Genomic DNA, 113,585 nt, shown 5'->3' with positions numbered 1-113,585 from the left:
ACTTTCTGAAAGCGTACCTGAAGGCTTACCCGTTTATTAAGTCGCTGGTACTGGGTATCAGCGGCGGTCAGGACTCCACGCTGGCCGGCAAGCTCAGTCAGCTCGCCATCAGCGAGCTGCGTGAAGAGACCGGCAATCAGGACTATCAGTTTATCGCCGTGCGTCTGCCCTATGGCAATCAGACAGACGAACAGGACTGCCAGGACGCGCTGCAGTTTATTCAGGCCGATCGCGTGTTGACGGTTAACATCAAAGAAGCGGTGCTGGCCAGCGAAAAAGCGCTGCGCGATACGGGTATCAACCTCTCTGATTTCGTGCGCGGCAATGAAAAAGCGCGTGAAAGGATGAAGGCGCAGTACAGCATCGCCGGTATGACCTCCGGCGTAGTGGTGGGAACGGATCACGCCGCGGAAGCGGTGACGGGCTTCTTTACCAAATACGGCGACGGCGGCACGGATATCAACCCGCTGTTCCGCCTGAACAAAGGCCAGGGCAAACAGCTGCTGAAAGCGCTGGGCTGCCCGGAGCACCTCTACCTTAAACAGCCGACCGCCGATCTGGAGGACGATCGTCCCGGTTTGCAGGATGAAGTGGCGCTGGGCGTGACCTATGAGATGATCGACCAGTATCTGGAAGGCAAGAAAATTGCCGACGACGCGGCGAAAATTATTGAGGGCTGGTATCTGAAAACCGAGCACAAACGCCGTCCGCCGATTACCATATTTGATGACTTCTGGAAAAAATAAACCCGCCGGGCGGCTTTCCGGTCGCCCGCTTTTTTACGTTATTTTCCCTCTTTTCGTCGCTTGCCGTCAGCGGCGTGTTGATTACCAGCGCGATCCGACTCTTTTTTATCCAGCAAACGCCTGATACACTGTATAAGCAAACAGTAAGCGGAGTGCAATGTGGTCAGACGTCAAGCCAGCCATCGCCTGTCTTTTGAACCGGCGGCAATTTATCAGTATCCCGAACACCTGCGGCCTTCGCTGGAAGGTCTGCCTTCCCTGCCCGGCGTGTATACCTTTCATGGCGACAGCGAATCCCTGCCGCTCTATATCGGTAAAAGCGTCAATTTGCGCAGCCGGGTAATGTCCCATTTTCGTACGCCGGACGAGGCGAAAATGCTGCGCCAGGCGCGTTACGTCAGCTATATCACCACGGCTGGCGAACTGGGCGCGCTGTTACTGGAAGCGCAGATGATCAAGGTGCAGCAGCCTTTGTTCAATAAGCGCCTGCGCAAAAACCGCCAGCTTTGCTCGCTGCTGATAAGCGATCTGAAGCCCAGCGTGGTTTACGCCAAAGAAGTCGATTTTTCCCATACTTCCGATCTGTTTGGCCTTTACTCCAGCCGCCGATCGGCGCTGGAAACGCTACAGAAAATCGCCGACGAACAGCGGCTTTGCCTGGGCCTGCTGGGGCTGGAGAACGTCAGCAAAGGCCGCGCCTGTTTTCGCGCCAGCCTGGGCCGCTGTGCGGGCGCCTGCTGCGGTAAAGAGACGCCGGAAGCCCATCACGAGAGGCTGCTGGCCGCGCTGGAACGCGTGCGCGTGCAGTGCTGGCCCTGGGAGGGCGCTGTCGGCGTGGTGGAGGAAGGCCCGCTGAAAACGCAGATCCACGTGATCAATAACTGGTTTTACCTTGGCTCGGTGGATGATATCAGCGAGGCGGGCAAGCTGACCTCCACGCCACAGGGTTTCGACAGCGACGGCTATAAAATCCTCTGCAAGCCCATCGTCAGCGGCAAGTTCCCGATCGTTCCGCTTGGCTGACGCCACGTCAGCGCCGACAGCCAGATAAACGAAACCGCCGACGCTGCTCCCTGGTTCAGGAAACAGCGTCGGCGGTCTCAGGCGTGGCCTGCCGGGCGATCGCACCCGGCGGCTAAGGCTTATTCAGCGGCCGGTGCGGCTGGCGCAGGCTCGCCGTGGTGCGGCTTCTCGGTCAGACGTTTTTCAAAGTTCGCATTGAACTGTTTTTTCTGCTCCGGCGTCAGCACGTTATACATTTTGTTCTGCGTTTCCAGCATGGAAAGCGCACGGGCTTTGCCGTTAGCCGACATTTTCTCCGCCTGCGCTTCCGCTTTGGCCTTGTCGAAGCTGTCAGCCGCGATGATGCTGTGCAGCGTGCGGCGCTCTTCCAGGGAAGGACGCGGCATCTCTTTATGCGCCTCTTTCATGATGCTGCGCATCTGCTCTTTCTGCGCGTCCGTCAGATTCAGGCCTTTGAACATCTCGTGCGGCCCACCGTGGCGAGGCGGCTTGTGCATCATTGGTTTATCTGCGCCAGCCGGTGCCGGCGTGATGTTATCTGCTGCGGCGTGAACAATATTCGCCGCGCCCATTGCCAGTGTCATAGCTACAACCAGAGAAGTTAATTTACGCATACGATTTTCCTTTTGCATTTCTGTGACGACAGCGTTGTCGTAATGTCGGGATTCAGTTTATTGCGCTGAACGTCAAGTAGTCAGAACGTGGGTAAAGCCTTGAAAGCATAAAAGATAAAAAAGCGGCAATCATGGAGAGAATGCGAAGATTATGGTGAGGAATTGCAAAAGGATATGTATTTAGCGCGTTTAATGCAGAAATTGTGGAGGAGTGTAATACAGCCGACAGGAACGAGAAAGGAAAAAGTAAGGCGGGACGACCACCGACGGGCTGGCATGAAGCGTCCCGGTCGGCGTCGTTGCGTTATCAGCTGCTGCCGCTGGTTTCATTATGGGCGTTATCTTCCACCAGCATCAATCCGGCGCGCTGCCCTTTCGCCACGTCGGGATTGGGAAAAAGAACATATTCCCGCGCCTGCTGCACGTAGCAGCGTTTGTCACCATCCTCCGCCAGCAGCGTGCCCTGCGGGAAAGCGGTAAAGTTCAGCGTTTCCGCGCCCATATGCAGCACGAAAGCCTCGGTAAAACGGGTGATCTGCTGCGAAACCCGATAGCGCTGCGGCGGCTCGCCCACGGGCGGTAAAGGTTCACCGGAGAGCAAAGCGGCCAGCGCGTCGCGCGCGGCGCTAAAAAGCGTTGAATCGTTGCGGCCAAAAGGCAGCGCTTTACCTAACTCCAGCGTGCAGCTGGCCGCGTTAAAGTGCTGCGAACTGTAGTGCGTAAAGGTGCCGCCCGGCGAGCGATGGAACACCAGCGCCTCAAGTCCGGCCGCGCTCAGCCAGTGCAGGAAGGCGTCCGGCCAGGGCGTTTCACGCAGCGGCATGACGCCGAAGCGGCTGTGCCAGGAGCCGCGAATGGCGGTATGCAAATCCAGATGCCAGCGGCTCTCTTCGGTGCAGCTCACCTGCCAGAACGTCTCCAGCGCCTGTTCCAGTCGCCAGGCGCGCCGCGCTTCGGGATGGTCATCGTACTGCTGCCAGCGGCCGCCGAACAGCCGGTTGAGATCGCAATGGCGATAGCGTTTGCCGCTGGCGATCGCTTCCGGGTTGCCCAGAATAACCAGCACGCGCGCCTTGAGCGGCCGCTTGCCCGCCAGCAGCTCGCCGACCAGCTGGTTCAGGATTTCAATGGGCGCGGTTTCGTTGCCGTGGATCCCGGCGGAGATCACCAGCGCCTGCGTACAGGGCTGATGCGGATTAAGTTCAAGAATGCCGTGGTCCAGCCACTGCCAGCTTAGCTGGTCGTTGCGGCCGGAAACTTGTGCAGGCGGCTCTGTGCTTAACGTCTGCTGAAGAAAGTCCTGCATAGGTTCTCCTTATTATAGTTCTCCCTGCGACTGCCAGCGCGCGCCCGGGGTCAGCCCGACGCGCCCTGTTCCTCCCTGATTAGCGTTGGAAAGAGTAGATACTTCCTAAGTCTAGCATCTTAGTCAGCTCATCCAGCGCTTCGCGGTTTTCCGTGAGCAGCTGCGGGTCAGCCAGATCCGCCTGGCAAAGCCTGTCGCGGTAGTGGCGATCCACCCACGCATTGAGCAAGGTAAACAGCGTATCGGTCAGCATCACCGCCGGATTGACCGCCGCCAGCTCCGCCTCGTTCATCACCACGCGCAGCCGCAGGCAGGCTGGCCCACCGCCGTTGCCCATGCTTTCCCGCAGGTCGAAGACGTGCAGCTCATCGATCGCGCCGCCTTCCGTGAGTTCGTTCAGCCAGCGCCAGACGCCGTCGTGCCGACGCGCCTCTTCCGGCAGCGCCAGCAGCATTTTGCCGTCCGGCTTGCTTAACAGCTGGCTGTTAAACAGATAGGTGGCGACGGCGTCGCTGACGCTGACCCGCGCATCCGGCACCACCACCGGCGTAAAGCCCGGCAGCCTTTCACGCAGCCGATCGAACAGCGCCTGCTGCTCCAGAAAAGCCAGCTCGTGACAGAACAGCACCTGCTGATTGCTGACGGCGATCACATCGTTGTGGAATACGCCCTGGTCAATCACCGCCGGATTCTGCTGCGCAAACAGCGTCCGGTTCGGATCAAGCTGATGCAGCCGCGCCACCGCCTGGCTTGCCTCCAGCGTTTGCCGCGCCGGATAGCGTGCCGGGATTAGGCCGCCGCCGCCCTCTTCGCGTCCATAAACGAACAGCTGTACGCCCGGCTCGCCGTAGCCCGCGCTGAAACGATTATGGTTGGCCGCGCCTTCATCGCCAAACATCGCAACCTGCGGCAAGGCGTCATGGACGCAGAAGTGGCGCACGTCGCGGAACATCGCGCGCAGTATCGCGCCCGTGGTGGGCGCTTCCAGCGAGCGGTGAAATTTGTTGTTCAGGTTCGCCACGGTCAAATGCACGCGGCTGTCGGCGCTGTCGGCGGAAGGCGAGACGGTAGCGGCGTTAGCGACCCACATTGCCGAAGCGGAACTGACCGCCGACAGCAGCATCGGGGCCTGCGCGGCCGCTTTCGCCAGCACCTGCGGCTCGGTGCCGCTGAAGCCCAGCTGGCGCAGTGCCGCCATGTTCGGCCTTTCGTGCGGTGGGATCACGCCCTGCGCAAAGCCCCTGTCGGCCAGCGCCTTCATTTTCAACAGGCCCTGCTTTGCCGCCAGTTTGGGGTCAGAGAGCTGATGCTGATGCCGGGAGGAGGCTTCGTTGCCAAACGACAGCCCGGCATAGTGATGGGTTAAACCGGGCAGGCCGTCAAAATTGACTTCGCGGGCGCTCATGATGCTTCTCCTGTGGGGCTGAAATCCAGGCCGGGCGACAGCGCGGCGGGCAGCGAAAGATCGGCCGAGGCCAGCGAAGCCAGCGGCCACGCACAGTAGTCCGCCGCGTAAAACGCACCGGGACGATGGTTGCCGGACGCGCCGATGCCGCCGAAAGGTGCGGTGCTGGCCGCGCCGGTCAGCGGTTTGTTCCAGTTGACGATCCCGGCTCGCGCCTCGATCAGCAGCCGATCAAACAGCTCGCGATGGGGCGAAATCAGCCCGCAGGAAAGACCGTAGCGGGTGGCGTTGGCAATGCGGATCGCCTGGCTGAAGTCGTCATAGCGGATCACCGCCAGCAGCGGCCCGAACACTTCTTCGTCCGGCAGCGTCAACGCCGTCACGTCGATGATGCCCGGCGTCAGGATAGCGCTCGTTTTCGACGGCCAGCGCATCGGCAGTAGCACTTCGCCGCCCGCCGCCACACGCGATTGCCATTCCCCGTATATGTGCTCTGCCGCCTGCGGCGAAATCACGCTGCCCATAAAAGGCTGCGGATCGGCGTCCCAGCGTCCCGGCTCGATTTTTGCCGCAACCGCCGCCAGGCGGGCAAGAAACGCATCGCCCTGCGCGCCACGCTTCACCAACAGCCGACGCGCGCAGGTGCAGCGCTGTCCCGCCGTGATAAAGGCCGACTGAATAGTAAGATGAACAGCGGCGTCGATCGACTGCGGATCCTCGACGATCAGCGCGTTGTTGCCGCCCATCTCCAGCGCCAGCATTTTTTCCGGCTGGCCGGCGAACTGCCTGTGCAGCTGATAGCCGGTCGCCGCGCTGCCGGTAAAAAGCACGCCGTCCAGCGAGGACTGCGTCAGCGTCCTGCCACAGTCGCCGCCGCCCTGCAGCAGATTCAGCACGCCGTCCGGCAGCCCCGCCTGCTGCCAAAGCCTGACCGTCTGCTCGGCGGTCATCGGCGTCAGCTCGCTGGGTTTAAACACCAGCGTATTTCCGGCCAGCAGCGCGGGCACGATATGCCCGTTCGGCAGATGGCCGGGGAAGTTATACGGGCCTAAAACCGCCAGCACGCCGTGCGGCCGGTGCCGCAGCTCGCTGTCGCCCTGCTGCGCTCCCCCGCTGCGGGCGTGATAAGCGCTGACGGAGATGGCGATTTTATTGATCATCGCCTGCACTTCTGTGGCGGCTTCCCAGCGCGGCTTGCCGGTTTCCCGGGCGATAGTGGCGGCCAGCTCTGCCTGATGTTGCAAAAGCAGCGTGGCAAAGCGTTCCGCCAGCGCGACGCGTTCCGCAAAGGGACGTTTCGCCCAGCCGGGAAAGGCGGCGCGGGCCGCCTCGACCGCCGTCGTTATTTGTGCCGGACTGGCGGCCCGGCCCTGCCACAGCGGCCGCGCGTCGATCGGATCCTGCTTGCTGAGCGCTTCGCCGTCGCCGGTCAACCACGCTCCGTTAATAAAATGGGTCATGCTTTTTTCTCCTCGCAGCCCAGAGTGACCACGCGCAGGCTGTCGCCCTGCCCGCAACGTAAAACAGCCGCCTGTTCCGGCGTCAGCGCCAGCGTGTCCGCATGCGGGTCGGCGTTGAGCAACACGACGCGAAAATCTTCGTAGCGCTCGTTGCCCACCAGGCAAAGCGGCAGCCTGTCGCTCCCTGCCGGCCCGATCGCCGCGCGCAGCTGCCGACTTTTGCGGATCGCCCGCACGCGATCGATATCGCATTCCAGCGTTGGGCCGCCGTCAAAAATATCCACATAGTTTTGATAGCGAAACCCTTCCGCCTCCAGCACCGCGCGAGCCGGTGCGGTTTGCGGATGGGTCTGCCCGATGGTGGCCTGCGCTTCGGCAGAGAGATAGTCGATATAAAGCGGATGCTTGGGCATCAGCTCGGCAATAAAGGTTTTTTTGCCGGTGCCGCTCAGGTAGTCGGCGGTGGTAAAAGAGATGGAAAAAAAGCGGCTGCCTACGCTCTCCCAGAAAGGCGAATGCCCGTTTTCATCGCTGACGCCGCGCATCTCCGCCACAACTTTTTGCATAAAGCGGTGGCGGAAGGCGGCCATAAACAGAAAGCGGGATTTCGAGAGCAGATAGCCGTTTTTACCGCTGCGGTAATCGGGATCGAGAAACAGCGTGCAGAGTTCGCTGCTGCCGGTGTGATCGTTACTGAGCGACAGCGTAGGCAGCACTTTGTAGACGTTCAGTTCGCGCGAGGCGTGCACCTGGGTGCCGACGCGAAAGTTATACCAGGGATCCTGCATACCAACCGCCACCTCGATGGCGCAAATCCCGATTACGCGGCGCGTCGCCAGCTCTTCCAGCACAAAGACATAGCCCTGATCGGCCTGCGGCAGCTGGCCGCGCCAGGTTTGTATTGAGCGCTCAATCCTTGCGCTCAGCGTGGCGCTGTCGGCAGGCAGCGACGTCAGCCCGCCGCCGGTTTTACCGGCCAGCGTCATTAACTGCGCCAGGTCGTCGTGCTCTACGGGACGGATGACCATCATAATAACGCTCCTCGCGCGCGGCAGGTAAATTAAAGGTTTCAATAATGTTAATTTGGTGTACCACACTGTATGTTGCAGACTTTATGCCAGCCAGTACAAAAATGAATAAAAAAAGTGATAAAAAGAAAAATCAAAGAGATAGGATATGCCGCTATTCACTTTAATTGCATATAAAGTGAATAATGCTCAGACGGTGCGGGCTGGCGAGACGGTAAAACAGCACGGTTATGCAACTGAACCAGTAAATAATGTTTTTGTGATCGCGAACGTCAATTATCAATCGCCCGGCACAAAGCGCGCACCTTGGGCGTGCAGTACGCACCAGAAAACAGCGCGGCTGAATGCCTGCGTCAGGTAACAGAAAATAGCGTGGGCCTGGTGCCTGTAGCAAACATGCAGCACGCATCAGAAAACAGCGTGGGTCAGGTGCCTATGTCAGGCGATAGTACCGATCGGGAACCGGCGCTTCGGGGAGTTCGCGCTGGTTGTTCATCTCCAGCAGATTGATTTCTATATTGGTGCACATCGCATCCATCGGCAGATGGTTGTTGGCGTAGCCGAAAGGCATTTCCAGCTCCTCCGCCAGCGTATCCAGCGAAAGAAAGCTATAGGCGATAAAAACCGACACCAGCGGCGTCATATAGTGCAGATCCGGCACCAGCGCGAAAGGCAGCAGCGTACAGAACAGGTAAACGGTGCGGTGCAGCAGCAGGCCATAGGCGAACGGCACCGGCACGCTGGCCAGCCGCTCGCAGCCGCCCAGCACCAGCGAAAGCTGATGAATGCTGTTATCCAGCTGCGCGTAAACGATATCCGAGATCGCTCCGCTGCGGCGCTGGTCGGCCAGCCACTGGGATATTTTCAGTTCAATCGCATTGGTACGCGCGCGTCGCCGCAGGATGTCTTCGGCTTCGTCGCCCAGAAAACGGTTGAGATCCTCCCGCGCATCGGTGCGCCTGAGCTGGTGCTTGAGGCTATAGCAAAAGGCCATCAGCAAAGCGGCGATACGCGGCGCATCGGCCGGCGAGATCGCCAGCACCTGGCGCTGAATATCGCGGCAGGTAATCAGCAGGCTGCCCCAGAGCTGCCGCGCCTCGGAAAAGCGCGCGTAGCAGACGCTGTTGCGAAAACCCAGGAAGATAGCGATGGAGACGCCGAGCAGGCTGAAAGGCGCCAGCGTCAGCTTTACGCCCAGGGTTTCGTACCAGTCCAGGCAGAAAATGGCGATAATCGACATCAGCAGGTTCAGGCCAAGCCGGAACAGGATGCCGGGCAGCACGGAGCCGTGCCAGGAAAAAAGGCGAACAAACCAGTGGCGATGAGGACGGACGATCATAATAAGCAGCCGTAATTTTTTTAGAAAGAGTGGCAAATTCCGGCCGCTCTGCCCAGCTATTTCTGTGATAACTGTCACATCAGGTGCTGGTCAGGGCGCCATCAAATTGAACGAGTCCGCGCCGGAAGACTGTAAGGTTACCGGCGGCGTCAGCTTCAGGGTGATCCAGTTCGAGGTCACCCGCTGCTGCCTGCTGTCCTCGACGGTCACCGACAGATGGTATTCGTTGGTCGCTTCCGGCGAGCTGTCCCAGGCCGGAACAATGATGCTCCAGCCGTCCGGGCTAACGTTATTGGCAGGCGGCGTCAGGCTCAGCGCCTGGGTGTCGCCCTGCCAGCTAATCGCCTTCAGCGGATTCGCCTGGCGAATCTGTAGCTTCAGGGGCAGCGTTTCGCCCGGCTGCACCTGCCACGGCGGCGTCGCCAGAAACACCGACAGCGTTTTCCGCTGGCGGAACTCCATCACCGGCAGATTACTGCGCGTTACCGCGTCGTAGCGGCTGCCGCTGAGCGAACGCGCGGCGGCCACGTTATCCGCCGACAGCTGCTTGCTCAGCGCCACACCGATCTGATAGTTCATTTTTAGCCCGAGCTGATCCTGCGTTTCGCCGCTGTCCGCCGTCTTATGCGATGCGGTCAGCGTAAACAGCGGCACCGGCGTATAGCTAACGCCCACTTTAATTGCGGCAGGGTTGCTGCTCTGCGTGCCGCTGTTGAACAGATCGACATTGTCGCCCAGATAGCGTTCGTAGCTGAGCGAGACGCCGAGCTGCTGATAGAAAGGCAAATAGCCCTGCGTGGTGATGTCGTAGCCGCGCGCCATCCGCATCTCCTGCGTTGTCGAACGCTGCCGCCAGCCGGAAAGCGGCTGATAGTAGTTGGCGGAAAAGCGCAGATAGTGGCTCCAGGCCTCTGCGCCCAGCGATCCGCGCCGCTGGTTTTCGGTAAACAGCTCGTCGACAAAGGCGTTATAGCCCAGTCGCCAGCTACCGGTCAGCCAGCGCTGGCCAAGCCCCGCGTTGCCGACCAGCCCGTCATCCGTCTGCTCAACGCCCAGCTGGCTGAACGTCAGATACTGATAGTTATCCTGCCACGGCGTAAGCAGCTGCGCGGACGAGCCGTCGAAATTGCCGTTGCTGTCCACCAGCAGCGATAAGTTGGCCTGACCGTAGGGAGAAAGAAGCTGTTGCCCTTCGTTTTCAACGCGCTTTGCCGCCTCGTCGCGGAAATGATTAAAGGCCCAGGCGCCCGCCTCGCTGCTCAGCGATTTATCTTCATCGCTGTTCATACTGGCTTCGCCGATGCTTTTCATCGCCTGCGCGATACGCTTTTCCAGCGCCTGATCCGAACCGCTGCTGCTGCTACCGAGATCGGGCAGCTCACGGGCGAAGCGGGCAGGATCGGCAAAAGGCGCGTCGGCGACGCGGGTCTCCGTCATCAGCGCCTGAGCAAGCGGCGACAGGGCCAGCAGCCCGGCTGAAACCAGCGCTCTGGCGGGAATGGGAAAGGCAGTTATTTTTTTCATCACGTTATCAGCGGTCGTTAAGCCTTTTTCTGAATAAGAAACCTGGATGTAGATCACAAAAAACTAGCTTAACACTTTTATTTTGTCAGCGGCACCCGCCGTGCCTGCTGGCAGAGCGGCGAATTATCAACCAGACTTTGCGCTAACCTCTTAACCCGGAAACCTCTGATGAAAAAAAGTCTGCTCGCAGCGCTGCTGCTGACGGCCGCGTCCGCGTCTGCCGCCCCGGTTTTTACGCTCAGCTCCCCCGACTTTAACGATAACGCGCTGATGGCGAAAAAATTCGCCGGCGCCGCCAAAGGCAACGCCAGCTGTACGGGAGAAAACATTTCGCCGGCGCTGAGCTGGAATAACCCGCCTGAAGGCACCAAAAGCTTTGCGCTGGTGGTGACCGATCCTGTAGGCGCTAAGGGGCTGGGCGTCGATCATCTGGTGGCCTACAACATTCCTTTTCAGCGCACCAGCTTTGCCCAGGGCGAGCTGACCAGCGGCAAAGGCTATACGGGCGGGAAAAATTCGCCGGGCAGTCTGCGCTATCACGGCCCGTGCCCGCCGGTCGGCAGCGGCGAGCATCATTATAACTTCACGCTGATCGCCACCGATTTACCGGCAAACGGACTGGAGCAGGGCTTAACGCGCGAGGCGCTGTTTAGCCGACTGAAGGGCCATACGCTGGGCGCCGCTGGCCTGATTGGACGTTTTGGCAACGGTTAACCGTGAGCGTTGAGCGCGTACGCTCCGGTATGCTTTATCCCGTAAGGATTGCCATTGCGAGCCAGGCACTCCGGCGCGGTTAGTATGATGCGCCAGGCGTGCCGGCACGGTCAGCCGCCGTTGTGCCATGGCGACCTAAAGTGACAGCGTCACTTATAGCCTGCGGATCGGCAGCCTTTAATGCAGTAACCAGGCAGGAAGGATTTAGCCCGATGAGAGAGGAATAAAGGCGCCGCTAACGCGCATTCGATTCACCTGTTTGAAAAAGAGGAACAGGCAATATTCGGGCACTTTATTCCGCTAAACGGGTCAATATCGCCGGGCGGCTGTCAATAACATGTTACGCCCCCGTTCGCAATTGTTCCCATTCTCAAAAGCGTCATGTAGACTAAATACAAATTTATCTTTCTGTAAAACAGAATGATTTTCACGTGGCGGCCCTGCCGTCCGTGAAGAGTGGATTGTAGCCGTAACCACTGACGATATTCACGAGGATCAATGTGAAAATAAGCATCGCGTTAACTCTGCTGGCAGCGCTCGCCCTGTCGGCCTGTAAGGCTCCTGCTCCTGCCGTCACGGACGATACGCTGGTCACTTCCAGCGTCGACGGCGTGACCCTGACGCATCGTCATGCGATCCAGGCTCCTCAATCCTTTACGCCAGTCAATGAAACCTATCGGGCGCTGTACAACGCTTCCGTTATGAACCGTCCTGATTTCGGCGGCAGTCTGGTTCGCTACCTGGAAAACGGCAAGCCTTTCACCGTGCTGGGCGAGGTGGAAAACCACTGGCTGGCTATCGCCGAACCGGACCAACAGGAGCTGATCGGCTACGTACCTTTCAAAGCCGGCGTGAAAAGCGAACTTTATGACGCCACGCTGCGTAGCGATCGGCCACGCCCGCGCAAAACCAAAAAAGTGTGCGTTGACGTCGGCGGACAAAGCAAAGCCTGTCGCAATAACGACACGGCCACCTGGATCCTGGAATAGGCGCGGTCCGCAGGGATCGCCCACTCAGAGAAAGCAAAAGGCGCCTTGCCCGCCACCTGGATGAGAAAGTAAAGCCTGATGACCCCGGAACACCATGCTGACGCGCCTGCCACCGTCAGCCAGGAAAACCCGCTACTCGCCGCCGCCGCGCCTTTGCTGAACGCAATTGTGCAGATCCGCCTGGCGGCAACCCATGACGATCCCGCTGGCCTGCGCCAACAGCTGGTGGATGAGATCCGCCAGTTTGAGACGCGCTGTAAACAGGCTGGCCTGCCGTTCGATATGATTATCGGCGCCCGTTACTGCCTGTGCAGCGCGCTGGACGAGGCCGCGGCCCAGACGCCCTGGGGCACGCGCGGCGTCTGGTCAGGCAATGGCCTGCTGGTGACGTTTCATAATGAAAGCTGGGGCGGCGAAAAAGTGTTTCAGCTGCTGTCCCGCATCTCGCAGACGCCAGCGCAGCACCTGTGGCTGCTTGAAACCATCCACTATTGCCTGCTGCTGGGCTATGAAGGCCGCTACCGCGCGGTAGAGCAAGGCCGGTTGCAGCGCGACGCTATCCGCACCCGTCTGGCCCAGCTGATTACCGACACGCGCGGCGCGCTGCCGCCGCCCATGCAGCCGCAGCCGCAGCAACCCGTCGGGCAAAATACGCTGTGGCGTCCGCCGGTTCCGCTTTGGGCCAGCGTGGCGCTGGCCGCTTTTCTCGCCGGTCTGATCTACTCGGGGCTTAACTGGCGGCTGGGCAATGCCGCTGAACCGCTGCTGCGTGCCATTTGGGAAACGCCGCTGCCCAGTAACGAAATTGCCCGTAGCAGTTCGGCTCAGGCGCTGCTGGATCTGCGGCAACGGCTGGACGACCTGATTGCGGCACGGCAGCTCGACGTGGCCGACGGCACTAACGGCAGCAAGGTCATTATCGCCTCTGATAAGCTTTTCCGCCCAGCGGGCAGCGATCTGCTGCCTGAAGGCCGCGCGCTGATCACTCGCGTTTCGGCCGCCATGGACAATATCAAAGGCACCGTGCTGGTCAGCGTTTATACCGATAATCAGCCCGTGCGCTCCGCCCATTTCGCCTCTAACTATGAATATTCGCTTGCGCAGGCCCACACCGTCAGCGCGCTGATGCGTCAGCAGATGCTGGAGCCGAATCATCTTATCCGCAGCGAAGGCCGTGGCGACAGCAATCCGCTGCTGCCCAACGACAGCAGCGAAAACCGGGCGCGCAATCGTCGGGTAGAAATCGTGCTGTTACCGGCACCTGAAGTCCAATCCAGTCAGGCGGAGAAATACTGATGCCTTCCCTTCTCTTTTCTCTTTTTTCCAGCCGCTTGCTGTGGGGCTTTTTCGGCATTACGGCGCTTTGCGCGCTGATCTGGATGACCGGGCCGCTGCTGTCGCTGAACGATATTCACTGGCTGGAAAGCAGCATTAACCGCCAGATAGCCATTGGCCTGTGCTATTTTTTGTGGATCCTTTTCCAGCTGATCCCCCAGCTTTATCGCGCCTGGTTTAACAGCAAGCTGCTGAACAATCTGCAAAAATATAACCTTGACCACGCCGAGCAGGCGGCGGCGGAAGAGCTGCTCAGCGCGCTGTTCAGCGAGGCGGCGACTCTGCTGAAGAAAAAGCATTTTCCCGGCCGCAATCGTCATCGCGGCTGGCTGCAACGGTTTAGCGCGCAGTATCTCTATCAGCTGCCCTGGTACATCATCGTCGGCGCGCCGGGCGCGGGTAAGACCACGGCGCTGCTGAATTCCGGACTGGAGTTCCCGCTGGGCGACACGCTGGGCAGAAGCGCGCTGCGCGGCGTAGGCGGCACCCGCCACTGCGACTGGTGGTTTACCGAAGAAGCCGTGCTGCTGGATACCGCCGGACGCTATACGCTACAGGAGAGTCAGCGCGCCAGAGACGCCAGCGAATGGCAAACCTTTATCTCGCTGCTGAAGCGCTACCGCGCCCGCCAGCCTATTAACGGCGTGATCATGACCATCAGCGTGGCCGATCTGCTTAGCGATTCGGCCGACGCGCGCTACGTGCAGGCAACCGCACTGCGCAGCCGCATGAAAGAGCTACACCAGCAGACCGGCATTCACTTTCCGGTGTATGTCATGGTGACCAAAACCGATCTGCTGAAAGGATTTATGAGCTACAACGGCTCTCTGGATAAAAGCCAGCGCGACGGGATCTGGGGCTTTACCTTCCCGTGGGAGCCCGATCGCCTCAGCGAACCGACCATTGGCGCGCAGTTTGACCGGCAGTTCCGCGAGCTGACGGCACGCCTTCAGGCCGATTTGGCCGGAAAAATGGCAAAAGAGAGCGATTTGACCCAGCGCGCGGACTGCTTTTTGTTTCCGCAGGAGTTTGCCTCGCTGCGGCCCCTGCTGGCGGAGTATCTGGAGATCGTCTTTGCGCCGGAAAAAGACGGCCTGCCCTGGGCGCCGCGCGGCCTGTTTTTCACCAGCGGCACGCAGGAGGGTCTGCCTTTCGACCGCATTATGGGCGAGCTGACGCGCAAGCTACAGCTACCGCAGGCCACCAGCCACTCTATCGCCAGCTGGGATACGGTGCACCGCAACGCGCCGATCCCGGCTAATAAAGGGCAAAGCTATTTTATCCATTCCCTGCTCAGGGATCTGATTTTCCAGGAGAGCGGCCTTGCCGGCAGCGATCGCACCTGGGAACACCGTAATCGGCTGCTGCACTGGGCCAGCTACGCCTCGCTGGCGCTGGCGCTGCTGATCGCTACGCTGTTCTGGACCACCAGTTATTATAAAAATCAGCGCTATCTGCAGCAGGTGGAGGCCCGCCTTGAGCCGGTTGATAAGCAGGCGCAGCGGCTGGTGAACAATAACACCGGCGATATCCTGGATCTGCTACCCTTCTTAAATAGCCTGGTTGCCCTGCCGCAAAGCGACAGCTTCTCGCTGGACGATCCGCCGTTGAGTATGCGGGCGGGGCTTTACCGTGGTGACCAGATCGGCACGGCCGCGCTGGGCTTTTATCAAAATGCGCTAAAGACGCTGTTGCTGCCGCGAGTGGCGCAGAATATTACCGAGGCGCTGCGTAATGATAAGGGCGACGACAGCGATTTCAGCCGCAACGCCCTGCGCGCTTACCAGATGCTTTATCAGCCGCGCAGCTACGATGGCGAGTTCTTACGCGGCTGGGTGATGCAGAATTTGCAGCGAACGCTACCCGCCAGCGTAACGACCCGGCAGCTTCAGCAGCTGGACTGGCATTTAAGCCAGCTGTTGGATCGCCAGATCCAGACCTCGCCGTTTGTCAGAGACAACGCGCTGATTATGCGCAAGCTGGCCGTGAGTATTGACAGCGCGGGCAAGCAGGACGCCGGCACCGCGGCAACCTCTGGTTCGTCGGTTCAGGCCACGAACCCTTAGCGGGAAAGGGGATAACCATGACGGAAAAAAGCGAGCTGGGTTGGTACGGCAAGCTGCCGGGCACCGGCGATTTTTTACAGCGTCGTCTGCCTGAACCCATCGTGGCCAGCTGGTCAAACTGGTTCCAGCTCGGCCTATCGCACTGGTATCAGCATGGCGAAGCCGTAGGCGAACTCTTTAGCCGCGCGCCCGTCTGGAATTTCGCCCTGCCCGCCACGCTTGGCGTACAGCGGGTACAGATTGGCTGCCTGTTACCTTCGCGCGATCGCGTTGGCCGCAGCTGGCCCCTGCTGGCGCTACAGAGCGTGCCGGTCAGCCACTGGCATCCGGCGCAGCTTGCCGTTTCCGGCGACTGGTTTCGGGCGCTGGGCGAAGCGCTTCATCACGCGGTTTCGCAAACCTGTACGCCGGCCCAGCTTGAGCAGGCGCTGTTGAGCCTGCCGCCGCTGTCGCTGCCCGATACCAGCCGCTCCGATATTATGGACGTGATCGGCTATCAGGATCTGCCCTGCACGCTGGCCTGGCATGAGGTAGCCAACCGTTTTGACCCTATGCGCTATACCAGTTACTGGTGGACTAACCAAAGCGACGGCTATCCGTTAGCCAGCCATAAACACAGCGGTAATCTTACCGCCCGGCTCTTTACACAACTTTTTGACCCGGCCGCCGTAGCGCAGCCGGGTCGTCATGGACTCTATCCACCGATGTTTGAATAGGGTGACCGAATGACCCAGGTTTCAGGAAAAGCGCATGCGATTTACCCTTGTTGAGAGCAAAACCGAGGCGCCCGTTAACGTCTGTGATTTTGCTCCGCCCGGCGGCACAATAGGCCGAAGCGTAGATAACGATTTGGTTTTGCCAGACAGCGAACGCGCGATTTCACGTCTTCAGGCCGTGGTGCACGTTGCCGGGAACGGCGAGTGCAGGCTGACCAATCATGGCAGCGTGATTGCGATTTTACATAACCATGTCCCGCTGGCGCGCGGTAAGCAGATCCTGCTGCAGCACGGCGATCTGCTGGGGATCGGTGACTATCAGATTGCGGTGAGCGATCCTACCCGCATTGAAGAAAAGCCCTTCAGCGACGTTGACCCGCTGACGCTGTTTACCGAGGATCGGGCGCTGCCGGAAGATCCCCTGGGGATCCTGAACGAACAGGTGCCGATTGTCGTCCCGGTGGAGCGCGAACCTTCGCCCGTGCGGCAGCAGCACCGTCCCGGCGATGCCCGCCTGGGTATCGATCCTGTCGCTCACGAGCCTGCCCAGGCCGAACGCGCCGCCGGCGCAAGCAACGAGCAGCGCCTGCTGGCCGCGCTGATGGAAGGGATGGGGCTGGAAAGCGGGCCGGGAAAACCGCCTTTTACCGAAGAACAGATGCGTACTACGGGCAGAATGCTGAGCCTGTTTTCGCAAGGCACCGTCGCCCTGCTCTCTTCCCGCTCGATCCTTAAGCGCGGCGTGAAGGCGGAAATGACCATGATCCTGAACGAGGCCAATAACCCGTTCAAGATCCTGCCGTCGGGCAAAACGGTGCTGATGCAGATCTATCAGAGCCAGATGCCGGGTTTTATGCCGCCTGAACAGGCGGTACGCGATGCGCTGGTCGATTTGCAGGCGCACCAGCTGGGCATGATTGCCGGGATCCGGGCGATTATCGCCGCCATGCTGCAATCGTTTAATCCGCAGCGGCTGGAGGATCATGCCCGCCGCGACGGCAATCTGCCGCGCATTGGCCTCAGCGCCATAAAAAAAGCCGCCCTGTGGGACTATTTTTTGCGTCACTATCAAAATACCTCTGGCGAAATTGAGGATGATTTTCATACCCTTTTTGGCGACGCTTTCCTACAGGCCTATGATATGGAAGTGAATCAGTACAAAGATTCGCAAATCAGACCGGAACAAGAATGAAAATAAATCATGCCTCCACGTCGCAAACGGGCGCGCGTGAGAGTAATCAGGATGAAACCGGCGCGCGCGTAGGTGAGCACTCAGCGTGTTTTCTGGTCTGCGACGGCGTTGCCGGCACGGCTGGCGGCGAACAGGCTGCCCGCATCGCCCGCGACGTATTGCTGACGCACGCTGACGATCGTCCTTTTACCGCCTGCGACAGCAAAGCATGGGTGGAGGATGCGGAAGAAGCGATCCGCCTGGCGCAAAGGAAAAATCTGAATTTTGAGCGGATGAGCACCACGCTGGCGGCCCTGTTTATCGACCGCGATCGGCAGCTGGCCTGGTGGGCGCACGCGGGCGACAGCCGGGTTTACCACTTCCGCCGCGGGTTTATCCATTCTGTGACGCGCGACCATAGCCTGGCCCAGCAGCTAAAGGATGCTGGTGTAGATAATACCGGCATTAACAGTAACTTACTTTATAATGCTCTTGGCGCAGAAGGGACACAGCCCGTCAGCTACAGTGAAGTGATGCCGCTGGAGGATGGCGACGTCTTTCTGGTCTGCACCGACGGCTTCTGGTGCAATTTGCAGCCCGGCGAGATGGAGCAGGCTTTGCGCATGGTCAGCTCGCCCCATGAATGGCTGGCGCTGATGCATAAAGCGATCAATCGCAGCGAGAAAAAAGATAATTTAAGCGCGGTAGCTGTCTGGGTTGGCTCGCCGCAGGATACCACCCTGTTACAATCGATGGCGGATTCCGCTCGCTTTCTTCCGTCGCGTGATTAACCAAGGAACGCTATGAAATTCTGGTTGCCGGCTGTCACACTGTTGTTTGCAACTACCGCTCAGGCGGAAGACTACCGCGTGGTCTATTCTCCCAGCCTGGCGCTGGAAGTCTTTATCGATAACGTGGAAAGTAATGCGCCGAAGGACTGGTGTCAGGAGAATATCCCTCTGCGCATCGTCTCGGGCAAAAGCAAAGAGTCGAACGTGCTCAACACTTTTTTGCCGCGCGTAGGCAAGCTGCTGAATAACCAATGCGGCAAGCTGAGCGAGCTGCCGTGGCAGATGACCAACGAGGCGGGCTCGGTGCTCGCTTCCGGCACCGCCGCAAAAGTGCAAAACTGGCGGCCGATCGTTATTGCCGACGGCACCGCTGCGGCCACCGCCAGCAACGCGGAACCGCTGGATTTGTCGCAGCCTGCCAACAGCGCGCCGCTGCAGCATTTCGATCTGCCGGGCGGCTGCCACTTCCGCACCTGGTGGGACGAACGAGGCCAGTCGCTGTTTATTCCGGATGCCCGCCATCTTAGCTGCTCCACGGAAGGCTGGCTGGAAGGCAAAAGCGAACTGACGCTGGCCAGCAACGGCAAGACCCAGGCGATCCCCGTACAGTTTTATCAGGGCTTCCCTTTACGTAACCTGCACCCGTCGCCGGGCGAGCTGACTATCGTCGCCGCGAATAACCAGCGCCTGGTCGTGGCCAAAAAGAGCGCGCCGGACAGCTGGCTGCTGCTGACGTTTAATCCGCAGCTGCACGTCTGGTCTTTTGAAGGCGCGCTGCTGGTGAAAATGAGCAAAAGCCAGGCGAACGATGCCGCGCTGCTGAAAAATCGCGTTGAGGCGCTGCGCAAAACGTGGGGCGCGTTGACCAATCCGCAAGTGAAAATAAATGTGCTGCTGGTGAACGACCTGCATGCAGATCTGGCCGATCCGGCTATTGGCGCCTGGCGCACCGTTAACTGACTGCATTTTCCCGCAGGGTGAAAAGTCGCTAACGCTTAGAGAGTGTTTACTATGTCGGCAAACGATAAGAAAAACGTGCCCAATGCCCTTCCGGCCGGGCACCGTTTTAACGAATTTGAAATCAAAGAGGTTATCGGCGGCGGCGGCTTCGGCATTGTCTATCGCGCCTGGGATCATCTGCTGGAACGCACCATCGCTATTAAAGAGTATCTGCCGGTATCGCTGGTTTCGCGCGATGAGAACCTGACTATCGCGCTGCGCGGCGAACGCTATCAGAAACTGTTTACCGCCGGGCTGAACAGCTTTATCCAGGAAGCCCGCCTGCTGGCCCGGTTTAACCATCCCGGCCTGCTGCACGTGCTGCGCTTCTGGGAAGAAAACGGCACCGCCTATATGGGCACGCTGTACTACAGCGGCATGACGCTAAAGGAGTGGCAGCTGGGCAGCCCTGAAACGCTGACCGATGCCTGGATCCGCCAGCTGCTGCCGCCGCTGTTCGGCGCTATCGACACCATCCATCAGGCGGGCTATCTGCATCGCGATATCTCGCTGGACAATATTCAGATCCAGGATAACCAGCTGCCTGTGCTGCTGGACTTCGGCTCCGCCCGCAAGACCATCGGCAACCTTTCCGACCAGACGGAAATCATGCTTAAGCCAGGCTATGCGCCTATCGAGCAGTACAGCGAAGAGAGCGACAGCGATCAGGGGCCGTGGACGGATATTTATGCGTTGGGCGCGGTGCTGCATACGCTGGTGACCGGCAGTCCGCCGCCGGTCAGCGTGGTTCGCTGTATCGAGGATCGCTACCAGCCGCTGACCCAGCTGCGCCCTGAAGGATTTTCGCTGCCTTTGCTGAATGCGATTGACCGCGCGCTGGCGATGAAACCGCAGGATCGTCCGCAGACTGTCGATGAGTTTGCCGCGCTGATTGCGCTGCCGGTGAGTACGGTAGAAGAGCTGGTGACCAGCGTGACCAGGGTGCCTGAAGAGATCGTGACGCCAATCGTGACGCCGGAAGTGCAGCCGGAACCGCCAGCTATTACCGTGGCGCCCGCCTCGGCCAGTGCGGAGTATGCCTCGCTACGCCACCACAAACTGGCGAAACCGCTGATGATTGCCGCTGGCGTCGCGCTACTGGCGCTGATCGGGCTGCTCGTCGCGCTTAACCATGGCGATGACGCTTCCGCGCCGGAACAGTCTGCTGCGGCCGATAATGCCGGAGGCGCGACGCCATCGACCGCCGTCACGCCTGCGGACAAGCCGACCATCGCCACGGTCTATCTCAAGCTGACCAGCGGCGAAACGGTAATGCTGAACGGCAAACCTGTCGAGGCGAAGCCGAATACCAGCGGTTACGCCGCGCTTAATCTGTCTGCGGGACATTATACTATTGAGGTCCACGCTGCCGATTCTGCCGTGCATACTCAGCAGCTGGATATTGATAAACCGGGCACCTGGCTGATCAATCCCGGCTCCTGAGGACGCGGCTCAGCCGGCCAGGTCGTTGTGGTAGACCTGAAGATCGCGGACGCGCTGAACCAGATCGGTCAGGCAGTCATCATAAAGCCCGCGCCTTTTCAGCTCCTGCTCCAGCGAAAAAAGATATTGCGCGTTGGTGCCCAGCGGCCCGCTGGCCTGAGCAATCAGCGGCGCGATAGTCTGCGGGCAGGAGTCGGCCTCATACAGCGCGTGACGCGGATCCATAACAAAGGCCAGTGCCGTCACGCTGCGACCGTCGGCCAGCTTCAGCTCGCACCAGGTCGGCAGGTAGCAGCCGGTAACCATCTCGCGTTTCCACAGCAGCTCCAGCTCCTCGGCCAGCTTCGCTTCCGGCAGGCGGAAGGCCAGCCCGGTGGTGCTGCCGCCCTCTTTCAACGCCAGCATCCGCCCCGGCTGCTGGGCGGTGCCGCGTCCGGCGGTAAGCCGCAGGCAAAACGCGCGATGCCAGCCGTTTAGCGTGCCTTCCGCTACCTCATCGGACTCGAATACCGGGTTCCACATCAGCGAACCGTAGCCAAAAATCCACACCGGACTGTGATCGGGACGGCAGGCCAGGGTAGCCGCCAGCGAGGCCGCTCGCTGCTCGCAGCTCCACAGCAGCGATTCCTCAATGGCGCCAAAGGCCGTTTTACAATCTGCTTTGGCCAGGAAGTCTCTTGTTAACATTCGCCCTCTCCGCTACTGCCCGTTCCCTGCTGCATTTGTTGTGACATAAATGTGTCGTTACGCTTACCTGACCTTAAGTCATTTCAGGCGTGCCGATCAAGTTTGAAGCGCGTCACAAAAGAATAAATTTACCTTAGGTTTATCATCGGCGGCATAACGGGGAACTTCAGGGTGACGGCGGAGAAAAATCAGGGGTGACGGCGAGCACAGACGAGGCTGCCCGCGACGAGCAGCCCCACGGCATTCAATGCTTCTTATGCCACTTATCATCGTCGCCCTTTTCATACTGGTTTTTAACGGCTGCCCACGCCACCTTGTGCGCCACTTCTTCGCGCGACTCATCGCCCCGACGATCTTTCTTCTCTTTGTATTCATCCCAGGCGCTGTTAAACGCCTCCTGATAAATGTCCTGCGCGTGAGCGGGCAGCACGTTTTTGACGCTGTCAGGCAGGGATTCTCTTGAACGGTATGGCATTATCGATCTCCTTGTTATCAGACGTTTTAAGCCTGGAACAAAATCGCCGCGGATGCCACTTACCTCTTTTCATTGAGGTCATATAATAACTATTACGTAACAGTCTTTTATCTCGGTAAAATTGATGAATATCCGCTTTAATCGTCATGATAAAAAGCAAAGAGTGATAAAAAAAACTTTGCGAATCAAGATAATTAAAGGGAGATGCAGAGTTAAGCCCAGCCCGGATAATTATCAGGTTATTCAGGTAAAATCATGTAAAGTTTACCATCAGTTAACCTTACTGCCGTTACACTGCGGGCGGTTGTTATATAATCAATGCACACAGCAATGGTTGCGTCTGTTTCGCAGTTGGACGGTCAGAAAAGGAAATATTGCCTATGAGCGCGCAAGAAAGCGTCAGAACACGTCATAAAGAATCATCCCTGGTCCTGCCGCTCGCGGCCCTGGTTATCCTGTGGTTTTGGGGCGCCTCAGAATCTTTACCGGCCATCATCGGCATTAATTTGCTGGCGCTGGTGGCTATCCTTAGCAGCGCGTTCAGCGTGGTGCGACACGCGGATGTGCTTGCGCACCGCCTCGGCGAGCCTTACGGTTCGCTGATCCTCAGCCTCTCCGTAGTGATCCTGGAAGTCAGTCTGATTTCCGCGCTGATGGCGACGGGCGATGCGGCGCCGATGCTGATGCGCGATACGCTTTACTCTATCGTGATGATCGTAACCGGCGGGCTGGTGGGCTTCGCGCTGCTGCTGGGCGGGCGCAAGTTTGCCACCCAGTACGTTAATCTGGCGGGCGTAAAGCAGTATCTGATCGCTATTTTCCCGCTGGCCGTGCTGGTGCTGGTTTTCCCCAACGCGCTGCCGGAAGGCAATTTCAGCGCTGGCCAGGCGCTGCTGATTTCCGCCATTTCTGCCGCGATGTACGGCGTGTTTCTGCTGATCCAGACCAAAACGCACCAAAACCTGTTCGTTTATGAGCATGAGGACGAGGGCGACGACCCGCATCACGGCAAGCCGTCCGCCCATTCCAGCGTCTGGCATACCTGCTGGCTGCTGGTGCACCTGGTAGCCGTGATTGCCGTCACCAAAATGGATTCCAATACGCTGGGCGCTCTGCTGACCGAACTGAACGCGCCTGAGCAGTTCACCGGTTTCCTGGTGGCGCTGCTGATCCTCTCGCCGGAAGGCCTGGGCGCTATTAAAGCCGTGCTGGCGAATCAGGTGCAGCGTGCGATGAACCTCTTTTTCGGCTCGGTGCTGGCCACCATCTCGCTGACCGTGCCTACGGTAACCATTATCGCCACGCTCACCGGCCAGGAACTGATTTTCGGCCTGGAGCCGCCGCACATGGTGATTATGCTGGCCTCGCTGCTGCTGTGTCAGATCTCTTTTTCGACCGGCAGAACCAACGTGCTGAACGGCGCGGCGCATCTGGCGCTGTTTATCGGCTATCTGATGACGGTGATGCTGTAGGCGTTACGGCGCAAGATATCGCGGCCTGAGGGAAAGGCGGATAACGACTCTGCGGTTAAGGTATGAGATACGGCGTGACTCGCAGATCTGCGGTGACAGGATGTGAGGCGAATTGATTAACAGGTTAGCTGTTCAGGCCGGCGCCCTCGGGGCAGCCGGCCTGATTTTTATCAGCTGCTGGTATCCAGCGCCGGGAAGTTTTTCACCAGATCGTCAATCGCTTTAATCTGCATCAGGAAAGGCTCCAGCTTGTCCAGCGGCAGCGCGGACGGGCCGTCGCATTTCGCATTGGCCGGATCCGGATGCGCTTCGATAAACAGCCCCGCCAGGCCGACCGCCATACCGGCACGCGCCAGCTCGGTAACCTGACCACGGCGACCGCTGGAAGCGGCACCAAACGGGTCGCGGCACTGCAGCGCGTGCGTCACGTCGAAAATGACCGGGCTACCGTTGGAAACCTGCTTCATGACGTTAAAGCCCAGCATGTCCACCACCAGGTTATCGTAGCCGAAGTTCGCGCCGCGATCGCACAGGATAACCTTCTCGTTGCCGCCTTCCGCGAACTTCTCAACGATGTTGCCCATCTGACCAGGGCTGACGAACTGCGGCTTCTTGACGTTGATGACCGCGCCGGTTTTCGCCATCGCTTCCACCAGATCGGTCTGACGCGCCAGGAAAGCAGGCAGCTGGATCACGTCAACCACGTCGGCCACCGGCTGCGCCTGGCTGGCTTCGTGCACGTCGGTGATAATTTTCACGCCGAAGGTCTGCTTCAGCTCCTGAAAAATCTTCATGCCCTCTTCCAGACCCGGCCCACGATAGGAGCGAATCGAAGAACGGTTAGCCTTGTCGAACGAGGCCTTAAACACGTAAGGGATGCCCAGCTTCTGGGTCACGGTGACGTAGTGCTCACAGATACGCATAGCGAGATCGCGCGATTCCAGTACGTTCATACCGCCAAACAGCACGAACGGCAGATCGTTTGCAACCTTAACATCACCAATGCTAACGACTTTTTGTTTCATCTCTTCGCCTTATTCTTTGTTTAACAGATTAGTGCAGCGTGATCTGTTTCTGTTCAATCGAATGGATCTGTAATTTAATCATTTCGCTGACCGGATCTTCCGGGCACTGTTCAACAAAATAGGTCAGATCGCTTACCGCCACGTGCTCGCAGTCCAGCTGCGCGAAAATCAGCCCGCGATCGCGGATTTCATAAGGATCGTCCGGGTCCATATTGACCAGCACCTGGCTGACCTGCAGCGCCAGCTCCATCTGCTTTTCTTCCATCAGCGCGGCTTTCAGGGTATCCAGCATCTTGTTCAGCACCAGCTGCGGCTCGGCCTCCTGTAGATCGTCGTCGTACAGTTCAGCAACCGGGCCGATATTGCCCTTCAGCCACACTTCCAGCGTATGCTCATCCAGCGTTTCGCCGTTAAAGGGATTGATCAGCCACATCTCTTCGTCAATCCAGTCGGCCCGTAGAATCAGCTGCGTGGGAAAAATCACCGGCATCAGCGGCAGCGAGAGTTCGTGAGCGATATGCAAAAAGATCACGCCCAGCGAGACGGCGGTGCCCTGGCGGGTTTTCAGCACGTTATCCAGCCACAGCGTGTCGGACAGGCGGTAAACGCCGCTCGCGCCGCCGAAGCCCCAACGCTGCCAGAACAGCTCAATCAGTTTCTCCAGCTGCAAATCCTGCTCCAGCTGTAATGGAATGGTGGCGCGCGCTTCTTTAACCAGCTCCGCCAGCTGCTTCTTCACGTCTTCAGCAGGAAACTCAGGACGGATGGCCAGCGTGGCCGCAATTACCGCCTCGCACAGCGGGGTCGCTGTGTCTTCTTCAGTTGCTATCGACGTCATACATTCCCCAACAATGGCATTTTTGTGGTGGCCAGATGGTAAATCATTACCAGCATCGCGGCCGCCACGATAAAAGCTATCCAGCGCGTTTTTTGCGCGCGTGGTTTGCGCCCAAGAGCAATAAAGCCAAGCGCGATATAGATAATAACGCCAAACAGCTTTTCAGTCAGCCATGCGCCCTGAGGCGTAAAGGGATAAAAGTGCGTTATCGCCACCAGCATCGCGCCCGAAAGCAGCAGCAGCGTGTCGTTAAGATGGGGCACGATGCGTACCCAGCGCTTTTGCAGCATCCCTGAGCCGGTCTGAAGCCAAAAGAAACGCAGCAGAAACAGCGTGGCGGTAAGGATTACCGTCAGCAGATGCAAATTTTTTACAGCACTGTACCAGTCAGCCATTTATTTTCCCTCGTTCAGGGTTTTTGCGCATAAGTCACGCGGTCATTGCCGCCATAATCCCGGGCGGTGGCGACGTTAACAAAACCGGCCGCCCGCAGGATCGCCTGCACGGCCTGCGCCTGTTGCCAGCCATGCTCTAACAGCAGCCAGCCGCCGGGCAGCAGCGCCTCTCCCGCCTGAGCGGCGATAATCCGGATATCAGCCAGGCCGCCATCCGCCGCCACCAGCGCGCTTTGCGGCTCAAAACGCACGTCGCCCTGCCGCAGATGTTCGTCGGCTTCATCAATATAGGGAGGATTGCTGACGATAACGGCAAAACGTTCGCCCGCCAGCGCGTTGAACCAGTTGCTGAGGCGAAAAGCGGCGTTATGGATGCCAAGACGTTGCGCGTTGCGCTGCGCCAGCTCAACGGCGCCCTGAATGCGATCGACGCCGGTGACGCGACAGTCGGGCCGTTCACTGGCGATAGCCAGCGCAACCGCGCCGGTGCCGGTGCCCAGATCCAGTACCGCCGCCGGTTCGGCAGGAAGATGTGCCAGCGCCTGCTCCACCAGCAGCTCGGTGTCCGGCCGGGGTATAAGCGTATCGGGGGAAACGCTGAGCGGCAGCGACCAGAATTCACGCTCGCCGATCAGGTAAGCAATTGGCTCGCCGTTAACGCGGCGAGCCAGCAGCGCAGCCAGACGATCCTGCTCGCTTTGGGTCAGCGCCGTCTCGTCAAAGGCGATTAGCCAGCTGCGGGAGCGGCCGGTAACAAAGCCCAGCAGGATCTCCGCATCTCTTTTCGGGCTTTCACTGCCCGCCAGTTCGGTAATGGCTCCTTTCAGCCACTGGCGAATCTCCATTACTCCTGCTCGGACAGGGCGGCCAGCTGGTCTGCCTGATACTCCTGCACCACAGGCTCAATCAGCATATCCAGCTTGCCCTGCATCGCTTCGTCCAGACGGTAGATGGTCAGGTTAATGCGGTGATCGGTAATACGACCCTGCGGATAGTTATAGGTGCGGTTGCGGTCGGAGCGATCGCCGCTGCCCAGCAGGTTGCGGCGCGTTGAGGCTTCTTCCTGCTGACGACGGGCGCTTTCGGCCGCGCGAATGCGGGAACCCAGCACCGCCAGCGCCTTGGCTTTGTTTTTGTGCTGCGAACGCTCGTCCTGACACTCCACCACGATGCCGGTCGGCAAGTGGGTAATACGGATAGCGGAGTCGGTGGTGTTAACGTGCTGGCCACCCGCGCCCGATGAGCGGAAGGTATCGATTTTCAGATCGCTCGGGTTGATATCCGGCAGCTCGGCTTCCGGCACTTCCGGCAGCACCGCAACGGTACAGGCGGAAGTGTGGATACGGCCCTGCGATTCCGTTTCCGGCACGCGCTGCACGCGATGGCCGCCGGACTCGAACTTCAGGCGGCCGTAGGCGCCTTCGCCGACGATTTTGGCGATCACTTCTTTATAACCGCCGTGCTCGCCCTCGTTGGCGCTCATCACTTCCACTTTCCAGCGGCGCGATTCCGCATAGCGGCTGTACATGCGGAAGAGATCGCCAGCGAAAATGGCCGCTTCGTCGCCGCCGGTGCCGGCACGCACTTCCAGATAGCAGTTGCGCTCGTCGTCCGGATCTTTCGGCAGCAGCAGCACCTGTAGCTCCTGCTCCAGCTGCTCGCTGGCCTCACGCGCCTCTTTCAGCTCTTCCTGCGCCATATCGCGCATTTCCGCATCGTTAAGCATCTCTTCGGCGGCGGCGATATCTTCCTGATTCTGCTGCCAACGACGGAAACACTGGCTGACATCGGTCAACTGCGCATACTCGCGCGACAGCGCGCGAAATCGCTCCTGATCGGCAATCACGCCAGCATCGCCCAGCATCGCCTCGACTTCCTCGTGGCGTTCCTGCAAGGCTTCCAGTTTGGCAACAATAGAAGGCTTCATGAATATTCCCTGTATATAAAGAGGTAAAAACGCTACAGCCCCAGGCCGTCGCGTAAAATCTGCAGGCGTTCGTCATCGCCGTCGCGGGCGGCCTGCTGAAGGGATTTGGTTGGGGCGTGGATCAATTTGTTGGTGAGCTTATGGGCCAGCTCACGCAGCACGGCCTGCGCATCCGCGCCCTGAGCCAGCGCCGCCAGGGCGCGCTCTTCCAGCTCGGCGCGCACCTGCTCGGCCTGCGAACGATACTCGCGGATGGTCTGGCTGGCGCTCTGCGCGCGCAGCCACGACATAAACTCGTCGCTTTCCTGCACGACGATAGTTTCCGCCTGCACGGCGGCCGCTTTACGCTGCGCCATGTTGCTTTCGATAATCGCCTGGAGATCGTCCACGCTGTAGAGATAGGCGTTAGGCAGCTTGCCCACTTCCGGCTCGACGTCGCGCGGCACGGCGATATCCACCAGCAGCATCGGCTGATTGCGGCGCTGTTTCAGCGCGCGCTCCACCATTCCTTTACCGATAATCGGCAGCGGGCTGGCGGTAGAACTGATGATAATGTCGGCTTCTGCCAGACGCGAGTCGATCTCCGCCAGGCTGATGACTTCGGCATCAACCTCGTCGGCCAGCTTCTGGGCGCGTTCGCGGGTGCGGTTAGCGATAATCAGCTTCTGCACTTTATGCTCGCGCAGATGGCGCGCGGCCAGCTCGATGGTTTCGCCCGCGCCGACCAGCAGCACGTTGACGGTGGACAGCGACTCAAAGATCTGCCGCGCCAGCGTACAGGCGGCAAAGGCCACGGAAACGGCGCTGGCGCCGATATCGGTTTCCGTGCGCACGCGCTTGGCGACAGAGAAGGATTTCTGGAACATTCTCTCCAGCTCGCTGGAGATAGTGTGGCCGCGATGCGAATCGGCGTAGGCTTTTTTCACCTGGCCCAGGATCTGCGGCTCGCCGAGCACCAGCGAATCCAGCCCGCTGGCGACGCGCATCAGGTGGCTGACGGCTTCGTTATCGTGGTGCCAGTACAGGCTTTTACGCACTTCATCGGCGCTGAGCTGATGATAGTCGCACAGCCATTTCACCAGCTGTTCCTGCAGGTTTTCCTGTTGTTCAACGCTAAGGTATAACTCGGTCCTGTTACAGGTAGACAGCACGACGCCGCCCTGTACCAGCGGCTGAGCAAGCAGGCTGTCGAGAGCCTGATCCAGCGTATCCGGCGAGAACGTCACGCGTTCGCGCAGAGCCACAGGAGCCGTTTTATGATTTATTCCGAGTGCCAGCAACGTCATGAGTCAGGTCTGGGAGATCCCACTGTTGATAGGGTTTTGTGAGGCGCATTCTACAAGATGCGCGAGATCAAGAAAAGCCACATTCGCCGTTCGCTGCGATTGATATAGCTATTCAGCACGAAACAGGACAAATTGAGTATTGACGCGGCCCCTGGCGGTCGATAGTTTGAACGGTTACTTTGCGCGTCAGCGCCTGAACGGAGTCTGAGGAGTCCCCATGTTTATGTCGAATCGCCGCCTGCTGCGGCTTCTTCCGCTTGCCAGCGTGCTGCTGGCTGCCTGTAGCGTTAATAAACCCCAGGGGCCAGGACAAAGCGTCACCTCGCCACAGTGGCAGCAGCATCAGCAGGCTGTCGAAAAAATCACCCAGTACCAGACGCGCGGCGCTTTTGCCTATCTGTCCGACAAGCAAAAGGTCTACGCCCGTTTCAACTGGCAGCAAACCGCGCCGGATCGCTATCGTCTGCTGCTGACCAACCCGCTGGGCAGCACCGAACTCCAGCTGGACGCACAGGGCAGCGTGGTACAGCTGGTCGACAATAAAGGCAAGCGCTATACCAGCAACGACGCCGAGAAGATGATTTCGCAGCTGACCGGTATGGATATTCCGCTCAACAGCCTGCGTCAGTGGATGATGGGCCTGCCGGGCGACTCAACCGACTATACGCTGGACGATAAATATCGCCTGCGTGAAGTCAACTACAGCCGTAACGGCCAGCAGTGGACGGTGACCTATCAGGCCTATGACAACAAGCAGCAGCCTGCCCTGCCGGCCAATATGGAGCTGCGCGAAGGCGATCAGCGCATCAAGCTGAAAATGGATGGCTGGACGGTAAAATGACGGCAGTCGCTAAGTCGGTGGTCGCTAAGTGGCCCGCGCCCGCTAAACTTAATTTATTCCTCTACATTACCGGCCGTCGTCCTGACGGCTATCATGAGCTGCAAACGCTGTTCCAGTTTCTGGATTATGGCGATACGTTAAGCATCCAGCCGGACAGCAGCGGCCAGATTACGCTGCTGACGCCGGTCGACGGCGTGCCGGACGAAGAGAACCTGATCGTTCGCGCGGCCAGGCTGTTGCAGACGCGCGCCAGGCAGCAGGGCGTCCTGCCGGAAAACGCAGGCGCATCGATCGCTATAGAAAAACGGCTGCCGATGGGCGGCGGACTGGGCGGCGGCTCTTCGGACGCCGCTACCGTGCTGGTGGCGCTGAATCATTACTGGCGAACCGGCTTCAGTTTTGCCGAGCTGGCGGCGCTGGGCCTGCGGCTGGGCGCGGACGTGCCGGTCTTTGTGCATGGCTTTGCCGCCTTTGCTGAAGGCGTTGGCGAAACGCTGACGCCGGTTAACCCGGCAGAAAAATGGTATCTGGTGATCCACCCTGGCGTTCACATCTCGACGCCGGTGGTGTTTAACGATCCTGAACTGATCCGCAACACGCCGGTAAGGGAAATCAGCCAGTTATTAGCGGATAATTACCGCAATGATTGTGAGCCAGTAGTAAGAAAACGTTTTCGCGAGGTTGAACAGCTTGTTTCCTGGCTGCTAGAATACGCGCCGTCGCGCCTGACCGGAACCGGCGCTTGCGTGTTCGCTGAATTTGACACCGAGCCCGCTGCCCGTCAGGTGGCTGAGCTTGCTTTGAAAAAGTGGCAGGGCTTTGTTGCGCGAGGCGTTAACGTCTCGCCGCTGCACCGCTACCTTTCCGAGCAATAAGAGCCGCGGCGACCGCTTCACCCTGTTCCTGAAGCGGCGCGGCGCTCGATTACACCCGTATGGACCCGTCAGCGGTATACCGCCCAGTGCCGCTGACGCAGATGTTCATTCTCTGGACGCAAAGCCTGAGGTTCTTCTCGTGCCTGATATGAAGCTTTTTGCTGGTAACGCCACCCCGGAACTAGCACAACGTATTGCCAACCGCCTTTACACTAGCCTGGGCGACGCCGCCGTCGGTCGTTTCAGTGATGGTGAAGTGAGCGTACAAATCAATGAAAATGTACGCGGTGGTGATATTTTCATCATCCAGTCCACCTGTGCACCTACCAACGATAACCTGATGGAACTGGTTGTTATGGTGGATGCCCTGCGCCGCGCTTCCGCTGGTCGTATTACCGCTGTTATCCCCTACTTTGGCTATGCCCGTCAGGACCGTCGCGTGCGTTCTGCTCGTGTGCCTATCACGGCTAAAGTAGTCGCGGATTTCCTTTCCAGCGTCGGCGTTGACCGCGTTCTGACTGTGGATCTGCATGCTGAACAGATTCAGGGCTTCTTTGACGTCCCGGTTGATAACGTTTTCGGCAGCCCAATCCTGCTGGAAGACATGCTGCAGATCGGTCTGGAAAACCCTATTGTGGTTTCGCCGGACATCGGCGGCGTGGTGCGCGCCCGCGCAATCGCCAAGCTGCTGAACGATACCGATATGGCTATCATCGATAAGCGTCGTCCGCGCGCCAACGTTTCGCAGGTGATGCACATCATCGGTGACGTGGCAGGCCGCGACTGCGTGCTGGTTGATGACATGATTGATACCGGCGGCACGCTGTGTAAAGCCGCCGAGGCGCTGAAGGAGCGTGGCGCGAAGCGTGTCTTCGCTTACGCCACTCACCCTATTTTCTCCGGCAATGCCGTTGAAAACCTGCGTCATTCCGTAATTGACGAAGTGGTGGTTTGCGACACCATTCCGCTGCCGGAAGAGATCAAAGCCCTGCCGAACGTGCGTACGCTAACGCTCTCCGGCATGCTGGCGGAGGCTATTCGCCGTATCAGCAACGAAGAGTCTATCTCTGCGATGTTTGAGCACTAATCGGATAGCTGCGGCTAAACGAAAAGCGGGACAGATTATCTGTCCCGCTTTTTTTATGGCGTAGCCGGCTATCAGTGATGGCCGTGTCCCGAAGCGCGACGGCAGCGCTTGTCGCCATAGTGGCGCACCCAGTAGTAATGATCGGTGATTTTTTCGCGGCCGCTAAGGCGGGCGCCGACCAACCACATCAGCGCGCCGATAAAGATGGCGAAAATAGAGCCGTTAACCAGCATTTGCGGCAGCTGTAGCTGCGGCAGTTGATTCAGTACGGCATAGCCTATGCCGGTTACCATGACGGCCAGGCCGATCACCATCAGGGCGTTGCCGGTTAAATTAGCGTGTCTGCGTTTCATTTGTCACCTCCAGATGCCAGTGCATTCCTGTGCGGTTAGTGCCATAAGTTTATGCAATGGCTGGCGGATGCGTTGCGGGCCAGATCACATTTGTTGCTAAAAGTTTGACAAAACTTTACGCGCACTTCGCTGATTTTTCTATAGAAAACGCATTATCACCCTGATCAACTATTGTGATATAGCGCGCACTTTTGAGTTCTGTCGCCGCTCTTAGTACACTAGCGCCCTTCCCTGATGCAGCCTTTTAGGAAAACAGACAAGTGAGCAGCATTAAACTGATTGTCGGCCTTGCCAATCCCGGTGCGGAATATGCCGCCACGCGCCATAACGCGGGCGCCTGGTATGTGGATTTACTGGCTCAACGACACAATCAGTCGTTAAAAGAAGAGAGTAAGTTTTACGGCTACACGGCCCGGCTCAATATCGGTGGCGAAGACGTCAGGCTGCTGGTGCCGACGACCTTTATGAACCTGAGCGGCAAGGCCGTTGCGGCAATGGCCACCTTCTACCGTATCGCGCCGGAAGAGATCCTGGTAGCGCATGACGAGCTGGATTTGCCGCCGGGCGTGGCAAAATTCAAACAGGGCGGCGGCCACGGCGGCCATAACGGCCTGAAAGATATTATCAGCAGGCTGGGCAATAACCTGAACTTCCACCGTCTGCGCATCGGTATCGGCCATCCGGGCGATCGCAACAAGGTCGTGGGTTTTGTCTTGGGCAAGCCGCAGGCGGCGGAACAGACGCTGATCGACAACGCCATTGACGAAGCGGCGCGCTGCACCGAGGTGTGGCTGAAGGAAGACAGGCTAAAGGCGATGAACCGGCTGCACAGTTTTAAAGGTTAAGCCAATTAAGGCTGGCTGATTGCTGATAAAAGCGCTCAACCAGCCGTCTGGATTAAGCAAAGAGCTTAAGCAGCTCTACACCAGTCAGAACAAATACGGCCAGGCAGAGTAGCGCCCAAATAACCGAAAACCATGAGAAATCCATCCATTCCATTAACTTCCATGGGCTGGCAAAGATTCGGCTCATTACTCTGCCGGGGCGGCGTATAAAAGGGATGCCTTGTGGCCATGCCGCCCAAAACACCATCGACAACACCAGTATCGCAAGCAGCATAACCAGCGCAACGCCGCCATGACCGGAAGGCGGCATAGTAACGATGGCGGCAAAAAACAGTCCGCCAAAAAATAGCTGGATCGCCATCAGCGAGAAAATAAATTCGGTAAAGAGAAACCACTTCACCCATTGCGGCCTGCTTTGAAGGCCCAGCATGACGGCGTCGTTGATATACAGGTAAAACATCACTGTCAGAACAGCGATAGCGCTAACGGTCGTATTGATGCCCGACAGAGGGATAACCGCATTAAAGACCAACGCCCAGAATACCAGCAAAAAAATCCCCTGCCAGCTGAGCGCCGCGCGAGGTTGACTCAGGAACCGCAGCACAGGCTGATTTAGCCGTGGAACAATTTCAGGAAAATAATACCCCAACCTGTTTGCCTGTTGTGCAAGGAGCGTGAGCAGACCCGGTATCAGGCGTATCCAGAAAGGCACCTTTTCGCTATCGCTCTTTAGCAGGCGAATCGCTGCCCTGTTGAGCATCGTGCCGTGCTTCTCTTCTGCCTCCATCTCTTTCCATGCCCGGTTCACTTCAGTTTCGCGTAGTTGTTCATGCAGCGCCTCCTGAATGTGATACGGAATAATATGGCTGTAGTCGTACTCGTCCATTCCCCATCCCAACAGGCCGCTGACGCGTTCAAGCAGGCCTTCGGTCAAACCGGGACTCTCTGCCAGCGCAGCCGCAAGCTGTCGATGGAAAAGCTGTTGCTGCTGCAGGCTCCCCGCTTTGAACACGCTCTCTGACAGGCGATTCATCATAATAATGCCTGTCATTTCTGTGTTTACCAGCTGATACGCCAGTTTATGCAGCTCCTTTTCGCTGTACAGCAAATCTGCTTCAGGAGGGACGGCTGTTTCTCCAACGGTAAAGCCGTTGGCGACTTCACCCTGTTGGATCAGAGGTTCAGGTTCGTGCTTCTCCTGTATCGGCGGTAAAATATCGGCAGTGCTGTCCTCGTGATCAACGATAATGTTAGCCTGCGCCCGTCGCTTTGCCTCATCGAATGCTTCACGCAGCTGCTGATAGCCTGCCGGATCGCTATCCGGTCGATGTTTTTTTAACTGGCGGGCATACGCACGGCGGATTTCCCCTTCATCACGCGTAGGTGACAGTTCCAGCGTCTGCCAGATGCTCATGGCAGGAGGCCCTCTTTGTACTGTTGTAAAAAGTGTTCGGCATCTTCTCTTGATGAGGCAATACGGCGAAGATCCTGACCCTCCAGCGCCTGTTCAAACGCGGTAGTCAGCCGATCCATCCATGCTCGCTCATCGCCAAGTAAGCGTTCATAAAGGCGCGAACAGCGAGCGAGCAGCTCACGATTTTCCGGTCGATCGCGAGGATGCTGTTTAATATCGGCCAGCTTTTGCAGGCTGGCGGCAATTTGCTCTTCGCTCATCTGCCCCGGCACCTTTTCTATCACCAGCCGTGCTATTACCGGACTGCCGTCATAGCGACACTCCACTTCCAGCAGGCCGTCCAGCGTGTAGGTGAACCGCACGTCAACGGTCATTTCACCTGCCGGTCGAGGAGGAATATCAATACTCATTTCGCCGAGAAAAACGTTATCCTGAACCCTGCGCCCTTCTCCCTGATATATTTTCAGCAGGACGCAGGTCTGATTGTCGCTAACTGTATTCAGCGTCTCGGTTTTGCTTACCGGCAAAAAGGTATTGCGCTCAATAAGCGGCAGGAAAAAGCCGGGTTCAATCTGATTACCATGGCGCTTAACCACCTCAATGCCGAGGGAAAACGGCATCACGTCGGTAAGAATAATGTCTTCGACCGCAGCATCGGCCATCACCATTCCGGCCTGTATGCCTGCGCCAAGCGCAACGGCTTCGTCTGGATTGAGATCGTGGCGAGGGAAACGCCCAAAAAGCCGCGCAACGGTTTGTCGAACCAGCGGCATACGGGTTGCGCCACCCACCAGCAATATGTGGTCGAGATCCTGAAGAGAAAAACGCGCATCGTGCAGCGCCTGCTGTACCGGACGCTGTAAACGCATCAGCAGCGGCTGGCTGCACTCGGCCAGCTGAGCCTCCGTAAAAGTCCAGCTCCACTGCCGACCGGCCCATTCCAGCGAAGCCTTAGCCTCGGTAGCGTGGCTCAGCATTTGCTTCATGCTTTCCGCTTTTGCCAGCAGCGCCGCTGCCAGCCCGGCCTGCGCAGATTTCAGCTCGGGATGCTGGCTCAGCATCCACTGTACAATCGCCTGTGAGAAATCATCGCCGCCAAGCCGGATATCGCCGCTGCTGGCACGAACTTCCACCACGCCCTCGAACATATCAATGACGGATACGTCAAATGTCCCGCCGCCAAGATCGAAAGTGAGGTATTTTTGCTCACGATTTTCCAGCAGGCCAAAAGCAAGTGACGCGGCGGTTGGCTCATTAAGCAAGCGTATTGCGTCCAGCCCAGCCAGCCGGGCAGCATTTTTCACCGCCCGACGCTGAACGTCATTAAAATAAGCGGGTACGGTAATAACGGCCTGTGTTAATTTTTGCCCAAGCCAGCTTTCCGCATCCTCTTTGAGCTGGCGCAGTAATAATGCCGACAACTCTTCGGCACGAAATTGCCTGGAACCAAGTGCCAGCGAAACCTCCGTGCCCATATAACGCTTAAAACTCGCCTGGGTCAGCGCATGATGGCTTTGCAACCGTTCGCGCGCCGGACGTCCAATAATCAGATTAGCTTGCTCATCAAGGCCTACAACCGAGGGCGTTAATACCTCGCCCCATTTATTCGGGACTAAAACGGCTTGACCCTTTTGCCAGACGCAAACCGCGCTATTAGTGGTTCCAAGGTCAATTCCTATAACCTGCTCAATTGCCATGAGTTGTCCTTACTTCCCTGTGGAAGCCATTTAATTTCAGATAAGGAAACGTTATTCGATGCTTATAAATAACTTTTTCTGTTCAGGTAAAGAGCTGCTATCCATTGTTTCAAACTCTCAGCCAGGCCTGAAGGGGATCGGAATATTCTTCCCCAAAATAGATTGAACCCTACGTCAGACAGCTATTGGCTTCCGGTTCTGGCTAACCGTTAACCCCCATCCGTGCCATCAAGCGCGTCCAGCGCCATCGTCTGCGCATAGTAGCCCTGCACGCCCCAGACTTTGTTGGCGGCCAGCTTCTCCAGCTGCCCTTCGTTCTCTACGCCCTCCACCAGCACGCGGTTGGTGTAGCGGCGAATATGGGCGATCAGCACGTTAAAGAACGGCTTGCTGATATTATCGAGGTAAAACTGCCGATCCAGCTTAACCACTTCAAACATCTTCGACTGTAACGCATTCAGATTGGCATCGCCTGCCCCTAAATCATCCAGCCATAAGATGTTCAGCCGATCGGTCAGCGCCCGCAGCAGAGGATTGTTTGGCCCGTCGTGCAGGTTGGGGAAATTTTCAGAAAGCTTCAGCCGCAAAAAAGGCAGCTGGCTGAGGATTTGCTGGATAAAAGGCGATTCGGTTACCGCGCAAGCCAGCGGAAAATCGATGGTCAGGCAGCACAGCAGCCCGTGCAGCTGAAAATAGTCCGCGTAGCGTTCTACCGTCAGCAGCTGATCCAACAATCGGCTCTCGGCGTCCCCGGTTTGCGGCGCGGTCTGGTGTGGTAAAACGGTGAGCTCAAGCGCAATCAGCTCGCCGCTAAGAGAGTGAATCGGAACGTAACAGTAATTATTAGTCATGCTTTATAGCCAGCTCAGGACGCCCTGCCAGTGATTATATTCGTCATATCGTCAAAAACCAGTGATTTAATCTAAACCACTGGGCAATATAACGATTTTTATATATATCGGCAGGGCCAGCCTTAGCTTTACGCTTTTAGTCGCTATCGGCCGCAACTTTATAATCAGGCGCATCCAGCTCGTGGCTACAGAAAGGCCCTGCCTGTTTTAACAGACTGATGCAATCTTCACTAAGATGCCGCAGCCTGACGCTTTTTCCTTCCGCTATATAGCGGGCGGTCAATTTATCGATGGCCTCGACGCCGCTGGAATCCATCACCCGCGTACGGGCGAAGTCGATCACCACTTCCTGTGGATCCCTGGCTGGCGTAAACAGTTCCTGGAAGCTGGCGGCAGAGGCAAAAAACAGCGGCCCTTCCAGCCGATAGGTCTTTTGCTCGTCGCGCTCTTCCTGTGCCACGATACTGATGCGGGCATGTTGCCAGGCAAAAACCAGCGCGGAGATGATCACGCCAAAAATCACCGCCATGGCCAGATCGGTATAGATGGTGACCACCGTGACCGCAATCATGATAACCGCATCGGGCTTTGGCATACGTTTCAGACGGCGCAGCGAGCTCCACTCAAAGGTATTAATACAGACCACAAACATAATACCGGCCAGCGCCGCCACCGGCAGCAGGGCAATATATTTAGACAGGCTGACCACAAACAGGATCAGCAATACTGCGCCGACCAGGTTAGAGATGCGTCCACGCCCGCCGGAGGTAAAGTTGATGATCGACTGTCCAATCATCGCGCAGCCCGCAAAGCTACCAAAGAACCCGCACAGCGTATTGCCGATGCCCTGCGCCACGCACTCTTTGTTGCCGTTGCCTTTTTTACTGCCCATTTCATCCAGTACTGCCAGCGTTAACAGCGATTCTATCAGCCCAACCAGCGCGATAATCACCGAATAAGGCAGCACAATTTTCATTGTGGCCCAGCTTAACGGCGCTTCCGGCAGATGGAAGAACGGCAGCGTGCCGGAGATATCGGCCAAATCCCCTACCCGTTTGGTATCCAGTCCAAAGCCGATGGCAATGGCGCTGATGGCGATTAGCGCCGCCAGCGAGCCGGGAATGACTTTGGTAAATTTAGGAAACAGCCAGACGATCAGCATCGCCAGCGCCACCAGGGCATACATGACCGGCCCCTGGTTTTTAATCATCGGGATCTGCGCCAGCGCGATAACGATAGCCAGTCCGTTTACAAAACCGTAGATAGCCGGCTGCGGCACAAGGCGGATAAATTTCCCCAGGCGGAACAGGCCAATAGCCAGCTGGATCAGCCCGGCGAAAATCGTCGCCAGCAGCACGTATTCATAGCCGTGAGTCTGAATAAGACTGACCAGCACCACCACAATCGAGCCGGCCGCGCCGGAGATCATCCCCGGTTTGCCGCCGAACAGCGCGGTGATCAGGCCCAGGATAAAGGCGGTGTGCAGACCGATAGTCGGCGACAGGCCGGCTAGCAGAGAAAAGGCCGTGGCTTCCGGAATAAGGGCCACAGAGACGACAGCGCCGGCCAGAACGTCATTTTTGACGTCGGCAGCCCTGAGGTTGCTCAGTTTGAACATGCTGATTTCCGTTTTTTATCAAATGCAGGTGATTACCGCGCCGCCAGTTTGGGACACAGTTTGAACTCGCCAGAAAGACGAGAAGCGCAACAGGCGTGGAAGGGAGATTTCAGGGTGGCGTAAGCAGGGAGCAGTGCATCCGCGGCGTTCTCCGTCTGTTGTCAAAGATTGTCAGTATGTGAAAACGTGAGCAAGATCTCAACCCCCTTCTCCCACGCGCGGGTAGAAATCCCCGCCATCCAGGCGATAATTACGTGTATAATGCGCAAAAACTTGTGCTAACCAGCTTACCGGGGAAGATTTCTTCTCCTGCAATTAATTAAGGTGATTCAAACATGGGATTCAAATGCGGTATTGTGGGCCTGCCTAACGTCGGGAAATCCACACTGTTCAATGCGTTAACCAAAGCGGGTATCGAAGCGGCAAACTTCCCGTTCTGTACCATTGAGCCGAATACCGGCGTGGTGCCAATGCCCGATTCCCGTCTCGACAAACTGGCGGAGATCGTCAAGCCACAGCGCATTTTGCCAACCACCATGGAATTTGTGGATATCGCGGGCCTGGTAAAAGGCGCGTCGAAAGGCGAAGGCCTGGGCAACCAGTTCCTGACCAACATTCGCGAAACCGAAGCTATCGGCCACGTTGTCCGCTGCTTTGAAAACGACAACATCATCCACGTTAACAATAAAGTTGACCCGGCTGACGATATTGAAGTGATCAACACCGAACTGGCGCTTTCTGACCTGGATACCTGCGAACGCGCGCTGCAACGCGTACAGAAGCGTGCGAAAGGCGGCGATAAAGACGCTAAAGCTGAACAGGCCGCGCTGGAGAAATGCCTGCCGCACCTGTCCAACGCCGGCATGCTGCGCTCGCTGGATCTGAGCGAAGAAGACAAAGCGGCCATCCGCTATCTGAGCTTCCTGACGCTGAAGCCAACGATGTATATCGCCAACGTTAACGAAGACGGTTTTGAAAACAACCCGTACCTGGATCAGGTGCGTGAAATCGCGGCTAAAGAAGGTTCCATCGTAGTGCCGGTTTGTGCTGCCGTTGAATCCGACATCGCCGAGCTGGAAGATGCCGATCGCGAAGAGTTTATGGCCGAGCTGGGTATCGAAGAGCCGGGCCTGAACCGCGTTATTCGCGCCGGGTATTCTCTGCTGAACCTGCAAACTTACTTCACCGCTGGCGTGAAAGAAGTGCGCGCCTGGACTATTCCGGTTGGCGCCACCGCTCCGCAGGCCGCCGGTAAAATTCATACCGACTTTGAGAAAGGCTTTATCCGTGCCCAGACCATCGCCTATGAAGATTTCATTACCTATAAAGGTGAACAGGGCGCGAAAGAAGCCGGTAAAATGCGTTCAGAAGGCAAAGAGTACATCGTGAAAGATGGCGATGTGATGAACTTCTTGTTCAACGTCTAATCTACCGCTAATACCTGTCAGCCGCAGAGAAAAGTAAATTTTATAAAAAAGCCATCTGTATAGCAGATGGCTTTTTATTTATGAAGCAGTGGTTTTCTCCCACAGGCCTCAACTGAGGATAACAGTGAGCTTTTCTTCATTGTTTTTATCGCTTCCTGACAGGTATTTGAACGTATATTGCAGATAGATGTTTCCCTTGTCCTCGCTCTTACAATCACTACCGATAAATTACGTCCGTTCAGGTTTAACAGCCGGTATAAGCTATAACTGCCTGCCAGGAGTAAAGAAGCCGCCGCCCGGCTGATTTTTTTCCAGCGCGGTTCGTCGGTCGAAGAGATATCGGGTGCAGTAGAGGCAGGGTGCAACCATAACGGGGAAAATAATATGTTGTGGCATTCCTTCGCCACCTGTTGTTAGCGATGGTGCGCCGTTTCTTTCGCTTTCCACACGGCAAACAGCGTTATCGCCAGCGCCAGACAAACATATAGCGACACCCACAGCGTGCTGCCCATCTCTTTATACAGCGTAGTGATAATTAAAGGTGCGAAACCGCCGCCAACAATTCCGGCAAGCGTATAGGCGAGCGAAGAGCCAGCGTAACGTACATGACCGGGAAACTGCTCGGTGACAAACGCCGCCTGCGGGCCGTACATCATGGCATGGATCAGCAAGCCGCCAATTACCGCCAGCACGATTAATACCGGCTGAGTACTGTCGAGCAGTACAAAAAACACGAACGACCAGACAACGGCCAGCAGCGCGCCGGTAATGTAAACCGGGCGCCTTCCCCACTTATCCGACAGCGCGCCAAACATCGGCACGGTAACGGCATTGCCAATGGCGCCCAGCATCGTCGCCAGCAGCGCCAGCGGGCGCGGCATATGCAGGACGGTAGTCACATAGGTCAGCGTGAACACCACCACCAGCGCGTACAGCACATCCGACCCGATACGTGCGCCACCGGCAATCAGCAGCTGTTTAGGGTAGTTAAGAAAAACCTCTTTTAGCGGCGTATGCGTGGTTTTCTCCGCCGCCTGCATCGCCACAAAGGTTGGCGTCTCCTCTACGCCACGGCGCAGCCACAGGCCAAACATCACCAGCAGCAGGCTCAGCAGGAAAGGAATGCGCCAGCCCCACGCCTGAAACTGTCCGGCGCTCATGGCTACCGTCACCAGAGTGATAAAGCCGGTGCCGATCAGCGTTCCGCAGGAAGGCCCCACCTGCGCGAAAGAAGCATTGCGGCCGCGCTTGTCGGCATCGCCATGTTCCATCGACAGCAGTACCGCGCCGGCCCATTCGCCGCCAAGTGCGATGCCCTGCACAAAGCGCAGCGCCACCAGCAGGATGGGGCTCCAGATCCCCCAAACGGCATAGCCCGGCAGCAGGCCCATCAGGGCGGTCGTGACGCCCATAATCACCAGCGTAATAATCAGCACCGCCTTACGACCGGCGACGTCGCCAAGGTGGCCGAAGACAAAGCCGCCCAGCGGCCGGGAAATATAGCCGACCGCATAGGTAGAGAACGCCAGGATCGTTCCGACCAGCGGATCGAAGCTGGGGAAGAACACGTGGTTAAACACCAGCGCGGCCATGATGTTGTAAACGGTAAAGTCATACCATTCCAGAGCCGTGCCAATCGAGCTGGCCGCCGCCAGGCGACCCGTTTTTGATTTGCTTCGCTTCGGGCGTACCGCCTGATGCAGCGTGGAGTGCGTATCAGCCATGAGTCATCTCCTGTCGGGTTAGTGTCCAGCTAAGGGCATAGCGCTGCACCTCGCCCGTCAGCAGTTCTGCCGCAACGGAAGCCAGCCGATCGCAGCATGGCGCATCGCTACAGCTGATAAGTAGCATCGGCAGCATCTGGCGGTTCTCTTTCCCTTCCATCGGCAGCGGCGTGCTCAGATCCGCATCGGGCGTCAGCAGGCTGGAAGAGATATAGCCCGGCGTCTGGCCGATTTGCTGCTGCCAGGCGCTCAGCGCCGCGCTGTCGACCGCTTGTGCAAGCGTGACCACCGCCAGCTGGCTGCCGGTGCCTTTACCGTGGGTATGGGTAACGGCGCTGACCCGGCGCATCGGGTTGACCATCTTTTGCAGATTTTTCACCGACCACTCGGTCTGGCGCGTGAACGCCGCGTGATAGTCCACGCTGGTAAAAGCCTCCAGCGATTCGGTTTCGTACAGGCCCAGATATTTACGTTCGGCGTTAATCGCCTGGTAGCGCGTGCCGCTTAAAAAGCCGCTGATGGCCACGCGCTCCTCAACGTGTTCATGGTCATACCACTGGTTAAAATCCGCTTCGTCATCCGCGCCAATATTGGTGGCGACAAACAGCATGCCGTGAGGTTGCTTCATCTTCAGGATCTCCGGGTAAGGGCAGTTTCCACGGCAACAGCCCAGCTGATTAAGCGGGCATCGTCGCCATGAACGGCAGCAAGACTGAGGCCAACCGGCGCATGACCGGCCGGGTGACAGGGTAAGGAAATGGCGCAGCCATCCAGCATGTTGATAACGCTGGTGTTACGCAGCATCAGGGCGTTGATCTCCATATAACGCTGCGGCTCGTCCAGCGAAGCGATAGTCGGCGCAATCTTCGGCACGGTGGGCATCAGCAGCGCGTCGAAGCCTTCCAGCGCCGTGTTGATACGCCGCTGCCAGGCTGCGCGCTGCTGATAAAGTTCAGCGGCATCCTGTTCAGTCAGCTGGCTGCCGCGCTGCAGGCGCATCAGCACCTGCGGATCGTAAGCTTCGGGCCGGGCCAAAGCCGTACGCTGATGCCACTGCCAGGCTTCATAAGCCGTAATACCGCCGCGCGCGTTCAGGGTATTCAGCTCATCCAGCTCGGTAAGTGGCAAGGCCACCAGCGTGGCCCCGGCTTCCCGGAGAAGATCAAGCGCGTACTGCCACGCCTGCGCTACATCCCGATCCAGATCGTCCAGGACGCGAGTTTGCGGTACGGCAAAGCGGGCGTGGCGCAGATCCGACTCCCGCATCTCAAGAGGCTTTTCGGCAATGATGCTGTCAAGCAGCCAGCAGCTGCGAACGTCATGCGCAATAACGCCAATGCTGTCCAGCGAAGGCGCAAGCGGCAACGTGCCCGCCTGATCGATTCGGCTGGCGCCAGGTTTAAAGCCGGTCAGGCCGCAGAGCGCGGCGGGAATACGTACGGAACCGCCGGTATCGGTACCGATAGCGCCCAGACACAGCCCATCCGCTACAGCCACCGCCGCGCCGGAAGAGGAGCCGCCGGGAATACGTTTCTCCTCGCGCCGCCACGGGTTGGCAGGCGTGCCGTAGTGCGGATTGATGCCCAGCCCGGAGAAGGCGAATTCGGTCATATTGGTCTTACCGACTATCGCGGCGCCAGCCCGATTGAGCTTCTCTACCACGCTCGCGTTCGCCGTGGCGACCGGCGCATCGCTTAACAGGCGTGAACCCGCCGTCGTCGCCTCGCCTTTTACATCGAACAGATCCTTAATGCTGATGGGAAGCCCATCGATCGGGCTACGTGATTGCCGGGCTTGCCAGCGTTCTCCCGCCTCAATAGCCTGCTGCTTGGCCTGCGCCTCATAACGAGTGATGAAAACGCGCGCGCCTTCTTTTTCAGGATCGCGTGCGGCAGCCAATGCCGCCTGCGTGAAGGTTTCAGGCTGAACGTTCCCCGCCTGTAGCTGCTGACTTGCCTGCCAGAGTGTCGTCATAGCCGCGCTCCTTATGCAACGACCGGCAGTGCGCCGGTGCGGTAAGTGTGCTCCAGCGTGCGGCCCAGCACCGGATCGTGCAGCGCCATCCGAAACTCGCTGGCCGGACGGATGCCGCCGATAGTGCTCAGCGTGCCGCAGGACATGGCCAGGCCGTCAGCGGCCGTTTCGCCCTCCAGATAGCGCGTAAGCAGCGCCTGTGGAGTCAGCAGCGACGACAGCGAACCTTGTTGATAAACCACCCATTCGCCCTGCTCTTTTATCCAGGAAGTCAGCTCCAGCGCATCCCAGTGCTCCGCCACTTCGCGCATGCGCCACGCGCCGCTTGCCACCGGTTTGATGCAGGCCTGCTTGGAAAGCGCCACGCTGAAGGTTTCCAGATAGCGATCGGTGTGATCGGAGGTAAGAGAAACCCAGCACTCTCCGCGATGAAAAAAGACGAAAGGTTCGGCTTCGCCGGATGTTTCGTTGCCCACGACTTCCAGCAAGGCGTTCTGGCTGAGCTGATTAGTGGCGACGCGGTAAAAAAGCGGCACTGCACCAGGAGCAGGCACGCCTAACGCTTCAAGCTCCCGAATATGGTGCAGGACGGCATCCCGATCGCGCCCTGCCCAGCCCGCAATAACAAAGCGGGTTACGTCGACATCGAGTCTGGCAGCGGCTTCGTCGCCGGTAATGAACTGTAGGTGCATGGCAAAACCCTCATTTGAAATTAGAGTGAAATTTCACTCGCATTTCAAACTAGCGATTTTCATGCCAGCTTTTTGTGTAATATGTCGCAAAGGCTTAAACAGGAACGGCATCATGAATGAGTCAGCTGGTGAAAATGTGAACCCGATCGAGCGGAAAAAATATCTGTCGCTGAACGAACAGGCCTACCTGGCGTTCAGGCACAGGCTGATCACGCTGCGTTACAAGCCCGGCGATTATCTTAATACCGCCCAGGTAATGGACGATCTGGAAATGGGGCGCACGCCGATCAATCAGGCGATCCACCGCCTGGCTACCGAAGGGCTGCTACAAATCATTCCCCGCAAGGGCGTTATGGTCGCCCCGTTGTCGATCGATGATGCGCTGGAATTGATTGAGGTGCGGCTGGTTAACGAAACGCTGTGCGCGCAGCTTGCCAGCCAGAAAGTAAATAAGGCGCACCTTAACCAGCTGCGCGAGCTGAATCAGCAGATCGGGCTTGCCGGCGGCTCGCGCAACAGAGAGAAAATGATGTTGCTGGATCGCGAGTTTCACCAGGTGCTGGCGGATATTGCGGGCAACCGACGGCTTGCGGATATCCTGAGCGTTATTCACGCGCAGGCGCAGCGCTTCTGGGCGACAACGCTGTCGAGCGTCAGCCATATGGATGAGGTTATCGCTGAGCATAATGAAATTATTGCGGCGCTGGCCTCCGGGGATATTCAGCGCGTGACGGCAGCAACCCGCGCGCATATTGACTCTTTTAGACGCGCGCTGCTCTCTACCTGAAAAGCTGACCGCAGCCTGCAACCGGGGCTGTCGGGCCTGGGTGGTTTAGCGCAGCGATCGGTTTGCGGGGCCGGGATTTATAATCAAAGGAAGATACGCTTCAGCGCCAGAAGACCACTCTGCACGGCGTAATTGATATATTGCTCTTAAAGAGCCGTAAGGCAAAATAAGGCAGCCTTGACGTTCTGCCTTATTGGCCTGATATCCGATCGATTAGATCAGGAAATCGTGCAGCGACTGACCGTTTGCAATGGCATTCTTAACAGGTGTCGGCGTGCGGCCCTGCCCGGTCCAGTATCTGACTTCATTATTGCCGTCGAGGTACTTATATTTTGCGGGACGAGGCGCGCGCTTCTTTTTTGCACGGGCGACGGGCGGCAAATTATTGACCAGTTCTGTCGGTAAAATGCCGTCTTCAAGCATCAGTTCACGGTACATTGCCAGCTTTTCCGCTTTTTCGCGGGCTTCGGCTGCCTGCGCGCTGGCGGCTTCACGACGTTCATTCACGATAATTTTCAGCTTTGATAGTATCTCTTCAAGATCCTCTGTAGCCATATTGCGCGCCTGTGCACGTAGCGAACGGATATTTTTCAGGCTGCTCAGGGTAAAACTCATACATCATTTCCTTAAATCTACTGATTAATAAAACGGCGATCGTTCGCCGTCAGCGGCAAGGGTACCATTTATTGCGTTGTGATTTAAGTTGATGGGCGATAATCAGACGAGTCTGCGGGAATTATATGCAATTAATGTCCTGAAAAAAGGATATAACTTATGGATCCTGCCGGAATCGACATTTATCCGAAAAATGTATTCACTTTCAAAACTACTTGCCTGATTTATACTGATTGTGGAAGTAATTTCCGGCGTCCCGAATATCGTTACCTTTTTAAAAAAACCAAAATCGGGTCTGGTAGTATAAAAATCCCTACCGGTAATATCAAAGACAGTTGATATGTTTTATGCTACCAGCAGCAAGGTGGTTATTAGCCACCTGTCTAAAAACAATATTGGAAATTTATAAAATAACTGTAAAAAGATAGCTGAATCGCCTGTACGACAGATTCTCCGCCAGACCATTATTTCACTGAGCAGTCCTGTCGCATAACCTCTGGTAACTATATTAACAATTTCAACCTTTAAAAGGAGGTTTCGGAAAATGCAGCCTCAGAACGTTTGCCGGGAAGACAAGCGGTATCAGCTAACTGCTACGCTGAAAGCGCAAATAGCGGAGCAGCGGCTACACAGCAGGCTGTGGCGGAGGTTACTTAACCTGTTTATCAGCACTGACGAGCAACAAGCATACTCACAGTTGATAAGCAGTCAGGCCGGAATGAATGAGGAAAATGTCGACCAGCTTAAGGAACCTGAGAACCAAAGGATGCTTTGCGACGTGCGCACTAAAGAATGGCTTCAGTTGCAAATTGTGCAGAACGCACGGCTGACGGAACTTAACGCGCGGGCAGATGGCGAGATTATCGGCACTGTCGTTTCCGATTTCACTCTGGACACCGTGCTCTACCCTTTTGAAGCGAATCGGCAACAGTTTGCGCCTTGCCTTCCCGCAGTCATCTGCGCCGGGATCATGCATCGACAAAGCTGGCTGGAGGTAAGCGCCAGGCAAATACTTAGTGCCCTAATAAAGATCATCCAATTAATTAATAACAACTTCCAGGTCAACTTACTGGCTAATAATTTATTTTTACCGACGCATAAAGCGCAGACACCCTCTTTGGGGAGATAAATTAACCTGCTGGATTATAACTACTTTTTTCCCGTTCCGATGATGTTTCCAGAATTTTCTAAAAAATCTTAAAAAAAGTATATTTTTTGACCCTTCCGTTATAATTAGACAAAAGAAAAACAAGAGGGGGGTATGCAAATGACCGGGGACTCAGTTTTTGAAAAAAGAAAAAATCGTGCCATGGCGATTATGGAAGGCAGGGGGATGTGGCCCAGCATCTACGCCCCTCCGTGCCATATATTTCTGTGGCGGTTGGGGATCCATGTGCCTCCACCGCCCTTCTCAACATTCTGGACGAACTTTTTCAGCTTTGCCGTCGTCTATACGCCGTTCTGGGGGATAGTAATGTGGTTTATTTTCTGGAAATCTCAGGGAGCCACGCTGCTTTATGCCGCTACCTCGACGCTGATAGCCGGTCTGGTTTTCGGGGTGATTATGGCGGCGTTCCAGGAATGGCGAAAACGAGCTAATCACCTGCCAGCGTGGGAAAAGCTATAAAAACGCGGCTGCCGGGCCTGAATCCGGCAGCCGATTTCTCGTGGCCTTTTATACTGCCGCATCATCAGGCTATTAACAGGCGGCCGTCTTTACGCATGCCGTTTCCGGCATGCGGACCTCTTCCGCTGAGGTTCACTATAGCTTTCTTACCCCCTGTTATGTTGTTCCATCATGCCGAACCGCAGCAGCAGCGCTTATCAAAGGCAAATGGCCAATGCGCCTGTGGAGCGCATCTTTCTTAACAGTGCTCAGTGAAGTCTGCATAGAAGCGCTGCGCCACGTCGGGATGCGAGCGCAGCCGCCCTTTTAAATAGTTCCAGCCGACCTCCCGCAGCAGCGGATTTTGCGGATCGCTGTCCGGCCCCTGCGCCATGTTCGCCAGCGCTTCCGGCAGCTGATATACCGGCACCACGGCGTCAAGCTGGGCGCCAAGAAAAAAGGCGACAGATAAACGCTCCTGTTCCGTCTGCGGCGATACTACTCGGTGCACGGTGGCACGCAGATAGCCGTTGGTCGCCAGCTCAAGCAGCTCCCCAATATTGACTACAAACGAACCGGGTAAAGGCGTCGCCGCTGTCCATTCGCCAGGACGAACCTCAACCTCCAGACCTGGCTTATCATCCTGCAGCAGCAGCGTCAAAAAACCGGAATCCTTATGCGCGCCCACGCCCTGACGCGATTCGCTGTCGGTGCGCCCCGGATAACGGATCAGTTTGATATGTTCATTGGGGAAAGCGCCGTAAAGGCCGTCGAAAGCGTCCTGCGGCAGTTGCAGCGCCTCGGCGAAAGCGCGCAGCAGTTTCAATGCAACCTCAGTCATTTCCTGCTGCCAGCGCGTTAGCACAAGTTGCAGTTCCGGCAGCGCCTGCGGCCACTGGTTAGGCCCCTGCATTCTTTGCCATGCCGGAATATTTGGCGAGACGGGTAGCGCCTCTCGTTCCGCGCCGATATCGAACTGTTCGCGATAATCAGGCTGATTACGGGTTATCTCTACGCCAGCAAGGTTATAGCCGCGAAAATGCGGCGAATTCGCCATTTTGACCCTGAGCTTTTCTTCCGGCGGTAAAGCAAAGAACGCGCGAGCAACCTGCTGCACTCTGTCGATCAACGGCTGGTTGATCCCATGATTGATCAGATAGAAAAACCCGACTTCACGTGCCGCCCGGGCAAGCGAGTCGAGCAAGGCTGAACGCTGCTGCGCCGATGCGGTTAATTGAGCGAAATCGATAACCGGAAGCGTTAACGGACTTTGTTGGCTCATGACTTTTATCCTGGCTGAAAGAGGCTTAGTTCCACATTGCCACTCCGCCTGTACTATCTCTACGAACTATTCATGCTATCTATATGCAAATATCAGAAGTCATTTTGCCTCGTTTATTACCTGCTCTTTGCGTTAAAACCCGACCAACTCCATCAGCAGAAACGGCTAAAACTTCCTGATAAGAATATAACTATCAGCCAGAAAATAAATACTCAGCCTGGCCCACCAGATTAATTATTAATTTTTATAGCAACTCAATGGAAAAGCTTATTATTACCCAGCCACCTGAAGCTGAAATAATAACCACAAAAACATGATACAGCCTTTTATAACAGCAAGTTAGATTAAAAAAATCCCCACAAATATTTAAGTACAGCTTCATTTTAACAGTAAAATTTAATTAGCAATCAAAAAACAGCTATCCCTTTGAATTTTCTACTACACTTACTCTCTTACCCATTCAGAATAAAGGAGGCCGTGTGAAAGAAATCTTTCATACAAACTATTTGAAGTTGATTACGTCAGTGACCTTCTGGGGTAACATTCTGCTGGTAGTGGTGATCACCGCTGTGACTTTCTTCCTGATCCGCAAAGTTATCTCTCTGCTGGAAAAACGGATAGGCTCGTGGGCGGAAGATCATGAAAATCGCGTGGCGCACCGCGTCTTTCTGGACGTGCTGAAAAGAACCCGGGTCACGCTGATCTTTATCGCTTCTTTTCTGTTCAGCCTGCAGTTTATCGTGTTGCCCGGCCAGGTCAGCGGCACCATCCCGCACGCCTGGTTCCTGGTGCTGGCGCTGCAAATCGCGCTGTGGCTGGATCAGGCCGTGCAGTCCTGGCTGCGCTATTCGCTGACGAACTTCGGCCCGGACTCGCACCGCAATCCTGTCACTACCATCATTCTTGGGCTGCTGTTCCGGGCGCTGGTCTGGTCGGTGATGATCCTGTCGATACTCGCCAATGCGGGCGTCAATATTACCGCGCTGGTGGCAAGCCTGGGCGTCGGCGGTATCGCCATCGCGCTCGCGGTACAGACGGTGCTGAGCGACCTTTTCGCCTCTCTTTCAATCGGTATTGATAAGCCTTTTGAGATCGGCGACTTTGTGGTGTTTAACGACGTGGCGGGCACTATCGAACATATCGGGCTGAAAACCACGCGCATCCGCAGCCTGAGCGGCGAGCAGATCGTCTGTGCCAACGCCATCCTGCTGCAGCAAACCATCCACAACTATAAAAGGATGCAGACGCGCCGTATCGTCTTCAGCTTTGGCGTGCCGCTGGCGACATCGGCCGAGCAGCTGCGCAAGATTGGCCCCATGATTGAAGAGGTGATCGGCCGCATTGATAAAACCCGCTTTGACCGCGCGCACCTGGCCTCTTTCGAGTCCGATCGCATTATGTTTGAGGTGGTACATATCCTGAAGTTTTCCGACTATAACCAGTACATGGATATTCAGCAGGAGATTAACCTGCGGATCAAAGAGTATCTGGAAGAGACAGGTATTGGCCTGGCCGGGCCGCACCGTTTTGTGACCTTTGAAAATTCGCTGCCGCAGGAGGAACAGCCTGCCTGAGGAAGATAGCCGGGAGCGAATGCTTCCGGCTTTTCTTTTTACGCCAGGCGCGTCGCTTAGCCCACTATTTCAGCAGCGGCAGCCGGGCCAGCATCTGCTGCATTTGCAGCGCCGCCCATGGCATATGCTCGGTAATGCCAACACCGACAATATTGGTGGCCGCCTCGGCTTCGCTGAACAGCGCCAGCACCTCCTCAATGGTGAGTTTTCCCTGCGCAATATCCGTGAACTCTCCGGCGTCCGCATCCGGTTTGGCGAACAATACGGCGCTGAATTTCGCCGGATCCAGCACGTCCAGATCGAAATGGATAAGCAGGTTGGTAATGCCCTGCGTCTGTATCCAGTCGGTAATCAGCCTGTTTCCCTCACGCAGCGCCGCTGGGGAAGCGGTGCGCACCGGCCACTCCGCCAGGAATTTTTGCTCGTAATCCGTTGGCGAATGGAGACCGGCAATCATCACGTTTTCCGGCCTGATCGGCTGTTGAACCTGATCGGTCAGCATTGCGTCGCCATTGCCCAGCAGCGCGCCCAGCACGTGCGCATGAGCGTTAGTGAACTCTTTTGGTGTCATCACGTCGGGATGGGTATCTATCCACAGAATACCGGTATTCTTGCCGTAGCGCTGGCTCAGATAAGCAAAAGGCACCAGATCGACAAGGCAATCGCCGCCCAGCATGACGATTTTTTCCGGGCGGTTATCGTTAACGATTTGCCAGACCGCCTCAATTTGTTTTTTCAACTCGCTGCGGCCTGCCATGCCCTCTTCCACCACCAGCTCCCGATCCGGCTCGGGCACGGCAACGGTAAAGGTGGGGGATGCGGTTTCAGGCGCAAGCCAGGCGAGCAGTTCTGCGCCAAGCTTGTAGATGGGAAAAGTGCCGCCCTGCCACTGCGGCATTACGATCCTTATCGTGTCAGTCTGCCGATGCATAAATCTTCCTCAGTCAAATCAACCACGGCGGTTGCTTCCAATTAGTGAATGTCATTAAACTTAGCACTCTTTAAAGCCGCCAGGATGCAATAGCTTTCCATGCAGCATTGAATCTGGCTCATCTATTGGATGCCCCATGCCCGTTAAACCCACAGCCGCGCTGTCACGCAGCGATCTCGCCGATCTGAACGCTTTTCGCATGGTAGAACGCCTGCGCAGCTTTACCAAAGCCGCCGTAGAGCTGGGCATTACTACCTCCGCGCTCAGCCACGCTATTCGCAATCTGGAAACGCGGCTGGGCGTGCGGCTGTTGAACCGCACCAGCCGCACCGTTGCCCCTACCGAAGCGGGCGCCAGCCTGGCGCGGCGGCTGAACGTCGGTTTTCAGGAGATCGGCGACGCGCTGGATGAGGTAAATCGCCTGCGCGATCGTCCGGCAGGCCGTCTGCGCCTGAATGTGCTGAGCGACGGTGCGCGACTGATTGTGGGCCGCTATCTGCCAAAGTTCCTCAGCAAGTATCCGGAGGTTGAGGTGGAAGTCTGCGTGGACGATCGCATGGTGGATATCGTGGCGGAAGGCTTCGACGCCGGTATCCGTTTTGGCGGCACCGTGCCGGAAGACTTAGTCGCCGTAAAGCTGGGCGCGGATCTGAAATGGGTTGCCGTCGCTGCGCCGCGCTATCTTTATCACCGCCCGCCGCTGCTGGAGCCTGAAGATCTTCGCGCGCATTCCTGTATCCGTATGCGCACCGGCCAGGGCGTGATCTATAAGTGGGAGTTTCGTCAGGGCAACGACTACCGCGTGATCGACGTGCCGGGACAAATTTGCGTCAGCGAAACCACGCTGGCGCTGGAGCTGGCGCTTGCCGGAACGGGTATCGCTTACTGTCTGGAAGACCGCGTAAAAGAGCCGTTGCTGAACGGCGCTCTGCACGTGGTATTGCCCGACTGGTCGCCCGTCGAACCTGCGCTATGCCTCTACTATCCGGGCCATCGGCGCGTGCCGCAGGGCCTGCGCGAACTGATTGCCCTGCTGCGCGAAGAAATAGCGGCAGAAGCACGGCGGGCGCCGCGCCAGATGACCTCAGGCGCTGTCGCCTGATGGCGCTCCGGCGACGGGCCGTCCGCTTTTTCCTGCCGGCGTCGTCCGCTATAGTAATCCTTCGCCAGCCCGTTTCGTCCCGCCAGTCATGGAGCGATCATGAGTAACCCGTCCCGTAAACGTCCACTGAAGCTCAGCACCTCCGTCAGCCTGATGGTCGGCGCGGTGCTCGCCGTGGTTTTGCTGATCGTTCATCTGTTCTATTTTTTCCAGATAAGCCATATCACCCGCGCCGGCGTTAAGGATAAAGCGCTGGCGGTGGCGCGTACCCTGGCCGATTCTGCCGAAGTACAGCGCGGCCTGCTGCTGCCCGCCGATCGCAACATTATTCAGCCGCTTACTCAGGCGGTACAGGAAAGCAACCATTTGCTGTTTGTCGTGGTCACCGATATGCGCGGTATCCGCTATTCTCACCCTGATAAAAACGCCATCAACCGCCCTTTCATCGGCGAGGATTTGCAGCCGGCGCTGGCGGGTAAGGAAAACGTGTCGATCAATCGCGGCCAGCTGGCGCAGGCGCTACGCGTATTTACGCCGATTTACGACGCCCGGCAGCGGCAGATTGGCGTGGTGGCGGTAGGCATCTCGTTGAGCGAGGTCGCGCAGCAGATCGCGCGTACCCGCTGGTCGGTACTGTGGACGGCACTGTTCGGCGTGCTGGCGGGCGCTATCGGCACCTGGTGCCTGGTGCGGGCCTCCCGCCGCGTGCTCTCCGGTCTGGAGCCTTACGAGATTTCGATGCTGTATGAGCAGCGCCAGGCGATGCTGCAATCGATTAAGGAAGGCGTTATTGCGGTGGACGATCGCGTACAGGTCACGCTGATCAACCGCGCCGCGCAGCAGCTTTTTACCGAAGCGCGCCATCCGCAGGACGAAGCGCCCGGCCCGCTCATCGCCAACCTGCGCGAAGTGGTGCAAAGCGGCGTGCCGCAGCGCGACAGAGAGCTGCATTTCAAGGGGCGCGTGCTGCTCAGCAATACCATGCCGGTACGCAGCAAGGGCGTGATTATCGGCGCGGTCTGTACCTTCAGGGATAAAACCGAGGTCAGCCAGCTGGTGCAGCGGCTGGACGGCCTGGTCAACTATGTTGACGCGCTACGCGAGCGCTCGCATGAATTTATGAACAAGCTGCATGTGATCCTCGGCCTGCTGCATATGAAAAACTACCAGCAGCTGGAAAGCTATATCCTGAAAACCGCCAACGGCTATCAGACAGAGATTGGCTCGCTGCTGATGAAAATTAAATCGCCGGTGATTGCGGGCTTTCTGTTAAGCAAGATCGAACGCGCGACCGATCGCGGCCACCGGCTGATCGTCAGCGAGGACAGCCTGCTGCCGGACTGCGGCAGCGAAACGCAGTCCGCCGCGCTGATCACCATTCTGGGCAACCTGATTGAGAACGCGCTGGAGGCCGCAGACGGCCAGCCCGGCGGCGAAATCAGCGTGCTGCTGCACTATCAGAACGGCTGGCTGGCCTGCGAGGTCAGCGATGACGGGCCGGGCATCCCGGAACCAGATGCTATCTTTGAGAAAGGCGTTTCCAGCAAAGGAGACGATCGGGGCATGGGCTTGTTCCTCGTCAAACAACAAACCGAAAGCCTTGGCGGAAAAATTATTGTAGAGTCCGAACCCGGCGTTTATACGCAATTTTTAGTCCAACTGCCCTGGGATAGAGGAAACAAAAGCGCATGATTAACGTGTTAGTCGTCGATGATGACGCCATGGTCGCCGAGTTGAACCGCTGCTATATCGGCCAGCTGGAAGGATTTCACTGCGTGGGCATAGCCTCGACCCTGCAACAGGCAAAGGAGATGGCGCTGCATGGCGGCATTGATTTGATCCTGCTGGATATCTATTTGCAGCAGGAGAGCGGGCTGGATCTGCTGCCCGCGCTGCGCCAGGCGAAGCAGGCGGTGGATGTAATTGTGATCTCTTCCGCCGCCGATGCCGATACCGTCAGGCAATCGCTGCACTACGGCGTGGTGGACTATCTGATCAAGCCTTTCCAGTTCTCGCGTTTTGAAGAGGCGCTGACCGGCTGGCGTCGCCGCAAGACGCTGATGGACAGCCAGCCCTGGTATCAGCAGGCCGATGTGGATCGGCTGCTCCACGGCGACAGGGATGCGCCAGCCGAAGGCAAACGCCTGCCGAAAGGCCTGACGCCGCAGACGCTGCGCACGCTCTGCCAGTGGATTGACGCGCATCCGGCGGAAGAGTTCTCTACCGACGAGCTGGCCGCAGCGGTCAACATCTCCCGCGTCTCCTGCCGCAAATACCTGATCTGGCTGGCGCAGTGCCATATACTCTTTACCAGCATCCACTATGGCGCAACCGGCAGGCCGGTCTACCGCTATCGGCTACAGGCCGAATACAGCGAGCTGCTTAAACAGTACTGTCAATAACCCGCCAGCGCTCGTCCAGCAGCCGGAAAGGCTGTTGGGTTGCCAGCACTACCTGCTGCTCTCGCGTCACGAAAATGGCCTCGATCTGCGGATAATCCTTCAGGAAAACAAGGCTCTGTTCTACGCCCAGGCCATACAGCAGCGTGGTAAAAATATCGCCGTCGAGCGAACGGTCAGAAATGACCGTTACGCCGAGCAGCTCGTTGTCCAGCGGATAACCGGTTTGCGGATTGAGGATATGGTGATAGAGGCGGCCGTTCAGCTCGAAGTAGCGCTCATACACGCCCGACGTCACCACCGATTTATTGCTGACGGCGACGCTGCCGATCAGCGCGCCCGGCTCGCCAAAAGGCAGCTGCACGCCTATCGCCCATGCCGTTTCGCCTGCGGGTGCATCAAGCGTTTGCAGATTGCCGCCAAGATTGATCAGCCCGCAGAAGCAGCCGCGCTGATGCAGAAAATCCCTGACCACGTCGGCGATATAGCCTTTGGCTATCGCGCCCAGATCGATCTCCATGCCGGGCTGCGGCAGAAACACCGTCTGCTGCTGCTCGTCCAGCTGCACGCGGGCGGGATCGGTTAATGCCAGCAGCGCCTGTAGCTCGTGCGCGGGCGGCACGCTGTCGCCCTGAAAACCGATTTTCCAGCGCTTGACCAGCGGCCCGATAGCGAAGTTGAAACAGCTTCCGGCCAGCAGGCTCACTTCCCTGGCGCGTTTGATCAGCGCAAACACCGGCGCGCTGACCGCAACGGGATGGCTGCCCGCCGCCGCGTTCACCGCCATCAGCTGCGAACCGGCACGATTCACGGTAAACAGATTTTCCTGCTGGCGGATCAGGCGGAACACGTCGCCCGCCAGCTTTTCGTCGTGCTCCGCCAGCTTCAGCAGGATGGGCGAGCCCATCAGCACCGCAGAGTAAGCGTAAAGTCGCGCGTCAGCTGGCATCGTGGCTCTCCGGTGTGTTAATGATGCAGGGCGAAATCAGCCGCGTGACGTCCGGCCAGCGTGCCGAAGATAATGATATCGGCAATAGCGTTGCCGCCGATACGGTTACCGCCGTGAATGCCGCCGACGACTTCACCCGCCGCCCATGCCCCGGCAATAACCTGCTGCTGCTCATCCAGCACGGCGGTATCGCTGTTGATGGTGACGCCGCCCATCGTATGGTGCACGCCGGGCGCGATGCGGATGGCGTAAAACGGCCCCTGGTTCAGCGGATGGCGCATCGCGGTCTGACGACCGAAATCCTCATCCTGCTGGCGCTCGACAAACAGGTTGTAGCGCTCCAGCGTCGCCAGCAGCGCGTGCAGATCCATATTGAGCTTGATCGCCAGCTCCTGCGGCGAAGACGCGCTGACCACAAAGCCTTTGGCAAGGTATTCGTCGGCCGCCTTGTTGTTCAGCCTGACCTGTTCGTCAAAAATCACCCAGGCGCTTTTCTCCGGCAGCGCGATAATATCCGCCGACACTTTATCGCGGGTCGCCATCTCGTTGCAGAAACGGTGTCCGGCCTGGCTGACCAGAATGGCGCCGCCGCCGCGAATCGATTCGGAGATCAGATAGGAGGTGGTTTGCTCTACCGTTGGATGGATTTGGATTTCGCCCATATCCACCGTGCCCGCGCCAAGTTTTTGCAGCAGCGCGATACCGCTGCCGGTCGCGCCCTTATGGTTAGTGGTGACAAAGCCGTCCAGCTCCGGCCGGTAATGGGTGACCATCTCGCGGTTGGCGCTGAAGCCGCCGGTGGCAACGATGACGCTGCGGGCGTTAAGAATGCGGCTGTCGTAATATTCATCGACCACCTTCACGCCGCTGACCCTGCCGTCGGTATAAATGATCTCTTCCACCGAGGTTTCCAGCAGCACCTCGATATTGCGCTGGTTAATGTTTTTCACCAGGCCGCTGATCAGAAAGCCCCCTACCGCCGAGCGGTCTGCCGGACGATGGGTGCGGTCGATGCTCATGCCGCCGGTGATGGTGATATCGTTCAGCTCAATGCCTTTCGCCGCCAGCCATTCGATAGCCTCAGGCGCCAGCTCCACAAACTCTTTCAACAGCACGGGATTGTTTTTGAAATGGCCGCCTTTCAGGGTTTCTTCATAGAACAGCGTTTTGCTGTCCTTGATGCCTTTCAGCTTCTGGAAGCGCGTTTCCGCCGCGTTCATGCCTACCGAGGCCTTGATGGTATTGCCGCCGATGGTCGGCATTTTTTCGATAATGGCCACGCGCGCGCCTTCGTCATGCGCCTGGATAGCCGCTGCCAGGCCCGCGCCGCCGCTGCCGATAACCACCACGTCGTAGTTTTGCGGTGCCTGCGGATTGCCGCCCTCTTCTATTACATGCTCTTTGCTGGAGGTAGCGAGCGCCCGCGAAACCGCTTTTTTCAGGGCTTCACTTTGGGTGGTGGCGCCGGTAATCGCATCCACATGCGGGCTGTTAGCAACCAGAATGCGGTTGCGCAGGCTTTCGAAAGTGGTGGTGAAATCGACGTCGAGCGTATCGTCCGGCACCAGCGTGATATCGGTAATGCGATCGGTATCCAGCGCGACGTTGATTTTTAGCTTCAGCGCCTCCGCCTCGACTTTTTCCTGATAAACGCCCGCTTTATATTTGCGGCCGGTCGCGCTCATATCGCGGATCATCGCATCCACCAGCGAGAAGCGCCACAGCGGCTCGGGGATTTTCAACGCCTCGCGCCGGTTGCTGTCGATATAGAGTTCCAGATGGTCGTTGTGAATAATGCGATCGGCCCAGTCAGGATAGGCGATGCAGGCTTTGCCGATTGCCACCAGATCGAAACCGTGCTCCAGCCCGCTTTCGGCATCGGCTTTATTCACCACGCCGCCGACGCCGATCACCGGAATTTTTGCCAGCGTTTCGGAGCGCATAGCGCGGAATTTGGTAATCAGCGGCGTGGGATCCTGGGTGTCGACGATAGAAGGCCGCAGCAGCTGCCCTACGGAAAAATGCACGTAGTCCAGCCCGCGCTCGGCGAGTTTTTCCAGCAGATACATCGTGTCGTCAAAGCGAATACCGGGGACTTCCAGCTCTTCCGGCGAGAAACGATAGCCGATGATAAAGGTATCGTCCGCGAAGCGTTCGGCCATTTTATGCGTGATATCCAGCACCGCCAGCGGGAAGCGCGTGCGGTTATCGCGGCTGCCGCCCCACTGGTCGTCGCGCTGGTTGGAATTGGGCGAATAGAACTGCTGGATCAGGTAGGTGTTCGCGCCGTGCAGCTCCACGCCGTCGAAGCCGGCCTTGATGGCGCGGTTCACCGCGTCGCCGAATTTGGTGATCATCACCTCAACTTCTTCGCCGGTCAGCGCCTGCGGCGTGGTGGCGCCTTCACGCGGCGCGGCGATGGCGCTGGGCGCAACCGGCGTTCTGCCGCCCGATCAGCTCAGGCTCCACCATCCTGCCGCCGTGATAAATTTGCAGAATAGCCTGCGAGCCTTTGGATTTGATCGCGCTTGCTATCCGCGCCAGGCCCGCGATTTTGTTATCGCTGTCAATGCCTATCGCGCCGGGAAATGCCGGCCCTTTGGGATCGATAAAACAGCACTCCACGATCACCGCGCCCAGGCTGCCGGCACGTTCGCGATAATACTCTACCAGTTCACTGGTGACGGTGCCGTCGTAGAATCCCGTACAGGTGGTCATTGGCGCCATTACCAGACGGTTTTTTAATACGGCGCCATTCGGCAGCGTCAGCGGATTAAGGATCGGGGTGAGCGTGTTCATTATTATCGACTCCAAAATTTAAATTTTTGAACCGTGTTACATAAGAAACGTTTTCGCTTAATTAACGGATTCTGCTTTATGCAATAAATATATCAATTCTGGATTTATTAAATCGGTTAATTTAGTTATTAAACTTTTTAAATTACCAGAAACAATTACCGCATTATGTCACGCCGTCACCGCTCTGATTGTTACTCATTAGTTAACTAAAGCAAATTCCAATTGCCGCCTAAAAATAAAACCAATAAAATCAATACACTAAAAATAGTACCAGCTATTTCAGGAAATAAAAACGTAACAGTAAACTGCTCTACACGTAACAATTTTGGGAAGACAATCAGGGAAAATGCATTTTCCAAAAAAAAGAACAAAATGGCTGGAAATATTTATTGATCCAGATCAATATTATTATTCAGGGCGACCTGCATTATCTTCACAGTTCCTTAATAGTATGTTAAAAACATGTTTAAAAAGGCCATCCTGTCACCAGGGTCGCGGTAAATAAGCCCGTTTAAAAAGGGCGTAGCCATTAACCGGGACATATCTCTTTTATTACTGTTAACTTGCAGATCAACACTATGAAAACAAAATCAACGTCGAGTGGATCGCCCGCCTCACCGGGAACCAAAAAACGTCTTGTTATGCTTTTTCTGCCCGTGCTGGTCACGGTGCTGCTGCTGCTGACGCCGGTCCCCGGCGGGCTGGAGCCTTACGCCTGGCGCTTCTTCGCGGTGTTCGTCGGCGTCATCGTTGGCCTGATCTTCGAACCGTTGCCCGGTGCGGTGATCGGCCTGACCGGGGTGGTGGTCATTGCCCTGTTCAGCCACTGGCTGCTGTTCAGTCCGGCCGAGCTGGCCGACCCCAAATTCCAGGCCGCCACGCAGTCCTTTAAATGGGCGGTCAGCGGGTTCGGCAACTCTACGGTCTGGCTGATTTTCGGCGCGTTTATGTTCGCCGCGGGTTATGACAAGACGCAGTTTGGCCGCCGTCTGGCGCTGATCCTGGTGAAGTATCTGGGGCGACGCAGCCTGACGCTGGGCTACGCCATTACCTTCGCCGATCTGCTGCTGGCGCCTTTCACCCCGTCCAACACGGCGCGCAGCGGCGGGACTATCTACCCGATTATCGCTAACCTGCCGCCGCTGTACGGTTCCAAACCCAACGATCCCAGCGCGCGTAAAATTGGTTCTTATTTAATGTGGGTGGCGATCACCGCAGCCTGTATTACCAGCTCAATGTTCCTGTCGGCGCTCGCGCCTAACCTGCTGGCGCTGGCGCTGGTGAAAAGCATCGTGGGCTTCGATATCTCATGGGGGAACTGGTTCCTCGCCTTCCTGCCACTGGGCCTGCTGCTGATCTTAACCATGCCTTTACTGGCCTACTGGTTCTATCCGCCGGAAGTGAAGATCAACGACGAGGTGCCGCGCTGGGCAAAAAGCGAGCTGGAAAAACTGGGCAAGCTGTCGCGCAACGAAATGCTGCTGCTGCTGTTTGTCTGCTGCGCGCTGCTGATGTGGATTTTCGCCACCAGCTGGATTGAACCGGCCATGGCGGCGCTGCTGGTCGTGGTGCTGATGCTGTGGACGGGCGTGCTGAACTGGAACGATATCACCAGCAATAAACCGGCCTGGAACACCTTCGCCTGGTTCGCCACGCTGGTGGCGTTGGCGGATGGCCTGGCGCGCGTCGGCTTTATTGCCTGGCTGGGCAAAGAAGGCGGCCAGCTGCTGACCGGCATCGATCCGCAAGTGGCGGCCGTGATGCTGCTGGTGGCCTTCTTCCTGCTGCACTACCTTTTTGCCAGCACCACCGCTCATACCACCGCGCTGCTGCCGGCCATGCTGACCATCGCTGCCGCCATTCCGGGCATCAATATGCCGGTCTACTGCCTGATGATGGTGACCTCGCTCGGCGTGATGGGGATTATTACCCCATACGGCACCGGCCCCAGCCCAATCTACTACGGCAGCGGCTATCTGCCGACCAAAGACTACTGGCGGCTTGGCACTATTTTCGGCGCGATTTTCCTCGGCGGCATGATGCTGATTGCCTATCCATGGATGGTCATGATGTTCTGACCGTAAAAAAACCCAGGCTGACGGGCCTTTTCCGGCCCCGGCCTCTTTCCTTGCCGCGGCGCACGCTACGGCTTACCAGGTGAGCAAAATGTCAAACAAACCTTTCGTCTATCAGAACCCTTTTCCTCTCGCCCCTGACGAAACCGAATACTATCTGCTGAGCAGCGATCACGTTTCCGTCAGCGAATTCGCCGGTCAGGAAGTGCTGAAAGTCGAGCCGGAAGCGCTGACTTTGCTGGCGCAGCAGGCGTTTCACGATGCCGCTTTTATGCTGCGTCCCGCACACCAGCGCCAGGTCGCCGCCATTCTGAGCGATCCGGAGGCCAGCGAGAACGACAAGTATGTGGCGCTGCAATTCTTAAGAAACTCCGAGATCGCGGCGAAAGGCGTGCTGCCAACCTGCCAGGATACCGGCACGGCCATTATTATGGGCAAAAAAGGCCAGCGCGTCTGGACCGGCGGCGGCGATGAAGCGGCGCTGTCGCAGGGCGTTTACAACACCTACAGCCAGGATAATCTGCGCTACTCGCAGAACGTCGCGCTGGATATGTATCGCGAGATTAATACCGGTACTAACCTGCCTGCGCAGATCGACCTCTACAGCGTGGACGGCGATGAGTATAAATTTCTCTGCATGGCTAAAGGCGGCGGCTCCGCCAACAAAACCTACCTGTGGCAGGAGACGCGCGCTCTGCTCAACCCCGGCAGGCTGGAGGCCTGGCTGACCGAGAAAATGCGCACGCTGGGCACGGCGGCCTGCCCGCCTTACCATATCGCCTTTGTGATCGGCGGCACCTCGGCCGAAAGCACCCTGAAAACGGTCAAGCTGGCCTCAACGCACTACTATGACGGCCTGCCGTTTGAAGGCAATGAGCATGGCCAGGCGTTCCGCGATCGCGAGCTGGAGCAGGCGCTGCTGGCGGCCGCGCAGAAGCTGGGGCTGGGCGCCCAGTTCGGCGGCAAATACTTCGCCCACGATATTCGGGTGATCCGCCTGCCGCGCCACGGCGCTTCCTGCCCGGTCGGCATGGGCGTTTCCTGCTCCGCCGACCGCAATATCAAAGCGAAAATCAACCGCGATGGCATCTGGATTGAAAAGCTGGAGGATAATCCGGGACGCTATATTCCGGCCGAACTGCGCCAGCAGGGTGAAGGCGAGGTGCATCAGATTAACCTCAACCGGCCGATAGAAGAGGTTCTGGCGCAGCTGTCGCGCTTCCCGGTTTCTACCCGGCTTTCGCTAAGCGGTACCATTATCGTGGCTCGCGATATTGCCCATGCGAAGTTCGCCGAACGGCTGGAAAGAGGCGAAGGTTTACCGCAGTACCTGAAAGATCACCCCGTTTACTACGCCGGCCCGGCCAAAACCCCCGAAGGCTATGCTTCCGGCTCGCTTGGCCCGACGACCGCCGGGCGAATGGATTCTTATGTCGATCGTTTACAGGCCAACGGCGGCAGCCTGATTATGCTGGCGAAAGGCAACCGCAGCCAGCAGGTGACCGATGCCTGTCGCGAACACGGTGGCTTTTACCTGGGCAGTATCGGCGGCCCGGCGGCGGTGCTGGCGCAGCAGAGTATCAAGAGCCTGGAGTGCGTGGAATACCCGGAGCTGGGTATGGAAGCGGTATGGAAGATTGAGGTGGAAAACTTCCCGGCGTTTATCCTGGTCGATGATAAAGGCAACGACTTTTTCACGCTGATTGCGCAAAATCAGTGCGGTAAATGCGCTAAATAATCAGCGGCCCCTTTATCGAATAAAGGAGCCAGCCATGAGCGCGCCAGATAAAGGCTGCTGGCGCGCTAATACAACGACAGTGCCCTGCCCGTTACATGCCCTGTAAATTCGTTTCTTATCCACCCTGTTTATTTGCTGGCGCTACTTATCCCCTGTAAAAAATAACCTACACCCCATCTCTGGGGGAAACAGAAGCGCGCAGTAAAAATGAACCTGATAAAATACCACAGGGTTATTTTTGAAAAACGACTGGTAAAACAAGCGGGTCTTGTTACGAGCCTGGCTATAACGATGAAAAGCTCCGTTAAGAAACAGAACACATATTCCGCCCATCTTCTTTATACTATTTCAGGAAAACGTCATTCGTTTAAAAAGAAGCGCGCAGGCTATTATTTATTATTCTCCGAAGCGTCTTTACTGGCAGACTGAAGAATAAGCGCGTAGCGCGCCAGCAGCTGTTTTAAGCGATTCTCTATTTTCCCTCTTAATACCGGCGATAGCGGATTCGACTCAAGCTGACGCAACAGCTCCTCTGCGGGCTGCATCGCTTCCAGAGGCTGCCGAAGAGTGACCAGCTGAGCCTCGAATTCCGTATAGGTAAGACAGCCAGCGCGCTGCTCCTCCGGCACCTTCACCAGCGCCAGCATTTTTTTTAATCTCAACCGTGCCGTATGCCACAGCACCAGCTGCTCCCTGGGCAGCGCGGCCAGCATAACGGCCTCCTGCCAGTTTTTATCCTGGCCGCCCAGCTCTGGCGTAACCTGGCGGGCCAGCAGAGCAATCCGCTGCGCTTTATCCGGCTCGGGCTGCATCAGCTGCAAAGCCCACGAGCCTAAAGCGCACAGCAGGCAGGCGACAACCATGCCGGCAAAAAAGCCCCGGCTACGCTCCCAAAAACTAAAACTGACCGTGAGCGCGCCAGAGCTGGTCATATCACCCGGCACGTAAACCAGCGGCGTGAACTCATCGCTACGACCGGCCCGCGCCAGGGTCGCCCTCGTCAGCATGGTCCGGTCAGTTTTGAGCTGGCGTTCCGGCACGGTAAGCTGCGCTATAAGCTCGCTGATTTGGATATTCAGGCGATCAAGCTGGCTCAGATGCTTGTAGGCCAGCACCTCAAGCGTGTTGACATTTTGTTCCAGCTGCGCCTGCAGTCGGTAAAGCAGATCGAGATCGCTCGCTTCCGGCTGAAGCTCCTTAAGCCGTTGTTGCATCCCGGCGCTCAGCCAGGTCACAATCGCCAGCCGGGCGGAAAGCGGCTGCGGCCAGAGCGTCGGCCACTGATGTTTCATCATTGCCGTAATGATTTCAAACCCTTCGCACAATCCCGGCAGCCCGGCGCTGTGCGCCCTGGCCAGCGTATACCAGGCCACGCTTTGCAAATCCATGCCGTTCGCCCGAAAAAGCGCGATCGCGAGCGCCTCCACGCGCTGCCAGTCCGGCCCTGACTCGCCAGGCTGATTGAGCAAGGCGATTTCCTGCCGCAGGGCGGAAAATTCCGCCAGCGCGCGAGGATCGCCGCCTGTCTGCAAAATATTGTCGCCGTGTGTTGTCATGCCGGTTGTTCCTTTTTTCCAATAATTCTGTCAATCCCTGAATGGACTTCAAGCGTTTGCGTCAATATGCTTTCCCGCGTCACGATAAAAAATTTTCCTCAGGACAGAGGATAAAACCGTGATGTCACCTTAAAGTCACCTGTAATATATTAACCATAATAGTGATTTGCAAAAGTAATTTATCGTTCCTCGTTGCAATGAGGATGCTTCTTCACAAAACAGGCGGCTTTTATTTTCATTATTTCACCATCCGATCTTTTTCAGTAACATAAAGCGGCGGCTTGTTGGCAAGCGTAGCAAACAGCCCGCTAAACAATTATCGAAAAAAGATCCTTCATAAAACCACCGTTCCAGTTAGCGGGTTGTTTTTTACGGACGGCCGCTGACATCAGATGGCTTTCAGGAAGCTATTAGCCGCCGCATCCTGAATAAGCCATTTTTACTTTATTTGCTTAATAGATTTGATTAAATATTTCCAGTTTGTACCCCTTTTCTTTCACGCGCCGTTGATAAAAAGCCTGGCGCATCACATTTCGCGGCACCGGTCCGGGCGAACTCCGGAATTTCGTCTAAAGTTTGTTTCAGGGTCAATAACTTACAGCTATTCGATTGGGATAGGGAGAACGACTAATGCAGAAAGTTGAAAAACGTCAATGGAAAACCGTGCTGTCGCTGCCGTTGCTGATTGCCGCGCTGACGCAGGCCGGCTTCGCCGCTGCCGCCGATGGGCAGCCGCAGCCGCCTGATATGACGCTGGGGCCGCTGTTTAAGGCGGTGCAGGCCGCTAAACTGTTTCCCGATCAAAAGACCTTCGCAGACGCCCTGCCGAAAACCAGTCCCAGCCTGATCCTGGCAGACTGGCAGATGCAGAGAAAACAGCGCAATTTCGACCTGCGCCGATTTGTGAATACTAACTTCACGCTGCCCACCAACGGCCCGGCCTACGTGCCGCCTGCCGGACAGAGCCTGCGTGAACATATCGACGGGCTGTGGCCGGTACTGACCCGTAACGCCACGCCGGTTAACCAGTGGGATTCTCTGCTGGCGTTGCCCAAGCCTTACGTCGTGCCGGGCGGCCGCTTCCGGGAGATTTACTATTGGGACAGCTATTTCACGATGCTTGGCCTGGCGGAAAGCGGCCACTGGGATCGCGTGCAGGATATGGTGGATAACTTCGCCTCGCTGCTGGATAAATATGGCCATATCCCTAACGGCAACCGCAGCTATTATCTCAGCCGCTCGCAGCCGCCTTTCTTCAGCCTGATGGTCGACCTGCTGGCGACGCATAAAGGCGACAGCGTCTATCGTCAGTACCTGCCGGAGCTGCAGAAAGAGTATGACTACTGGATGAACGGCGCTGACCACCTCAAAGCGGGCGAAGCCAGCAAGCGGCTGGTGAAGCTGAAAGACGGCGCGCTGCTGAACCGCTATTGGGACGCCCGTGACGTGCCGCGTACCGAATCTTATATGGACGACATCGCGACGGTGGAAAAAGCTAAAGGACGCGATAAGGGCGAGCTTTATCACGATCTTCGCTCGGGCGCGGCCTCCGGCTGGGATTTCAGCTCACGCTGGTTCGCTAAGCCGGACGATATCTCCTCGATTCAAACCACCGCTATTTTGCCGGTCGATCTGAACTCGCTGATGTTTCATCTGGAAAAAACGCTGGCGCGCGCCAATAAAGAGGCCGGTCAGGCGGACGCCAGCGAGCGCTTTGCGCAGCGGGCCGAACAGCGCCAGCAGGCGATTAACCGCTATTTCTGGGATGAAAAACAGGGCTGGTACGCCGACTATGACTGGAAGATGGCGCAAGTTCGTCCGCAGCTGACGGCCGCGACGCTGTTCCCGCTTTATCTCAAGGCGGCAACGGCGGATCAGGCCAACCGCACGGCGACGGCGGTCCAGGCGCAGCTGGTGAAGGAAGGCGGCCTGGTAACAACCAACGTCAACAACGGCCAGCAGTGGGATGCGCCAAACGGCTGGGCGCCGTTGCAGTGGGCAGCCGTGGAAGGGCTGAACAACTACGGCAAGCAGACGCTGGCGAAAGATATCGGCATGCGCTTTTTGAAAAACGTGCAGACCACCTATGACAAAGAGCACAAGCTGGTCGAAAAATATGTGGTGGAAGGCAATAACCTGGGCGGCGGCGGCGGCGGCGAATACCCGCTACAGGACGGCTTCGGCTGGACCAACGGCGTCACGCTGAAGTTAATGGATCTCTACTGCCCGAAAGGGGTGGTATGTAATAACGTCGGCGATATCACTAAAGGCCAGTAAGCCTTTCTTCAGGCGGTCCAGGATCGCCTGATTTCTTCCTGCTTGTTTCTCTCCCTTCGTTGCTTACCAGAAAATCACGCACGCTTGCCTGATTCCTCCTGCTTATTTTCCCCCTTCACGCCGTTTATCAGAAAAATCACGGATTGTACGCCGTAGTTGTAAAGATAATAATTATCATTAAGATTGTCATACTCTTTACACTTTTGCTGCCAGCCGTTAACAAGTCCGGCAGCGCTTTCTGTTTGAACTCTGAAAGGGAAGAAGCATGGTTTTCGCTCAAAAACGCCTGCTGTTCTGTACTACGCTGTTTGTCTCGCCCGTTGCCCTTTGCGCCGCCGATACGCTGGTCGTTACCGCCGCTCCTGCCGAAACGGCCACTACGCCGACCTCCGGCTATAACGCCACCACCAGCCAGGGCGCAATGAAAACCGACCGGCCGCTGGCGCTTACCGCGCAGGCCGTTTCCGTTGTCACCCGACAGCAGATGGAGGATCAGGGCGCAACCGACGTCAACCAGGCGCTGAGCTATACCGCCGGTGCTTTTACGAATTTTGCCGGCGCAGCCAGCCGCTACGATACCGTTTCGCTGCGCGGCTTCCACGGCGGCGACGTGGATAATATCTTCCTAGACGGCTTGCGGCTGATGAGCGATCCCGGCAGCTACAATATACTGCAGGTCGATCCCTGGTTTCTGGAACGTATCGACGTAATTAAAGGCCCCTCATCGGCGCTTTACGGTCAAACGGTGCCCGGCGGGCTGGTGATGGAAAGTTCGAAGCGTCCGCAGTTCAGCCAGCAGGGCCATTTCCGCGCCTCGGCGGGCAACCATAACAGCACCAGCACCGCCTTTGATTATACCGACGCCATTAACGAACAGTGGGCATTCCGGCTGACCGGCCTTAGCCGCCACAGCGATACGCAATACGATCATACGCGCGAAGAGAAATACGCCCTTTCCCCTTCCCTGCTCTGGCAGCCGGATGAAGATACCTCTCTGCTGCTGCGCGCTTATCTACAGAAGGATCCTTCCGGTGGCTATCACGGCGCGGTGCCCGGCGACGGCAGTATTACTGAACATAACGGACGCAAGCTGAGTACCGGCTTTTACGATGGCGACAGTTCTCTGGATCAATTTAAACGGCGCGAGCAGATTTACAGCTATGAATTTGCCCATCGCTTTAACGATACCTGGGCTTTCCGCTCCAACGCCAGCTACGCCCATTCCAATGTCGATCTCGATCAGGTTTACCAAATTGGCTGGGATACGGCTGACGCGGATCGGCTGAACCGCTATTACTCCGGCTCCCGCTCGTCACTCGATGCCTTTGCGCTGGATAATCAGCTGGAGGCGGATTTCGCCACGGGCGAGCTGGCACACAAAGTCGTGCTGGGCGCGGAGTACCATCAGTATAAAAACGATCTTTACGAAGCCAGCGGCAACGCCAGCCAGCTGAACGCGCGCACGGGTGAAGCGCTGGGGCCGCAGCCGGATTACGATTTTTCCCTCGCTCGCAGCGCCGCTACTATCAGACCGGCGTTTATTTGCAGGACGAGATGAGCTGGCAGCAGTGGCATCTGGATCTGTCCGGGCGCTATGACCGTATCGTATCGCAAACGGAGAACGATGCGACGGCAGACAAGCATCGCCGCCAGGACGATCATCTCAGCGGGCGCGCCGCGCTGCTTTACGCCTTTGCCAACGGCGTTTCGCCTTACGTCAGCTACAGCCAGGCGATTACGCCGCAGTCCCTTTCCGACATTAACGGCAATCTGCTGCAGCCGACGACCTCGGAGCAGTATGAAACCGGCGTGAAATATCAGCCGCCGGGCACCTCGGATCTCTATAGCGCGGCAGTGTACGATTTAACGCAGAAAGATGTGGGCAACCGCGTGGTTAAGGAATCCTATTACGACCCGGCAGGCAAAGTGCATTCGCAGGGGCTGGAGCTGGAAGCCCATCACCAGTGGACGCCGCGCCTGAGCACGCTGGCCAGCTACACGCTTAATCACGTCCGTTATAAGGATGCCGTGGACGGCAACGACGGCCACACGCCTTATGTGACGCCAAATTCGATGGCTTCTTTCTGGGGTAAATATCAGTTTGCGTGGGGCGTCAGCGCGGGCGCGGGCGTACGCTATATCGGCAAGCAGTGGGCAGACAATGAAAACACCACGCGCCTGCCCTCCGTCACGCTGTTTGACGCTTCGGTACGGGCCGATCTTGGCGTCTGGAACCCCAGCCTGAAAGGCGCGTTTGTGCAGCTTAACGCGACTAACCTCACCGACCGTCACTACGTCGCGGCCTGCTACGGCACGGGCTACTGCTACTGGGGAGCGGAACGTTCGGTGATGGCCACCGTCGGCTACGATTTCTGAGGCAGATAAGAAAAACCCCACGCCGGAGCGTGGGGTTTCTCAGTAAGCTTTACCGCTGCGCGATTAGCTTCTGACTTTACGGTAGATCCACAGCACAACGATGGCGCCAATGACCGCCACGATAAAGCTGCCGAAGTTGAAGCCGTCTACCTTGCCGAAACCGAACAGCGTACTGATCCAGCCGCCGACCACGGCGCCGACTACGCCCAGGATCACGGTGATAATAATACCGCCACCATCTTTACCCGGCATAACCCACTTAGCGATGATACCGGCAATCAGACCGAAAATGATCCATGACAAAATTCCCATTTACTGCTCCTTTGCTTGTACTGATTAGACGGCATAAGTATAGGCAAGATTTCTAACTCTGTGATTTAAAGCCAAACTTTTTGCAATTTTTTTTTCGGACCGGCTAAAGCGTCACGCGCCGATGCCGATAATTTGACGTAACACCGCCAGGTGCGGGTTTGCTGACACCCAATCGGAGTAGGACGTGAAAGAAGAAGAAAAAGAACAATATCTCAAGCGTGGCCCGCTCGCCGTGCTTGCCGTATTAAAAAATCTGCTGAAAAATCAGACGCCTGTTCTGGTTTCCCATGCAAGGGGCCAGTTTATTACGCGGCTGCTGTATGCGGATAAAGAGCGTCTGATCGTCGACTACGGCAGCAATGAGTATGAAAACCAGCTGGCGCTGGAAATGAATGAACTGCATCTGGCCGCAGAAACCTACGGCGCAAAAGTCGAGTTTACGCTTAACGCCCTTGAAAACGACAGTCATGAAGGCCTGCCTGCCTTTGGCGCCGGGCTGCCCGACGAGCTGTTGATGATCCAACGACGTGAGTTCTTTCGCGTGGCCGTCCCGCTTGACCCCATTTTTTACTGCTATGTCAAATGGCCGGACGGCAGCGGCCAGGGCCGGATGCGAGTCCAGGATCTCTCGCTGGGCGGTATCGGCGTGTTAAGCGATTCTCCCATTCCGGAAAGCCTGGAGGGTGGCGAAATCTTTAAGAAAGTGTGTGTTGAACTGGGCGAATATGGTCGCCTTGAGGCGGATGCCACGCTGATTAACGTCGGCGAGCGCAGCGTGGTAGGCAATAAAAATGAAACCGTGGTCACGCCGCGCCTGAGCTTCCGCTTCGCCTCGCTGGATTTCAGCCAGGAGCGCCTGTTACAGAACGTGATTTTCTCGCTGGAACGTCTGGCGCGCGAAAAAGCCACCCGCTTTCAGTAGCCGTAAGCCATCCCGCTGACGCAGCAAGCTTTATCAGGTCGCGCGTCCGCTAAATTGTCCGGTAGGCCGTGGTCACCTTCCACAAATAGCGCGGCGCCTGCGCTGCCGGATGCTTGTTCTGTACATGCTGATAAAACTCTTCCGGCGTCATGGCGTTGATCATGGCGATAGCCCGATCCCTGTCGCGTGAGAACGTTCTCAGCAGCGCGCCTGCGCCATTGGCGTAGGAAACAATAGTGGCGTAGCGCAGCGTTTTCGGATCGCGGATCCCCGACAGCGAACTATCCTGCAAAATTTTCAGATAAGCCGTACCAATATCGATATTTTTCACCGGATCGCGCAGTTCCGAGGTGCTTGGCTGCCCGCGACGGCCCTGTACCCGATAGACTTCCCGGCCCGCCGTAGAGGCTTTTATCTGCATCAATCCAATGGCATTCGACTTGCTGACTACCGTTGGATTGCCGCCCGATTCCACGGAAATGATCGCTTCAACCAGCTTCTGATCGACGCCGTAGTTATGCGCGGCGTTTTCCGTAAACAGCGACCAGGCCTGAGCAACCTTCCCCGGCGGCGCCTTGGTGAGCGGGGTTTGCCGCTGATGTTCATTCGGTTTATGCGGCTGGCTGGCGCACCCTGCCAGCAGGAGCATACTCACGATCGCCACTGTTTTTATGCTCTTCACGCTATTTTATTCCTCTCAGCTTTAGCTTCGCGTTTTATCATAGCGGCGATTTGCCGGGATAATATTACCGAAACTCTTAATTTAGCGCAGCGGTGGATGACTTCAGCTGCGCTTTTCGTCATTATCAGCCGTATTGGACCCTGGGTTGCGTAAAATGATTCATTAACCCTGCGCAGAAAACAGATGTCCCGCCTGAAAGTACAAGGCTAACAGCTTTACCGCGACGAAAAACCGTTGAATAAGGGCCAAAATTTAGCCAATTAAGGATAAAAGTGAAGATTATGTCCGTTACTCCACGCACTTTTCATTTGATCGCGCCTTCCGGCTATTGCCAGAATCAGGCGGCCGCGCAGCTCGCCGTGCGGCGTTTGCAGGAGCAGGGTCATCAGGTGACTAACCTGCAAACGATCGCCCGTCGCAGCCAACGCTTTGCCGGTAGCGACGAGCAGCGGCTACAGGATTTGGATTTACGACAGGTCGAAGCGGATATTGTGCTGACGGTTCGCGGCGGCTACGGCGCCACCAGGCTGCTTCCCGGTTTCGATGCCGCCGCGCTGGCGGCGCGTCTGCGCGACCGCCCGCTGGCAATTTGCGGCCACAGCGACTTTACCGTGATCCAGATGGCGCTGCTGAAGGCGGGCGGACAAACCTTCAGCGGCCCGATGCTGGCAGGCAATTTTGGCGCGGAGGTCGTTTCTGATTTCACCCTCGATCATTTCTGGCGGGCGCTGACCTCGCCCGAATTCACGCTGGAATGGCCCACCGCGCCGCAGGATGTAGACGTTTCGGGCACGGTTTGGGGCGGAAATCTGGCGATGCTGACTTCGCTGATCGGTACGCCGTGGCTGCCGGAGATCGACGGCGGCATCCTGGTGATTGAGGATATTAACGAGCACCCTTTCCGCGTGGAGAGAATGCTGCTGCAGCTGGCGCAGCACGGCGTGCTGGCACGGCAGAAAGCCATTGTCACCGGCAGTTTTACCGGCGTAAAACTCAGCGAGTACGACAACGGCTATGACTTTGACAGCGTGTGGACGCTAATACGCGAGCTGACCGGCCTGCCGGTGGTGACCGGGCTGGAATTTGGCCATCACTGGAACACCGTCACGCTGCCGCTTGGCGCGCATGGCCAGCTGCGGGTCGCAGGCGATGTCGCCAGGCTGACTCTGTCAGGGCATGCGGTACTGCGGGAGCATTCATGAAGCAGCTGTATGAAGATCTGTGGATCTCAACGCCGGAGTTTCCGCCGGGCGAACGCGATCCGGAAGTGATGATGCACGGTTTTCTGCTGAAGCTTTCACGCGGCAACGTGCTGATTTCACGCGTTGAGGATCATGAAGACCATAATATTATCAGCGATCTCGGCGGGATTTTTCGCCACTATCTGACCCACTGGCACGAGGCTGGCCCGGGCGCGCGACTGCTGCAGCAGCGCTTTAATTCGGCGCTCTATTGCCACAACCGCGCGCTCGGCCCCGTCAGCTCGTTCGCCGAAGCGGACGACACCTTTAATCAGGCGGAAGTGCACTGCGGCAGCCTGCACGTGGTGCCCACGCCGGGCCATACGCCGGGCAGCACCACCTACCTTTATGCTTCGCCCTATGGCAAAACCTATCTGTTTGTCGGCGATACTATCAGCCTCAGCCACCAGCGCTGGGTAACCGTGCTGGTGCCGGAAAGCAACGAGGCCGATCTGAAAAAAACGCTGGAGTTTTATCGGGCGCTGCGCCCGGACGTGGTGCTGATGGGAACCACAAAAGGCCATCTGTCCTGGCAGGAAGTGACGATGCGGGAGTGGCTGGCGCTGCTGGACGAGGCGGAGAACTCGCCGCTGGATCTGCGTCAGCGGCCAGGAGAATAATCGTCGTCTTCCTGCTACAGCGTTTTCGTCAGGTAAAACCGCTGGTGCACGCGCGGATAGTTATCCAGCACCAGCCGGACGACGTAGCCCTGTTTTTCATAGAAGGGCCGGGCCTGGAAGCTGGCGGTATCGACCTGAGCGTAGAGGCAGCCGCGTCGACGGGCCTCTTCTTCCACCGCCTGCATCAGCGCCGTGCCTGTACCCTGCCCACGCAATGCTTCGCTTACCCAAAGCATATTAATGCGCAACCAGTTGCCCACCGTTGAACCCGTCAGGCCGGCAAGTTTTTTGCCGCTGGCGTCTTCAATAAATGCCCCGATACTTTTTAACTCGCCGATAGCCATAAACTGCGAGTTATAAGCCAGCAGGCCGGCTTCAATTTCCGCCAGTTCGTCCGCGCCAGGCTGGTGCGTTATTCTGATAGTCATAGACTCCTCTTTTATACGTAAAAGTTTGCGGCCCGCTCCGGCCTCCCGGCAAGATTGCCCGACTGACTACTCAGGATTCGACCTTTCCCGACGCATCGGTTCGTTGCAATGTTACCGTGCTGTTTTCGCGTTCGCCGGTGCGGCTACAGGAAACCAGGTTTTTCTTACCGTCATACGAGAAAAAGGTCTCATTGGTGCTTTTGTTCATCACCATCTGGTCGCCGTTGCGAAACAGCACGATAGCCACTTTATCGCCGTTATCGGTACGGGACTGCTGGCTGCCGGACGCAATCTGGAAGTTATCGCCCGCCCACAATACCGTGGTCAGGCCATACTGTGCGTTGGTCACGGTCATGGTTGGCCTGCCCGGACAGGTAATCTGATACTCGCTGTTTTGTAACGGCGCAGTGCCTTCAGAGGATTGAGCAAAAAAAGAACAGGCGCAAAGGCCACCGAGGGCAAGTAAACGAAGCATGAGTATTCTCCGGGCAAGTGTCTGACAGGTCTGGCACAGTATCCTGCCCGCGTCGTGGTTGGGCCGCAATCGGAAGTGGCCTGGTCTGCGTTACAGGCTGCTCATCTCTTTAATATCCGCCTGGTTTACCGCCTGCTGCCTGCCGGATTCATCGGTGTAGATAACCATACCGGTCGCCTTATCGATTTCCGGCTTCCCTTCAACAACCTTTGTGCTGCCGTCGCGCATATGAATGATATGGTCATTTGCGCAGCCGCTCAGCAAAGTGGCCACGGCAATCAGTGGAAAAAGTAACAATTTTTTCATCTTTTCTCTCCTTAAGTTAACCGAGGAAAGTGTAGTCTATGTGCACAGCAATTTTTGATGATTGCTGCGCAGCGGGAGGGGCCGCAAGTGTCGACCAGAGAAGGAAAGTTATCGCCGCCATCAACAAATTTCAGTTGAAGCCAGGCAGATTTAACTGTATTTTTATCCAGCATTGATAACCAGGATCCCTCTCATGTTTGTTGAACTGATTTACGATAAGCGCAACGTTGCGGGCTTACCAAACGCGCAGCAGCTGATTTTAGATGAACTGGAAAAGCGCATTAAGCGAGTTTTCCCCGATGCCGACGTCAAAGTAAAACCTATGCAGGCAAACGGCGTGAAAACGGACGCCAGCAAAAGCGACAAATCGGTAATGTTGAGAATTATTGAAGAAATGTTCGATGAAGCGGACCAGTGGCTGATTGCAGAAGGATTTTGATAACCCTCGCACTTCAGGCGTTATTATAACGATTTTTGCCCGTGGACGGTTGCGTTTTACCGTCTTCATGCCACTATTCTTCTATCAAGTTTCCCTGGTGTTGGCCCGTGATTATCCTCTTTGCGGGCATTTTTTTATCTGAAAACTGAAACCGCACTGATACATCCCCCTCTTTATTACTTTAATGAGTTGTTAAAATTTATTTAAATAAATTTAAATTTCGTAACAACCTAAAGTTTTCTCCGGACGAGCCGACGATCTGAGCAGGCAATTAATTGAGACGCAACTATGGCGGTTATATCTGTTCCTGCGCTGGGAGGGCTACTGGCGAAGGCTGAATGGCGTAAAGGCTCGCCGTTAACGAAGGAAGAAGTGGAAAAGATTCGGGATATCACCACGCAGGTTTTAGTACCGGATAATATAGCCCGCACGCTGGATCCTTTTTGCGGATACGCTAATGTCGATCCGCAAAAATGCTGGGAAACCTGGCAACGCTATCGGGCCGACGCGCTGGCCCGAAGGTAATCAGCGGTTTTCCTGCGCTTTTTGATGCTCAGCGATTTCGGCGTAAAGCAGATCGTACACCTGTGCAGCGTAGGCCGAGCTGTCTCGCAACATTTGAATAGCATCCTCAAGCGTTTGCGGCTCCATCTGGCCTACAATTCGCCACCCCAAAGCGATGTTCTTCGCTTCTTCCAGTCGTTCCGGATGATAGACATACGCAGCTTCTGACACGAAATTCTCCTGATTTGAGTTTTGGCCCTATTTTACTGAGCAATGGCTGAGCATCTCAACCCTTGATTTAAACAGATTTAACTTTTTTGCCATTTTTACCCATCTTTTACCGGAAAATGTTTCTTTATCCGGCAAATCTACAGGGGATTTAAGAGAAAAACAGATTAATCCTGGCAGAAGAAAGTTGTAAACCCAATGAAGATTAACTACCACTGGTAAATAATGTAAGGAAATCGTTCGTTTTACCATTATTAATGAAACTTTCCCGTAACAGAACATTTCTGGCGGATTTGGCTTTATTCGCATCGTGAAAGAAAGCGATTTATTAATAGCGGGAGCGGGGATTGACTGCCTTTTAATACAGCAGGTTATGTCTGAAAAGAACGCGCAACAGATTGATGGATAAGCGGCAGAGTGAACATGTATTTATTACGCTAATTTAGCTTAGGTAAGAATAATATATTAATACGGCGTATGACCTTAACAGTACCGTTCAAAAAAAGAACTCCTGCCAGTGAGACAAGCCGACCGGCAGGCGAAAATTTCATCTACCGGGGCGCAGCACGGCAAGGATCTCCGCTACGTTGCCTTTTGAGCGAAATACCGCCGCGCAGAACACCAGATTGATGAGGATAGAAGCCCAGCTGCTATGACTGTAATCATCAAAGAAATAACGAAACGGAACCGAACCATAGGCCAGCACCAGCAGATAGGCCAGCCATGATGCCCACCATTGATGGTGCGCGCCGGGCTTACGGAAAAACATCAGCCGCAGGGCAATTGCCGAGCAGGTGATCACATTGGTAATCACCATAGGATCATTTGTGACCATGAAAGCCTCCTTTGATGCGGGCCAGCCAGGCGGCCGGATCCTGCTGATTAAAGAATGTTAAGGTTTTAATGGCCAGCGCCGAGAGCAGTACCGCTCCAAGCCCATCCAGCGGCCTGTCGCTATATCCCAACAGGCCAGCCAGTTTGGCGCCTACAACATCGGCGCCGAACACGCCCACGATCCATGAGACAACAAAATAAGCAGCCCGCACGCGCAAAGCGATGTCAGCTGCGCCGGCAACATAAAACACCGCTCCGGCAAAAGAGCCAAACAACACGCTGTAGTTCATGCCACCTAACTGACTCGCCACACTCGCTCCGGCTGAAGATACCACACCAATCCTCACTACCATTTCATGAATGAACATAGAGCCCCCTTTCTGCTTCAGCGTCTTCTCAAATGGACGAGAAAAAAATCCCGGCCTGCGCCAGGAATAAGAAAATTCGATTTAGCACAGCTGGAGTAGTTGATATTTTTACATTAGTGCGGGAAATGCGTACGCGTGAGGGCGCTGTAAATTTATTTGGTGCTGATTCTGAAAAGCCACGCAGCTAACCAGACGAGCTGTCAGTCCTGATAAGGGAACCGTGCGGTTCGACGCTATGACGCTGCCTGAAGGGTCATGAGGTCGTAAAGGAAAGGTAGACGCCGCGGCATTTATTCGGCGAAAGGCATCGCTTCTGCTGTGACCAGCAGTTTATCAAGTTTTTTTCGCTTTCAGTCTCAGAAATGACGCCACAGGGTGCGTTAACCTGTTTTATGTGTTCAGGATCCCGCGATAAAGACAAGAAATGATGGTAGACAAAGTTTCCGGTAAGCAGGATTGCTACCCTACCGGCCCGTAACCGCCTGTCTGCCGGGCGCAACCGTTGAGATTATCGGAAACTTTAATGGAAACAGTGTTAAACAAAACGTTGAAAGAAAGGGTTTTTCACTCAATACTTTTTGAGGTGGTGGCTAATGTCCTGATTGCGCTCATGCTGGCGGCGATATTAGCCGTGCCCGTAACGCAATCTGCCGTGCTGGCAGCGCTGTCCGCCGTCACGGCGATGCTGTGGAATGTTATTTTTAATCGCCTGTTTGATGCTGTTCAGATAAGAATGGGTTTCAGGCGGAGCCTGCCTGTCAGGATCCTCCACGCCGTCCTTTTTGAAGCCGGACTGCTTGCCGTCCTGATCCCGGTAACCGCCTGGTGGTTTACCGTCTCATTGTTGAAAGCCTTTATGTTGCAAATTGCGCTGGTCGCCTTTTTTCTGCCTTATACCGTTGTGTTTAACTATGTTTACGACTTTTTCCGGTTTCATTGGGTTTGCCGCTCCAGGGGCGCAGAGAGGTGATAATGCCGCGTATTATAACAAGCTGCCTGATTTTACTGGTTTTAGCCGTGCTGATTATCAATTATTCGGTGCCCATCAGGTTCGCTGTAGAGGATCTGCTTTACCATCTGGCGCTGTTTCTAATGCGCCTTCGCTCGCCCTGAACGGTTTGCTGTAAAAAGGGTATTGTCGTTAACGAGGAATGTTATGGTCGATTCTGCTGCTTCTCCACCCTTGCTGCATCTGCTGTGCGGTAAAATTGCTTCCGGTAAATCCACCCTGGCGCAGCAGCTTGCCAGTGCTCCCCGCACGCTTATCCTGTCTGAAGACAGCTGGCTGTTCGGGCTTTATGGCCCGGAAATGAAAAACGTCACGGATTACGTCAAATACGCTGCAAGGCTGCGCGATACGCTGACGCCTCATCTTGTTGCCCTCTTGACAACGGGCACTTCCGTAGTGCTTGATTTTCCGGCAAATACGCTTGCGCAACGCCAGTGGATGAAACAAATTGTGGACCAGGCCCGCTGTATGCACATCCTGCATTTCCTGGATGAGCCAGACAGTTTGTGTAAAACCCGGCTGGCGTTAAGAAACCAGGCAAAAAACCATGACTTTGCTGCTACAGAGGCCGAATATGAGCTTATCAGCCGCTATTTTGTTGCGCCGGTAAAAGAAGAAGGTTTTAACATCAAACGTTATTCCAGCCACGCTGGCTAAGGTCAAGCCGATGATCAGACGGGCACGCCCGGAAGAAGCGCGGGCGCTATGGCAACTACGCAACCTGGCTATCCGCGCCGGTTGTAGAGCGTCCTACGGTGAAGAGAAGGTCATGGCCTGGACGCCGGACAAAATGCCTGGTGGCTATCTTCAGGCCATTGTTCAGCACCCTTTTTTTGTGGCAGACGCGCCGGGCTTTCCCGTAGCGACAGGCTTTCTTGACAGCGAAAAGCACAGCGTGGAGGCCATTTTTACCCTGCCGGACCATATGGGCAAAGGGTACGCCACGCAAATTTTGACGGCCATAAAAAATGAGGCCCTTTCCAGGGGCATCACCACGCTCACCCTTTCCTCCACGCCGGACGCCATGACATTTTACCAGCGTCACGGCTTTACGCTGCTCAGACAATCGGTTTACCACTCTGCGCTGGCGGGCGATCTGCTCTGCATGGAGATGCAGGCCGGGCTGTTACATTCAGAAAAAGTTACATTCTGAAACCCCTGAAAAACCAGCTAAATAACAATAAGTTAATTGCCTCCCCTTTTTGCCGGGCTTGCGATCCGTCACAGGCCTGCCAGGGTTAACGGAGCGTTTTAACAAGAGATTTATTCCAACAGGAGGTTAATATGGCCCGTTTTCAGCAAAAAGTCGTGGTGGTAACCGGTGCAGGTTCCGGTATTGGTCAGGCTGCGGCAGAACGCTTCGCCAGCGAAGGCGCTTCCGTGGTGCTGGTAGGCCGCACGAAAGAAAAGCTGGATAAGACGCTGGCGAAACTGGCTCAGGGTGAGCATCTGGTTGCAACTTGCGACGTGGGTGAGGCGGAACAGGTAGAACGGCTTGCCAAAAACGTACTGGATAAATATGGTCGGGTGGACGTGCTGGTAAATAATGCCGGCCAGATCGTGCAGGGCCGCATTCATGAGATCGCGCTGGACGACTGGAAACAGCTGATGAAGGTTGACCTGGACGGCGTGTTCTACTGCGTGCACTACTTTATGCCCGCGCTGCTGAAAAGCAAAGGCAACGTGGTTAACGTTTCTTCCGTTTCCGGGCTGGGTGGCGACTGGGGAATGAGCGTTTACAACGCCGCCAAGGGCGCGGTCACCAATTTTACCCGCTCGCTGGCGCTGGATTATGGCGAAGACGGCGTACGCGTAAACGCCATCTGTCCCGGCTTTACCTTTACCGATCTGACGGAAGAGATGAAAGATAACCAGCAGCTGCTGAATAAGTTCTATGAGCGTATTCCGCTGGCGCGTGCAGGTGAACCGGAAGATATCGCCAGCGCGATTGCCTTTATTGCCAGCGATGACGCCCGCTATATCACCGGCGTTAATCTGCCGGTCGATGGCGGTATCATGGCATCCAACGGTCAGCCTAAACAGGCCTGATGTTTCCGGCGGCACGGCGTGCCGCCTAATCCTCGTTATTGGCCGCTCGCCATTGATCAATCATTTCCGCCGTCACTTCTTTTACATAGCAAATCGGCGCCTCACCGCCCTGCCTGCTCCATGCGCTTCGTCCACCGCAGCGACTGCCGTTTCTGGCTGAATTAAACGGGCAGGCGCAGCTACCCGAATAGTCTGCGATGGACTCGGCTACAATCCGCTGCTGCACTTCCTCGTCCGACAGCCGGGCAGCCAGCGCCGGGTCTGCATAAAAAAATATTATCGCCAGGCTTAATACCCATTTTAATCTCATAGCGCCTGTCCTTACGATCTTCTTGCTGTTTGCAGCGGAAAGGGATGTTTTTATGTGCGACCTCAGGCTGTTTCAACCTCATCAATCAGCTCGGGACGCTGATTTTTGACATTGCCCACGGCCTTACTAACCGGATGCCAGGCAAATTCATCAATCGGGACGGCCCCCTCTTTTACTATTTCGCTCGCCTGCTCCGGGGTGGTTTTTTCACTTATCCAGGCAAGCGCGGCCTCTGGCGTCAGCACCAGCGGCCGACGATCGTGAATATCAAGGAGTCCTTTATCGCTGGCGGCCGTTACGATCAAGAAGCCCTCATGGTCGTCCTCTTTGTTAAAAGGCGCTTTACCGATGGCCGCAAAAAAAAGCGGCCCGCCGCTCTGATGATAAATAAAGTAAGGCTGCTTGTTACTGCCGTCGCGTTTCCATTCGTACCAGCCGTCGGCCATGACTATCGCCCGCCCGCTGCGCCAGAGCGGCTTAAACATTTTGCCCGTCGCCGCCGTTTCCGATTTAGCGTTAATCAGCGGCTGCTTATGCCACCATTCCGGGCTGTATCCCCAATGGACAGGATCGAGATGAAGCGTCGCGTCACGTTCATTGAGCAACAGTACGCGCGTACCTGGCGCCACGTTATAGCGGCCAAGCGGCTCTGGATCGTAAGCGATATCCCGCTCGATACTGTTGCTCAAGGCTTCCAGATAAGCCTCACGGGATCGGTATTGAGTAAAACGTCCGCACATAATCGTCTCCTTTTCGATAAGCGTAGCAGCGAAAAACGGCAGGCCGCCCATGCCGTTCCCTTTTTTTCACGCGCTCGCAGCAGGCATGATTCGCCCTTTTGTAACGAAAGTTTATTAGTTACTGTCGCTTACCTTACCGCCGCAGGCTGAGCTGGACAGCCTGGCGGAAACAGCGTGATAGTACTGTTTTTTTATCAGGATCCTTATTGGGATTTATAAGCGTATATTATCTTTGCTTCGTCACTTACAGAGAACAGAGATGAAAAAAACGACCTTGCTTTTGCTGGCGTCCCTGATGGCTGTGCTGTCTGCTTCAGCATTCGCCTGTCCTAAGGGACAACATCCCCATGGCGGTACCGGTTCCCATCATAAAGGCGGCTATTGCTCTTACTGAGTCTTATTTTCAGAGCACCGCCCCCGAGTGATTTTTTATCAAGGCGCAAGCATTTATCAGCATGGCAAAGACCTGACACAGCAACATTGCGCCTTTTATAACGGCTTTAGATGAACAGGTTCAGCGCTCATCATCGCCGACCGCAAACAGCACTCCCCCCACCACAGATCGCCAGGCTCCCCCTGTCAGCAGTAAACTCAAAAAAGAACAGCATGCTGGCCGTCAGAAATCAGAGGGCAATGAACGGTTAGCGCGCTAAAAACCTGTAACGGCGCTGAATAAAGTGTTTATCAGCCTCCGACAAGAAGGTTTCTTTACGCCTTTGAGCAGGTATGGCATCACCTTATTTTTTAAAAAAGGATAGCGATGGCATCAGGAAGATATCAGGTATACAGGCTGCCGCCCGACACGGACGGCAGGTGCTGGCCGTCAGGCATGCGCTTCGCGGTCCGCCAACAGCTGGTCGACAAACGCGACGATTTCCGGCTTATCCCGCTCTATTTGCGCTATTTTTTCGGCAAATTTCGGCAGATACGCCTTATGGGCATACAGTAGCGCATCCAGCACTTTGATGGCCGTATCGCCAGCCGGGATCAGCGGATTGATGGTAAACGCATGCAGCGCCGCGCCATAATCGCCGGTCACGGCCGCTTCGATAGTGGTTTCCTCCATCGCCTTCATCAGCTGGATCATGCCTCGCGCCGCAGGCGGCAGCGCTCCCCAACGCAGCGGCTCCGGGCCATGCGCGGTAATAGCTGCCGTCACTTCCACAATACAGTCGAAAGGCAGATCGGCAATGGCGCCGTTATTGCGCGTTGACACCACCATCTGTTTACCGGTGTTGTTCTGGATAGCGGCGATCAGATCGCAGGCCGCATCGCTGTAGTGTGCGCCGCCGCGCTGGCTCAGCTCTTCCGGTTTGTAGTTAAGGTTGACGTCCTTGTAGAGTTCAAACAGCCGCTTTTCGGTTTTTTTCACCACCTCGGCGCGCGTTTCATACTGCCTGAATTCTTCAACAGCGTGCGCCAGCATCGGCTCCTGTAAATAGTAATAGCGATGATAGCCGCACGGCAGGATGCCAAGGTGTTTGACCTGCTCATAGTGGAAAGGGATCTGGTGAATATTTTTCAGGCCTTCATCAGAGCGATCGCGCTGTTCCGGCGCATAGATTTTATCGATCAGTTCGGCGGTGCGTTCATTTCCTTTGTTGTCCCAGACGCGGTGCCAGTGAAAATGGTTAAGCCCGGCGAACTTGAAGTTTAGTTCGGCCTCGGGGGTCTCCAGCAGCTCACAGGCCTGGGTGATATGGCTGAAAGGCACGTTGCACAGCCCCACCGTTTTTTCCCATTGACCATATTTTATCGCGGCTTCCGTCACCATCCCGGCCGGATTGGTAAAGTCGACCAGCCACGCGTTGGGACAAAGCACGCGCATATCGTCAATAATTTCCAGAATAACGGGAATGGTGCGGAACGCTTTAAACAGCCCGCCCGCACCGTTGGTTTCCTGCCCCAACAGGCCGTTGGCCAGCGGGATAACCTCATCCTTCAGGCGAGCATCCAGCAGCCCTACGCGAAACTGCGTGGTCACGTAGTCGGCATCTTTCAGCGCCGCTTTACGATCGAGCGTCAGATGAACCTGCCAGTCCAGTCCGGCCGCCGCAATCATACGCTTCGCCATATTGCCGACGATTTCCATTTTTTCGGCGCCGTCCGCAATATCCACCAGCCAGAGTTCCGCAATAGGTAACCGATCCTTGCGCAGGATCAGCCCTTCGATCAGTTCCGGGGTATAGCTGGATCCGCCGCCGATGGTGACAATCTTTATTTTGTTTTGCATACAAAAAGCTCCTTGAATGAGCGGACAGACAGAGAGTGGGCTGAAAGCAGGTAGCCCTGCCCCTCACCGCATGGATGATGAATGACTGAATAAAACCCGCTGGGCTTTATTTATGCCGGCTGTTCAGGTAGTGATACACCGCGCCCGTCAGCCCCGCGCTGTTGCCATGGCTGGCTCTGGCGACAGACACCGTCAGGCCATACCAGGCCAGATGCGCTTTGATCTCGTCGATAAAGCCTGGCCGTTCGGTTATGCCTCCCCCCAGGAAGAGACATTCCGGATCGAACAGATGCGCCAGGTTATAAATGCCCGAGCAAAGATCCTGATAAAATTGCGTAACCAGCCGGACGCAAATTTTATTTCCCTGGTCATAGCCAGCGAATATCTCTTCGCCCGTGACCGTTTCCAGCGGCCTGTCGCTTATCAGCGAATAGCGCCTGCGCAGGACCGCCAGCGTGCAGTTTTCATTCATGGTGTAGCTGTTCAGCCGTCCCGCGCCCGGCCGTTCGCTGAGCAGGTAGCCGAATTCGCCCGCCCTGAAACGATGCCCGCGCACCAGCTCACCGTTGCAAAAGAGCGCGCCGCCAATGCCCGTGCCGATAGTCATCATCAGAAAATCCCGCATCGTCTGCGCGTTACCCAGCCAGCGTTCGGCCAGCAACGCGCAGTTGGCGTCGTTTTCTACGCTAACGGGCAGGCCGGTTTTATTTTGTAGCCACGCCTGTAAAGCAAAGCCGTCAAAATCGCGCAGGGAGCCGCCCATCGTAATAAAGCCCGTCCAGGGATCGACGTAGCCGGGAACGCTCAGGGCTATTCCTTCGCATTCGGAATGGCTCGCCAGCCATGCCTGAATCGACGCCAGTATGTGCTCGCCGGAAAAATCCGGGACCGCCGTTTTTTCCTGCGCCAGGATCTCGCCCTTCTCGTTCAGCACGCCCATTTTTAAGGCGGTTCCGCCAATATCGTAAGCTGCAATTCTCATCATTCACTCCGGCTTGTTGGCGGGCGGCATGGCATCGCCCGTCAGGCCTTTCCGGTCAGCCGGATTTAAAGGGATGCACCGTCAGAGGCGATAACCTCTTTATACCAGTCGAAGCTTTTCTTTTTGGCGCGGGAGAAATCGCCGCTGCCGTCATCGCTGCGGTTAACGTAAATAAAACCGTAGCGCTTATCGTACTGTCCCGTGCCGAAAGAGACGCAGTCCAGGCAGCCCCAGGGCGTAAAGCCCATCAGATCGACACCATCCTCCAGCACGGCTTTTTTCATCTGCACAATATGCTCGCGCAGGTAGCTGATACGGTAGTCGTCGTTGATCTCGCCGTTCTCCTCGACCTTATCGAACGCGCCGAAGCCGTTTTCCACGATAAACAGCGGTTTCTGGTAGCGTTCATAGAGCATGTTAAGCGTGTAGCGCAGGCCGACCGGATCGATCTGCCAGCCCCAGTCGGAAGCTTTTACGTGCGGATTTTTGCGGCTGCCGGGGAACGCCTCCAGCGGCGTATCGTCAGTTTGCCGGGCGGTCGCGTACTCTACGGCGTTGCTCATGTAGTAGCTGAAGCCAAGGTAGTCGGTGCAGCCTTCGCGCAGCGTCTGCTCGTCTTCCGGCGCCATATTGATAGTAAATCCGCGCTGCGCCCACTCTTTGCGAACCCAGGCAGGGTAAGCTCCGCGCATATGCACATCGCCAAACAGATAGCGCTGCTGCATCGCTTTGTGCGCGTACATTACGTCGTCCGGATGACAGGACCACGGATAGAGCGGCACCATCGCCAGCATGCAGCCAATTTTAAAATCCGGATTGATGGCGTGGCCCAGCTTCACCACTCTGGCGCTGGCAACAAACTGGTGATGCAGCACCTGGTACATCACTTCTTCAGGGTTTTCGTGATCGGTAAAAATGACGCCGGAGTTGCTGTAGCCATACAGCGGCTTGCGCCAGTTGCGCTGATTGTTGATCTCGTTAAAGGTCATCCAGTATTTCACTTTGTGCTTATAGCGCTTTAGCACCACTTCGCTGTAGCGCACAAAGAGGTCAATCAGCTCCCGGTTAAGCCAGCCGCCATACTGTTTAACCAGATGCAGCGGCATTTCAAAGTGCGACAGCGTGATCACTGGCTCAATGCCGTGCTTTAACAGCTCGTCAAAAACGTCATCATAAAACTTCAGGCCCGCCTCGTTAGGCTCGACCTCGTCGCCCTGCGGGAAAATACGCGTCCAGGCGACAGAGGTGCGGAAACACTTAAAGCCCATTTCCGCAAACAGCGCGATATCTTCCTTGTAACGATGATAAAAATCCGTGGCGAGGTGATTAGGATAATTTTTACCGGCAATCACGCCGTCGGTGATTTCTCTGTCCACGCCGTGCGAACCGCCCGTCAGCACGTCGACAATGCTCGGGCCTTTGCCGCCCTCCTGCCAGCCGCCCTCAACCTGATGAGCAGCGACGGCGCCGCCCCATAAAAAATCAGCGGGTAATTTGTCAGACATAAATGGTTCCTTTTTAAAAACTACTGCGTACGGGTTTTGGTCAGCTCCTGCACTTCACGATGCAGGTAGATAATCTCTTCCACCAGCTCACGGCACAGCATGGCATTCATCAGGTGATCCTGTGCATGCACCAGGATCAGGTTGACCGGGATTTTGCCGCAGCCTTCGTCCGCGCCGATCAGCTCAGTCTGGATCCTGTGTGCTTCACGCACGGCTTTTGTCGCCTCCAGCAGCGAGGCGTCTGCCTCTTCCCAGCTATGCTTTCGCGCCGCCTGGAGCGCCTGCATGGCAGCAGAGCGCGCTTCACCGGCATGGATAATCAGCTCCATCACCGTCGTTTCCATATCCTGTGGTGCATCCATTATTTGGTCTCCTCAGCCAGAACCATGCCGTCAGCCATTTCCGCTTCCTGTTGCAGCAGCTGGCGTTCATACATTTTGAAGAACGGGTAATAAATTAACGCCGACAGGCCAATCAGAAACGCGACCAGCACCACCGCGCGCCAGTCCCACCCCGTAGACCAGGCAGCGCCAATCGGGCCGGGCGTAGTCCACGGCGCCAGGGAAATGGCATGGTTAATCAGGTTGGTGCGCGTCGCTGTCCAGGCGATAACCGCGTTGATCAGCGGCGTGGTCACAAAGGGAATAAACAGCAGCGGATTCATTACTACCGGCGAACCGAAAATGATGGGCTCGTTGATATTGAACATGCCGGGAACCAGGCCCAGACGACCGATCGAGCGCAGATGGGCAGACTTGCTGCGCAGATAAAGGATCACCAGACCCATAGTCGCGCCGGAGCCACCCACCGTAATAAAGAACTGCCAGAACGGCTCAACAAAGACTTTGGTGACCTCCTGCCCCGCGTTAAGCGCTTCCTGGTTAATACCCAGGTTAGCCAGCCAGAACGCCTGGAGCAGGCCGCCGACGATTGCCGCGCCGTGGATGCCGGCAAACCAGAGCAGATGGCACAGCAGCACGGCTATCAGCACGGCGGGCAATGAGTCCGCAGCGGACAGGATTGGCGCAAACAGAGACATAATTGCCTGCGGCAGGATCAGCCCGAAATGGCTCTCCATAAGCAGATTCAGCGGATAAAGCGTGAGGAAAATAACCAGGATCGGGATCAGCAGATCGAAAGACTGGCGGATTTTGGGCGGCACCTGTTCGGGAAGCTTAAAGCCAATATTGTACTTCGTCAGCAGATGCATGATTTCGGTACAGTACAGGCTGATAAGAATGGCGGTGAAGATGCCCTCACCGCCCAGAGAGGCAACCGACAGCGCACCATCTTTTTGCGGCGCGGCGACCACCAGAAAGGTCATCAGCGAGAGCAGCGCGGCCATCAGGCCGTTGAGCTTATAGCTCTGCGCCAGGTTATAGGCGATAGCGCTGGTGATGAAGACGGCCATAATCCCCATCGTCATATTGTAAGGCATCATCAGCTGGTCGTTATATTGCCTGACGATGCCCAGCCACCATTTTGCAAAAGCCCACTGGCTGTTTTCACTGAACGGCGGATGAGAAAACAACAGCATAAAGGAACCTACAATTAAAAATGGCATGGAAGCAATAAAGCCATCTTTAATAGCGACAACATGTCTTTGTGAAGATAAGCGCGCGGCTACCGGACTGATACGATTTTCAATCACCCCAAACAGCGAATCGGCCAGTGTGCTCATTATGCCCCCTGATGAGATTCAATAAGCGACAGGGCGGATTGCAGAATTTTTTCGCCGTTAAGCATCCCATAATCCATGGTGTTAATAACGGCAACCGGTTTATGGTATTCGGCCGCGCATTTCTGAAAATCATTGAGCTTGTATTTGATTTGCGGGCCCAGCAGGCAGCAGTCAAAATCAGCGATCTTTTCGCTGAACTCTTCCATGCCAACTGCCTGAATTTTCGTATCAATCCCGAGCTTTACGGCGGCCTTTTCCATCCGCTGCACCACCATGCTTGTGGACATGCCTGCAGAGCAACATAATAATATCTTGATCATAACATCCCCCTTTGTTTCCTGAATTTTTACGCGCCATTCGATCAGCCTGCAACCGGTTACAGATCCTCTTTTTGCTTTTTGTGATCCATCACCCACTCATTCATTAATTTATTTATCGCTAAACATAAAATAATGTGAGACCGGTTACAGATTATTTATTTATGACGTACCTGAATATATTTACCGTGCATCATTTAATCTTTTCTGGCGTGGCGAGAAAAAAATGCGGGTTTTAACCGCTGCGTTTTTGGTTACAATAAGCGGCCGATACAGAAAGGAAACTCTCCATGATTACGATGCTGGATGTGGCCAGGCGTGCTGGCGTCTCAAAAGCGACCGTTTCTCGCGTGCTGGCCGGGCATGGCTACGTGTCGAAAACGGTGCGGGACAAGGTCATGAGCGCCGTGGAGGAGATGGGCTACCGGCCTAACTTGCTGGCGCGTAATCTGGCGACCAACCGCAGCCAGAGCATTGGCCTGATGGTGCCCAATACCCTCTATAACGGCCCCTTTTTTAGCGAGCTGCTCTATCAGGTAGCGACGCTGACCGAACAGCTGGGGTCGCAGCTGGTGCTGGCCGACGGCAAACACACGGCGGACCAGGAGCGGCAGGCCATCAATTTTTTGATCGACAGCCGCTGCGATGCCCTGATCATTTATCCAAGATCGTTGAGCGTGGAAGAGATCGACGCGCTGATCCCGACGATCAGTAAGCCGATGCTGATCCTGAACCGCAGTTTAAAAACGTTCCCACACTATGCCGTCTGCGCCGATCATGAAAACGATACGTTCCAGGCGGTGGATTATCTGATCGGCCAGGGACATCGGGAAATCGCGTTTATCAAAGGCATGGCGGGATCCCATACCGGTCTCAGCCGACTGAACGGCTATTTATCCGCGCTAAAACGGCATGAGATTACGCCACATCCGGCGCTGATGCTGGAAGGCGGCTGGACTAACGAGAGCGGCAGGCTGGCGGCCTGCGAGCTGCTGCGGCGCAACGTCAGGTTTTCCGCTATTGTCGCCAGTAATGACGATATGGCGATCGGCGCCGCCTGCGCGCTGAGCGCCGTGGGGCTGAAAGTGCCGGACGATGTCTCCCTGCTCAGCTTTGATGATATCCCCGTCGCCGCCTATGTGACGCCAGCGCTGACTACCGTACGCGTGCCGGTTGCAAAGATGGTGTCCAGCGCGATGATGCAGCTGGCGAAAATGCTGGATGGCGGGCAGGTCGAGCCGCTGGCGCTGATGCCGGGCGAACTGATCCGCCGGCAGTCGGTGGGGATCGGGCCTTATGGTAAGGCGCAGGAGAGATGAAGTCTGCCAGGGATCGGCAAGCCGTTATCTTACTTTTCCCGTTACAAACCCGGCGATCTCACGGTTTCCTGAGGTATAGCCTGGGGATTCTCTCTCCCGTCAGATGTGCTGTTATAACTCTGTAGCGATCACACCACTTTTGCATGAAACAGTAGAATTATTTATATTATCTGCAAATTTTTCAAAGGCGATGGCATTGCCACGCTTAGAGCAATCACTAGGCACGTCATGTAGCCCAGGATATTGTGTGGTGAAGAGATCCGGACATCTTAATAATCAGGTGTGGAAACGGTTCAGGGATGCCCCTTTTAAGAGTGGGTTATAACCTGTTTCCATTGCGAGACGGGGCGTTAGCACTATTTAAACTGCGCTTATTATGTACCGTTTTAAAAGGATTTGGATAAAGGCCTGGAATATAAAAAGCCAACATAAAATTTACATCCTATGTTGGCTACATATTGCAAAACTCAGCTTACATGTGCTGAATCATAGCATCGCCAAACTCTGAAGATTTCAGCAGTTTAGCGCCGTCCATCAGACGTTCGAAGTCATAGGTCACGGTTTTGGCCGCGATGGCACCTTCCATACCTTTAACAATCAGGTCTGCGGCTTCGAACCAGCCCATGTGACGCAGCATCATTTCTGCGGACAGAATAACGGAACCCGGGTTCACTTTATCCTGACCTGCATATTTAGGCGCCGTACCGTGGGTGGCTTCAAACAGCGCGCATTCGTCGCCGATGTTTGCGCCAGGTGCGATACCGATACCGCCAACCTGCGCCGCCAGGGCGTCGGAGATGTAATCGCCGTTCAGGTTCATACAGGCGATAACGTCATATTCTGCCGGACGCAGCAGGATCTGCTGCAGGAACGCATCGGCGATCACGTCTTTGATAACGATCTCTTTGCCGGTGTTCGGGTTTTTGATCTTCATCCACGGGCCGCCGTCAATCAGCTCGCCGCCGAACTCGTCTTTCGCCAGCTGGTAACCCCAGTCTTTGAATGCGCCTTCGGTGAACTTCATGATGTTGCCTTTGTGCACCAGGGTCACAGAATCGCGATCGTTGGTGATGGCGTATTCAATCGCCGCGCGTACCAGGCGCCTGGTGCCTGCTTCTGAACATGGCTTCACGCCGATGCCGCACTGCTCAGGGAAGCGAATTTTCTTCACGCCCATTTCGTCGCGCAGGAATTTGAGCACCTTATCCGCTTCCGGCGTACCGGCTTTCCACTCGATACCGGCATAGATATCTTCGGAGTTTTCGCGGAAGATCACCATATCGGTCTCTTCAGGACGTTTAACCGGGCTTGGCGTGCCGGTGTAGTAACGGACCGGGCGCAGGCAGATATAGAGATCCAGCTGCTGGCGCAGGGCCACGTTCAGGGAACGAATACCGCCGCCAACTGGCGTGGTCAGTGGGCCTTTAATCGCCACACGGTACTCTTTGATTAAATCGAGGGTTTCCTGCGGTAGCCAGACGTCCTGGCCGTACAGCTCTACTGATTTCTCACCGGTATAAATTTCCATCCAGGAAATTTTACGCTCACCGTTATAAGCTTTCTGCACGGCGGCATCGACCACCTTGATCATCACGGGAGAAACGTCGACCCCAATACCGTCACCTTCAATAAAAGGGATGATTGGATTGTTTGGGACGTTCAGCTTGCCCTGATCCAGGGTGATTTTCTGACCTTCCGCCGGAACAACTACTTTGCTTTCCATTAACCTCTCCTTCGAGCGCTTTTTTGTTAATGATTTGTAAGATGCGCGTCAATACTACTCGAATATTCACGCCGCGCCAATCTTCACCGCTTTGCGTTATAATGCGCCCATTGTGAACAAGTGCAAAGACTATGCGTAAATCTTCCGTTAATAATCACCGCCTTAAACGATTCAGCCCGGCCCGCAGCGCCAAAGCCGCTGACAAGGGGCCAAGGCGTGTTATCGTTTTTAACAAACCCTTTGACGTCCTGCCGCAGTTCAGCGACGAGGCAGGCCGCAGCACGTTAAAAGATTTTATTCCCGTTAGCGGCGTTTATGCTGCCGGCCGTCTGGACCGCGACAGCGAAGGCCTGATGGTGCTGACCAACGACGGCGCGCTGCAGGCTAAGCTGACGCAGCCGGGCAAACGCACCGGAAAAATCTATTATGTTCAGGTGGAAGGCGCACCGGGCGAGCGTGATATTCAGCCGCTGCGCGATGGCGTTAATCTGAAAGATGGCCCTACGCTGCCCGCTGGCGTAGAAATCGTCGAGGAGCCGGAGTGGATTTGGCCGCGCAACCCGCCGGTACGCGAGCGCAAGGCTATTCCCACCAGCTGGCTGAAAATCACTTTATTCGAGGGTCGGAACCGTCAGGTGCGGCGCATGACCGCCCATATCGGCTTCCCTACCCTGCGTCTGATCCGCTTTGCTATGGGCAATACGGCGCTGCAAAACTTATCGCCCGGCGAATGGCGCGACGTCACCGGCGACTTTCCCCTCTAAGCCTGCAAGGAGTCAGCATGTTTAAACCGCACGTTACCGTAGCCACCGTCGTTCAGGCGGAAGGCCAGTTTTTGGTGGTTGAGGAAATGGTGCGCGGCCGCGCCACCTGGAACCAGCCCGCAGGCCACCTGGAAGCCAACGAGACCCTGCTGCAGGCCGCCGCGCGCGAGCTGTACGAGGAGACGGGCCTGGAGGCCGTTCCTCAGGTTTTTCTGCGGCTTCATCAATGGATCGCGCCCGACAATACGCCGTTTCTGCGTTTTTTGTTCGCGCTGGATTTACCGAAAATGCTGCCGACCAGCCCTCAGGATCGCGATATCGATCGCGCATTATGGTTGCCGCCGGAGGCGATTATCGGTGCGAAAAAGCTCCGTTCGCCGCTGGTTGCCGAAAGTTTGCGAATTTATCAGCAGGGCGTACGCTATCCGCTTGAGGTGCTGAGCGCGTTCCAGTGGCCCTTTAGCGAGGATGCGCCCGCCGCCGACGCGTGGTAGAATATGCCGCAATTTTAAAGTGCAGCCTTTAACTGCAACTCAAAGTCGGGTATTTCTCATGTCATTAGGTAAAAAAGTGATCGTCGGTATGTCCGGCGGCGTGGACTCCTCCGTTTCCGCCTGGTTACTGCAACAGCAGGGCTATCAGGTTGAAGGCCTGTTTATGAAAAACTGGGAAGAGGACGACGGTGAGGAATACTGTACCGCAGCGGAAGACCTGGCGGATGCGCAGGCGGTCTGCGACAAGCTGGGCATCCACCTGCATACGGTGAACTTTGCGGCGGAATACTGGGACAACGTGTTCGAGCATTTCCTCGAAGAGTATAAGGCTGGCCGCACGCCTAACCCGGATATTCTCTGCAACAAAGAGATCAAATTCAAAGCCTTCCTGGAGTTCGCGGCCGAAGATCTGGGCGCGGATTTTATCGCTACCGGTCACTACGTGCGTCGCCGCGACGTTGACGGCAAAAGCCAGCTTTTGCGCGGTCTGGACGACAACAAAGATCAAAGCTACTTCCTCTATACGCTGGGCCATGAGCAAATTGCGCAGAGCCTCTTTCCGGTTGGTGAACTGACCAAGCCAGAAGTGCGCCGCATTGCCGAAGATCTGGAACTGGTGACGGCGAAGAAGAAAGACTCTACCGGCATCTGCTTTATCGGCGAACGCAAGTTCCGCGATTTCCTGGGGCGCTATCTGCCCGCTCAGCCCGGCGCTATCGTCAGTACGGAAGGCGACGTCGTGGGCGAGCATCAGGGGCTGATGTATCACACGCTGGGCCAGCGCAAAGGACTGGGGATCGGCGGCACCAAAGAAGGCAGCGAAGAGCCGTGGTACGTGGTGGATAAAGACGTGGCGAACAATCTGCTGGTGGTTGCGCAGGGTCACGACCATCCGCGCCTGATGTCGGTCGGGCTGATCGCCCAGCAGCTGCATCTGGTCGACCGCGAAATTATCGCCGCGCCAATGCGCTGCACGGTGAAAACCCGCTATCGCCAGAGCGATATTCCCTGTACGGTAACGCCGCTGGGTGCCGATCGGCTGGAAGTGCGTTTTGACGAGCCGGTCGCGGCGGTCACGCCGGGCCAGTCCGCCGTGTTCTATCAGGGTGAAATCTGTCTGGGCGGCGGCATTATCGAAGAGCGTCTGCCGCTTTAAAAAGGTTATGCCGGGCGGGCCCCTGTCCGGCGGCGCATACAGGAGTTACCGTGGCGAAAAATTATTACGACATTACGCTGGCCCTCGCGGGCATCTGCCAGGGCGCGCACCTGGTGCAGCAGCTGGCGCATCAGGGACACTGCCCGCCCGAGTCGCTAAAGGTGTCGCTGTCGAGCGTGGTCGATCTCAACCCCTCCTCGACGCTCGCCGTTTACGGTGGCAAAGAAGAGAACCTGCGCTTCGGGCTGGAGACGCTGATTGCCGTGCTGAACAGCAGCAGCCGTCACGGCGCGGGCGCGGAGCTGACGCGCTACACCCTGAGCATGATGGTGCTGGAGCGCAAGCTGAGCGCCAGTAAAACCGCGCTGGACGAACTCTCAAAACGCATTGCGCAGCTGGATCGCCAGCTGGCGCATTACGACCTGGAATCCGATACGCTGCTGAGCGCTATGGCCGCCATCTATGTGGATGTGATTAGCCCGCTTGGCCCGCGTATCCAGGTCACCGGCTCGCCCGCCGTGCTGCAAAACTCGCAAATTCAGAGCAAAGTCCGCGCCGCGCTGCTGGCCGGTATTCGCTCCGCCGTACTCTGGCATCAGGTAGGCGGCGGCCGCCTGCAGCTGATGTTTTCACGCAATCGCCTTGTGAAAGAGGCGAAACAAATTTTATCCCGTTGTCCCCAACCTCTTTAATCTTCAGGAGTTACACTGATGGAATTATCCTCTCTGACTGCCGTCTCCCCTATTGATGGCCGTTATGGCGACAAAGTCAGCCCGCTGCGCGCTATTTTCAGCGAATTTGGCCTGCTGAAATTCCGCGTTGAGGTTGAAGTACGCTGGTTACAGAAACTGGCCGCCTGCGCAGAGATCAAGGAAGTTCCTGCATTTGACGCTGACGCAAACGCTTACCTTGATGCCATTGTCGCTAATTTCAACGAAGAAGACGCCGCGCGTATTAAAACCATCGAGCGTACCACCAACCATGATGTCAAAGCGGTTGAGTATTTCCTGAAAGAGAAAGTAGAGCCGGTTGCCGCGCTGCACGCCGTATCTGAATTTATTCACTTCGCCTGTACTTCTGAAGATATCAACAACCTCTCGCATGCGCTGATGCTTAACACTGCGCGTCGTGAAGTCATCGTGCCCTACTGGAACAAAATTATCGCGGCGGTTAAAGACCTGGCGGTACAGTATCGCGATATTCCGCTGCTTTCCCGTACGCACGGCCAGCCCGCCACGCCTTCCACGCTCGGCAAGGAGATGGCGAACGTCGCCTACCGCTTTGAGCGCCAGCTGCGTCAGCTGGAGCGCATCGAGGTGCTGGGTAAGCTCAACGGCGCGGTCGGCAACTACAACGCCCACATCGCCGCCTACCCGGAAGTGGACTGGCACCAGATGAGCGAAAGCTTCGTCACCTCGCTGGGCATTACCTGGAACCCCTACACCACCCAGATCGAGCCACACGACTACATTGCCGAAATGTTTGACTGCATCGCGCGCTTCAATACCATTCTGATCGACTTCGATCGCGACGTGTGGGGCTATATCGCGCTGAATCATTTCAAACAGAAAACCATTGCGGGCGAAATTGGTTCCTCCACCATGCCGCACAAGGTCAACCCAATCGACTTTGAAAACTCCGAGGGCAACCTGGGTCTGGCTAACGCCGTGATGCAGCACCTGGCAAGCAAGCTGCCGGTTTCCCGCTGGCAGCGCGATCTGACCGACTCCACGGTGTTGCGTAATCTGGGCGTCGGCATGGGCTATGCGCTGATCGCCTATCAGGCGACGCTGAAAGGCGTGTCCAAACTGGAAGTGAACCGCGATCGCCTTCTGGACGAACTGGATCACAACTGGGAGGTGCTGGCGGAACCAATCCAGACCGTGATGCGCCGTTACGGTATTGAAAAGCCTTACGAAAAACTGAAAGAGCTGACGCGCGGCAAGCGCGTGGATGCCGCAGGCATGAAAGCCTTTATCGATGGTCTGGCGCTGCCGGAAGAAGAGAAAACCCGCCTGAAGCTTATGACGCCCGCCAACTATCTGGGCCGCGCGGTGCAGATGGTCGACGAGCTGCCGTAATTTTCCGCGCGCCGTCTGGTTCGCGCTACATCAGAAGGCCGACGCAAGTCGGCCTGTGTTAATCTATTGTTTATCTGCTTTAACCTATACTTTCCTCAGATCGTAATCGGCCCCGGTCTTTGACCGAATCTACTGAAAGGATAATGTTATGCGCGTATTGATTGTGGAAGATAATCCCTTACTGCGTCATCATCTGGCCGTGCAGCTGCGCGAAATGGGCCATCAGGTAGATGCGGCGGAAGATGCCAAAGAAGCTGACTATTTTCTTACCGAACATACCCCCGATATTACCCTGGTCGATTTAGGCCTGCCGGATGAAGACGGCATGACGATGATCCGCCGCTGGCGCGGTCTGGAAGTCAAACAGCCGATCCTGGTGCTGACGGCTCGCGAAGGCTGGCAGGCTAAGGTAGAAGCGCTGGAAGCCGGTGCCGATGACTACGTGACCAAGCCTTTTCATATTGAAGAAGTGGTGGCCCGTATGCAGGCGCTGATGCGGCGCAACAGCGGCCTGGCTTCACAAATCATCTCGCTGGCACCTTTTCAGGTCGATCTGTCGCGGCGCGAGCTGAGCGTCAACGAGCAACAAATTAAGCTGACCGCTTTTGAATACACCATTATCGAAACGCTGATCCGCAATGCCGGTAAGGTCGTCAGCAAAGATTCGCTAATGCTCCAGCTTTATCCCGACGCTGAACTGCGTGAGAGCCACACCATCGACGTATTGATGGGGCGCCTGCGTAAAAAAATTCAGGCCGTCTGGCCGCAGGATGTGATCACCACCGTCCGCGGGCAGGGTTATCGGTTCGATCTTTAATGACGTTACTTCGTCCTGATACGCCTTTTTCACTGCGCGCCCGCTTTCTGTTAGCTACGGCGGCGGTCGTTCTGATCCTGTCGCTCTCTTATGGCATGGTGGCCGTTGTCGGCTACGTGGTCAGTTTTGATAAAAACACCTACCGGGTAATGCGCGCGGAGAGCAATCTCTTTTTTACGCTGGCGCAGTGGCAGAATAACCAGTTAACCATTGCCCAGCCCGAGCGGGTATCGCTTAACTTCCCTACCCTGGTTTTTATCTATAACGAGGACGGCAAGCTGCTGTGGCAGCTGCGCGACGTGCCGGAGATCCGTTCTCGCATCAAGCGAGAATGGCTTAAGCGCGCTGATTTCTATGAAATTGATGCCGATAACAACATCAGTCGCCAGGCGCTGGGCGATAATAAGGAAGCGCAAAATAAGCTGACCGCCTATGACGACGATAACAACGACACTTTTACCCACTCGGTAGCGGTAAACCGCTACGCGGCGACGCCGACCCTTCCGGCATTGACCGTGGTCGTGGTGGATTCTATTCCTCAGGAGCTGCAGCATTCCGACGTGGTATGGTCGTGGTTCAGCTATGTGCTGCTGGTCAACCTGCTGCTGGTCATTCCTTTGCTGTGGCTGGCCGCGCACTGGAGCCTGCGGCCGATAGGCCTGCTGGCCGCACAGCTGCGCGAGCTGGAGCACGGCACGCGCGAAACCTTGGCCGACGAAACGCCGCAGGAGCTGCAAAGCCTGGTGCGCAACCTGAATTTCCTGCTGGATAACGAGCGTCAGCGCTACACCCGCTATCGCACCACGCTCAGCGATCTGACCCACAGCCTGAAAACGCCGCTGGCGGTGCTGCAAACCACGCTGCGTTCGCTGCGCGGCGGCCGCAACCTTTCCGTCGAGCAGGCCGAACCTATTATGCTGGAGCAGATCAGCCGTATCTCGCAGCAGATCGGCTACTATCTGCACCGTGCCAGCATGCAGGCCGATCACAACGTGCTGAAGCGCGAGCTGCATTCCGTGCCGGCGCTGCTGGACAGCCTCTGTTCGGCACTGAACAAGGTTTATCAGCTGAAAGGCGTGGAGCTGACGCTGGATATCTCGCCGGAAATTACCTTTGTCGGCGAGCAAAATGACTTTATGGAAGTGCTGGGTAACGTGCTGGATAATGCCTGCAAGTACTGCCTGGAATTTGTGGAAATCCGGGGTCGCCAGACCGACGATGAGCTGCATTTGATCGTGGAAGACGACGGGCCGGGCATTCCGGAAAGCAAACGCGATATGATTTTTATTCGCGGTCAGCGCGCCGACACGTTGCGTCCCGGCCAGGGCATTGGTCTGGCCGTGGCGCGCGATATCGTGGAGCAGTATGCCGGCGATATCATCGCCACCACCAGCGAATTGGGCGGCGCCCGAATGGAAGTCATCTTCCGCCGTCAGGAAGTGGTCGGCGAAAAACCCTGAAGGCGGCTATTTGCGGCGGCGGCCGCAAATGCTTTTCCCTGCCATCCTTTCCGACTGTTATAATCGATGAAATTCAGCGTTTCAGGAAGACCCATTATGGATTATCAGCTCGATCTCAACTGGCCCGATTTTATCCAGCGCTATTGGCAAAAGCGTCCCGTCGTGCTCAAGCGCGGCTTTAAAAATTTTGTCGATCCTATTTCGCCGGACGAGCTGGCCGGTCTTGCGATGGAAAACGAGGTCGACAGCCGCCTGGTCAGTCATGACAACGACAAGTGGCAGGTCGCGCACGGGCCGTTTGAAAGCTTTGACCACCTTGGCGAAAACAACTGGTCGCTGCTGGTGCAGGCGGTCGACCACTGGCACGAGCCTTCGGCCGCGCTGATGCGCCCTTTCCGCTTTCTGCCGGACTGGCGCACTGACGATCTGATGATCTCCTTCTCCGTGCCCGGCGGCGGCGTTGGTCCGCATCTGGATCAGTACGATGTCTTTATCATTCAGGGCACCGGCCGTCGCCGCTGGCGCGTGGGCGAAAAAGTGGCCATGAAGCAGCACTGTCCGCATCCGGACCTGCTACAGGTCGAGCCGTTCGACGCGATTATTGATGAGGAAATGGAACCGGGCGATATCCTTTATATTCCGCCAGGATTCCCACACGAAGGCTACTCGCTGGAAAGCGCGATTAACTATTCCGTTGGCTTCCGCGCGCCAAGCGGCCGCGAGCTGATTAGCGGCTTTGCGGACTATGTGCTGTCGCGCGAGCTGGGCAGCCGTCGCTTTACCGATCCGGACGTGCCAGCGCGTGAAAATACCGCAGAAATTCTGCCGCAGGAGCTGGACGGTATCCGCGAAATGATGCTGGAAGTGATTAACCAGCCGGAACACTTTAACCAGTGGTTTGGCGAGTTTATCTCCCAGTCCCGCCACGAACTGGATGTGGCGCCGCCGGAACCCCCTTACCAGCCGGATGAGATTTACGACGCGCTGCAACAGGGCGACAGCCTGCAACGTCTGGGCGGCCTGCGCGTGCTGTCTATTGGCGATGCCGTGTTCGTTAACGGCGAGCAGCTTGAATCGCAGCGGCCGGACGCATTGCGGGTGTTAGCGAATCAGCATTCCGTGCACGCGGCGGATCTGGGCGAGGCGCTGGACGATCCGTCTTTCCTGGCGCAGCTGGCGGCATTGGTTAACAGCGGCTACTGGTACTTCAGCGAAGAAGAATAACCGTAACGGCCCTGATTTCAGGGCCGTTTTTACTTGCTCAGGATTTTTTCGCTTTTTCCGCCGTCAGCGCCGCGATGCGCATAATCACCGTCACCGTTTTTTCCATAATATCCAGCGAGGCGAACTCGTGCTTGCCGTGATAGTTATAGCCGCCGGTAAAAATGTTCGGGCAAGGCAGTCCCTTAAACGACAGCGCCGCGCCGTCGGTCCCGCCGCGTATCGGCTTCGTCACCGGCTCCACGCCGCTTTCCCGCATCGCCTGTAGCGCCAGCTCAATAATATGCGCATGCACTTCGACCTTTTCGCGCATGTTGTAATAGCTGTCTTCCGTCTGCACCTCAATGCTGACGCCCGGCTGTTTGCCCTCGCTCAGCGTGGCGGCGATATCTTTCATCACCTGTTTTCTGGCTTCAAAGCTGTCGCGGTCGAAATCGCGGATGATGTAGTGCAGCTCCGCTTTATCCACGCTGCCTTTGATACCGTGCAGATGGTAAAAGCCCTCATAGCCTTCAGTCTGCTCCGGCACCTCTTTTTCCGGCATGGCGGCGTGAAAACGCATCGCCAGATCCAGCGCGTTGACCATTACGCCTTTAGCGCTGCCGGGATGCACGTTGTTGCCGACAATCTTCACGGTAGCGGAAGCGGCATTGAAATTCTCATATTCAAACTCGCCCAGATCGCTGCCGTCGATGGTATAGGCCCACTCGGCGCCAAAAGCCGCCACGTCGAAACAGCTGGTGCCTTTGCCTATTTCTTCGTCCGGGGTAAAAGCGATGCGGATATCACCATGCGGCACGTTCTCGCTTTTCAGCCGGGCGATAGCCGTCATGATCTCCGCCACGCCCGCTTTATCATCCGCGCCCAGCAGCGTTTTACCATCGGTGGTGATCAGCGTGTGGCCCGTCAGGCGGTGCAGCACGGGGAACATCACCGGCGACAGCACCTCGTCGCCAATGCCCAGCGCGATGTCGCCGCCGCGATAGTTCTCAACGATCTGCGGATTAACATTTTTACCGGTAAAGTCCGGCGACGTGTCCATATGGGCGATAAACCCGATGGTTGGTACAGGCCAGGCAACGTTTGCAGGCAGGGTCGCCATAACGATGGCGTGCCCGCTCAGCGTGACGTCGCTCAGCCCCAGCGCTTCCAGCTCCTGTTTTAACTCACGAGCCAGCCGCCATTGCCCTTCCGTACTGGGAACCTGCCGAACATGTGCTTTGGACTGCGTGTCGAATGAAACATAGTGCAAGAAGCGTTCGAGTAAATTTGTCATCTGCCTTCCCTCTGAGTGCGGACGGTTATTATCTGTTATTTTGCCCGACGTTTATTGCGTCAGGTCAGTTACCTGCTCGGATCCTGCGGCTTCGGCGCGCCCCCGCCCGGAAGGCTAAAGGCGCACGGATAGTGGATCAGACTGTAAAAACGCACCGGCGCTGTGCCGTCATTGCGGTAGCTGTGCGGCGTATCGGCCTGAAAACGCAGCCCTTCGCCTGCTTTAAGCGTATGCCATTGCGCGCCGGTCGCCAGCCGGAGTTCGCCTTCAATAACGACAACGTGTTCAATTACGCCGCGCTCATGGGCGGAAGACTCGCTGAGCACGCCGGCGGCCAGCTCAACCACCAGCATGTCAAAACCCAACTGGCGATCGAAGGGAAACAGCGGGCTGGCCTGCATGGTCGTATGCTGCTGTCGCCAGCCATCGGTTCCTACGCTGCGAAGAAAGGCGCTCTCAGGGGCGGGGTCGGCAATAAAATGCGAGAAAGGCACGTTAAAACCGGTCGCTATCTTCCATAGCGTCGCCACGGTTGGGCTGGATTCGCCGCGTTCTACCTGGCCAAGCATCGCTTTGCTGACGCCTGTCTGCACGGCGGCTTCCGTCAGGCTCCAGCCGCGCGCCAGGCGCAGCGCTCGCAGAATACGACCAGGTTCCGGTAGTGTTTGTGGCATCAAAACTCCCCCGTTTTTTTCCTTAGCATAACACTTGTGCGTTATAGCGCACAGTGCTAGCTTGTGCGTTATAACGGTCAATCGGGAGAGGATCATGCGTCCTGCCTTTTCTTTACGTCACCTGACTTTTCCTGCCGTGGTGGCGGGATTTGTCGCGGTGCTGGTGGGCTACACCAGCTCTGCCGCCATTATTTTCCAGGCCGCCGGGGCCGCCGGCGCAACGGCGGCGCAGACTGGCGGCTGGCTAAGCATGTTGGGTCTGGCAATGGGCGTGACCTCAATTGGGCTGTCGATCTATTATCGCGCGCCCGTGCTGACGGCCTGGTCCACGCCGGGCGCGGCGCTGCTGGTCACCAGCCTGCCCGGCACGCCGATGCCGGAAACTATCGGCGTATTTATCTTTGCTTCCGGGCTGATTTTTCTCTGCGGCGTGACCGGCCTGTTTGCACGCCTGATGAACCATATTCCGCAGGCGATTTCCGCCGCCATGCTGGCGGGCATTTTATTGCGTTTTGGTCTGGATGCTTTCGCCTCGCTGCAGCCTGATTTTACGCTGACGGCCAGCATGTGCCTGGCTTACCTGTTAGCGCGCCGTTTTCTGCCGCGCTACGCCATTGTGCTGACGCTGCTGGTGGGTCTGGCCGTCGCGGCGATAAAGGGAGAGATCCACCTTTCGCAGCAGCCGCTGACCTTTGCCGTGCCGGCATTTATCGCGCCGCATTTTAGCTGGTCATCGCTGCTCGGCATTGGCGTTCCCTTTTTTATAGTGACGATGGCCTCACAGAATGCACCCGGCATCGCCACGCTGAAAGCGGCAGGCTATCCGGTGCCCGTTTCGCCGCTGATGAGCTGGACCGGGCTGGCTTCGCTGCTGCTCTCTCCTTTCGGCGGTTTTTCCGTCTGTATCGCGGCCATTACGGCGGCAATCTGTATGGGGCCGGACGTGCATCCCGATCCGCAGCGTCGCTACTGGGGCGCGGTCTGCGCAGGCTTTTTCTATCTGCTGGCGGGCCTGTTTGGCGGCGCGATTGGTCAGCTGTTCAGCGCGCTGCCGCCTGCGCTTATTCATACCCTCGCCGGGCTGGCGCTGCTGGGAACAATAGCGGGCAGCCTGCAGCGCGCGCTGGCGGAGGATAAACAACGTGACGCGGCGGTGATTACCTTTCTGATCACGGCGTCGGGCCTGTCGCTACTGGGGATTGGCGCGGCGTTCTGGGGGCTGGTGGGTGGGATAGTGGCACATCTGGTTTTTTGTTTGCCACGCCGCCAAGACGGGTTGCCGATTTGAGCGCTATTTTACCGGCTGGCGTGACTGCCGTTGCGCCAGAGACTATGCGCGCGGCCTGCTGTATCAGCCACGCTGCCAAAGGCAAAGCACAGATACAGTCGTGACTCAGGGCGCTAATCACCTTGCGTGCCTCCTCGCTATAATGAGGATTACCCGGCGCGCTGCGTGCCGGGCGCAACCAAAGAGGTGAAATTTGATTAAATATAGCGTGTTATACCCGAACGTTGAAAACGGTGAGTTCGATCATGACTACTATCGCGATGTGCATCTGCCGCTGATCCAGGCAAGGATGGGCGACTATCTGGTGTCCTTCTCCATCGACAAAATCATTGGCACACCTGAAGGTACGCCAGCACCTTATGTTGCCGCCTGCCATCTGGTTTGCCGCTCTGTCGAGGATCTGCAAAAAGGCATGGAAGGTCATATCGATGAGATTGTGGGTGATGTGGCAAACTTCACCAATATCACGTCAGTGAAGTGGATTTCTGAAGTCGTGGCGTAACACGAGCGAAAAAAGGCGGGGAGAAATCCCGCCTGAGCCTTATTTCTGCCTGAGAAACGTAACGGCAATCATATACACAATCGCAAAAGCCATGCAGAAAAAGGACGGCAGGTTGCCGTCCCATATGGCATGGGTTACTTGATCTTCGCCAGCAGGCGCTGCACAAATTCCGGCACCACCTCGCTTGCCAGTCCGTACTCTTTCTCTTCGAATTCGCTGCCGACCTGGCTTGGCTCCAGGTTCAGCTCGACGGTATGGGCGCCCTGCAGTTTCGCCTCATGCACAAAGCCCGCCGCCGGATAGACGTGGCCGGAGGTGCCGATAGCGATAAAGTAGTCCGCCTGCGCCAGCGCCTGATAGATCTCATCCATCTGTAGTGGCATTTCGCCAAACCACACCACGTGCGGGCGCAGCACCGACGGGAACTGACAGCAGTGGCAGCGATCGTCTTCCTTGACGTCTTCCTGCCAGTGCAGCACCTGGCCGCTGGAGACGCAGCGCACCTTCAGCAGCTCGCCGTGCATATGGATAACGTTACGACTGCCCGCGCGTTCGTGCAGGTTATCAATATTTTGCGTCACCAGCAGAAAGTGGTCGCCCAGCGCGGCTTCCAGCTCGGCCAACGCTTTGTGCGCCGCATTGGGCTGGATATCGCCGCTGGTCAGCTGGCGACGGCGGGCGTTATAAAAAGCCTGCACTTTTTGCGGATCGCGCGCGAAGCCTTCCGGCGTCGCCACGTCTTCCACCTTGTGCTCCTCCCACAGGCCGTCGGCAGCCCGGAAAGTGCGGATCCCCGACTCGGCAGAAATACCTGCGCCGGTCAGGACAACAACTCGCGGTAAAGGATGCATGGCGATCTCCAGATTGCGGTCGCGTTCGAAAATGCGCTGACGCAAACGCTGCTGCACCTTGCGTCGGGTTTTCTTGTAGCGAGCCAGTCTCAGCCGGCGACGGGGTGTACGCATGTTAAATCCTCTAATCCTTAATGTGCAAAAAAGCGGCGCCGCGCGTGCCGCCTGCATCGCCATGGCGGGCTTTGGCAAAACGCGGCGGCTTTGCTCGCGGCAGCAGATGCGTTGCCACCTGCTGCTCCAGCCCGTCGTAAAGCGCGTCAAAACCAGACAGCCCGCCGCCCAGCACCACCAGATGCGGATCCACCAGCGTCAGCCAGTTTGCCAGGCAAACGGCCAACAGCGCCTGATAGCGGGCGGTATGGGCTATGGCCTGCTCGTCCCGTTGATAATAACGGCTGGCGATTTCCGGCGCACTGAGATCTGACTGATTATGCAGCCGCCACAGGCGGGCAAAGCCCGGCCCGGAAAGCCACGGCTCGATACAGCCGCGCTTGCCGCAGCCGCAGAGGGGCTGCGCCACGTCGCGGCCCAGCACTTCCAATGCATCCAGCGGCAGCCGCATATGGCCAAACTCGCCTGCGACGAAGTTGCGTCCGGTCAGCGGTTTGCCTTCCACTATCAGCCCGCCGCCCACGCCGGTGCCCAGGATCAGCCCCAGCACCACCGGATAGGCTTTGAACTCGTCGTCCCAGGCTTCCGACAGCGCAAAACAGTTGGCGTCATTATCAATACGGACTTCCCGCCCCAGCCGCTGGCTCAGATCCGCCTGCAGGCGCTGTCCCTGCGCCGCCGGCACGTTGGCGGTAAAGACCGTGCCGTCATCCGGCACGGGCAGCCCAGGGATGCCCATACCGACGCTGCCCCGCGTGCCGCAGAACTTATCGGCTTCGTCCGTCATCGCCGCCAGCCTGTCGAGCAGCTGCGCGTAATCATGCGTGGGCGTGGCGGCGCGCTGGCTCCAGATAAGCTGGCGCTGCTCGTTATAGACGCCAAGCGCGATTTTGCTGCCGCCGACGTCAAAGCCGTAATACATGCTACTGCCCACTCAGCACGCGCGCCGGATCGATGCGGCTGGCGCGTCTGGCCGGATACCAGCTGGCGATCAGGCTCAGCAGCAGCGAGGTAAGCAGCACGATGCCCACATCCTGCCAGTGCACTTCTGACGGCAGAAAATCGATAAAATAGATATCGCCGGACAGGAAGTGGTAGCCGGTTAAGGTTTCGATACCGTGGATAATCGGCGTCAGGTTAAAGGCCGCCAGCACGCCGACCACCACGCCGCTGACGCTGCCCAGCAGGCCAGCCATCAGCCCGTACCAGACAAAAATAGCGCGGATCAGTCCGTCCCTGGCGCCCAGCGTGCGCAGCACCGCAATATCGCCGCTCTTGTCCTTCACCGCCATGACCAGCGTGGAGACAATGTTAAAACAGGCCACGCCGATCACCAGCACCATTGCCAGATACATAATGGCGCGGATCATCTGGATGTCGCGGTACATATAGCCGTAGGTGCCAATCCAGCTGCGGATATAGACATAGGCGTGCGTCACTTCGCCCGCGTCCCGCACCAGCTTCTGCGCGGCAAACGGATTGGTCATCTTCAGCGCGATGCCCGTGACACTGTCACGCATCGCCAGATAATTTTGCGCATCCTGCAACGGCACCAGCGCCAGGCTGTGATCCAACATCCCGCTCAGCGCCAGAATGCCGCTGACCTGAAGGCGCACGCGTTTCGGCTGGAGCAGCTTATGTTCGGGATCGCTGTTGGGGATCATAATAGTCAGCCAGTCGCCCTGCTTTACCTTCAGGCTGTTGGCGACGCCCTGACCTAAAATAATCTGCTGCTTGCCCGCGCCGAAGCTTTGCCAGGCATTATTCTGCACATAGGCAGGCAGCGCGCTCAGTTTGGTTTCCTGCTGCGGATCGACGCCTTTAACCTGGATCGCCTGAAGCTTTGCGCCGCTCTCAATCAGGCCGGTGAAATTGATATAGGGTGCAGCCGCCGCAATGCCCGGAACCTGCTCCACCTTCGGCAGCAGCGACTGCCAGCCGGTAAAGGGCTGGTTGACCGGTTCGATTTCACCGTGCGGCACCACGGCCAGAATGCGGTTATTCAGCTCGCGTTCGAAGCCGTTCATGGCGCTGAGGCCAATAATCAGCACCGCCACGCCCAGCGCAATGCCAACCGTAGAGATCGCTGAAATCAGCGATACCATACCGCCGCGACGGCGCCCACGGCTGAAGCGCAGGCCCAGGAGCAGAGAAAGAGAACTTGCCATTACGCCATGCCCGCCAGCGTCAGTTCTTCGCTGAGCACGCCGTCACGCATTTCCATCTGGCGGTTAAGCCGCTTCGCCAGATGCAGATCGTGCGTCACCACCAGAAAAGCGGTGCCCTGACGCACGTTCAGTTCGCCCAGCAGATCGAAAATGGCGTCGGCGTTGCGCGCGTCCAGGTTGCCGGTCGGCTCATCCGCCAGCACCAGACGCGGATTGTTTACCAGCGCGCGGGCAATCGCCACGCGTTGCCGTTCCCCGCCCGAAAGCTCGGAAGGCCGGTGCGCCGCCCGCTTTTCCAGACCAACCGCACGCAGCATATCAATGGCTTTCGCCTCGGCCTGCGCCTTGCTGGCCTTGCCAATCAGCAGCGGCATGGCGACGTTTTCCAGCGCGCTGAAATCGGGCAGCAGATGGTGGAACTGATAGATAAAGCCCAGCTCGCGGTTGCGCAACTCCGCCTTTGCCGACGAAGACATGCCGTTCAGCGACTTGCCGTTAAACACCACGTCGCCGGAGGTTGGCGTATCCAGCCCGCCCAGCAAGTGCATCAGGGTGCTTTTGCCGGAGCCGGAGCTGCCAACAATCGCCATCATTTCGCCAGGCGCCACGCTGAAAGAAACATTACGCAAGACGTCTGTCTGGACGCTGCCTTCCTGGTAGCGTTTGCACAGGTTGTCGCACTGCAACAGAATCGGGTTACTCATAACGTAAAGCCTCAGCGGGTTGAACGGCGGCGGCGCGCCAGGAGGGATAGAGCGTGGAAAGCAACGCCACGGCCATCGCGATAACAACAATGGTGGCCACCTGAACGGCGGAAATCTCGACGGGCAGCGCCGCGCCATCCAGGAAGATGCCGATCAGCGGCATCAGATTATTCAGCTGGCTGGCAAGCAGCACGCCCAGCAGCGCGCCGACCAGCGAGCCAACGATGCCGGCGGTTGCGCCCTGCACCATAAATACCAGCACAATTTGCCGGCGGGTCAGCCCCTGAGTTTGCAGGATCGCCACTTCGCCCTGCTTTTCCATAATCAGCAGGCCCAGCGAGGTGATGATATTAAACGCGGCGACGGCGACAATCAGGCTGAGCAGCAGCCCCATCATGTTTTTCTCCATCTTCACCGCCTGGAACAGCTCGCCCTTGCGCTCGCGCCAGTCTTTCCAGACCAGGCCGTCCGGCAGCTTCTGCTCGCTGAGCGTATCCACCTGGAGAGGTTTGTCCAGCCACAGCCGCCAGCCGGTGATATGGCCAGCCGGATAGCGCATCAGGCGCGAGGCGTCCTGCTGGTTGACCAGGATCTGATAGCCGTCCACCTCGCTGTTGGCGGCGAACGTGCCGATAACGGTAAACAGGCGCTGGCTGGGCAGCCGCCCCATCGGCGTAAACTGGCTGGCGGACGGCACCATCAGCCGCAGCTGGTCGCCGCGCTTCAGCCCAAGCTGCTCCGCCAGCTGTTCGCCGACGATAATGCGGTACTGATTGGGCTGTAGATCGCTCTGCTTCACATTGGCGAGATACGGCGTCAGCGGATCCGGCTCGTCAGGGTTGATGCCCAGCATAACGCCGACGCCGACGCTGCGGGCGCTTTGCAGCACCACGTCGCCGGTGGTCAGCGGCGTGACGCGACTGACGCCTTTCAGCTGCAGCGAATCCGCCGGCACCTGCTGCGGGTCGATCGAGCCTTTCTCGCTGCTAATCAGCGCCTGGGGCATCAGGTTTAAGGTGCTTTTTTCCAGCTCGTGTTCAAAGCCGTTCATCACCGACAGCACGGTGACCAGCGCCAGCACCCCCAGCGTGATGCCGATGGCGGAAAGCCAGGATACAAACCGCCCGAAGCGGTCTGATGCTCGCCCGCGCATATAACGCAGGCCGATAAATAACGCGACAGGTTGATACATGTAATCCGTCTTCTGGCGGTAATAAGGCAAAAAGTGATCGAAGATGATAAAGGTTAGCCCGGCGTTATGGAACCTCTAAGCCGCTGACTCTTTTGCTAAGTTTTGTTATCTCTTGCGACACGCGCTTTTATTGGCGAAATATCACACTAAAAACGACCGTTAATTACTCAATTATTACGCAAAAAAGGGCATAGACTTAATTATCCCTTAAAGGGAGCAGCGTAGAGTAAAGGCGGGAGTGGTCATAATGTCAAAGTATGAAAAAGGCAGTATTGTCCGGCATAAAACGGGCGAAATTAAAGGACTGGTCGTCAACGTGTTTGAACAGGGCGATGCGCCGGCGGGCTATTACGTGAAGTGGGACGATGGCAATCACAGCTATCACGGCGAAAAAGAACTCATTTGGGCAAACATTGACCGACCCAGAATGCACTACACCCAACAATCGCCGAAATAGAGGTATACTCGGTTAGCCGAACAGGAAACGCGTCGTTTTCTGCTCTCCCTTTATGTGAAGAGACCGACTAACTGACTATGCCTGAACAAGCCCGATATACCCTGCCAGCAAAAGCAGGCGACCAGCGCCAGCTGGGACAATTAACCGGTGCCGCCTGTGCGGTGGAATGTGCTGAAATCCTGGCGCGACACGGCGGCCCCGTGATGCTTATCGCACCGGATATGCAAACCTCGCTGCGGCTGCAGGATGAAATCCGCCAGTTTACCGATGAGCCGGTATTAACGCTGGCCGACTGGGAAACGCTGCCTTTCGACAGCTTTTCGCCGCATCAGGAAATCATCTCTTCCCGTCTCTCCACGCTTTATAATCTGCCCTCGCTGGAAAAAGGCGTGCTGATCCTGCCGGTTAACACGCTGATGCAGCGCGTCTGTCCGCACAGTTTTCTGCATGGCCATGCGCTGGTGATGCGCAAGGGCCAGCGCCTGTCGCGGGATACGCTGCGTTCCCAGCTGGAGCAGGCAGGCTACCGTCACGTCGATCAGGTGATGGAGCACGGCGAATACGCCACGCGCGGCGCGCTGCTGGACCTCTATCCGATGGGCAGCGAGCAGCCTTACCGCATCGACTTTTTCGATGATGAAATCGACAGCCTGCGCCTGTTCGACGTCGACAGCCAGCGCACGCTGGAAGAGGTCGAGGCGATCAATCTTTTGCCCGCGCACGAGTTTCCTACGGACAAAGCGGCCATTGAGCTGTTCCGCACCCAGTGGCGCGAGCACTTTGACGTCCGGCGCGAGGCCGAGCACATTTACCAGCAGGTCAGCAAAGGCACGCTGCCGTCCGGTATCGAATACTGGCAGCCGCTCTTTTTTGAGCAGTCGCTGCCCGCGCTGTTCAGCTATCTTCCGGCCAATACGCTGCTGATTAACACCGGCGATCTGGAAGGCGCAGCGGAACGCTTCTGGCAGGAAGTGATGGCGCGCTTTGAAAACCGTCGCGTCGATCCGATGCGTCCGCTGCTGCCGCCGGAAAAGCTGTGGCTGCGCACCAACGAACTGTTCAGCGAGCTGAAAAACTGGCCGCGCGTGCAGCTGAAAAATGAGGCGCTGCCGGAAAAAGCCGTCAACACTAACCTGGGCTATCAGCCGCTGCCCGACCTGGCCGTCCAGGCGCAGGCGAAAGCGCCGCTGGATGCGCTGCGTCGTTTTCTGGAATCGTTCAGCGGCCCGGTGATTTTTTCGGTAGAGAGCGAAGGCCGCCGCGAGGCGCTTCAGGAGCTGCTGGCCCGCATCAAGCTGGTGCCGAAGACCATTCACGCGCTGCATGAGGCGGAGCAGCCCGGCGCTTACCTGATCGTCGGCGCCAGCGAGCACGGCTTTATCGACAGCCTGCGCAACCGCGCGCTGATTTGCGAAAGCGATCTGCTGGGCGAGCGCGTCAGCCGCCGCCGTCAGGACACGCGCCGCTCTATCAACCCGGACGTGCTGATCCGCAACCTGGCCGAGCTGCATCCCGGCCAGCCGGTGGTGCATCTGGAGCACGGCGTCGGCCGCTATATTGGCCTGACCACGCTGGAAACCGGCGGCATCACGGCGGAATACCTGATGCTGACCTATGCCGGAGACGCCAAACTCTACGTGCCGGTCTCCTCGCTGCATCTGATTAGCCGCTATGCCGGCGGCGCAGACGAAAACGCGCCGCTGCACAAGCTCGGCAGCGATGCCTGGTCGCGCGCGCGGCAGAAAGCAGCGGAAAAAGTCCGCGATGTGGCGGCCGAGCTGCTGGATATCTATGCTCAGCGAGCGGCAAAAGCGGGCTTTGCCTTTAAACACGATCGCGAGCAGTATCAGCTGTTTTGCGACAGTTTCCCGTTTGAAACCACGCCGGATCAGGCGCAGGCGATTAACGCGGTGCTCAGCGATATGTGCCAGCCGCTGGCGATGGATCGCCTGGTGTGCGGCGACGTCGGCTTTGGTAAAACCGAAGTGGCGATGCGCGCCGCTTTCCTCGCGGTAGAGAACCACAAGCAGGTTGCGGTGCTGGTGCCGACCACCCTGCTCGCCCAGCAGCATTATGACAACTTCCGCGATCGCTTCGCCAACTGGCCGGTGCGCATTGAAATGCTCTCCCGTTTCCGCAGCGCGAAAGAGCAGGCGCAGATCCTGGAAGAAGCGCGTGAAGGCAAAATTGATATTCTGATCGGCACCCATAAGCTGCTGCAAAGCGAAATCAAATGGCGCGATCTGGGGCTGCTGATTGTGGATGAAGAGCACCGCTTCGGCGTGCGCCATAAAGAGCGCATCAAGGCGATGCGGGCCGATGTTGATATTCTGACGCTGACCGCGACGCCTATTCCCCGCACGCTGAATATGGCGATGAGCGGCATGCGCGACCTGTCGATTATCGCCACGCCGCCTGCCCGTCGTCTGGCGGTGAAAACCTTTGTCCGCGAGTTCGATAACCTGGTGGTACGCGAAGCTATCCTGCGTGAAGTGCTGCGCGGCGGCCAGGTTTATTACCTCTATAACGACGTGGAGAACATCGAAAAAGCCGCCCATCGCATTGCGGAGCTGGTGCCGGAAGCGCGCGTCGCCGTGGGGCATGGCCAGATGCGTGAGCGCGATCTGGAACGGGTGATGAACGATTTCCATCATCAGCGCTTTAACGTGCTGGTCTGCACCACGATTATTGAAACCGGCATCGATATCCCGACCGCGAATACCATTATTATCGAGCGCGCCGACCATTTTGGCCTGGCGCAGCTGCATCAGCTACGCGGCCGCGTGGGCCGTTCGCATCATCAGGCCTATGCGTGGCTGCTGACGCCGCATCCAAAAGCGATGACCACCGACGCGCACAAGCGTCTGGAGGCGATCGCCTCGCTGGAGGATCTGGGCGCCGGTTTTGCGCTGGCAACGCACGATCTGGAAATTCGCGGCGCGGGCGAGCTGCTGGGCGAGGATCAGAGCGGCCAGATGGAGACGATTGGCTTCTCGCTGTATATGGAGCTGCTGGAAAACGCCGTGGACGCGCTGAAGGAAGGCCGCGAGCCGTCGCTGGAAGATCTGACCAACAGCCAGACCGATATCGAACTGCGGATGCCGTCGCTGCTGCCGGACGATTATATTCCGGATGTGAATACCCGCCTGTCGTTCTATAAGCGCATCGCCAGCGCGCAGCAGGAAGGCGAGCTGGACGATTTGAAAGTGGAGCTTATTGACCGCTTCGGCCAGCTGCCGGACCCGGCGCGCAACCTGCTGGATATCGCCACGCTGCGCCTGCTGGCGAAGAAAATTGGCATCCGGCGCGTTGAAGCGAGCGAGAAAGGCGGTTTTATCGAGTTTGCGGAGAAAAACAAAGCCGACCCGTCCTGGCTGATTGGCCTGTTGCAAAAAGAGCCGCAGAACTGGCGGCTTGACGGCCCAACGAAGCTGAAGTTTGTGCGCGACCTCGCCGAGCGCAAGCTGCGGGTGAAATGGGTGCGCGACTTTATGACGCAGGTGCTGGAAAACGCCGCCTGATGCGTCTGCTGCCGTTGCCGCCTGCCCTCAGCAGGCAGCAACGGCGTGCTTTACCGACAGGTGCACGGTTAGCCTGAGCATAACAGGCTAACACGATTATTCTCCGCTAAAGCTCTGCACGCCGCGCTATTATTCGTTCGACGAAATGCCCAACATAAAGCCATCTATCTCTTCTATTTTAATCCTTAACAGCCCGTTTTTATGATGCGAGAACTTTTCCGATCCTAACCGGAAGGCGACATCTTTCAGATGCAAAAAGTTAAGCGGCACTGACGCGTCGTCATCTTCCGGCGTGTAGTACGCCTCGCCGGTGCGTTTAAAATAATTCGCTATCGCCTGCTCTACCGTGCCTTCCTGCGCGTCGCCAAAAAACTCGACGATTTTCTCGTAATATTCCTTACCGGAAATGGTGTTGCCCGTTACCAGCGCGCCTTTTACAAACAGCGTAACGCCCAGGCCGACGCCCAATTTACTGGCGATATTAGCGATAAAGTTCAGATCGGCGTCGCGCATTTTACTGGCGAACACGTTAGTCATTTCACTTTGTTCAGACATGCCGTTCTCCTTGCCGTTATAAAGGGGATCTATCAACTACCTTAATGAGTTTAGTGGAGAACGGGTCGCTGACCAGTCGGACGCCGATCGCCGATTTTCCGCCGCTGGCCGTCTGGCGAGGATTGCCTGTCCGCCCCGACTTGCCGTTATTTATCGTTGAATAGCCTGTCGTCCGGCACAGAAATCGGTTTCAGCAATGGTAAAAAAAGATATTAACCAGGCGAGGTACGTCAGAGAAAAACATTAATGCAGTTTGTGGAACTGCCTCGCATTTTATCGTTGCGTTTTCAGCGAGTTTGCACAGGAGAAGGCGTATATTTAAGCAATGAGGGAAGACAGGAAGAAGGAGAAGAGAGGTGTTTTTAGCGCGGTAATAACGGGGTGGAGCCCGCTATCACCGCTAACCACAAATAACTGTTTGGGAGTTAATCATGGCTAAGAAGGATTGTAAGTCAGAACCGCGCGTAACTGAAGCGCCGCAGCCGACCACTCGCTGCGAGTTTTACAGCCGCGCCGCGCACCGAGCAATATTTTTACGCGGCGAGTGGATAGAGCAGGCAGGCTTTGCCGAAGGGATGCCGCTGAAAGTACGCGTGATGCCGGAATGTATTGTGATCACGGCGCAAAACGGCCGCGAGCTGTGGGGCTGTATTGAGGGATTGAGCGTAGCGCATATCAATCATAAAAAGGTGAAGCAGTGGATAAAGGATTTCCCCGGCGCGTTGCAGGATAGCGACGATGCACCAGTGTTCAGGCGGAGTAACGGGGGCTTTGTGTAAGCCATCCTGGCTTGCTGGCTTGCTGGCTTGCTGGCTTGCTGGCTTGCTGGCTTGCTGGCTTGCTGGCTTGCTGGCTTGCTGGCTTGCTGGCTTGCTGGCTTGCTGGCTTGCTGGCTTGCTGGCTTGCTGGCTTGCTGGCTTGCTGGCTTGCTGGCTTGCTGGCTTGCTGGCTTGCTGGCTTGCTGGCTTGCTGGCTTGCTGGCTTGCTGGCTTGCTGGCTTGCTGGCTTGCTGGCTTGCTGGCTTGCTGGCTTGCTGGCTTGCTGGCTTGCTGGCTTGCTGGCTTGCTGGCTTGCTGGCTTGCTGGCTTGCTGGCTTGCTGGCTTGCTGGGCTTGCTGGCTTGCTGGCTTGCTGGCTTGCTGGCTTGCTGGCTTGCTGGCTTGCTGGCTTGCTGGCTTGTCAGGACAAGCTTATTCAGGTAATGGCGTAAGGGAAGAATAATAATTTTTTATTTTATCCACAATTGCCGCTATTTCACTGCTGGCAAGGGTGATTTCAGCAATGTTCAGTGCCTTTTCATCGACCCATTCATAGCGGTCGCTATCCTTTTTTTGCACAAGTCGCTGCGTTCTGGCTGCCAGGATCCTGACCATCTTGCCATCGGAAACAGCAAAAACAGAGGTGCCGCTTTCGGAAATATTTTCTGTATCTGCACGGTAAACAGGATCCCCTTCCGGGTACTCCTCCTCTGCCATGCTTTCTGGCCAGGTCAGACTATATAAATATTTGAAAGCGTCAGGTGCGGGCATAGCGAACACCTCTGCATTTACCGGCGGCGTGTACAGGGCATTAGCGGGACCCAGGAGTGTATTAACATCCACACAGAGCGTTGCCGTTCTTAAATCCTGCGGGAAAAAGTTGCCGTCAATACTGTAGTAGAAAAGCCCATTGTAGAAAGAGCCTGAAGGAGGATTCCAGTCAGGAATACATTCAGCAAAAATGGCAAAACGATAAGGATCACCAAAAAACATTTTCTACGCTCATTGTTAATTGAATCATTTCGTTTCAATAGCTATTCGAGGTAATAAACCCCGACAGTTTAGCCGGGGTTCATACAGGGAGAAATCAGAAACGATACCCAAGACCGATATTAAAACCGTTTATCGCTACGTTATCATTGAATTTAACGCGCGTGCCTTCATAACCGATATTTACGGAAAGATAGTCTGTCGGATTAATAGCCACGCCAGCACCATAAGCAAACGACGTTTTGCTTGCATTATCCTCTTCTGAATACGCAGAAAGATAGGTTGTTTTGTCTTCTACTTTTGTATGCGCCATACCGGCAAGGGCATAGAGGCTGACGTAGTCGTTAATACGCCAGGCCGGGCCAGCCATAAACGAGTAATATTTCACATCCGTTTTGCCATCATAACCGCTAATATCGTCAAAAGCCTCAACCCTTTCAGAATAGCTGTCATCGCCTTTCATATAGCTAAAGGAACCGATAATGCTGACGGGTGAATCCCATTCATAGCGGTACTGAACGTTGACGCCGCGAATATTTTTAAAATCTTCGACCTTGCTCTGTGCATAGCCAACCGACAAAGTATGGCTGTCAGCCAATACGCCGGTGCTGACCAACAGGCCACTACAAACTAATGCCAATGCGGTAATTTTTACTTTCATTACTCATTCCCTTTTTTACTGAGTTGATTAAATCCCTGTATTTGAGATGGGATTGTACTAAATTTCTTGCCGATACGTCATTAAAAATTGTTTTATCACTCGCCGTGAAGATGAGGCTGCCGCCCGCGCTGGTTATCTGCTGGCACAGCGGTCGTTGTCCTTTGAAACTTGCTTCAGTTTATAGCTTATATCTATCCACACATCATCGCCCTTACGGCTTTTTCCCTGTCGGTGCGTTCGCTATTATGTACGAATAGTTCATTGCATTTCCCTATAGATATAAACATGGCTAAAAAACCAAGGCTGACAACCATGTTTTACTTACTCTTTAAGGTTGTTGTAAAAATCAAAGACACTTTTTAAATCAGTGCTCCACTCTGATATTTTACGTCCATCTTCAACTACCGCCTGGTTTTC

Annotated in this window: 108 protein-coding genes and 2 pseudogenes (2 of these 110 running past the window's edge); 52 read left to right on the top strand and 58 right to left on the bottom strand. The window is 56.6% G+C overall.

The features are described 5' to 3' along the window. Together nadE and cho are read left to right on the top strand one after the other, a co-directional pair. Positions 1-746, top strand: the 3' portion of a protein-coding gene (gene nadE, locus ACVWZ0_RS09680; protein WP_253454476.1) for an ammonia-dependent NAD(+) synthetase. It extends 82 nt beyond the left edge of the window; the window shows 746 of its 828 coding nt (coding positions 83-828); its start codon lies beyond the left edge, outside the window; its stop codon occupies positions 744-746. 159 nt (positions 747-905) lie between these two features. Then, the gene (gene cho, locus ACVWZ0_RS09675) at positions 906-1,769 is read left to right on the top strand and encodes an excinuclease Cho (protein ID WP_253454477.1); all 864 of its coding nucleotides are present in this window, start codon (positions 906-908) and stop codon (positions 1,767-1,769) included. Positions 1,770-1,888: 119 nt separating this feature from the next. On the opposite strand, the gene spy is transcribed toward cho, so the two are convergent. The 5 genes from spy to astA all read right to left on the bottom strand — a co-directional run bounded on the left by spy (position 1,889) and on the right by astA (position 7,585). Continuing rightward, positions 1,889-2,383 carry an ATP-independent periplasmic protein-refolding chaperone Spy gene (gene spy, locus ACVWZ0_RS09670; protein WP_253454478.1) on the bottom strand — a complete coding sequence of 165 codons (495 nt, stop codon included), beginning with the start codon at positions 2,381-2,383 and terminating at the stop codon, positions 1,889-1,891. A gap of 307 nt (positions 2,384-2,690) precedes the next feature. After that, positions 2,691-3,689, bottom strand: a complete 999-nt coding sequence (gene astE / locus ACVWZ0_RS09665; protein WP_253454479.1) for a succinylglutamate desuccinylase — start codon at positions 3,687-3,689, stop codon at positions 2,691-2,693. A 79-nt stretch (positions 3,690-3,768) separates the two neighbouring features. Further along, complete coding sequence (gene astB / locus ACVWZ0_RS09660; RefSeq protein WP_253454480.1) at positions 3,769-5,094, bottom strand: N-succinylarginine dihydrolase; 1,326 nt, start codon at positions 5,092-5,094, stop codon at positions 3,769-3,771. Then, on the bottom strand, positions 5,091-6,554 hold the full coding sequence (gene astD, locus ACVWZ0_RS09655; RefSeq protein WP_253454481.1) for a succinylglutamate-semialdehyde dehydrogenase: 1,464 nt from the start codon (positions 6,552-6,554) through the stop codon (positions 5,091-5,093). The genes astB and astD overlap by 4 nt, the downstream gene beginning before the upstream one ends. Further along, complete coding sequence (gene astA, locus ACVWZ0_RS09650; protein ID WP_253454482.1) at positions 6,551-7,585, bottom strand: arginine N-succinyltransferase; 1,035 nt, start codon at positions 7,583-7,585, stop codon at positions 6,551-6,553. Before astA ends, astD begins: the two co-directional genes overlap by 4 nt. A 145-nt stretch (positions 7,586-7,730) precedes the next feature. Here astA and ACVWZ0_RS09645 point away from each other — a divergent pair, with 145 nt between their 5' ends. Beyond that, on the top strand, positions 7,731-7,943 hold the full coding sequence (locus ACVWZ0_RS09645) for a hypothetical protein (protein WP_253454483.1): 213 nt from the start codon (positions 7,731-7,733) through the stop codon (positions 7,941-7,943). A gap of 72 nt (positions 7,944-8,015) precedes the next feature. On the opposite strand, the gene ACVWZ0_RS09640 is transcribed toward ACVWZ0_RS09645, so the two are convergent. Both ACVWZ0_RS09640 and ACVWZ0_RS09635 read right to left on the bottom strand, forming a co-directional pair. After that, positions 8,016-8,921: a bestrophin family protein gene (locus ACVWZ0_RS09640; RefSeq protein WP_253454484.1), complete on the bottom strand. Its 906-nt coding sequence runs from the start codon at positions 8,919-8,921 to the stop codon at positions 8,016-8,018. A 90-nt stretch (positions 8,922-9,011) separates the two neighbouring features. After that, on the bottom strand, positions 9,012-10,445 hold the full coding sequence (locus tag ACVWZ0_RS09635; RefSeq protein WP_253454485.1) for a YchO/YchP family invasin: 1,434 nt from the start codon (positions 10,443-10,445) through the stop codon (positions 9,012-9,014). Between the two features lie 168 nt (positions 10,446-10,613). Between ACVWZ0_RS09635 and ACVWZ0_RS09630 the strand changes: the two genes are divergently transcribed. The 9 genes from ACVWZ0_RS09630 (at position 10,614) to ACVWZ0_RS09590 (ending at position 20,669) form a co-directional block, all read left to right on the top strand. After that, on the top strand, positions 10,614-11,159 hold the full coding sequence (locus ACVWZ0_RS09630; protein WP_253454486.1) for a YbhB/YbcL family Raf kinase inhibitor-like protein: 546 nt from the start codon (positions 10,614-10,616) through the stop codon (positions 11,157-11,159). Between the two features lie 500 nt (positions 11,160-11,659). Beyond that, a complete protein-coding gene (locus tag ACVWZ0_RS09625; RefSeq protein WP_125289727.1) occupies positions 11,660-12,148 on the top strand; it encodes an SH3 domain-containing protein in 489 nt (162 codons plus the stop codon). 78 nt (positions 12,149-12,226) lie between these two features. After that, the gene (gene icmH, locus ACVWZ0_RS09620) at positions 12,227-13,444 is read left to right on the top strand and encodes a type IVB secretion system protein IcmH/DotU (RefSeq protein WP_253454487.1); all 1,218 of its coding nucleotides are present in this window, start codon (positions 12,227-12,229) and stop codon (positions 13,442-13,444) included. Continuing rightward, complete coding sequence (tssM, locus tag ACVWZ0_RS09615; protein WP_253454488.1) at positions 13,444-15,549, top strand: type VI secretion system membrane subunit TssM; 2,106 nt, start codon at positions 13,444-13,446, stop codon at positions 15,547-15,549. The genes icmH and tssM overlap by 1 nt, the downstream gene beginning before the upstream one ends. Before the next feature lie 17 nt (positions 15,550-15,566). Next, complete coding sequence (gene tagF, locus ACVWZ0_RS09610) at positions 15,567-16,265, top strand: type VI secretion system-associated protein TagF (RefSeq protein ID WP_253454489.1); 699 nt, start codon at positions 15,567-15,569, stop codon at positions 16,263-16,265. Between the two features lie 34 nt (positions 16,266-16,299). Further along, on the top strand, positions 16,300-17,457 hold the full coding sequence (gene tagH, locus ACVWZ0_RS09605) for a type VI secretion system-associated FHA domain protein TagH (RefSeq protein ID WP_253454490.1): 1,158 nt from the start codon (positions 16,300-16,302) through the stop codon (positions 17,455-17,457). After that, a complete protein-coding gene (locus ACVWZ0_RS09600) occupies positions 17,454-18,227 on the top strand; it encodes a PP2C family protein-serine/threonine phosphatase (protein ID WP_253454491.1) in 774 nt (257 codons plus the stop codon). The genes tagH and ACVWZ0_RS09600 overlap by 4 nt, the downstream gene beginning before the upstream one ends. Before the next feature lie 12 nt (positions 18,228-18,239). Continuing rightward, positions 18,240-19,187: a hypothetical protein gene (locus ACVWZ0_RS09595; protein ID WP_253454492.1), complete on the top strand. Its 948-nt coding sequence runs from the start codon at positions 18,240-18,242 to the stop codon at positions 19,185-19,187. A gap of 51 nt (positions 19,188-19,238) precedes the next feature. Further along, positions 19,239-20,669, top strand: a complete 1,431-nt coding sequence (locus ACVWZ0_RS09590) for a serine/threonine protein kinase (protein ID WP_253454493.1) — start codon at positions 19,239-19,241, stop codon at positions 20,667-20,669. Between the two features lie 9 nt (positions 20,670-20,678). Here the strand turns inward: ACVWZ0_RS09590 and ACVWZ0_RS09585 are convergent, their stop codons facing one another. Both ACVWZ0_RS09585 and chaB read right to left on the bottom strand, forming a co-directional pair. Further along, on the bottom strand, positions 20,679-21,356 hold the full coding sequence (locus ACVWZ0_RS09585; protein ID WP_253454494.1) for a gamma-glutamylcyclotransferase: 678 nt from the start codon (positions 21,354-21,356) through the stop codon (positions 20,679-20,681). Between the two features lie 244 nt (positions 21,357-21,600). Then, positions 21,601-21,831: a putative cation transport regulator ChaB gene (gene chaB / locus ACVWZ0_RS09580; RefSeq protein WP_253454495.1), complete on the bottom strand. Its 231-nt coding sequence runs from the start codon at positions 21,829-21,831 to the stop codon at positions 21,601-21,603. 380 nt (positions 21,832-22,211) lie between these two features. Between chaB and chaA the strand changes: the two genes are divergently transcribed. Further along, complete coding sequence (gene chaA / locus ACVWZ0_RS09575; RefSeq protein ID WP_253454496.1) at positions 22,212-23,303, top strand: sodium-potassium/proton antiporter ChaA; 1,092 nt, start codon at positions 22,212-22,214, stop codon at positions 23,301-23,303. Between the two features lie 170 nt (positions 23,304-23,473). Here chaA and kdsA read toward each other — a convergent pair whose 3' ends face one another. Genes kdsA through hemA form a run of 6 tightly spaced genes read right to left on the bottom strand, consistent with a single transcriptional unit; the run spans position 23,474 to position 28,774 of the window. Next, the gene (gene kdsA, locus ACVWZ0_RS09570) at positions 23,474-24,328 is read right to left on the bottom strand and encodes a 3-deoxy-8-phosphooctulonate synthase (protein WP_125289716.1); all 855 of its coding nucleotides are present in this window, start codon (positions 24,326-24,328) and stop codon (positions 23,474-23,476) included. Positions 24,329-24,356: 28 nt separating this feature from the next. Then, a complete protein-coding gene (gene sirB1 / locus ACVWZ0_RS09565) occupies positions 24,357-25,166 on the bottom strand; it encodes an invasion regulator SirB1 (protein WP_253454497.1) in 810 nt (269 codons plus the stop codon). Then, on the bottom strand, positions 25,163-25,561 hold the full coding sequence (locus ACVWZ0_RS09560) for a SirB2 family protein (RefSeq protein WP_125289714.1): 399 nt from the start codon (positions 25,559-25,561) through the stop codon (positions 25,163-25,165). Before ACVWZ0_RS09560 ends, sirB1 begins: the two co-directional genes overlap by 4 nt. Before the next feature lie 14 nt (positions 25,562-25,575). Beyond that, the gene (gene prmC / locus ACVWZ0_RS09555; RefSeq protein ID WP_253454498.1) at positions 25,576-26,406 is read right to left on the bottom strand and encodes a peptide chain release factor N(5)-glutamine methyltransferase; all 831 of its coding nucleotides are present in this window, start codon (positions 26,404-26,406) and stop codon (positions 25,576-25,578) included. Beyond that, on the bottom strand, positions 26,406-27,488 hold the full coding sequence (gene prfA, locus ACVWZ0_RS09550; protein WP_253454499.1) for a peptide chain release factor 1: 1,083 nt from the start codon (positions 27,486-27,488) through the stop codon (positions 26,406-26,408). The genes prmC and prfA overlap by 1 nt, the downstream gene beginning before the upstream one ends. Positions 27,489-27,520: 32 nt before the next feature. Beyond that, complete coding sequence (hemA, locus tag ACVWZ0_RS09545; protein WP_253454500.1) at positions 27,521-28,774, bottom strand: glutamyl-tRNA reductase; 1,254 nt, start codon at positions 28,772-28,774, stop codon at positions 27,521-27,523. Positions 28,775-28,991: 217 nt separating this feature from the next. Between hemA and lolB the strand changes: the two genes are divergently transcribed. From lolB to prs, 3 genes are all read left to right on the top strand, one after another. Then, positions 28,992-29,615 carry a lipoprotein insertase outer membrane protein LolB gene (gene lolB / locus ACVWZ0_RS09540; RefSeq protein WP_253454501.1) on the top strand — a complete coding sequence of 208 codons (624 nt, stop codon included), beginning with the start codon at positions 28,992-28,994 and terminating at the stop codon, positions 29,613-29,615. A 17-nt stretch (positions 29,616-29,632) separates the two neighbouring features. Further along, on the top strand, positions 29,633-30,490 hold the full coding sequence (gene ispE / locus ACVWZ0_RS09535) for a 4-(cytidine 5'-diphospho)-2-C-methyl-D-erythritol kinase (RefSeq protein WP_253461009.1): 858 nt from the start codon (positions 29,633-29,635) through the stop codon (positions 30,488-30,490). A 139-nt stretch (positions 30,491-30,629) separates the two neighbouring features. After that, complete coding sequence (gene prs, locus ACVWZ0_RS09530) at positions 30,630-31,577, top strand: ribose-phosphate diphosphokinase (RefSeq protein WP_124232585.1); 948 nt, start codon at positions 30,630-30,632, stop codon at positions 31,575-31,577. A 71-nt stretch (positions 31,578-31,648) separates the two neighbouring features. On the opposite strand, the gene ychH is transcribed toward prs, so the two are convergent. After that, on the bottom strand, positions 31,649-31,930 hold the full coding sequence (ychH, locus tag ACVWZ0_RS09525) for a stress-induced protein YchH (protein ID WP_125289708.1): 282 nt from the start codon (positions 31,928-31,930) through the stop codon (positions 31,649-31,651). Between the two features lie 260 nt (positions 31,931-32,190). On the opposite strand from ychH, the gene pth reads away from it, so the two are divergent. Further along, positions 32,191-32,775 carry an aminoacyl-tRNA hydrolase gene (gene pth, locus ACVWZ0_RS09520; protein WP_125289707.1) on the top strand — a complete coding sequence of 195 codons (585 nt, stop codon included), beginning with the start codon at positions 32,191-32,193 and terminating at the stop codon, positions 32,773-32,775. Between the two features lie 52 nt (positions 32,776-32,827). On the opposite strand, the gene ACVWZ0_RS09515 is transcribed toward pth, so the two are convergent. From ACVWZ0_RS09515 to ACVWZ0_RS09500, 4 genes are all read right to left on the bottom strand, one after another. Then, positions 32,828-34,189 carry a J domain-containing protein gene (locus ACVWZ0_RS09515; protein ID WP_253454502.1) on the bottom strand — a complete coding sequence of 454 codons (1,362 nt, stop codon included), beginning with the start codon at positions 34,187-34,189 and terminating at the stop codon, positions 32,828-32,830. Then, positions 34,186-35,886 (bottom strand): Hsp70 family protein, encoded by a 1,701-nt coding sequence (locus tag ACVWZ0_RS09510; protein WP_253454503.1) that lies wholly within the window; start codon positions 35,884-35,886, stop codon positions 34,186-34,188. Before ACVWZ0_RS09510 ends, ACVWZ0_RS09515 begins: the two co-directional genes overlap by 4 nt. 209 nt (positions 35,887-36,095) lie before the next feature. Further along, on the bottom strand, positions 36,096-36,737 hold the full coding sequence (locus tag ACVWZ0_RS09505) for an EAL domain-containing protein (protein WP_253454504.1): 642 nt from the start codon (positions 36,735-36,737) through the stop codon (positions 36,096-36,098). Between the two features lie 136 nt (positions 36,738-36,873). After that, on the bottom strand, positions 36,874-38,355 hold the full coding sequence (locus ACVWZ0_RS09500; RefSeq protein ID WP_253454505.1) for a SulP family inorganic anion transporter: 1,482 nt from the start codon (positions 38,353-38,355) through the stop codon (positions 36,874-36,876). 335 nt (positions 38,356-38,690) lie between these two features. Between ACVWZ0_RS09500 and ychF the strand changes: the two genes are divergently transcribed. Further along, a complete protein-coding gene (gene ychF, locus ACVWZ0_RS09495; protein WP_253454506.1) occupies positions 38,691-39,782 on the top strand; it encodes a redox-regulated ATPase YchF in 1,092 nt (363 codons plus the stop codon). 413 nt (positions 39,783-40,195) lie between these two features. Here the strand turns inward: ychF and ACVWZ0_RS09490 are convergent, their stop codons facing one another. Genes ACVWZ0_RS09490 through ACVWZ0_RS09475 form a run of 4 tightly spaced genes read right to left on the bottom strand, consistent with a single transcriptional unit; the run spans position 40,196 to position 44,172 of the window. Beyond that, positions 40,196-41,506 (bottom strand): MFS transporter, encoded by a 1,311-nt coding sequence (locus tag ACVWZ0_RS09490; RefSeq protein WP_253454507.1) that lies wholly within the window; start codon positions 41,504-41,506, stop codon positions 40,196-40,198. Next, positions 41,499-42,134: a DUF4286 family protein gene (locus tag ACVWZ0_RS09485; RefSeq protein WP_253454508.1), complete on the bottom strand. Its 636-nt coding sequence runs from the start codon at positions 42,132-42,134 to the stop codon at positions 41,499-41,501. Before ACVWZ0_RS09485 ends, ACVWZ0_RS09490 begins: the two co-directional genes overlap by 8 nt. A gap of 2 nt (positions 42,135-42,136) precedes the next feature. Further along, positions 42,137-43,480 carry an amidase gene (locus tag ACVWZ0_RS09480; RefSeq protein WP_253454509.1) on the bottom strand — a complete coding sequence of 448 codons (1,344 nt, stop codon included), beginning with the start codon at positions 43,478-43,480 and terminating at the stop codon, positions 42,137-42,139. 11 nt (positions 43,481-43,491) lie between these two features. Continuing rightward, a complete protein-coding gene (locus ACVWZ0_RS09475; protein ID WP_253454510.1) occupies positions 43,492-44,172 on the bottom strand; it encodes a DUF2848 domain-containing protein in 681 nt (226 codons plus the stop codon). 112 nt (positions 44,173-44,284) lie between these two features. Here ACVWZ0_RS09475 and ACVWZ0_RS09470 point away from each other — a divergent pair, with 112 nt between their 5' ends. After that, a complete protein-coding gene (locus ACVWZ0_RS09470) occupies positions 44,285-44,959 on the top strand; it encodes a GntR family transcriptional regulator (protein ID WP_253454511.1) in 675 nt (224 codons plus the stop codon). A gap of 213 nt (positions 44,960-45,172) precedes the next feature. Here the strand turns inward: ACVWZ0_RS09470 and ACVWZ0_RS09465 are convergent, their stop codons facing one another. Continuing rightward, complete coding sequence (locus ACVWZ0_RS09465; protein ID WP_253454512.1) at positions 45,173-45,574, bottom strand: H-NS family histone-like protein; 402 nt, start codon at positions 45,572-45,574, stop codon at positions 45,173-45,175. Positions 45,575-46,118: 544 nt separating this feature from the next. Here ACVWZ0_RS09465 and ACVWZ0_RS09460 point away from each other — a divergent pair. Both ACVWZ0_RS09460 and ACVWZ0_RS09455 read left to right on the top strand, forming a co-directional pair. Continuing rightward, positions 46,119-46,703: a hypothetical protein gene (locus ACVWZ0_RS09460; protein WP_253454513.1), complete on the top strand. Its 585-nt coding sequence runs from the start codon at positions 46,119-46,121 to the stop codon at positions 46,701-46,703. Between the two features lie 132 nt (positions 46,704-46,835). Beyond that, on the top strand, positions 46,836-47,201 hold the full coding sequence (locus tag ACVWZ0_RS09455) for a DUF6404 family protein (protein ID WP_253454514.1): 366 nt from the start codon (positions 46,836-46,838) through the stop codon (positions 47,199-47,201). A 238-nt stretch (positions 47,202-47,439) separates the two neighbouring features. On the opposite strand, the gene ACVWZ0_RS09450 is transcribed toward ACVWZ0_RS09455, so the two are convergent. After that, a complete protein-coding gene (locus ACVWZ0_RS09450) occupies positions 47,440-48,462 on the bottom strand; it encodes an isopenicillin N synthase family dioxygenase (RefSeq protein WP_253454515.1) in 1,023 nt (340 codons plus the stop codon). 479 nt (positions 48,463-48,941) lie between these two features. On the opposite strand from ACVWZ0_RS09450, the gene ACVWZ0_RS09445 reads away from it, so the two are divergent. Beyond that, complete coding sequence (locus ACVWZ0_RS09445; protein WP_253454516.1) at positions 48,942-50,036, top strand: mechanosensitive ion channel family protein; 1,095 nt, start codon at positions 48,942-48,944, stop codon at positions 50,034-50,036. A gap of 64 nt (positions 50,037-50,100) precedes the next feature. Here the strand turns inward: ACVWZ0_RS09445 and ACVWZ0_RS09440 are convergent, their stop codons facing one another. Continuing rightward, complete coding sequence (locus ACVWZ0_RS09440; protein WP_253454517.1) at positions 50,101-50,967, bottom strand: arginase family protein; 867 nt, start codon at positions 50,965-50,967, stop codon at positions 50,101-50,103. 136 nt (positions 50,968-51,103) lie between these two features. On the opposite strand from ACVWZ0_RS09440, the gene ACVWZ0_RS09435 reads away from it, so the two are divergent. From ACVWZ0_RS09435 to dcuR, 3 genes are all read left to right on the top strand, one after another. After that, positions 51,104-52,069, top strand: coding sequence for a LysR family transcriptional regulator (locus ACVWZ0_RS09435; protein ID WP_253454518.1), 966 nt, complete (start codon positions 51,104-51,106; stop codon positions 52,067-52,069). A gap of 99 nt (positions 52,070-52,168) precedes the next feature. After that, positions 52,169-53,761, top strand: coding sequence for a sensor histidine kinase (locus tag ACVWZ0_RS09430; RefSeq protein ID WP_253454519.1), 1,593 nt, complete (start codon positions 52,169-52,171; stop codon positions 53,759-53,761). Beyond that, positions 53,758-54,471 (top strand): two-component system response regulator DcuR, encoded by a 714-nt coding sequence (dcuR, locus tag ACVWZ0_RS09425; RefSeq protein ID WP_253454520.1) that lies wholly within the window; start codon positions 53,758-53,760, stop codon positions 54,469-54,471. Before ACVWZ0_RS09430 ends, dcuR begins: the two co-directional genes overlap by 4 nt. Here dcuR and ACVWZ0_RS09420 read toward each other — a convergent pair. Continuing rightward, positions 54,452-55,417: an FAD:protein FMN transferase gene (locus ACVWZ0_RS09420; RefSeq protein ID WP_253454521.1), complete on the bottom strand. Its 966-nt coding sequence runs from the start codon at positions 55,415-55,417 to the stop codon at positions 54,452-54,454. The two genes, dcuR and ACVWZ0_RS09420, sit on opposite strands and share 20 nt — an antisense overlap. 17 nt (positions 55,418-55,434) lie before the next feature. Further along, a pseudogene (locus ACVWZ0_RS09415) lies at positions 55,435-58,216 on the bottom strand (flavocytochrome c). A 578-nt stretch (positions 58,217-58,794) separates the two neighbouring features. On the opposite strand from ACVWZ0_RS09415, the gene ACVWZ0_RS09410 reads away from it, so the two are divergent. Beyond that, positions 58,795-60,294, top strand: coding sequence for a DASS family sodium-coupled anion symporter (locus tag ACVWZ0_RS09410; protein WP_125289686.1), 1,500 nt, complete (start codon positions 58,795-58,797; stop codon positions 60,292-60,294). A gap of 88 nt (positions 60,295-60,382) precedes the next feature. Further along, on the top strand, positions 60,383-62,029 hold the full coding sequence (fumA, locus tag ACVWZ0_RS09405; protein ID WP_253454523.1) for a class I fumarate hydratase FumA: 1,647 nt from the start codon (positions 60,383-60,385) through the stop codon (positions 62,027-62,029). A gap of 389 nt (positions 62,030-62,418) precedes the next feature. Here the strand turns inward: fumA and ACVWZ0_RS09400 are convergent, their stop codons facing one another. Further along, entirely contained in the window at positions 62,419-63,585 is a 1,167-nt protein-coding gene (locus ACVWZ0_RS09400; protein ID WP_253454524.1) for a type VI secretion system ImpA family N-terminal domain-containing protein, read from the bottom strand. Between the two features lie 630 nt (positions 63,586-64,215). Between ACVWZ0_RS09400 and treA the strand changes: the two genes are divergently transcribed. Then, complete coding sequence (gene treA, locus ACVWZ0_RS09395; protein WP_253454525.1) at positions 64,216-65,862, top strand: alpha,alpha-trehalase TreA; 1,647 nt, start codon at positions 64,216-64,218, stop codon at positions 65,860-65,862. A gap of 265 nt (positions 65,863-66,127) precedes the next feature. Further along, positions 66,128-68,238: pseudogene (locus tag ACVWZ0_RS09390) on the top strand (TonB-dependent siderophore receptor). A gap of 63 nt (positions 68,239-68,301) precedes the next feature. On the opposite strand, the gene ACVWZ0_RS09385 reads toward ACVWZ0_RS09390, so the two are convergent. Next, complete coding sequence (locus ACVWZ0_RS09385) at positions 68,302-68,550, bottom strand: GlsB/YeaQ/YmgE family stress response membrane protein (RefSeq protein ID WP_253454527.1); 249 nt, start codon at positions 68,548-68,550, stop codon at positions 68,302-68,304. Between the two features lie 184 nt (positions 68,551-68,734). Between ACVWZ0_RS09385 and ACVWZ0_RS09380 the strand changes: the two genes are divergently transcribed. Then, positions 68,735-69,472, top strand: coding sequence for a flagellar brake protein (locus ACVWZ0_RS09380; protein WP_253454528.1), 738 nt, complete (start codon positions 68,735-68,737; stop codon positions 69,470-69,472). A 49-nt stretch (positions 69,473-69,521) separates the two neighbouring features. On the opposite strand, the gene emtA is transcribed toward ACVWZ0_RS09380, so the two are convergent. After that, the gene (gene emtA / locus ACVWZ0_RS09375; RefSeq protein ID WP_125289821.1) at positions 69,522-70,121 is read right to left on the bottom strand and encodes a membrane-bound lytic murein transglycosylase EmtA; all 600 of its coding nucleotides are present in this window, start codon (positions 70,119-70,121) and stop codon (positions 69,522-69,524) included. A gap of 314 nt (positions 70,122-70,435) precedes the next feature. On the opposite strand from emtA, the gene ldcA reads away from it, so the two are divergent. Then, the gene (gene ldcA, locus ACVWZ0_RS09370; RefSeq protein WP_253454529.1) at positions 70,436-71,356 is read left to right on the top strand and encodes a muramoyltetrapeptide carboxypeptidase; all 921 of its coding nucleotides are present in this window, start codon (positions 70,436-70,438) and stop codon (positions 71,354-71,356) included. Further along, positions 71,353-72,015, top strand: a complete 663-nt coding sequence (locus ACVWZ0_RS09365; protein ID WP_253454530.1) for an MBL fold metallo-hydrolase — start codon at positions 71,353-71,355, stop codon at positions 72,013-72,015. The genes ldcA and ACVWZ0_RS09365 overlap by 4 nt, the downstream gene beginning before the upstream one ends. Positions 72,016-72,029: 14 nt before the next feature. Here ACVWZ0_RS09365 and ACVWZ0_RS09360 read toward each other — a convergent pair whose 3' ends face one another. The 3 genes from ACVWZ0_RS09360 to ACVWZ0_RS09350 all read right to left on the bottom strand — a co-directional run bounded on the left by ACVWZ0_RS09360 (position 72,030) and on the right by ACVWZ0_RS09350 (position 73,224). Next, on the bottom strand, positions 72,030-72,443 hold the full coding sequence (locus ACVWZ0_RS09360) for a GNAT family N-acetyltransferase (RefSeq protein ID WP_253454531.1): 414 nt from the start codon (positions 72,441-72,443) through the stop codon (positions 72,030-72,032). Positions 72,444-72,513: 70 nt separating this feature from the next. Continuing rightward, complete coding sequence (locus tag ACVWZ0_RS09355) at positions 72,514-72,918, bottom strand: hypothetical protein (protein WP_253454532.1); 405 nt, start codon at positions 72,916-72,918, stop codon at positions 72,514-72,516. A 90-nt stretch (positions 72,919-73,008) separates the two neighbouring features. Continuing rightward, positions 73,009-73,224: a YgdI/YgdR family lipoprotein gene (locus ACVWZ0_RS09350; protein ID WP_253454533.1), complete on the bottom strand. Its 216-nt coding sequence runs from the start codon at positions 73,222-73,224 to the stop codon at positions 73,009-73,011. A gap of 193 nt (positions 73,225-73,417) precedes the next feature. On the opposite strand from ACVWZ0_RS09350, the gene ACVWZ0_RS09345 reads away from it, so the two are divergent. Together ACVWZ0_RS09345 and ACVWZ0_RS09340 are read left to right on the top strand one after the other, a co-directional pair. Further along, positions 73,418-73,663 (top strand): DinI-like family protein, encoded by a 246-nt coding sequence (locus ACVWZ0_RS09345; RefSeq protein ID WP_253454534.1) that lies wholly within the window; start codon positions 73,418-73,420, stop codon positions 73,661-73,663. Between the two features lie 288 nt (positions 73,664-73,951). Further along, entirely contained in the window at positions 73,952-74,188 is a 237-nt protein-coding gene (locus tag ACVWZ0_RS09340; protein WP_253454535.1) for a hypothetical protein, read from the top strand. Here ACVWZ0_RS09340 and ACVWZ0_RS09335 read toward each other — a convergent pair whose 3' ends face one another. From ACVWZ0_RS09335 to ACVWZ0_RS09325, 3 genes are all read right to left on the bottom strand, one after another. Further along, positions 74,189-74,398, bottom strand: coding sequence for a hypothetical protein (locus ACVWZ0_RS09335; RefSeq protein WP_125289674.1), 210 nt, complete (start codon positions 74,396-74,398; stop codon positions 74,189-74,191). Positions 74,399-74,942: 544 nt separating this feature from the next. Then, complete coding sequence (locus ACVWZ0_RS09330; protein ID WP_253454536.1) at positions 74,943-75,230, bottom strand: phage holin family protein; 288 nt, start codon at positions 75,228-75,230, stop codon at positions 74,943-74,945. Further along, positions 75,217-75,597: a putative holin gene (locus ACVWZ0_RS09325; protein ID WP_125289672.1), complete on the bottom strand. Its 381-nt coding sequence runs from the start codon at positions 75,595-75,597 to the stop codon at positions 75,217-75,219. The genes ACVWZ0_RS09330 and ACVWZ0_RS09325 overlap by 14 nt, the downstream gene beginning before the upstream one ends. 523 nt (positions 75,598-76,120) lie before the next feature. Between ACVWZ0_RS09325 and ACVWZ0_RS09320 the strand changes: the two genes are divergently transcribed. The 4 genes from ACVWZ0_RS09320 (at position 76,121) to ACVWZ0_RS09305 (ending at position 78,655) form a co-directional block, all read left to right on the top strand. Then, positions 76,121-76,567, top strand: a complete 447-nt coding sequence (locus ACVWZ0_RS09320; RefSeq protein ID WP_253454537.1) for a PACE efflux transporter — start codon at positions 76,121-76,123, stop codon at positions 76,565-76,567. Positions 76,568-76,753: 186 nt separating this feature from the next. After that, a complete protein-coding gene (locus ACVWZ0_RS09315) occupies positions 76,754-77,263 on the top strand; it encodes an AAA family ATPase (protein WP_253454538.1) in 510 nt (169 codons plus the stop codon). Between the two features lie 10 nt (positions 77,264-77,273). Continuing rightward, positions 77,274-77,759, top strand: a complete 486-nt coding sequence (locus ACVWZ0_RS09310; RefSeq protein ID WP_253454539.1) for a GNAT family N-acetyltransferase — start codon at positions 77,274-77,276, stop codon at positions 77,757-77,759. Between the two features lie 131 nt (positions 77,760-77,890). Next, positions 77,891-78,655 (top strand): meso-2,3-butanediol dehydrogenase, encoded by a 765-nt coding sequence (locus tag ACVWZ0_RS09305; RefSeq protein ID WP_253454540.1) that lies wholly within the window; start codon positions 77,891-77,893, stop codon positions 78,653-78,655. Positions 78,656-78,680: 25 nt separating this feature from the next. On the opposite strand, the gene ACVWZ0_RS09300 is transcribed toward ACVWZ0_RS09305, so the two are convergent. From ACVWZ0_RS09300 to ACVWZ0_RS09265, 8 genes are all read right to left on the bottom strand, one after another. Further along, positions 78,681-78,965: a hypothetical protein gene (locus ACVWZ0_RS09300; RefSeq protein WP_253454541.1), complete on the bottom strand. Its 285-nt coding sequence runs from the start codon at positions 78,963-78,965 to the stop codon at positions 78,681-78,683. Positions 78,966-79,027: 62 nt separating this feature from the next. Continuing rightward, on the bottom strand, positions 79,028-79,705 hold the full coding sequence (locus ACVWZ0_RS09295) for an SOS response-associated peptidase family protein (protein WP_253454542.1): 678 nt from the start codon (positions 79,703-79,705) through the stop codon (positions 79,028-79,030). 823 nt (positions 79,706-80,528) lie between these two features. Further along, complete coding sequence (locus ACVWZ0_RS09290) at positions 80,529-81,938, bottom strand: 6-phospho-beta-glucosidase (protein WP_253454543.1); 1,410 nt, start codon at positions 81,936-81,938, stop codon at positions 80,529-80,531. Between the two features lie 106 nt (positions 81,939-82,044). Next, on the bottom strand, positions 82,045-82,920 hold the full coding sequence (locus tag ACVWZ0_RS09285) for an ROK family protein (protein WP_253461012.1): 876 nt from the start codon (positions 82,918-82,920) through the stop codon (positions 82,045-82,047). A 65-nt stretch (positions 82,921-82,985) separates the two neighbouring features. Further along, a complete protein-coding gene (locus ACVWZ0_RS09280) occupies positions 82,986-84,425 on the bottom strand; it encodes a 6-phospho-beta-glucosidase (RefSeq protein WP_253454544.1) in 1,440 nt (479 codons plus the stop codon). Positions 84,426-84,445: 20 nt separating this feature from the next. Then, positions 84,446-84,787, bottom strand: a complete 342-nt coding sequence (locus ACVWZ0_RS09275) for a PTS lactose/cellobiose transporter subunit IIA (protein ID WP_253454545.1) — start codon at positions 84,785-84,787, stop codon at positions 84,446-84,448. Then, entirely contained in the window at positions 84,787-86,106 is a 1,320-nt protein-coding gene (locus ACVWZ0_RS09270) for a PTS sugar transporter subunit IIC (protein ID WP_253454546.1), read from the bottom strand. The genes ACVWZ0_RS09275 and ACVWZ0_RS09270 overlap by 1 nt, the downstream gene beginning before the upstream one ends. Further along, on the bottom strand, positions 86,106-86,426 hold the full coding sequence (locus ACVWZ0_RS09265; RefSeq protein ID WP_253454547.1) for a PTS sugar transporter subunit IIB: 321 nt from the start codon (positions 86,424-86,426) through the stop codon (positions 86,106-86,108). Before ACVWZ0_RS09265 ends, ACVWZ0_RS09270 begins: the two co-directional genes overlap by 1 nt. Positions 86,427-86,713: 287 nt before the next feature. Here ACVWZ0_RS09265 and ACVWZ0_RS09260 point away from each other — a divergent pair, with 287 nt between their 5' ends. After that, positions 86,714-87,742, top strand: coding sequence for a LacI family DNA-binding transcriptional regulator (locus ACVWZ0_RS09260; RefSeq protein ID WP_253454548.1), 1,029 nt, complete (start codon positions 86,714-86,716; stop codon positions 87,740-87,742). 472 nt (positions 87,743-88,214) lie between these two features. Here the strand turns inward: ACVWZ0_RS09260 and icd are convergent, their stop codons facing one another. Next, positions 88,215-89,465, bottom strand: coding sequence for an NADP-dependent isocitrate dehydrogenase (gene icd, locus ACVWZ0_RS09255; protein ID WP_253454549.1), 1,251 nt, complete (start codon positions 89,463-89,465; stop codon positions 88,215-88,217). Positions 89,466-89,596: 131 nt separating this feature from the next. Here icd and rluE point away from each other — a divergent pair, with 131 nt between their 5' ends. From rluE to ACVWZ0_RS09215, 8 genes are all read left to right on the top strand, one after another. Continuing rightward, positions 89,597-90,229: a 23S rRNA pseudouridine(2457) synthase RluE gene (rluE, locus tag ACVWZ0_RS09250; RefSeq protein WP_253454550.1), complete on the top strand. Its 633-nt coding sequence runs from the start codon at positions 89,597-89,599 to the stop codon at positions 90,227-90,229. A 17-nt stretch (positions 90,230-90,246) separates the two neighbouring features. Continuing rightward, complete coding sequence (locus tag ACVWZ0_RS09245; protein ID WP_125289649.1) at positions 90,247-90,723, top strand: NUDIX domain-containing protein; 477 nt, start codon at positions 90,247-90,249, stop codon at positions 90,721-90,723. A gap of 58 nt (positions 90,724-90,781) precedes the next feature. Continuing rightward, on the top strand, positions 90,782-91,879 hold the full coding sequence (mnmA, locus tag ACVWZ0_RS09240; RefSeq protein ID WP_125289648.1) for a tRNA 2-thiouridine(34) synthase MnmA: 1,098 nt from the start codon (positions 90,782-90,784) through the stop codon (positions 91,877-91,879). A gap of 50 nt (positions 91,880-91,929) precedes the next feature. After that, complete coding sequence (gene hflD, locus ACVWZ0_RS09235) at positions 91,930-92,571, top strand: high frequency lysogenization protein HflD (protein ID WP_125289647.1); 642 nt, start codon at positions 91,930-91,932, stop codon at positions 92,569-92,571. Positions 92,572-92,589: 18 nt separating this feature from the next. Beyond that, positions 92,590-93,960: an adenylosuccinate lyase gene (gene purB, locus ACVWZ0_RS09230; RefSeq protein WP_125289646.1), complete on the top strand. Its 1,371-nt coding sequence runs from the start codon at positions 92,590-92,592 to the stop codon at positions 93,958-93,960. Positions 93,961-94,108: 148 nt separating this feature from the next. After that, complete coding sequence (gene phoP / locus ACVWZ0_RS09225) at positions 94,109-94,777, top strand: two-component system response regulator PhoP (RefSeq protein ID WP_125289645.1); 669 nt, start codon at positions 94,109-94,111, stop codon at positions 94,775-94,777. Further along, positions 94,777-96,237 carry a two-component system sensor histidine kinase PhoQ gene (gene phoQ, locus ACVWZ0_RS09220; RefSeq protein WP_125289644.1) on the top strand — a complete coding sequence of 487 codons (1,461 nt, stop codon included), beginning with the start codon at positions 94,777-94,779 and terminating at the stop codon, positions 96,235-96,237. Before phoP ends, phoQ begins: the two co-directional genes overlap by 1 nt. A 96-nt stretch (positions 96,238-96,333) precedes the next feature. Then, complete coding sequence (locus tag ACVWZ0_RS09215) at positions 96,334-97,461, top strand: ribosomal protein uL16 3-hydroxylase (RefSeq protein ID WP_253454551.1); 1,128 nt, start codon at positions 96,334-96,336, stop codon at positions 97,459-97,461. Positions 97,462-97,498: 37 nt separating this feature from the next. Here the strand turns inward: ACVWZ0_RS09215 and pepT are convergent, their stop codons facing one another. Continuing rightward, on the bottom strand, positions 97,499-98,734 hold the full coding sequence (pepT, locus tag ACVWZ0_RS09210) for a peptidase T (RefSeq protein WP_253454552.1): 1,236 nt from the start codon (positions 98,732-98,734) through the stop codon (positions 97,499-97,501). A 68-nt stretch (positions 98,735-98,802) separates the two neighbouring features. Further along, positions 98,803-99,408, bottom strand: coding sequence for a helix-turn-helix domain-containing protein (locus ACVWZ0_RS09205; RefSeq protein ID WP_253454553.1), 606 nt, complete (start codon positions 99,406-99,408; stop codon positions 98,803-98,805). A 94-nt stretch (positions 99,409-99,502) separates the two neighbouring features. On the opposite strand from ACVWZ0_RS09205, the gene ACVWZ0_RS09200 reads away from it, so the two are divergent. Together ACVWZ0_RS09200 and ACVWZ0_RS09195 are read left to right on the top strand one after the other, a co-directional pair. After that, positions 99,503-100,696 carry a benzoate/H(+) symporter BenE family transporter gene (locus ACVWZ0_RS09200; protein WP_253454554.1) on the top strand — a complete coding sequence of 398 codons (1,194 nt, stop codon included), beginning with the start codon at positions 99,503-99,505 and terminating at the stop codon, positions 100,694-100,696. A gap of 193 nt (positions 100,697-100,889) precedes the next feature. Beyond that, complete coding sequence (locus ACVWZ0_RS09195) at positions 100,890-101,198, top strand: EthD family reductase (RefSeq protein WP_253454555.1); 309 nt, start codon at positions 100,890-100,892, stop codon at positions 101,196-101,198. Between the two features lie 134 nt (positions 101,199-101,332). Here the strand turns inward: ACVWZ0_RS09195 and cobB are convergent, their stop codons facing one another. Genes cobB through lolC form a run of 5 tightly spaced genes read right to left on the bottom strand, consistent with a single transcriptional unit; the run spans position 101,333 to position 106,227 of the window. After that, positions 101,333-102,163: a Sir2 family NAD+-dependent deacetylase gene (gene cobB, locus ACVWZ0_RS09190; RefSeq protein WP_253454556.1), complete on the bottom strand. Its 831-nt coding sequence runs from the start codon at positions 102,161-102,163 to the stop codon at positions 101,333-101,335. Between the two features lie 10 nt (positions 102,164-102,173). Further along, the gene (gene nagK / locus ACVWZ0_RS09185; protein WP_253454557.1) at positions 102,174-103,085 is read right to left on the bottom strand and encodes an N-acetylglucosamine kinase; all 912 of its coding nucleotides are present in this window, start codon (positions 103,083-103,085) and stop codon (positions 102,174-102,176) included. Between the two features lies 1 nt (position 103,086). Next, complete coding sequence (gene lolE, locus ACVWZ0_RS09180; RefSeq protein ID WP_253454558.1) at positions 103,087-104,331, bottom strand: lipoprotein-releasing ABC transporter permease subunit LolE; 1,245 nt, start codon at positions 104,329-104,331, stop codon at positions 103,087-103,089. Continuing rightward, a complete protein-coding gene (gene lolD / locus ACVWZ0_RS09175; RefSeq protein WP_125289636.1) occupies positions 104,331-105,035 on the bottom strand; it encodes a lipoprotein-releasing ABC transporter ATP-binding protein LolD in 705 nt (234 codons plus the stop codon). Before lolD ends, lolE begins: the two co-directional genes overlap by 1 nt. Beyond that, positions 105,028-106,227: a lipoprotein-releasing ABC transporter permease subunit LolC gene (gene lolC / locus ACVWZ0_RS09170; RefSeq protein ID WP_253454559.1), complete on the bottom strand. Its 1,200-nt coding sequence runs from the start codon at positions 106,225-106,227 to the stop codon at positions 105,028-105,030. The genes lolD and lolC overlap by 8 nt, the downstream gene beginning before the upstream one ends. A gap of 247 nt (positions 106,228-106,474) precedes the next feature. Here lolC and ACVWZ0_RS09165 point away from each other — a divergent pair, with 247 nt between their 5' ends. Together ACVWZ0_RS09165 and mfd are read left to right on the top strand one after the other, a co-directional pair. Further along, a complete protein-coding gene (locus ACVWZ0_RS09165; RefSeq protein ID WP_125289634.1) occupies positions 106,475-106,684 on the top strand; it encodes a hypothetical protein in 210 nt (69 codons plus the stop codon). A 77-nt stretch (positions 106,685-106,761) separates the two neighbouring features. After that, positions 106,762-110,205: a transcription-repair coupling factor gene (gene mfd, locus ACVWZ0_RS09160; protein WP_253454560.1), complete on the top strand. Its 3,444-nt coding sequence runs from the start codon at positions 106,762-106,764 to the stop codon at positions 110,203-110,205. A 129-nt stretch (positions 110,206-110,334) separates the two neighbouring features. On the opposite strand, the gene gvpU is transcribed toward mfd, so the two are convergent. Continuing rightward, positions 110,335-110,760 carry a gas vesicle accessory protein GvpU gene (gene gvpU, locus ACVWZ0_RS09155; protein WP_253454561.1) on the bottom strand — a complete coding sequence of 142 codons (426 nt, stop codon included), beginning with the start codon at positions 110,758-110,760 and terminating at the stop codon, positions 110,335-110,337. Positions 110,761-111,191: 431 nt separating this feature from the next. Between gvpU and ACVWZ0_RS09150 the strand changes: the two genes are divergently transcribed. Then, positions 111,192-111,539 carry a SymE family type I addiction module toxin gene (locus tag ACVWZ0_RS09150; RefSeq protein ID WP_253454562.1) on the top strand — a complete coding sequence of 116 codons (348 nt, stop codon included), beginning with the start codon at positions 111,192-111,194 and terminating at the stop codon, positions 111,537-111,539. Positions 111,540-111,949: 410 nt separating this feature from the next. On the opposite strand, the gene ACVWZ0_RS09145 is transcribed toward ACVWZ0_RS09150, so the two are convergent. The 3 genes from ACVWZ0_RS09145 to ACVWZ0_RS09135 form a co-directional block, all read right to left on the bottom strand. Continuing rightward, entirely contained in the window at positions 111,950-112,510 is a 561-nt protein-coding gene (locus ACVWZ0_RS09145; RefSeq protein ID WP_253454563.1) for an immunity 42 family protein, read from the bottom strand. A 94-nt stretch (positions 112,511-112,604) separates the two neighbouring features. Further along, the gene (locus ACVWZ0_RS09140) at positions 112,605-113,168 is read right to left on the bottom strand and encodes an Ail/Lom family outer membrane beta-barrel protein (RefSeq protein ID WP_253454564.1); all 564 of its coding nucleotides are present in this window, start codon (positions 113,166-113,168) and stop codon (positions 112,605-112,607) included. A gap of 401 nt (positions 113,169-113,569) precedes the next feature. Beyond that, on the bottom strand, positions 113,570-113,585 hold the 3' end of the coding sequence (locus ACVWZ0_RS09135; RefSeq protein WP_301289718.1) for a VENN motif pre-toxin domain-containing protein. Its footprint extends 335 nt past the window's final position; only the last 16 of its 351 coding nucleotides appear in the window; its start codon lies off the right edge, out of view — the gene reads right to left on this strand; the stop codon is at positions 113,570-113,572.

It is taken from the genome of Erwinia sp. TECH1, assembly GCF_054057575.1.
This window is presented reverse-complemented; position numbering and strand designations above follow the sequence as displayed.

Coding starts and splice junctions, on each gene's coding strand:
- spy (WP_253454478.1), bottom strand. CDS start 2,383: ATGCGTAAATTAACTTCTCTGGTTGTAGCTATGACACTGGCAATGGGC.
- astE (WP_253454479.1), bottom strand. CDS start 3,689: ATGCAGGACTTTCTTCAGCAGACGTTAAGCACAGAGCCGCCTGCACAA.
- astB (WP_253454480.1), bottom strand. CDS start 5,094: ATGAGCGCCCGCGAAGTCAATTTTGACGGCCTGCCCGGTTTAACCCAT.
- astD (WP_253454481.1), bottom strand. CDS start 6,554: ATGACCCATTTTATTAACGGAGCGTGGTTGACCGGCGACGGCGAAGCG.
- astA (WP_253454482.1), bottom strand. CDS start 7,585: ATGATGGTCATCCGTCCCGTAGAGCACGACGACCTGGCGCAGTTAATG.
- ACVWZ0_RS09645 (WP_253454483.1), top strand. CDS start 7,731: ATGCCGCTATTCACTTTAATTGCATATAAAGTGAATAATGCTCAGACG.
- ACVWZ0_RS09640 (WP_253454484.1), bottom strand. CDS start 8,921: ATGATCGTCCGTCCTCATCGCCACTGGTTTGTTCGCCTTTTTTCCTGG.
- ACVWZ0_RS09635 (WP_253454485.1), bottom strand. CDS start 10,445: ATGAAAAAAATAACTGCCTTTCCCATTCCCGCCAGAGCGCTGGTTTCA.
- ACVWZ0_RS09630 (WP_253454486.1), top strand. CDS start 10,614: ATGAAAAAAAGTCTGCTCGCAGCGCTGCTGCTGACGGCCGCGTCCGCG.
- icmH (WP_253454487.1), top strand. CDS start 12,227: ATGACCCCGGAACACCATGCTGACGCGCCTGCCACCGTCAGCCAGGAA.
- tssM (WP_253454488.1), top strand. CDS start 13,444: ATGCCTTCCCTTCTCTTTTCTCTTTTTTCCAGCCGCTTGCTGTGGGGC.
- tagF (WP_253454489.1), top strand. CDS start 15,567: ATGACGGAAAAAAGCGAGCTGGGTTGGTACGGCAAGCTGCCGGGCACC.
- tagH (WP_253454490.1), top strand. CDS start 16,300: ATGCGATTTACCCTTGTTGAGAGCAAAACCGAGGCGCCCGTTAACGTC.
- ACVWZ0_RS09600 (WP_253454491.1), top strand. CDS start 17,454: ATGAAAATAAATCATGCCTCCACGTCGCAAACGGGCGCGCGTGAGAGT.
- ACVWZ0_RS09595 (WP_253454492.1), top strand. CDS start 18,240: ATGAAATTCTGGTTGCCGGCTGTCACACTGTTGTTTGCAACTACCGCT.
- ACVWZ0_RS09590 (WP_253454493.1), top strand. CDS start 19,239: ATGTCGGCAAACGATAAGAAAAACGTGCCCAATGCCCTTCCGGCCGGG.
- ACVWZ0_RS09585 (WP_253454494.1), bottom strand. CDS start 21,356: ATGTTAACAAGAGACTTCCTGGCCAAAGCAGATTGTAAAACGGCCTTT.
- chaB (WP_253454495.1), bottom strand. CDS start 21,831: ATGCCATACCGTTCAAGAGAATCCCTGCCTGACAGCGTCAAAAACGTG.
- chaA (WP_253454496.1), top strand. CDS start 22,212: ATGAGCGCGCAAGAAAGCGTCAGAACACGTCATAAAGAATCATCCCTG.
- kdsA (WP_125289716.1), bottom strand. CDS start 24,328: ATGAAACAAAAAGTCGTTAGCATTGGTGATGTTAAGGTTGCAAACGAT.
- sirB1 (WP_253454497.1), bottom strand. CDS start 25,166: ATGACGTCGATAGCAACTGAAGAAGACACAGCGACCCCGCTGTGCGAG.
- ACVWZ0_RS09560 (WP_125289714.1), bottom strand. CDS start 25,561: ATGGCTGACTGGTACAGTGCTGTAAAAAATTTGCATCTGCTGACGGTA.
- prmC (WP_253454498.1), bottom strand. CDS start 26,406: ATGGAGATTCGCCAGTGGCTGAAAGGAGCCATTACCGAACTGGCGGGC.
- prfA (WP_253454499.1), bottom strand. CDS start 27,488: ATGAAGCCTTCTATTGTTGCCAAACTGGAAGCCTTGCAGGAACGCCAC.
- hemA (WP_253454500.1), bottom strand. CDS start 28,774: ATGACGTTGCTGGCACTCGGAATAAATCATAAAACGGCTCCTGTGGCT.
- lolB (WP_253454501.1), top strand. CDS start 28,992: ATGTTTATGTCGAATCGCCGCCTGCTGCGGCTTCTTCCGCTTGCCAGC.
- ychH (WP_125289708.1), bottom strand. CDS start 31,930: ATGAAACGCAGACACGCTAATTTAACCGGCAACGCCCTGATGGTGATC.
- ACVWZ0_RS09515 (WP_253454502.1), bottom strand. CDS start 34,189: ATGAGCATCTGGCAGACGCTGGAACTGTCACCTACGCGTGATGAAGGG.
- ACVWZ0_RS09510 (WP_253454503.1), bottom strand. CDS start 35,886: ATGGCAATTGAGCAGGTTATAGGAATTGACCTTGGAACCACTAATAGC.
- ACVWZ0_RS09505 (WP_253454504.1), bottom strand. CDS start 36,737: ATGACTAATAATTACTGTTACGTTCCGATTCACTCTCTTAGCGGCGAG.
- ACVWZ0_RS09500 (WP_253454505.1), bottom strand. CDS start 38,355: ATGTTCAAACTGAGCAACCTCAGGGCTGCCGACGTCAAAAATGACGTT.
- ychF (WP_253454506.1), top strand. CDS start 38,691: ATGGGATTCAAATGCGGTATTGTGGGCCTGCCTAACGTCGGGAAATCC.
- ACVWZ0_RS09490 (WP_253454507.1), bottom strand. CDS start 41,506: ATGGCTGATACGCACTCCACGCTGCATCAGGCGGTACGCCCGAAGCGA.
- ACVWZ0_RS09485 (WP_253454508.1), bottom strand. CDS start 42,134: ATGAAGCAACCTCACGGCATGCTGTTTGTCGCCACCAATATTGGCGCG.
- ACVWZ0_RS09480 (WP_253454509.1), bottom strand. CDS start 43,480: ATGACGACACTCTGGCAGGCAAGTCAGCAGCTACAGGCGGGGAACGTT.
- ACVWZ0_RS09475 (WP_253454510.1), bottom strand. CDS start 44,172: ATGCACCTACAGTTCATTACCGGCGACGAAGCCGCTGCCAGACTCGAT.
- ACVWZ0_RS09470 (WP_253454511.1), top strand. CDS start 44,285: ATGAATGAGTCAGCTGGTGAAAATGTGAACCCGATCGAGCGGAAAAAA.
- ACVWZ0_RS09465 (WP_253454512.1), bottom strand. CDS start 45,574: ATGAGTTTTACCCTGAGCAGCCTGAAAAATATCCGTTCGCTACGTGCA.
- ACVWZ0_RS09460 (WP_253454513.1), top strand. CDS start 46,119: ATGCAGCCTCAGAACGTTTGCCGGGAAGACAAGCGGTATCAGCTAACT.
- ACVWZ0_RS09455 (WP_253454514.1), top strand. CDS start 46,836: ATGCAAATGACCGGGGACTCAGTTTTTGAAAAAAGAAAAAATCGTGCC.
- ACVWZ0_RS09450 (WP_253454515.1), bottom strand. CDS start 48,462: ATGAGCCAACAAAGTCCGTTAACGCTTCCGGTTATCGATTTCGCTCAA.
- ACVWZ0_RS09440 (WP_253454517.1), bottom strand. CDS start 50,967: ATGCATCGGCAGACTGACACGATAAGGATCGTAATGCCGCAGTGGCAG.
- ACVWZ0_RS09435 (WP_253454518.1), top strand. CDS start 51,104: ATGCCCGTTAAACCCACAGCCGCGCTGTCACGCAGCGATCTCGCCGAT.
- ACVWZ0_RS09430 (WP_253454519.1), top strand. CDS start 52,169: ATGAGTAACCCGTCCCGTAAACGTCCACTGAAGCTCAGCACCTCCGTC.
- dcuR (WP_253454520.1), top strand. CDS start 53,758: ATGATTAACGTGTTAGTCGTCGATGATGACGCCATGGTCGCCGAGTTG.
- ACVWZ0_RS09420 (WP_253454521.1), bottom strand. CDS start 55,417: ATGCCAGCTGACGCGCGACTTTACGCTTACTCTGCGGTGCTGATGGGC.
- ACVWZ0_RS09410 (WP_125289686.1), top strand. CDS start 58,795: ATGAAAACAAAATCAACGTCGAGTGGATCGCCCGCCTCACCGGGAACC.
- fumA (WP_253454523.1), top strand. CDS start 60,383: ATGTCAAACAAACCTTTCGTCTATCAGAACCCTTTTCCTCTCGCCCCT.
- ACVWZ0_RS09400 (WP_253454524.1), bottom strand. CDS start 63,585: ATGACAACACACGGCGACAATATTTTGCAGACAGGCGGCGATCCTCGC.
- treA (WP_253454525.1), top strand. CDS start 64,216: ATGCAGAAAGTTGAAAAACGTCAATGGAAAACCGTGCTGTCGCTGCCG.
- ACVWZ0_RS09385 (WP_253454527.1), bottom strand. CDS start 68,550: ATGGGAATTTTGTCATGGATCATTTTCGGTCTGATTGCCGGTATCATC.
- emtA (WP_125289821.1), bottom strand. CDS start 70,121: ATGCTCCTGCTGGCAGGGTGCGCCAGCCAGCCGCATAAACCGAATGAA.
- ldcA (WP_253454529.1), top strand. CDS start 70,436: ATGTCCGTTACTCCACGCACTTTTCATTTGATCGCGCCTTCCGGCTAT.
- ACVWZ0_RS09365 (WP_253454530.1), top strand. CDS start 71,353: ATGAAGCAGCTGTATGAAGATCTGTGGATCTCAACGCCGGAGTTTCCG.
- ACVWZ0_RS09360 (WP_253454531.1), bottom strand. CDS start 72,443: ATGACTATCAGAATAACGCACCAGCCTGGCGCGGACGAACTGGCGGAA.
- ACVWZ0_RS09355 (WP_253454532.1), bottom strand. CDS start 72,918: ATGCTTCGTTTACTTGCCCTCGGTGGCCTTTGCGCCTGTTCTTTTTTT.
- ACVWZ0_RS09350 (WP_253454533.1), bottom strand. CDS start 73,224: ATGAAAAAATTGTTACTTTTTCCACTGATTGCCGTGGCCACTTTGCTG.
- ACVWZ0_RS09345 (WP_253454534.1), top strand. CDS start 73,418: ATGTTTGTTGAACTGATTTACGATAAGCGCAACGTTGCGGGCTTACCA.
- ACVWZ0_RS09340 (WP_253454535.1), top strand. CDS start 73,952: ATGGCGGTTATATCTGTTCCTGCGCTGGGAGGGCTACTGGCGAAGGCT.
- ACVWZ0_RS09330 (WP_253454536.1), bottom strand. CDS start 75,230: ATGGTCACAAATGATCCTATGGTGATTACCAATGTGATCACCTGCTCG.
- ACVWZ0_RS09325 (WP_125289672.1), bottom strand. CDS start 75,597: ATGTTCATTCATGAAATGGTAGTGAGGATTGGTGTGGTATCTTCAGCC.
- ACVWZ0_RS09320 (WP_253454537.1), top strand. CDS start 76,121: ATGGAAACAGTGTTAAACAAAACGTTGAAAGAAAGGGTTTTTCACTCA.
- ACVWZ0_RS09315 (WP_253454538.1), top strand. CDS start 76,754: ATGGTCGATTCTGCTGCTTCTCCACCCTTGCTGCATCTGCTGTGCGGT.
- ACVWZ0_RS09310 (WP_253454539.1), top strand. CDS start 77,274: ATGATCAGACGGGCACGCCCGGAAGAAGCGCGGGCGCTATGGCAACTA.
- ACVWZ0_RS09305 (WP_253454540.1), top strand. CDS start 77,891: ATGGCCCGTTTTCAGCAAAAAGTCGTGGTGGTAACCGGTGCAGGTTCC.
- ACVWZ0_RS09300 (WP_253454541.1), bottom strand. CDS start 78,965: ATGAGATTAAAATGGGTATTAAGCCTGGCGATAATATTTTTTTATGCA.
- ACVWZ0_RS09295 (WP_253454542.1), bottom strand. CDS start 79,705: ATGTGCGGACGTTTTACTCAATACCGATCCCGTGAGGCTTATCTGGAA.
- ACVWZ0_RS09290 (WP_253454543.1), bottom strand. CDS start 81,938: ATGCAAAACAAAATAAAGATTGTCACCATCGGCGGCGGATCCAGCTAT.
- ACVWZ0_RS09285 (WP_253461012.1), bottom strand. CDS start 82,920: ATGAGAATTGCAGCTTACGATATTGGCGGAACCGCCTTAAAAATGGGC.
- ACVWZ0_RS09280 (WP_253454544.1), bottom strand. CDS start 84,425: ATGTCTGACAAATTACCCGCTGATTTTTTATGGGGCGGCGCCGTCGCT.
- ACVWZ0_RS09275 (WP_253454545.1), bottom strand. CDS start 84,787: ATGGATGCACCACAGGATATGGAAACGACGGTGATGGAGCTGATTATC.
- ACVWZ0_RS09270 (WP_253454546.1), bottom strand. CDS start 86,106: ATGAGCACACTGGCCGATTCGCTGTTTGGGGTGATTGAAAATCGTATC.
- ACVWZ0_RS09265 (WP_253454547.1), bottom strand. CDS start 86,426: ATGATCAAGATATTATTATGTTGCTCTGCAGGCATGTCCACAAGCATG.
- ACVWZ0_RS09260 (WP_253454548.1), top strand. CDS start 86,714: ATGATTACGATGCTGGATGTGGCCAGGCGTGCTGGCGTCTCAAAAGCG.
- icd (WP_253454549.1), bottom strand. CDS start 89,465: ATGGAAAGCAAAGTAGTTGTTCCGGCGGAAGGTCAGAAAATCACCCTG.
- rluE (WP_253454550.1), top strand. CDS start 89,597: ATGCGTAAATCTTCCGTTAATAATCACCGCCTTAAACGATTCAGCCCG.
- ACVWZ0_RS09245 (WP_125289649.1), top strand. CDS start 90,247: ATGTTTAAACCGCACGTTACCGTAGCCACCGTCGTTCAGGCGGAAGGC.
- mnmA (WP_125289648.1), top strand. CDS start 90,782: ATGTCATTAGGTAAAAAAGTGATCGTCGGTATGTCCGGCGGCGTGGAC.
- purB (WP_125289646.1), top strand. CDS start 92,590: ATGGAATTATCCTCTCTGACTGCCGTCTCCCCTATTGATGGCCGTTAT.
- phoP (WP_125289645.1), top strand. CDS start 94,109: ATGCGCGTATTGATTGTGGAAGATAATCCCTTACTGCGTCATCATCTG.
- phoQ (WP_125289644.1), top strand. CDS start 94,777: ATGACGTTACTTCGTCCTGATACGCCTTTTTCACTGCGCGCCCGCTTT.
- ACVWZ0_RS09215 (WP_253454551.1), top strand. CDS start 96,334: ATGGATTATCAGCTCGATCTCAACTGGCCCGATTTTATCCAGCGCTAT.
- pepT (WP_253454552.1), bottom strand. CDS start 98,734: ATGACAAATTTACTCGAACGCTTCTTGCACTATGTTTCATTCGACACG.
- ACVWZ0_RS09205 (WP_253454553.1), bottom strand. CDS start 99,408: ATGCCACAAACACTACCGGAACCTGGTCGTATTCTGCGAGCGCTGCGC.
- ACVWZ0_RS09200 (WP_253454554.1), top strand. CDS start 99,503: ATGCGTCCTGCCTTTTCTTTACGTCACCTGACTTTTCCTGCCGTGGTG.
- cobB (WP_253454556.1), bottom strand. CDS start 102,163: ATGCGTACACCCCGTCGCCGGCTGAGACTGGCTCGCTACAAGAAAACC.
- nagK (WP_253454557.1), bottom strand. CDS start 103,085: ATGTATTACGGCTTTGACGTCGGCGGCAGCAAAATCGCGCTTGGCGTC.
- lolE (WP_253454558.1), bottom strand. CDS start 104,331: ATGGCAAGTTCTCTTTCTCTGCTCCTGGGCCTGCGCTTCAGCCGTGGG.
- lolD (WP_125289636.1), bottom strand. CDS start 105,035: ATGAGTAACCCGATTCTGTTGCAGTGCGACAACCTGTGCAAACGCTAC.
- lolC (WP_253454559.1), bottom strand. CDS start 106,227: ATGTATCAACCTGTCGCGTTATTTATCGGCCTGCGTTATATGCGCGGG.
- ACVWZ0_RS09165 (WP_125289634.1), top strand. CDS start 106,475: ATGTCAAAGTATGAAAAAGGCAGTATTGTCCGGCATAAAACGGGCGAA.
- mfd (WP_253454560.1), top strand. CDS start 106,762: ATGCCTGAACAAGCCCGATATACCCTGCCAGCAAAAGCAGGCGACCAG.
- gvpU (WP_253454561.1), bottom strand. CDS start 110,760: ATGTCTGAACAAAGTGAAATGACTAACGTGTTCGCCAGTAAAATGCGC.
- ACVWZ0_RS09150 (WP_253454562.1), top strand. CDS start 111,192: ATGGCTAAGAAGGATTGTAAGTCAGAACCGCGCGTAACTGAAGCGCCG.
- ACVWZ0_RS09145 (WP_253454563.1), bottom strand. CDS start 112,510: ATGTTTTTTGGTGATCCTTATCGTTTTGCCATTTTTGCTGAATGTATT.
- ACVWZ0_RS09140 (WP_253454564.1), bottom strand. CDS start 113,168: ATGAAAGTAAAAATTACCGCATTGGCATTAGTTTGTAGTGGCCTGTTG.